Below are 115,343 nucleotides of genomic sequence, written 5' to 3'. Positions count from 1 at the left end.
TCAAAGAACTGCCGATATTGTTGGCGGGCATAGTCGCTTTCAACAAAGTGACGGTAGACTTTTTTCATCTGCTCTTCGGCATCTTCCCCATCTTCCAAGCGCTGCTTCAAGCTTTCTGGCGACAAGGAAACCATCGTTTCGTCTTCTTTAAAGATAGGTAAAAAAAGCTGCTTTGCTGTAGCGATCGGTCGATCAGGTTGTGCATTGGCTTCAGCGATGGAGCGAAAATCAATGACCTGATTGACCCCATAGTTTGCCAGTACTGCTTGATCTGAAGCAGTCAATTCATTGATCGCTGCACTGCGGATCAATTTTTTTCGTTTGATCGTCGTGCCGTTTGTCGTTTGATAGCCGCCAAGTTCTCTGACGTTTGCTGCTCGTTCTAGTTGAATCAATTGTGTCATTGCTTATCCCTCCCGCGATGTTCTAGTTAAAAGTATAGCAGAAACTTCGCTATTAAGGGCACTGAAACCTAGATTTTTCTATGAGCTGAGCTTTAACGGACAAAAAAAAGAAAGACCACACGCAGTCTTTCTTTGCTTTCGCTTGTTACAAAATGTTTCTATTCGGCTTCGATCACGGCGGCAGAATCATCTAAGATCGAACGATCCAGTTCGTTGATACGACTGCTGGTCACCATTCCTGCAACCATACTGTCGCTGACATTAACGAGTGTCCGTGCCATATCGATCAATGGTTCAACAGAAATAACTAAGCCTACGATGGCGATCGGCAAGTTCATTGAGCCTAAGACGATCAATGAAGCAAAGGTTGCCCCACCGCCGACACCAGCAACGCCGAATGAGCTGATCGTAACTACTGCAACTAGCAGCAGGATAAACTGCCAATCAAAGACATTGATTCCAACCGTTGGTGCAACGATCGTTGCCAACATCGCTGGATACACGCCCGCACAGCCGTTTTGACCAATCGATAACCCAAAGCTGCCTGCAAAGTTAGCCGTGGCTTCATCAACACCTAACGCTTTGGTTTGGGTTTCGATGTTCAATGGCAAGGCACCAGCACTTGAACGAGAAGTAAAGGCAAAGCTCAAGACTGGAAAGGCCTTTTTGAAATACGTTACTGGATTGACCCGTACAGCGATCAGCAATAATGAATGAACGAGTAAGACCAAAATCAAAGCCGCATAAGAGGCGATGATAAATTTGCCTAAGTTCAAGATGGCTTCAAAATCACTTGAAGCTAATACGTTTGTCATCAATGCCAAAACGCCATAAGGTGTCAGGCGCAAAACTAACGTGACGATACGCATCACGATTTTATATAAGCTGTCCATCAAATTCGCAAAAGTTTCCGCTTCTTTCGGTGATTTACGTTTGACACCAAGAAAGGCGATCCCAACAAAGGCTGAGAAAATCACGACCCCGATCGTACTTGTCGAACGAGTACCCGCAAAGTCGGCGAAGACATTGCTTGGGATGAAGGAAACGATTTGTTGTGGGATCGATAGGTCTTGGACTTGTGTCGAACGTTCCGCTAATTCTGCGATCCGCGCTGTTTCCGTTGCCCCTTCGGTAAAGCTGGCACCGTCAAGACCAAAGACCATGACCATCACGATCCCGATCAAGGCAGCGATCGCCGTTGTCCCTAGCAAAGTCGCAAGAACCGTAAAACTGATCTTCTTGATTTTTTCGCTTTCTTTCATCTTGGTGAAAGCACCAACGATCGAAACGAAGATCAAGGGCATGATCAGCATTTGCAAGAGAGCTACATAGCCGCTACCGACCATCGTGATCCAGTCAAGAGCTTGCGTGACAACGTCAGAGCCTGTCCCAAAAATCAGCTGCAACACGCCACCAAAAACGATCCCGACGAACAACGCCGCAAAGACCCGCGTAGAAAACTTCATGTGACGTTTTTGCAATAAGTAGAACCCATAAATAAGGGCAGCAAAAAGTAGAACAACAATAATAGTTAACAGATTTGTCATTTGAATCCTCCTTTTGTTCAATAAACATGACAAAGTCTGTCAGAGGAAGTAAAGGTTCCCAGTGACCATTCTTCAACAGTTCACTCTAATGAGACGTGTGGCATCATTAGTGACTATTCCATTTTAAAGAAGTTTGCTTCATCTTACAATAAATAAGTTCCCACTTTTCTGGGGTGGTACCGCTTTTTTGTCAGAAAATAAAAAAAGAACCGTTGCCGCAACCCCACACTGTTAGGATTTCTACTTTCCTAACGGTTGGATTGCGGCAACTGGTTCGTTATTTTTTCATTTCGACTTTTGAAAAATTTCAGAGAATATTCAGGCAATCATTAGAAATTGCTGTCTTACGCTAAAGCACCCATTGGGTCCCAAGGTGCTAAGACTGTTGGTTCTGCTTCAAAGGCAGCCAATTGTTCTGCTGTCAGGAACTCTTTGCGAACCACGATTTGATAGGTGTATTCATCCATCCACGCATCGCTCATAACGAAGAAGCCATTCGTTCCGACTTTTTCACCCCAGCTGTTTTCGACTTTCCATTTGGTTGATTCGCCGTCGATCAAGTCAACGCCAGTCAAGACCATCGCGTGGGTCATTAAGCTTTCGCCAAAATCTAAGCGTTCTGCTTTGGTCATCGTAAAGTCGATGTCAAATAGGTCGTTGATATCATACGCATCTAATGCCATGATCCCAGTATCTCTGGTAGAAGATTGACCGACATCACAACCGAACCACACGGACTCCCCTTGTTCCAATTGAGCGATCGCTAATTTTTTGAAGGTCGGCATATCGACGTTCAAGTATTTGACTTCTTTGCCGCCAACCACGTTGCCTAGCATTTCTACGGTATACGATTGATTGTAAGGCTTGTCGGCAGTTGGTGCGTTGATGATGCTGACATAATCGTCAAGGTCCACCCCGACATATTTTTCATAAAAGCTTTGCGGTGTTAAGTTGCGATCAATGTGATAGTTTTTGTCTTCATCACGGTATTCAAAATCAAAGGTTTCTGGCGGTGTGCCTAAAGAAGTCGCTAAGAAACGATAAATGTCTTCCAACATCGCTTCTTTGGCTGTTTGGATGTCTTCAGCTGTTTTGCCTTCAGCCACTAGCTGACGCAAAGCAACCGCATCTTTACGCAGTTTTTTGTTCAAGTAATTGTTTAGGTCACGAGAATTGGAAGAGTTGCTGCTTTCTGGCATGACCGTTTTTGGTACGACACCATATTTTTGGAAAATCGAAACGATCATGTCCCATTGCCCACCATCTTGTTGTGGTGTTTGCAATAAGAAAGCAACTTTGCGACTTGTTAAAGGCTCGTTAGCAGTTGCTAAAATATTTTCATAGAAATAGTTGGCTTTTTCGTATTTGTCCCAAAAGAAGGTATGGTTTTGCGACAATTCAAATTCTTTTAAATTGAAATCATTCAGCATCTTATGACGGAATGTATTCAATGCGGCAAACATCCAGCAGCGGCCTGATTGTTTTTGGTTTGAGACTTTCCCGGTTGTCACATCAACTGAAAAAACTGGCACATTGTTGACTTTTGCTGACACGTTTTCCGCAGAAGCGGTGATCCCATTTTTCACAACACTCCGTTGCAGTGCCGTTTGTTTATTATTGTCTTGATACGCTTGCGCAAAGACAGCGGTGGTCTTTTTTGAAATTTCTGACATATTTCTTCATCCTTTCACTTTCCGTTCCTTCCATTTTACGCCTCTGCCTCTCAAATAACAACCGCTCCTAGAAAAATGAAAGGATCATCTTTCTAAGAGCGGTTGCTCGTATCAAGGATTTAAAGAGTTAGCATCAAAAGCAAAAAGCCAAGTAAAACAAAGGATAGTCCTCGTTCAAATCGTGCATAAAGGAAGCGGATCGGACGACTAGCTAGCAAGATCGTCAGTAAAACACTGGCTAACACCAACGTCACAAAGCCTAATACCGACAGGTTCAAGTCGGTGATCGCTAATGCCCGCAAGCCCTTGATGAAGATCCCCTGTAAAAGATAGACCAGCAGGGTGTTTTTGCCCCACTTCGTAAAAAAGAGGTGCTCTCTAGGCACGAGGCTCAGAAAGCCGATGATCCCCATCAGCCCGATCACGAAAAAGACCGCACGCAAGGGACCGCCGAACAACGGATAGCTCAAGTAATCGTCATAAGGCTTGGAACCAAAAACCATGTACTTGTTCATCCCATGAAAAAACGCGATAAAGGTGTAGATGATCGGTAAGAAAAGCAAACTGATAGTCCGAATCTTTGGTTTCAATAAAAAGCGCATCTCATTTTTGGGAAAATAAAACCCGATGATGAAAAACGGCAAAAAGACAAAGGTCCGCTGCAAGGTCAACACTTGATTTAAAAATGGCACGTAGCCAGCGAAGATACTCAAGCCGATACTCAGCAAGATCGCCTGCTTTTTGGACATTTTTTGAAAGACTAGCAAGGAGAGCTGCCAAAAGAACATGCTAAGCAAAAACCAAAGTGCCCATTGCGGATTCAACAGTTGGATTTTTAACGACTCCCGTAGACCGATCAACCAGTAATAGACGGTGTAAAACACCTGAAAGAAGACATAAGGCAGCAAGAACTTTTTCATCAGCTCACGAAGCTTGTGTCCCTTCGTCAACGGTTTGGCAAAGTACCCAGCCAGAAAAACAAAAGCTGGCATATGGAAAGTGAAGATAAAATAATATAGGTCATGATAAAACTTCTGATCGCCGATAAAAGGCTGTAGTAAGTGACTGAAGACGACCAAGATCATCAGTAAAAATTTTGCATTATCAAAGTAAGCCGTTCTTTGCGATTGGCTCATAAAAAGTTCCTCCTCTAAGTTGTATCTGTCAAAGGATACCTGATCCATGAAACAGAACTGTAACAAGCTATTTACTTTTTTCTAACGATTCTTGTTCATTTGATTACCAGTTGCTATTTTGTATACTTTGTATTAATATATATAATACAAAGGAGCTGTCTTCGATGATATTTGATATTCAAACCCAAAGCAACCAACCGATCTACCAGCAGTTGCGGGAACAGATCATTGTCGGTATCGCAAAGGGCGATTTATCCGCTGGCGAATTGCTACCATCCGTCCGTCAATTAGCCGAAGAGATCGGCATCAATACCATGACGATCTCAAAAGCCTACAATTCCCTCAAAGAAGAAGGCTTGTTGGTCACGGATCGCCGCAAAGGAACCGCCGTTGCCGCGCCACCACCGTTTACTTCTGGACAAGAAGCGGAGTATCGCCAAAACTTGCAGCTGCAGCTAGCAACCGCTCTCTTACACGGCAAAAGCAAGCAAGCGCTTTTAACGGATGTTCAACAACTGCTGGACCAATTTCCTGAAAGGAATGAATGCAAATGACCTATCTTTTTTTCATTATTGCTCTTGTCCTCTGTGGGACGACCGCATTTGGTTTACGCTTGATCAGTAAACCCCACAAAAATGTTTTACTCGAAAATACCCTTGCCCCTGAGCATCTGGATGATCCTAGCGTCCACAGCTTGATCACAGAATTTCGCAAGCGTATCTTACAAATCGTTGGTACATTTAGTGTAGCAAGTCTCCTTTTTTTGTTCAATTTATCTGACTCCATCATCCTTACCCTGTTCTGGCTTTATATGGCCGCTTTGCTGGGGACAGCTTACCTGGTGCAAGTGCATTACATCGGGAAAATGCGGCAATTGATCCTTACCAATGGATGGGAACTACCTATCGATCCGATTCGGATCGATACCAAACTCGTTCAAGCCAAAAATAAACGGATGCTGCCGTGGTATAGCCTCGTTCCTGCGGGGATTTTGTTGATGATCAGTTTGTACCAAGCATGGCAGTTGCCTGATCTTTCTACAGGATACTTGATGGGCGGCGTCTCCTTAGCAACTTTTGCGCTGTTCGTCTATCTCTGGGTGATCATCAGCCGCTTACCCGTTCGCGGGACCAGCGGTGATTCAGCTATCGACCAGCACATCAATGATTTAACAAAGCGCTATTGGTCCTTATTGATCGCTGTCACTTGTACCATTACGCTGCTCTTGTTGACTGTCCCGCTGGCATCCATGTCCGCTACTGGAGCATTCAGTACTATCCTCTTAGTGCTCTTTGTTGTTTTGGTTGTTTTCTTGATCGTCTTTACCTTCTTCTTGTTGCTAGATCTGCGTAAAAAACAAGATCAGCTCTTAGAACCAGCAGGACAACCGCGCTATTATGGTGAAGATGCTTACTGGCGATATGGTTTTTACATCAATCCTAATGATGCGCGACTGTTCGTTCCTGACCGTGTCGGGATGAATATCGGCATCAATCTAGGCAAACGTAGCGGACAAATCGTCTCAGGTATCACCGCTGTCTTCTTACTTGTATTAATGGTCGGTACCATCATTCCGATGTATCGCTTAGATTTCGCTCCTGATGCGATCACCGGTGAAGTGCAAGGACAAGAAGTCACCTTCGATGCACCAATGACTGGGAAAACAACGGTCTCTTTGGCAGATATAGAGACGGTGGAATTGATCGAAGCTTTGCCATCGCCTCGTGTTCGTACCATGGGTGTAGGAACCGCCAGTTACCAAATCGGTAAATTTACCGTTGCTGGTGATCCTGCCAGAATGTTCGTGGACATAAACTCGACACCTATTTTAAAAGTCACCACCAAAGATGGCCCAACCGTTTTTTACACAAATAAAAAAGCCGCCGAAACGACGGATTTATACGAGGAACTAGTACAGAAGGTTTCCTCAGCGGAGTGAGTTTTCTGGAGAAAAAACTGGGGAACCCATTATCCCCAGACTATTCACAACCAAAAAAACGACCTTCCGAAACGAAGGTCGTTTTTGATACTCCGGCAGTAGGACTCGAACCTACGACATCATGATTAACAGTCATGCGCTACTACCAACTGAGCTATGCCGGAAGAATCTATCTGTACTATACCAAATAGTCAGATAATTTAGCAAGAGCAAAAATCAATTTTTTGTTCCTTTTTTTCAAGAAAATCCCCTTTTTGAAATTTCCCTTCCCGCAAAGTGTTTTTCTCAAGAAATATCCGAAAATCTCATTGACAAAGCAGCGCCTTTACGGTATTCTATATCTTGTGTTAAATAACACGCCGCTTTAGCTCAGTTGGTAGAGCGCATCCATGGTAAGGATGAGGTCGACGGTTCAAGCCCGTCAAGTGGCTTTGGTAGGACAACGTTTGTCGGACGTTGTCTTTTTTTTGTGCATCTAATTCCCAAAATATAGCGATAATTTCTGAACTTAATCATTCGTACGCCCTTAATTCCCTGCGATATACAAGAGAAATAAGATCGTAAAACCCAATAGTAGGACCGATACAACTGCTTTCATCATTTTCGCTGCATCTTTAAATTTAAACAAGAGCGTATATAGATTAATAAAGTAAATGATCGCCAGGGCTGCTTCTTGCGAATATTCTTTCACTTGGATCAAGCCTAGCCATATAATCAGCAAAAGAATCGAAAAAACAACCAAATAGTTTTCTGCAACACGCTTCATTTCATTCTCCTTTTCAATGATAGACATTTGCAACCAGCTGAATCGTGGAACTCAGTAAATTATCAGCCCCTCTCTCAAATACTTTTCCTACAGCCTTTGCTTATTAAAAGTGTAACAAACTATCTCTTCTAATAGTCAATTTTTATAAATTTAAATAAATTTTTTCTTGCAAAACGAACAAAACGGGTTTTCCAATCGGTGCTAACAGCTCAATTTTAGACACATCTTTTTTACCACAAAAAACCCACTCTCCTAAAGCTAAGAGAGCGGTTTTTTCAACTACACTAAATTTTTTAAAAGGATACGCCTTATGCTGAATTAAAAAATAACATACTGTTTCCGTTTATTTTAAATTTTTACTTCACGACCAACACCGTACATTTCGAATGATTGACGACATAATCGGTGGTTGAGCCTACGACAGCTCGGGTCAATGTGCCTTTACCAGTTGCACCGATAATGATCAAATCAATCGGGTACAATTCTGTTGCTGCATGAATGATAAAGCGTTTTGGATCGCCGACTTCAACGATTACCTCAACATCTTCTACCCCATGCTGATTGGCATCATAGATTTTTTTCAACATGTCCGTTTCCACACGCAATTTTTCTTGGTCAAAAATTTTTGCAAAAGCATAGGCACTTGTGGATAACTCAGCATTGTTGATAACAGAGAGGACATAAAATTTGGCTTTGTTCATACGACAAATCGCGAGTGCTTCTTGGAACGCTTTTTCTGACTGATCCGACCCATCCAAGGCAACAAGTACATTTTGACAATTACGTAACATCCAAATCGCCTCCTTTTCTTTATTTTACCACAAAAAATGGAAGCGTTACAAAAAAGGACAAGGTCTACTCTTAAGAGACCTAAAACTTCCTTTAAGATTTGTGAAGTTCCTTACTTGTCTCCGTGATTATACAGTAAAATAAAGAGAAGAATGATTCGAGGTGAAAGAAATGCGCTCTTTTTTCCAGGCTGCGGTCACTGTGCTCTTGTACTTAGGGCTTTTCTTGCTGATAATCGGTATTATCGCCTTTTTCTTGCTAAAACTTTAAGCTTGGTTTGTTGAAAAGCAAGTTGCTGTCACATCCCTAAGAGGAGTGATACACTTGGTTTATCAACAATTATCGAAACGAAACAGTTTGCTGCTCACTCGTTTCAAAAAGGAGATCATGCAAAATGGACTTACATATTACCCCTACTGCCGCTGCTCGCTTTCCAAAAGGACACGACTTATATATTCTGACGAGTAATGACGGATCGAACCAATTTTCTTCAGCAGCTGGATGCTGTATGATCGGTGAACGTTTTTTGATCACACCGATCGACGAACCGTTAGACCCATACAATGAGTTAGTCTCAAGCAATCAGTTTACTTTCTTTACATCAACCTATGATCAAATGTTCTTGACTGGTCATCTGATTCTAGATGTTCACCCAACTTCAGGAACTTTGATTTTGAAAAACGAAAGCGGCTATTTGGATACCAATCTTTTATTGGAATCCTCTCCACAGTTGAAACAAACGAATGCGTAACTAAAGAGCTGACAAACGCCTTGTAAGGTGCTTGTCAGCTCTTTTTCTCTATAATGAATCTGGAATCAACGCTAAGAGTTCTTGTGTCTCAGCGGCTAAAGCGATCGCACCAGCATCAAGCAATTCTTCTTTTGAACCAAAACCATATAAAACGCCGATTGCCGGTAACTGGTTTTCTTTTGCCCCTAAAATATCATGCTCGCGGTCGCCGATCATGATGGTTTGCAGCACTTTTTGCTCCTTTTCGATCTCAGTTAGCGCGTAGCGGATAACGGCCGCTTTTTCCCCACGTTTATTCTCAAGATCCGCCCCATAGATTCCTTTGAAATAGCCATCATACTTGAGATGGGTCAGGATCTCTTTTGCAAAAACTTCTGGTTTCGACGTAGCGATATACAAATCGTGATCCTGCACCAGCTCCTGCAATGTTTCTTCGATCAACGGATATGGTTGGACTTGAAACATGCCCGCTTGACGATAATTTTCCCGGTAGAAGGCAACTGCTTGCTGGGCAGCAGCTTCATCGAAGCCCAAGCCACGGAAGGATTCAATCAAAGGCGGCCCCACAAAGCTCCGCAGTACGTCTTGCGCTAATTGCTCTTTTCCCATTTTTTCCATCGCATATTGAATCGATCCATAGATTCCTTCACTCGAATCAATGATCGTTCCATCTAAATCAAAAAGTACTTTCTTTCTCACGCCATCGTCTCCTTTTCTAATAGTATAGAAAAAAACAGCAGGACAAGCAACACTTCTTCCTTTTCGTTCTGATCTCATCTAAATAAAAAAGACGCTGCCCCATCAAAGGCAACGTCTTTGTTTTTGTCATTTTATGTAAAAAAAAAGATAGCAGATGCTATCAAGCAACTCCGGCAGTAGGACTCGAACCTACGACATCATGATTAACAGTCATGCGCTACTACCAACTGAGCTATGCCGGAAAAATTGAAATGCGTGGCGACGTCCTACTCTCACAAAGGGAAACCCTTCACTACAATCGGCGCTAAGAAGCTTAACTTCTGTGTTCGGCATGGTTACAGGTGTATCCTTCTTGCTATCGCCACCACACTATTCAATTGAGTAAGTGTTGCTCACTCAAAACTGGATCGAAGAATCAAAACTCTACGAGTTTACATGTTTTTTCTTTTTGGTTAAGTCCTCGATCGATTAGTATCAGTCCGCTCCAACCATCACTGGCCTTCCACTTCTGACCTATCTACCTGATCATCTCTCAGGGATCTTACTTTCTTAAAGAAATGGGAAATCTCATCTTGAGGTGGGCTTCACACTTAGATGCTTTCAGCGTTTATCCCTTCCCTACATAGCTACCCAGCGATGCCTCTGGCGAGACAACTGGTACACCAGCGGTAAGTCCATCCCGGTCCTCTCGTACTAAGGACAGCTCCTCTCAAATTTCCAACGCCCGCGACGGATAGGGACCGAACTGTCTCACGACGTTCTGAACCCAGCTCGCGTGCCGCTTTAATGGGCGAACAGCCCAACCCTTGGGACCGACTACAGCCCCAGGATGCGACGAGCCGACATCGAGGTGCCAAACCTCCCCGTCGATGTGGACTCTTGGGGGAGATAAGCCTGTTATCCCCAGGGTAGCTTTTATCCGTTGAGCGATGGCCCTTCCATGCGGAACCACCGGATCACTAAGCCCGACTTTCGTCCCTGCTCGAGTTGTAGCTCTCGCAGTCAAGCTCCCTTCTGCCTTTACACTCTTCGAATGATTTCCAACCATTCTGAGGGAACCTTTGGGCGCCTCCGTTACCTTTTAGGAGGCGACCGCCCCAGTCAAACTGCCCATCTGACACTGTCTCCCAGCCCGATAAGGGCTGCGGGTTAGAGTGGCCATAACGCAAGGGTAGTATCCCACCATTGCCTCCATCGAAACTGGCGTCCCGATCTCTACGGCTCCTACCTATCCTGTACATGCGGTACAGACACTCAATATCAAACTACAGTAAAGCTCCATGGGGTCTTTCCGTCCTGTCGCGGGTAACCTGCATCTTCACAGGTACTAAAATTTCACCGAGTCTCTCGTTGAGACAGTGCCCAAATCGTTACGCCTTTCGTGCGGGTCGGAACTTACCCGACAAGGAATTTCGCTACCTTAGGACCGTTATAGTTACGGCCGCCGTTTACTGGGGCTTCAATTCGTACCTTCGCTTACGCTAAGCACTCCTCTTAACCTTCCAGCACCGGGCAGGCGTCAGCCCCTATACGTCATCTTTCGATTTTGCAGAGACCTGTGTTTTTGATAAACAGTCGCTTGGGCCTATTCACTGCGGCTGCTCGTTAGAGCAGCACCCCTTCTCCCGAAGTTACGGGGTCATTTTGCCGAGTTCCTTAACGAGAGTTCTCTCGCTCACCTTAGGATTCTCTCCTCGACTACCTGTGTCGGTTTGCGGTACGGGCCGTTGTTTTCTCACTAGAAGCTTTTCTTGGCAGTGTGACATCAGAAGCTTCGGTACTATTATTTCCCTCCTCATCACAGCTTGTCCGTATAGGTAGAAGCATTTGACTCCTACCAAGACTTACTGCTTGAACAGACATATCCATCAGTCTGCACTTCTTAGCCTCCTGCGTCCCTCCATTGCTCAAACAAAAACAACGGGTACAGGAATATCAACCTGTTGTCCATCGCCTACGCCTGTCGGCCTCGGCTTAGGTCCCGACTAACCCTGGGCGGACGAGCCTTCCCCAGGAAACCTTAGTCATTCGGTGGACAGGATTCTCACCTGTCTTTCGCTACTCATACCGGCATTCTCACTTCTAAGCGCTCCAGCAGTCCTCACGATCTGCCTTCAACGCCCTTAGAACGCTCTCCTACCAATGCACCTCATGGTGCACTCCACAGCTTCGGTAAACTATTTAGCCCCGGTACATTTTCGGCGCAGGGTCACTCGACTAGTGAGCTATTACGCACTCTTTAAATGGTGGCTGCTTCTAAGCCAACATCCTAGTTGTCTGTGCAACCCCACATCCTTTTCCACTTAATAGTTATTTGGGGACCTTAGCTGGTGGTCTGGGCTGTTTCCCTTTCGACTATGGATCTTATCACTCACAGTCTGACTCCCGGATATGAATGAATGGCATTCGGAGTTTATCTGAATTCGGTAACCCGAGATGGGCCCCTAGTCCAAACAGTGCTCTACCTCCATCATTCTCAATTCCGAGGCTAGCCCTAAAGCTATTTCGGAGAGAACCAGCTATCTCCAAGTTCGTTTGGAATTTCTCCGCTACCCACACCTCATCCCCGCACTTTTCAACGTACGTGGGTTCGGTCCTCCAGTGCGTTTTACCGCACCTTCAACCTGGACATGGGTAGATCACATGGTTTCGGGTCTACGACAACATACTCATTCGCCCTATTCAGACTCGCTTTCGCTACGGCTCCGTCTCTTCAACTTAACCTCGCATGCTATCGTAACTCGCCGGTTCATTCTACAAAAGGCACGCTATCACCCATTAACGGGCTCTAACTTGTTGTAGGCACACGGTTTCAGGATCTATTTCACTCCCCTTCCGGGGTGCTTTTCACCTTTCCCTCACGGTACTGGTTCACTATCGGTCACTAGGGAGTATTTAGCCTTGGGAGATGGTCCTCCCGGATTCCGACGGAATTCCTCGTGTTCCGCCGTACTCAGGATCCTCCTAGGTGTTATCCAAATTTCGCCTACGGGGTTTTTACCCTCTTTGACATACTTTTCCAAGTATTTCGACTATCTGAATAGACTACCATATCGGAGTCCTACAACCCCAACAAGCAAGCTTGTTGGTTTGGGCTTTTCCCGTTTCGCTCGCCGCTACTCAGGGAATCGAATTTTCTTTCTCTTCCTGCAGGTACTTAGATGTTTCAGTTCTCTGCGTCTACCTCGACTGCGCTATGTATTCACGCAGACGTAACATCCTATAAAAGATGCTGGGTTCCCCCATTCGGAAATCTCTGGATCATAGCTTACTTACAGCTCCCCAAAGCATATCGGTGTTAGTCCCGTCCTTCATCGGCTCCTAGTGCCAAGGCATCCACCGTGCGCCCTTATTCACTTAACCTTTGACCTTACGGTCGGTTTTGAGTACTTCTTCTAGCGATAGAAGGTTGCTCAAGAAAATAAGCGTTGAACTTATTAAAAAACTCTTTTAACATTTCAACTCGGTGTGTGTTACTTGTTTTGATTATTTCTTCGATATCCAGTTTTCAATGAACAAATTTTGTTTGAGAGTAAACCTCTCAAAACTGAACAAAGGCAAACGATGTGTAGTCTTCCGAAATATTCCTTAGAAAGGAGGTGATCCAGCCGCACCTTCCGATACGGCTACCTTGTTACGACTTCACCCCAATCATCTATCCCACCTTAGGCGGCTGGCTCCAAAAAGGTTACCTCACCGACTTCGGGTGTTACAAACTCTCGTGGTGTGACGGGCGGTGTGTACAAGGCCCGGGAACGTATTCACCGCGGCGTGCTGATCCGCGATTACTAGCGATTCCGGCTTCATGTAGGCGAGTTGCAGCCTACAATCCGAACTGAGAGAAGCTTTAAGAGATTAGCTTAGCCTCGCGACTTCGCAACTCGTTGTACTTCCCATTGTAGCACGTGTGTAGCCCAGGTCATAAGGGGCATGATGATTTGACGTCATCCCCACCTTCCTCCGGTTTGTCACCGGCAGTCTCGCTAGAGTGCCCAACTAAATGATGGCAACTAACAATAAGGGTTGCGCTCGTTGCGGGACTTAACCCAACATCTCACGACACGAGCTGACGACAACCATGCACCACCTGTCACTTTGCCCCCGAAGGGGAAGCTCTATCTCTAGAGTGGTCAAAGGATGTCAAGACCTGGTAAGGTTCTTCGCGTTGCTTCGAATTAAACCACATGCTCCACCGCTTGTGCGGGCCCCCGTCAATTCCTTTGAGTTTCAACCTTGCGGTCGTACTCCCCAGGCGGAGTGCTTAATGCGTTTGCTGCAGCACTGAAGGGCGGAAACCCTCCAACACTTAGCACTCATCGTTTACGGCGTGGACTACCAGGGTATCTAATCCTGTTCGCTCCCCACGCTTTCGAGCCTCAGCGTCAGTTACAGACCAGAGAGCCGCCTTCGCCACTGGTGTTCCTCCATATATCTACGCATTTCACCGCTACACATGGAATTCCACTCTCCTCTTCTGCACTCAAGTCTCCCAGTTTCCAATGACCCTCCCCGGTTGAGCCGGGGGCTTTCACATCAGACTTAAGAAACCGCCTGCGCTCGCTTTACGCCCAATAAATCCGGACAACGCTTGCCACCTACGTATTACCGCGGCTGCTGGCACGTAGTTAGCCGTGGCTTTCTGGTTAGATACCGTCAAGGGATGAACATTTTACTCTCATCCTTGTTCTTCTCTAACAACAGAGTTTTACGATCCGAAAACCTTCTTCACTCACGCGGCGTTGCTCGGTCAGACTTTCGTCCATTGCCGAAGATTCCCTACTGCTGCCTCCCGTAGGAGTCTGGGCCGTGTCTCAGTCCCAGTGTGGCCGATCACCCTCTCAGGTCGGCTATGCATCGTTGCCTTGGTGAGCCGTTACCTCACCAACTAGCTAATGCACCGCGGGTCCATCCATCAGTGACGCAAAAGCGCCTTTCAACTTTCTTCCATGCGGAAAATAGTGTTATACGGTATTAGCACCTGTTTCCAAGTGTTATCCCCTTCTGATGGGCAGGTTACCCACGTGTTACTCACCCGTTCGCCACTCTTTTTCTTTCGGTGGAGCAAGCTCCGGTGAAAGAAAAAGCGTTCGACTTGCATGTATTAGGCACGCCGCCAGCGTTCGTCCTGAGCCAGGATCAAACTCTCATAATGATTTGTTTGAATGACCATACGGTCATTAAGCTCATAAAAATTAACTTTGCTAGCTATTGCTTGCATGTATTTGTTTCAATAAATTGAAACGTCCTACACATTGGTTCGTTTGCTTGCTTTGTTCAGTTTTCAAAGGTCTACCGTGCTGTGTTAGCAACTTTTATATCATATCAGAGCGACATCTGATTGTCAACTCTTTTTTAAAAAGTTTTTTTCGCTCGTTGTTTTTCAACTTCGTAGCGGCTGTCTCAGCGACTTAACTAGAATAACAAATGATTTGTTATTTGTCAACAACTTTTTTAATTAATTTTGTTGATGTATCAACATCGATTAACTGTTTTATTATTGCGACTTCGTTATAATATCATCTGTTGCATTTTTGGTCAAGTCTTTTTTTGAAGTTTTTTCAACTGTTGTTTTGACCCGCTGGCTCAATTGCCAACGTTGACTAATTTACCATTCTTCTTGACTCAGGTCAAGGAAATATTTCATTTTATTTACAAAAAGTTTTCAATAAAAAAAGACCGTCGTAACGGTCTTCAGTCTTTTCGCTAATATTCAGGTGCTAAAAGAACGGAACGCCTTCAATCTCGTAGTCTTCGATGATCTTACGAAAGATATTGGGCTCTTCCCACGCATACCCTTCTGGCAGCTGTTGCGTTTGTCCTGCTTCTTGTGTTTCAAAAACAAATAAAGGAATGTTTTGCGTATCAATATTGCCATTTGTGAGCTCAACGAGTTCGATCGCTGTCACATCAAGGTGGATACGGTCTTTAAACAATTGTAAGATCGTAGCCAAGCCGGTTTTATCTTCAGAAAAATCCGTTGACGCTAATTCCGCAGTGCCTTCGTGTATTTGCATCAAAAATCGTTTCGAACCATTTGCTAAGTGCATCATAACTGTACCCGCTACTTTTTTGGATCCCAAAATACCCACCTCAGTTATTCATCTGTTTGTAAACTAATTTTAGCACATTTTCAGAAAATATGCACGATTATCTGCTGCTGTTTTCTTTTTCTAACATTTCTTTGGCCTCTTTCACCCACACTGGTAAAGCTTCTCCAATCGTACGAAAACCGATCCGCTTATTCTTATTTGTAAAGTAGCGTTTACGCTTAAAGGGTGGCTGAACAAAACTCGTTTCCAATGTACGGCGGGACAAACTGATCTTTTGGCTGTATTCGTCAATATCAATGATTTGTACACGGATCTTTTGCCCGATCTGTAAGACTTCATGGATATTTTTGGTAAACCCAGATTGGATCTCTGAAACATGGATCAATCCCTGTGTTTCCTTATCTAACGAAACAAATGCACCATAGGGTTGAATCCCAGTGACTGTTCCTTCTATAATGTTCCCGATTTGATAATTCATAGTCTTTCCTCTCTTTTCCACTTTCATTATACTTGAACTAGTGGTAGATTTGAAGCATCAGAAACAACGTTGCACAATATAGGAGGGAAACGCATGATCAATTTTGACAAAGTTCATCCGCGCTTAAATACCAATAGCGTCAAATGGGATACCATTGCAAAAACCTATAAGGAAGAAAACTTGTTGCCGCTTTGGGTAGCCGACATGGATTTTCTGGCACCAGAACCTGTGAAAAAAGCTTTAGAAAAAGCAGTTGCCCAAGGGATCTATGGGTACTCCACCATCCCTGATTCGCTGCTTGAATCCATCATCGATTGGCAGCAAAGACGTCATGGTTATACCATCAATAAAGAAGCGATCCTTTTTAATAGCGGTGTCGTCCCTAGTATTGCACTGGCGATCCAAAGTTATACGCAAGAAGGAGATGCCGTATTGATCCACGATCCGGTCTACCATCCCTTTGCCCATGTTGTCAAAAACAATCAGCGGACCTTAATTCAAGAACCGTTACTAGAAAAAGATGGCCACTTTGTCATCGATTTTGAGGCGATGGAACAAACCATCATCGAAAAGAAGGTAAAATTGTTTCTTCTATGTAATCCTCATAATCCTGGCGGTCGCGTGTGGTCAAAAGAAGAACTGCTGACGATCGGCCGTATTTGTCAAAAGCACCAGGTGATCGTTGTCAGTGATGAGATCCATCAAGACATCGTTTTTGCACCAAATCAATTTGTCTCTTTCCAAACAGTCGAGCCAAGCTTTGCCGATTTTTCGATCATCTTGACCTCAGCAACCAAGACCTTTAATTTAGCTGGGATCAAAAATTCGATGGTCTTCATCAAAGACAAAACCTTGCGCAGCCAATTTGCAAAAACACAAGAACGCAACGTTCAAGGGGAAATCAATACGTTTGGTTTGGTCGCTACTGAAGCAGCGTATCGTGAATCTGAAGCATGGTTAGAAGAACTTTTGTCCTATTTAGAAGCAAATCGCACCTTTGTCTGCGACTTTTTGACTGAACAACTCCCAGCAGTGACCTTTCAAAAACCCGAAGGTACTTACTTGATCTGGCTGGATTTTTCTGCCTATGGCCTAACGGACAATCAGCTGCAGCGCAAACTGATCAAAGAAGCCAATGTCGTATTGAATCAAGGAAGTATCTTTGGTCCTCGCGGCAGTCACCATATGCGGCTGAACTTTGCCTGTCCTAAAGAGCTATTAGAAAAAGCACTCAATCAAATCGCCGCCGCGTTTAAAGACCAACCGATCGGTTAACTCTTTCTTATGAAAAAAACCCTAAAGCTGCCATTTCAACGATCTCCTTGAGGATGACCGTTGAAACTGCTTTTGGGTTCTTTTGTTTTATTCGCTGATTTCGATCGTTTCGATCACTACATCATGCACTGGACGATCTTGTGGTCCCCGTTGCACGCCAGCGATTTCATCAACGACTGACATTCCTTCGATCACATGACCAAAGACTGTGTGACGGAAATCTAACCAAGGAGTACCACCTGCTTGATACGCTTCGATGATTTCAGCTGGATAACCAGCACCTTCTAATTGACCTAACATGTTGCTAGGAACATTTTGGTTGTTTACGATGAAAAACTGGCTGCCGTTAGTATTCGGACCAGCGTTTGCCATGGATAAAGCGCCACGAAGATTGAACAATTCTTTTGAAAATTCATCTTCAAAGCTGCCGCCATAAATGCTTTCGCCGCCCATCCCTGTACCAGTTGGATCGCCGCCTTGAATCATAAAATCAGGAATGACACGGTGGAAGATGATCCCATCGTAATACCCTTTTTTCGCTAATTCAACGAAGTTTTTCACTGTTTTTGGTGCCAATTCTGGGAACAATTGTACAACTACATCCCCACGATTGGTTTTGATGACTGCTTTATGGCCAGTTTGTTTTTCTAATGCTAACTGTGGAAATTCAGACACATTAACTCCTCCTTCTCTCTCATAAATCCATGATAGCAGAAAATTGAAAAAATGCTAGTTTGGATAATTTTTGCTATAATGAAGCTATTCGTACACTACGAACACGCTTCACCCCAACGTGGTTAGAAAAGAGGAATAACATGGATATTTTTGATATAACGATTATCGGCGCGGGACCTAGCGGGATGTTTTCTGCTTTCTATGCCGGTATGCGTAACGCCAAAACCAAGATCATCGACAGCTTGCCGCAATTAGGCGGTCAGCTTGCTACTTTATACCCAGAAAAATACATCTACGATATCCCAGGTTATCCGAAAATCAAAGCGGGCGATCTTGTCCAAAACCTGGAAAAACAGTTGACGACCTTCAATCACCAATATTGTTTAGAAGAAACCGTCTTGTCGGTCGAAAAACAAGAAGACTATATCGAAGTCACCACCGACAAAGGAATCCATTACTCGAAAGCCGTGATTTTGGCTTTAGGAAACGGCTCCTTTCAGCCGCGCAAACTGACTTTGCCAGAAAGCGAGCGGTTTGAAGGATACGGCTTAGACTATTTTGTCACCGATTTGATGAAGTATGCTGGACGCAAAGTAGCGATCGCCGGTGGCGGCGATTCTGCCATCGATTGGGCATTGATGCTGGAGCCGATCGCTAGTGAAGTCTACTTGATCCATCGCCGTCCTGAATTTCGTGCCCATGAACATAGCGTCAGCAAATTGCAAGCTTCTGCCGTCAACATTTTGATTCCTTATGTGATCCAAGAAATCCAAGGAGAGCAACGTTTGACTGGTGTCTCGTTGCAGCAAGTCAAAGGTGATGAAACAGTCAGCCTTTCATTGGATGCTTTGATCGTCAATTACGGTTTTTCTTCCACATTGAACATCAAGGATTGGGGCATGAAAAGCAGCCGCCAAGGAGTCTTCGTCTCTTCAGATATGAGCACGTCTATTCCTGGGATCTATGGCTGTGGGGATGTCGTTTTATACGATGGAAAAGTCGACCTGATCGCTACTGGTTTCGGGGAAGCCCCAACCGCGGTGAACAATGCGCTCCACTACATTGATCCCAAAACGCGGACACAACCTGCTCATAGTACAAGTCTTTTTAAGGAGTAGCTGAGATGAAACAAGCTGGTCAACGTCAACTTGCCGCCTATACCCTCCCTTTGCAGGGCAAGACCCTCACTGAGCAAATGGTTCAGTATCTGGAAGCCTTCGATCATGCCGAAACGGCAGTCCACAATCTAGCCGTTGCCCAAGAAGCCAAACGATTGGCAGAACGGTTTCAGGTCAATGCGGAGAAAGCTTACTTGGCAGGACTGCTGCACGATGTCAGCGTCGTCATCCCTCATGACCAGCGAATCACCTTGCAGATAGCGGTAGGCGAACCGATCTTAGACGCGGAGCGGCAAGCACCTTTTTTGCTGCATCAGCAGCAATCCGCTTTGTTGGCAAAAACGGTTTTTCAGGTGTCTGATCCAGACATTCTGTCCGCCATCAGCTGTCATACCACCTTAAAGGCCCATTATCGTCGTCTCGATCTAGTTGTTTTTTTAGCCGACAAAATCAAATGGGATCGCAAAGATCAAGCGCCTTTCTTAACCGGCTTATTAGACCACCTCGATGATTCCTTGGAAGCCGCCGCTGGGTATTATATGGACTGGCTTTTTGCTGGTGACTTGGTGGTCCCCCATCCTTGGGCAGTGGCAGCCAAAGCAGAACTAGCCAACACCTGTGCTTCAGTGGATGTCAGAAGGGATTAAAACCCAAACGGCATGGCCTGCAACTGGAATAGGGCACTACTTATGATCGCAATCCATCAGTCGCATGTTGACTTTTGAATAAACTATTTTTACATGGAGGGGAACTATATGGTATTAGAAAGCAAAACACTTGAAGACAAAGCAAGAGAATTGTTGGCCGACCGCGGTGTCTCGCTGCAAGACATCGGTGAACTGGTGATGTTCTTGCAAAAAGATTACATTGAAGGCATCACCTTGGAGATGTGTATCGAAAGCGTCAACGCTGTCTTAAGCAAGCGGGAAGTCCACAATACGATTTTAACGGGTGTCCAGTTAGATATTTTGGCAGAAGAAAATCAACTGCTGCATCCACTGCAAGAAATCGTTAAAGAAGACGAAGGGCTTTATGGGATCGATGAGATCCTCGCTCTATCCATCGTCAACGTGTACGGCTCGATCGGCTTTACTAACTACGGATACATTGATAAAGTCAAACCGGGTATTTTGAAAGAACTGAACAAGCATGACGGTCCCCGCGTTCACACCTTTTTAGATGATATCGTAGGTGCCATCGCAGCTTCTGCCGCAAGTCGCTTAGCCCATCAACACCCAAGTAAATCTCATTACATTACACAATAAAAAAAAGACCGACGATTCGCCTCCCTCAAAAGAAGGGGATCGTTGGTCTTTTTTTCATTACGCTGTTTTTTTCAAGCCTCGTTTGCCCCACCAATAGAAGGCAAAAAAGAAGACTTCAATCAAGACGAAAAAGAGAATAAAGCAATGCATGAAAAACGTTTCTGGCAGCACGTTGATGATCGGATCGGTGGCTGGATTAAACAGCCAATCGTCGTTACTGAAGAAAATCTCATGGAACGTAACGAAAAAGCGGTCAAAGCCGACAGCCATCAAAAACCCGAAAATCAGCGGCAAAATCATCCCCCATTGAAAGGGACGAATCAAGCGCCATTGCTGTTGTTTTTGCCGTAACCGATTGACGAACCAGATACTGGGCAGCAAAGTGACGATCATGACGGCATAATTTAATAGAAACAACTGCTTCACATCGTAAAAATGCCCAGCGCCAGCTTCAGACATTGGAAAATCTGGCAAGGCGAGCGTACTTGCAAAGGGATTGTTTAGAAAATCTAACAATAAGCCATAGTTCTTCAACAACTCTTCTCTTGTTAGCGAGGTATAATCCAGCAGATTCAAGTGATCGACATCAAACCAATATAACGGTCGAAAATTGATCGTTAGGGTGATCGCTAGACTGACCAAAAACAAAAACAAGCAGACAAATCCTAAGCGTTCAAGCCACACTTGTTTTTTCATTGTTCAAAATCCCACTCATCTAAAGAATCCACCACATAGGTTGGTGCTACTGGTAATGTCGGAACTGCCGCTTTCGGGGTAAAGCCAGATAATACGAGCAAAGAATCGATCCCGTTTTGGATCCCCGAGCGAATATCGGTTTCGTAATTGTCTCCCACCATCAAGACCTCTTCTTTTGATAAGCCGATGTGTGCCACCGCTTTTTCCATAATGATGGCTTCTGGTTTGCCAATAAAGATCGGTTGCGTTTGGGTGGCAGTCTCCACCATTGCGATCAGTGAACCTGCACCAGGTAATAAACCTCTTTCCGTCGGGATATTTTTGTCTGGATTGGTCCCGATAAAGGTTGCCCCTTTTTGGATCGCTAACGTTGCTAAAACAAATTTTTCATACGTCACGTGGTTGTCTAAGCCAACCACGACATAATCTGGGTTGGTTTCCTCCCACTCAAACCCAGCAGCTAAGATCAAATCGATCAACCCCGCTTCGCCGATCACAAATACTTTGCGGCCTTTGCCATGATCTTTCATAAAATCGATCGTCGCCAAGCTTGCGGTATAGATCGTTTCTGGTGCCACATGGATCGAAAATTCATCCGCTAATCGCTGCGCCACGACTTCGGGACTGCGGGTCGTATTATTGGTCACAAATAAATAGGGCAGTCCTTTTTCTTGTAAGGATTCTACGAAGCGTTTCCCAGCAGGGATCGGCGCTTTTCCTAAATAAATCGTGCCGTCTAAATCAATCAAATAGCCTTTATATTTCATCTTATTCTTCCCTTTGTCGAATCGTAAACTCTTTTTTGCCTTTTTTCACCGTGGTTGTTTCGGTTTTTTTGACGTTCTTTTCTTTTGGTTTACGATTTTTGATCGTTGGTTTGCTTTTTTTCTGCGGTACGGTGTCACGCTTTTCTTCTATATGGGCGTTTTGTTGTGTGTTTTGATTTTGATTGTTTTGGGTTGGCTTTTTCTTGCGTCGGCGAGAGGTACTTTTTTCTTTTTTGCCGCCAACTCGTTGGATCACGAAATAGGCACAACCGAAGTTGCAATACTCATACAAATAGTCTTCCAACATGTCGATGCGCTGATCGGGTAATGCTTTGCGGTTATCTTTTTCAAAAAAACCTTTCAAACGCAGCTGCTCATAACCCCAATCGCCTACGATATAATCATAACGTGCCAACACTTCACTGTAACGCTCGCCAAGCTTTTCTGGATTGAAGCCTTCACGATAATCCATGACCAATTTGTATTGTCGATTGCCAATCATTAATTCTTCATCATTTAACAAAGTCACCAACTCGCCTTTTTGCGGTTGTTTCGCTGGTTCTTCAATAATTTCTTCTAGTACAGATGTCATTTCATCTGTGATCGTTTGTTTTTCGGTCATTTTTTCACCACCTGTTGTTTATTATACCTTGTTTTATTCCCCAATGATAGTCGCGGTTTTCTCGCAAAATCCAGCTGGAGGAGTGACGAACTACTGGATGGGGTATTTCTGACTCAGGTAATCACCGACCACTGTGCGAATAAAGTCTGGAAAAAGAAACTCAACGGTTCCAGCAATCTCGATCGTCGGGAAAAACGGAATAAACAAGTAGTGATCCACAAGGGTCAACGTGTAGCTTTGAGCAGGATCGACGGGCTCTTGTTTCCACAATACTTGGTGGTTTTTTTCATCAAAGCGGATGCCTTCATAAACCAGTTCGCCAAAAATCTTCCCTCGAAAACCCATTCCCATAATTGGGAAATTGCGCAAAAAGTTGCGATTTTTTTCCATCTCTAAGACCAATCGAATGACATCCGCGCCTTGCAGCGTCACCCGAATCAAATGCATCGGATGGGGCAAAATCGTGTGCAATTGATCTTGATCAACCCGTCCTTGTGGCAAATCATCTAAGAATAGCCCCGTATTTAAGATGGCGGCATCTGTCTGTCCTTTGGCACATAATGCCAAAAGCGCCTCCCGAACCAAGGAATGTTCACTTTGCCAATCCCTCGTAAACGCTGCTGGAATTTCTGCCACCTGATTTGCCCGCAGCAAGCGATGGCCGATCGATAGATATTCGGCGATCTCTTCCTCATCTTGCGGAAAAGCCACCAACGAATCCGTCGGAATCACACGGGCGCGATGCTTGATCGGGCGGTGGTGATCATCTAAGACCACTTCGACTTCGCCAATGTTAAAACCAAACTTGCCAGCTGCGCCAATTTGAACGCCATTGATGACTTCGCCCTTTTCAAACAAATGGTGCGTGTGGGAACCTAATATAACATCTAGTTCTGGAAAGTCCCTCGCAATCTGACGGTCAGCATTGATGCCTAGATGGCTCATCAAGATCAGCAGATCGACCTCGGGGCGCAAATGCTGCACCAATGAAGGCAAAATCTCCAAGGGTTCGCGAATGTCCCAGCCGTTTGGGGCATATGTCAGCGGAAACGGTGCTGTAAAAGCGATCAGACCGATTTTAGCTCCTTGATTGCTTTCCATGATTTTGTATTCTTGTGCCCACTTTGGCGGACGTAAATCCTGTTTATCAAATAAATTGCCTAAAATGACAGGAAATTCTGCTTGGTCATATAAATGCTGCAAGACCTCTTTAGGATTGCCGACCCCTTCATTGTTCCCAATCGTCACCGCATCGTAATGCCCTTGATTCATCAAATCGACATTTGCCTTGCCGTCAGTTGCTTCTGTCAAAGGATGCCAGCGATCGACAAAGTCGCCTAAGTCGACTGCGATCACTGTCTCTTCGGTCGTATCCGCTTCTCGTTTTCTTTGATCCAAATAACGCCGCATCTTCGGCCAATGTTCTAGGTGGGAATGCAGATCGTTGGTATGGATAATCGTAATTTTTTCCATTGTGCGCCTCTTTTCAAATACGTCGCCTAAAATCACTATCCATTTCTTTTGGCATCAAGGGTTGCCAGTAGAAAGACGACGGAATTCTCTACAAAATAAGCATAGCATAAAATCTCTGGGAAACCATTGGAATGCTTGGAAAAGAATGGTGACTTTTTGTAAAAAACAACCAGCTGCAGTGACAGTTGTTCAAAAGAAAAAATCACTTTTCTGACTGTAAAAAGGAAAGTGATTTTTTCTGGTTATTTTTGGAAAGTTCTATCGATAACACGGCGGCGGCAATTCGTTGAAGCGAAAATAAAGAGTTCTTGAAACGACGATTCTTTCGAATATCGAGAGCAGGTAATCCATGTTTCAGTTCGTCATAACAACTGATTCTTTGAGAACACAAAAACAGATATTCTCTATCATCATCCACCACTATGATACGTACCATTACTGATTTTTTGAGAGTATAAAAATCGCTAACGCAAAAGTTATCAGAGTAAGGTTCTAAACAGGAATAAAGCCTTTGTATCAAAAATACAACTTAACCCTCTGAGAGCTGCTATCGCTTGCCTAGATCTAAAGCAGAATACAATTAGAACAGCCCATGGTGTCACAAAGAATTTCAAAAATAAAAAAACCTAAGACAGTCTGTCTCAGGTTTGAATGATCATCGATTCAATTAGTACTACTGCTTTCTTCAAAACAAGCAGTTTTTCAATCAGACACATGGAGAATCCTGCTTAGTGCTGCTTCCTTCCGGATCTGACACGCTTCACAAGACCTCCATTGTCCTAGCCTTTCGGCAAAACTTAGTATAACGTATTTCGTTAGAGATTGCCAGCCTTTTTTTGTTTTTTCTTTTCTCGTAATGCTCGGAAAAAATCTGTTAGCAGCTGGCCGCATGCTTCTTCTAAAATGCCGCCTTCCACATAGGACCAATGGTTGAAGCGCTCATCTTCCAATAAATTCATCAATGTACCGGCAGTGCCGCCTTTGGGATCGTAGGCACCAAAATACACTTCTTCCACCCGTGCCAATAACATCGCCCCACTGCACATTGGGCATGGTTCCAAGGTCACAAACAGCTGCGCTTGTTCTAAGCGCCAACTTCCGACAGTGTGACAGGCTTCTTCGATCGCAAACATCTCCGCATGCGCTGCGGCTTGCTGCTGCGTTTCTCGTAGATTGTGTCCACGACCAATGATTTTACCATCCAAGACGACGACAGCACCGATCGGTACTTCTGCCAAACCTTCTGCTTTTCGGGCTTCTTTGATTGCTTCTTCCATAAAGAACGCTTTTTCCTCGGCAGTCAAGGTACTTGTTTTTTCCACGACTTCACTTTCACTCCTCTACCTCGCACCATTTCGTGCATTTCCTTGTTAGTATAACGAAAAACGCTTAGAAAGACGAGAAAAACTCGCAAAGACCGATGTCCCTGCGAGTTTCAAATGAAATGATTGGCTTAAAAGACGGAATCAACAAAGCTCGTCAACTTGTCTTTGACATGTTCTGTCGAATCTTTGATATTGTCTCCGTAAACAGAGATTTTGTTGCGGCCCTCATTGACTTTTTTCATCACACCTAACAACGAATCCAATTCATTGTCAGACAAGCCGTCTACGACATCCAGCAATTTTTCATTGCCGTTGAATTTGTCATCGACAAATTTCTTTACTTTGTGTCGGTTGCAAGCGAAGCGTACTTTATTGAATACTTTGTCTGATACAACGACGGCAGTAGTGATCCCAGCGATCGCTGCAATGCTTAATCCAATCGTTACTTTTGATGATGTTTTCATATCGATCAGCTCCCTTATTTTGCTACTTCCATCATAGCACGAGGACTGAAATAAAAACACTATTTCGTTTAAATCGCTTTGAATCTTAATCCTTTAGGAAAGAAGTTTTTTACGGTTCCTTGGACTTGTTTTCCAAAACCGACTGGGATCTCATCGACTGTCAAAATCACCCATCCAGCATTTCCTGGCACGCTCAAGGTTTCACCTGCCACATACTGCTGCCATTGCGGCAAAGTGATCGGCACTGTCGGTGCCCCTTCTTCTGCATGGATCGCCAATGCCAACGCATAACTTGGCTCGATCCGATTCTTCTTAACGACGCCGACGTGCAAACCTGGGCGCATAAACTTGATCCCTTTTAAAGAAGGCATTTCTTCAGGAACGAGCCAGAGGTTTTCTCCTAGCAGCTGAGGCGTCGCATTCAGTGCCTGTATAAAAGGAAACTCCTTGCGAAAGGCTTGCCACAACTTTTGAGTCGCTGCATCCAATGGACTCTTGGCTGTCGCTCCTTTGCCTTTTTTCTTCTTTTTCACTGGCGCTGCTTCTGCTAGCGAGGTCAATTTCGCAGCGAAATGACCTTCTCCTTGGTTTAAATGCGGCCATAAGCGGATGGTTTTCTCAATCCCAGGTGCAGCTCCCCACTCCCTGCGCCCATGAGATACATTGTCCAAGTCGATCGCTTCGATCGTGAAGGGATACTCCTCCATTAACCAAGCCATCATCGCTTCGTTTTCTTCTGGGGCAAAGGTACAGGTGGAATAGATCAGCTGCCCCCCCGGTTTTAGCATCGTAACGGCTTGTGCCAAAATGTCTTTTTGCCTGATCGCACACTGATCAGGTGTTTCTGCTTGCCATTCTTCTAAGGCGACGGGATCTTTACGAAACATCCCTTCACCAGAACATGGGGCGTCCACCACGATCTTGTCAAAAAACTGAGGAAAATGGCGGCTCAATTCTTGCGGCGCCTGATTGGTAACGACTACATTCGGAAAACCCCAACGCTCCACATTTTCTGATAGGATTTTGGCACGCTTGGGGAAAATCTCATTTGCTACAAGCAGCCCTTTTCCTTTTAATTGGCTTGCCAGCTGCGTTGTTTTGCCCCCTGGTGCCGCACATAAATCTAAGACCCGCTCCCCTGGTTGAGCGGCTGCGATCGTTGCTACGATCATCGCACTAGGTTCTTGGCTGTAGACATAGCCAGCTTGATGGAGCAGCGAACGGCCTTTGACTTCGCCAATATAAGCAGCTTCTGCATAGGGGGCGGGTACAGCGGCGGGTCCATATTTTGCCAGCATCGCTTGTGCGTGCGGCTTAGCAACATTCAAGCGAAAGCCTTTGACTGGCTGATTATCGGTTAAAGCGGTAAAAAAAGCTGGTGCTTCTTCTCCTAGCAACCGTTGGTATTTTTCAATAAATGGTGTTGGTAATTGCATACTTACCCCTCCTCGGCTTTTTTATTCTAGCGACTGAGAAGCAATTATGCAAGAATTCCTTGATCAAATGGAAAAAAAACTGCAGCTGAGTGAAGTGGGCGACTAAATCGCTTCGACTTCTCTTTGCTGCAGACCTTTTTTATTTAAAAATCGCTTTTTTGACACTGCTTTCGATGAATGGCTGAGAGACACGGTTGTCCCAGAATTTGATCAGTGGGCCCACTAAAAAGGCACTGATGAAGGTTCCGATTCCAATAGGTCCGCCTGTGAAGAACCCAATCAAGGCAAAGGCAACGTCTTGAATCACCCGCACCACTCGATAGTTGGCTTTCGTCTGATCGACGATGGTTGGGGCGATCGCGTCATAGGGGGCGCTGCCCAAATTCGCTGACATATAAAACGAAGCACCGAAGGTAAAGAAGATGATCCCGATCAACAAGAACAAGCCTTGCTGCCACCAGTTATTTGGACCGACGGATAACCAATCAAAAACGTTGGTATAAAAGTCGATGAAAAATCCTGTCAGTACCATATTGATGACCGTCCCGATACCGATATGGCGACGGCCAAAGATAAAAATCAATACTAGGACAGCGATATTGATCATCAATTGATAGACCCCAAGGGATAACCCTAGTAGCTCGCCGACACCGATATTGGCAGCTGTGTATGGGTCTAGCCCTACTCCGCCGACCCGCAGCAATGCCGCCCCGAATCCTAAAATGGCGACACCAATCAACGCATAAAGCGAGCGTAATCCTGTTTCTTTTTTCATTAAAATTTCCCCTTTTTTCTCATCTGTTCTTTCAAGTATAACGAGAAAAAAGGAAAATGGGAATTTCAACGCTTCCCAGGGCTCTTTGTAGGGATACGATCTGGCTTCATCCATCTCCTTTGCTTCTATTTTGCTTCCATTGAAAAGCCCGCAACAACCATTGCGATTGCGTATCTTGATTTTCGGTTCCTACAGATACGCGTGCCTCGTCCATTACTCAGCCTTCACTGGAACCATCACTTCAAATATCTGCAATTCTTTTTGGGCGGTAAAGACTTCATCTTGCCATAACAATTCCCAAACATCGCCATCGATCTTTAACTGATTCTCTTTTAGAAAGGCTTGGATGCGATGGGTAAAAGCAGCAATTTGCTCCTCTCCCTCACTGACAAACCCAGACACATACGTGCCAGTAGGACGCGTGATGATCAGCTTTTCAGGATAGAGATGCAGCCGATCTTGGGGAATCAAGATCAGTGCCCGATAAGGCGATGCGTGAAAGGTCTGATCCTCTAATGTCGTTCCAGCACTTAAAAAGCCGATGGGGTAGCCACTGAAGGCATCTTTATAATCCACTAGCGGATAAAAACGGGCGTACACTTGATAAGCAGATTCTGGATCATCGCCAGCGATCTCTTCGGAAACGATAAACGCCTCTGCTTCGTGGTGCGCTATCGTAAAGGTCTCAAAATCGGCTTTCTGTACTTTTTCATAGCGCTGGATGTAGTGATCGAAGGTTCGTTCCAATTCTTGCAGCGCAGCGATTTTGGCACGAACTTCTCCTCGCCGTTCCACAAGTTCCTTTTGCGTGTATTCAGGGTTGCGGTTTTTCAAAAATTGTCGAATGTCTTGCAGGGGCATGTCTAAAGAACGCAAGAGCAAAATCACGTCTAACTCAAGGCATTGTTCAAAGCCGTAGTGGCGATAGCCGTTTTCACCAATCGATTGCGGTTTGAATAAATCGATCTGATCGTAATAAATCAATGTGCGCCGACTCACGCCAGCATAAGCGGACATCTCACTGATGGTCAATTGTTTTTTCAAAAAAATTTCACTCCTTGCTTGACTGTAACGTAACGTTACAGTTTATTCTACCATAGAACGACATTTTTGGAGGGAAATCATGAAACAATTACAGTTATTTTATAAAGAAGAACGACGCTTCTTTTTCAGTTTATTTCTTTTGATGCTGGTCCAATCCTTCGGCACACTCTTGTTGCCGTATTTTTTGGCAAAAATCATTGATGAAGGGATCTTGAAAGTCGACACGACAGCCATTTGGCACAATGGCTGGTGGATGTTTGCCATTGCCATCGGCACCGTGATCGTCTCTGTAGGCGGTAGTTATTTATCTGCCCACCTTTCAGGAAAATTCGGGCATTTTTTGCGGATGCGCCTTTTCAAAAAAACACAAGAACTCTCTGTATCCGCCGTTGATGGCTATGGTACGCCCACTTTGCTGGCACGTACCACCAGCGACATCAACAACATCCAACAAATTTTGATGATGGCGCTGCAAATGATTTTGCCAGCCCCAATGATCGTCGCTGCTTCAATTTTTCTAACCGGCACCGTCTCTTTACGGATGATTTGGGTCCCAATCGTAGCGATCCTATGTTTTTCAATGATCGCTTATGGAGTGATTCGCAAAGCGATCCCATTATCACAAATCACGCAAAAACTAGTCGATAAAATGATGCGGATCTTACGAGAAACCTTTACTGGCGCTCGGGTGATTCGAGCATTCGACAAAGCTGCTTACGAAAAAGAACGGACAGATCAAACACTGACGGAATATGCGAAAACCATGATCCAAGTCAATCGCCTCTTTGCTGTCTTGAATCCGACCGTCAATTTAGTAATGGGACTCTCGATTTCGACTATCCTTGTCTACGGCGGCTATCAAAGTCTGCAGGGCCACCTTGCTATTGGTAGTATTACTGCCATCATCGAATACACGATCCTGAGTCTCTGGTTTTTGACTATGGCAGCGATGGTGATCGTGATGGTGCCTAAAGGCTTGACTTCCTTGCAACGGATCACAGAAGTTTTGGAAGAACCAATTGATTTGATCGACGGTGACCAAACCTTAAATAAGACCGCCGTGTCAGAAACGATCGCAGCTTTCAATCACGTGCAGTTTACGTATGAAGGCGCCGAAGAACCTGTCTTAGAAGATATCAGTTTTGAGATCCACCGAGGCAAAACGACAGCGATCGTTGGCGGAACTGGCTCTGGCAAAAGCACCATCGCCAAAGCGCTGTTGCGTTTCAAAGATGTGACTGCTGGTTCGATCACGCTTTTTGGCCGCAACATCAAAGAGATCTCACAAGCCGAATTACGGGACCAAATTAGTTATGTCCCGCAAAAAGCGCTCTTGCTTAGCGGCACGATTCAAGAAACCTTACGTTTCGGCAATCGTCCAGCAACCCATGAGGCGATGGCAAAAGCCGCTGAAGTTGCTCAAGCCAAGTCATTTATTGAAGGCTTGCCTGAAGGTTATGAAAGTCCAGTTGCTCAAAAAGGCAGCAATTTCTCTGGCGGTCAAAAGCAACGATTGAGTATTGCCCGAGCGCTGACAAAGCCAGCAGAAATCTACTTCTTTGACGACAGCTTTTCTGCTTTGGATTATCAAACAGACGCCAACTTGCGGCGTGCATTGAAAGAATACACGAAAGATGCCGCCGTCATTATCGTGGCTCAGCGGGTATCGACCGTCAAAAATGCCGATCAAATCATTGTCTTGGATAACGGCAAAATGGTCGGTAAAGGAACCCACGAAGAATTATTACGCAATTGCCAAACTTATCAAGAGTTTGCCTCATCTCAAGGAATGGGAGGAATGAAGGATGAGTAAACAAACAATGGATACCCCAAAAAACATGAAACATACAAGCCGACGCTTGCTGCGTTTGCTGATGGAACAAAAAGCCCGCTTTCTACTGATTATCGCTTCCGCCTTGTTCTTTTCCTTACTAATGTCCATCGCCCCTTTGATCTTGGGGCGTGGACTGGATAATCTGATTGCCTTGTTTCAACAAGAAGGCTGGCAGATCAATGATTTTTGGCAAAGTATTTTAGGTCCAGTCGTCCTTTTAGCGGGAACGTGGCTTTTGATCAGTCTCTTTTCCTTGCTGCAAGAGTATACGATGGCCAGTGTCAGTGAAACCCTGACCTTGACTTTACGCAAACAAATCAGTGACAAATTCAATCGCCTGCCTATCAGTTTTTACGACAAACACCATACTGGCGATATTTTAAGCCGAGTGATTCTCGATTTAGATAAAGTATCTGAAGTCTTGCAAGTTGGTTTGATGCAATTGATCACCGCAACCATCAGCATTACCTTCGGCTTGATCGCCATGCTTTATCTCAGCCCATTACTGACGATCGGCGTGGTCCTGATTTTGCTTTTGAGTGCTTTTGTGACTACCGTTCTCGCACGAAAAAACTTGAGCTACTTTACCAAAAACCAAGAAACATTAGGTGCAGTCAGCAGTCGTGCGGAAGAGTTTTATACCGCAAATCCGCTGATCAAATCCTACAACCAACAAGTTGCCGTTGAAGCGGAAATGGCGGAATTGAGTGAAGCGCAATTTAAAGCCTTTCGAAAAGCACAGTTCGTCAGTGCAGCTATCAATCCTTTCGTGCGCTTTATCAATCAAATCGGCTTTATCTTAAGCGCCGTCGTTGGTGGTCTGATGGTGTTGCAAGGGCAATTATCCATTGGTCTCGTACAAGCCTATCTGCAATACATCAACCAAGTGTCTGAACCGATCACGCAAGCCTCTTACATTATGAACACCTTGCAAAGTGCCTTAGCATCTCTCGAACGAATTTTTGAGATCCTTGATTATCCTGAAGAAGAAACTGCGACCCAACAACTGCCAGTTCCACAAACCATCAAAGGAAAAATCGATTTTCAACACGTCTCCTTTGGCTACAGCAAGGAAAAACTCTTGATGGAAAACGTCGAATTTTCCGTCAAACCAAAACAAACGGTCGCGATCGTTGGACCAACAGGTGCTGGAAAAACCACCATGATCAATCTTTTGATGCGCTTTTATCCATTGAATGGTGGGAAGATCTTGCTGGACGATCAAGACATGATGTCCTTTTCGGCACCAGCAGTACGGAAAAAATTCGGTATGGTGCTGCAAGATACGTGGCTATTCCAAGGAACCATCGCTGAAAATATCGCTTATGGCAATCCCGATGCCACTCGAGAAGACATCTTGGCTGCCGCCAAAGCCGCCCAATGCGACCACTTCGTGCGGACCCTACCCAACGGTTACGATACCGTCATTGGTTCCGAAAGCGAACTGTCACAAGGACAACAACAATTATTGACGATCGCTCGGGCGATTTTAGCAGACCCAACGATCCTGATCCTTGATGAAGCCACCTCCAGTGTCGACACGCGGACGGAACAAATGATCCAAACGGCGATGGATCGTTTGACCCAAGGACGAACCAGCTTTATCATCGCCCATCGTCTTTCTACCATCAAAAACGCTGACTTGATCTTAGTGATGAAAGACGGCTCCGTCGTCGAAAAAGGCTCCCACACAGAATTACTGGCACAAGATTCCCTTTACGCCCAACTATATAACAGCCAGTTTGCAACAGCTTGATGAAAAAGCCGAAAGGGCCAACGATGTTTAAGACGAATCGTTGGCCCTTTCGGTTATTTGCTTTTCATCCCCAAGTAGCGCATGTGTTCCTATACAAGAAACACTTGTTAGGTACCAAAAACCTTTCCCTTGCCTTGCCCGTATCCATATTCCATAATCAGACGTGAGCGATGATCCATCAAACAGACCGTATGGGAGTGTTACGAATGAAAAATTTTCAGATGACGTTTATTACTTCTACGACCACCAATCGTTGGTTGAAACTATTGAATCTTTTGGAACGGCATAAGACCCTTTCGAATCGTGAGTTGTCAAAAGCTGTCCAGAGTTCGCGGCGCACGATCATTTATGATATGGAGGGGCTACGGAGCTACTTTGGAAGTACGCTAATGATCGAATCCACGTCGAATGGCTATTCTCTTCATGAATTACTACCGAAAGAATATCTGGAACGAAAACGAGCGCTCCTTCAAAATGAACCGTTATTCGTTATTCTTGAGCATCTGTTTAAGGGAGAATATCGGACAGTCTCCGAATGGGCAGACTATTTTTATCTTTCTGAGAGTTCCCTTTTACGCTATTTGACACTTTTTGAAAAAGCCCTAAAGCCCTTTCAGTTATCTGTTGATCATAAGAATTTCCGTCTGATCGGATCAGAAGCGGATATTCGCAAATTTTTCCATGCCTTTTATTATGAGTCGGATGCTACGCCTCATACGGTACGTCCAACCATTGCTGTGCAAAATATCGTCTTAGATTTTTTTCGCAATATACGCGGCAAAACCAATAATACGGCTTCATTTTGGTATATCAGTTATTGGTTGTATATTATCCTTGAGCGTTATCAAGCGGGAGAAACTGTCGTTGTCTCCGAACAATTAAAAAAGATCGTCTTGGCAGATGAACTCTTCCAAGAAATCCAGCCCCTCAATCAACGACTCCAAACCGCTTTTTCCTTGTCTTTACCGTCAGAGGAGCTGGTCTATCTTTTCGCTCTACTAGCAAGTAACCGCGGGATAAACAACTATCTCAGGGAAATATCATTTGTTACCCGCTTTGACCATTGGCCTGAGCTAAAAGAACTGACTGCCAATTTTTGCCAGCTCCAGCAGATTTCCGATCATGATCAGTCCCGAGATTTTGTTTTTCTCCATTCTTTCTTTATTACGGAAAAAATAAAGCAGCTGATTTCGCCTACCTACAATCAAAGCATGGAAGAAATTTCCAATTACGCACAAACACAATACCCTAAAGAGTATGAGGAAAATACACGGTTTCTTCTTAGAGAGCCTCTCTTTGAAGCGACCGCTCTGCCAGCAATCAGTGCCCGCTTCACTTTGTACTTTGAAGGATTAAAAGAAAAATACTGGGGCAACCCACGCCGGATCGCCTTTCTTTTAGAAGGGGATGCGCATATTTGCCTTCACATCAATGCTTTTGCTGTAAAATATTTTGGTCGATATCATGTTTTACAATTCCCTGATTCCAGTGAGTTTTCTTTGGATTATGTGGAACGAAACAAGATTGATCTAGTCGTGACGAATTACGCAGAGTATTTGGAAGAGTATATTCTGGATGTTGAATGCCTCCTAATAAAATCGATCCCAGATGCAGATGATTGGAACAATTTCTTGAAAATCATCAACCCAAAAATCATCCATAATTTTGCGTTGCAAAACACCGAAAAAAGCTCCTTCTATAACTGAAAAGACGTGTGCGGCACTCGAACGCCGCACACGTCTTTTCCATTCGTTTCTATGGACGAGTAGTATTTGTTCTTCACTCTGGCACACTACTTAACGACCATTCAATCGTTGCGCAGTAATCATGGTTCCTGCTGCTTGCGGATCAATCTCTACTGCAAACTTCCCATCACTATCGACAGTGGCATTCTTGGTTTCATCACCAATCGTGATTTCCACCTGTGCATTGGGTTCGGCTGTTCCACTAACAGTCGTGTCTGTGGTTGTCACTTCATTCAAGGTTGTTTCGGCGATCGTTGCTCGCTCAACCATGGTTTCTGCGATATTTGATGAAATGCCATTTAAGGTTGCTTGCGCAGTGACTACGGTACCTGCTGGTTGTTTTTCAATCGTTAACGAATAGATGCCATCACTTCCTACACGTCCATTTGCAATCACGGTATCACCAGCTTTGATCGTGATCTCCGCATTTGGCTCTGCGGTTCCCGTCACACTTGTGGAGTCAGTATTTAGCTTAGAAATCGTTGTTTCATCAATTCCTTCTCTAATAACGGTTGTTTCGGCAATATTTGATTCGATATCGCCTAATCTTGCTTGCGCAGTAACCACGGTGCCCGCTTGTTGTTTTTCAATCGTTACGCTATACTTGCCATCACTTCCTACACGTCCACTTGCAAGTTCTGTTTCTCCAACGCGAATGGAAATCGTCGCGTTTGGTTCAGCCTCACCGCTTGCTTGTGTCGATTCAGTCGTTAGACCATTTAAAGTGGTGTCGCTAATTTTCTGGTTGGCTAAAATATCCTCTGCTGAACTTAAAAGTCCTAACAATCTTTGCTTCTCTTCATTAGGAAACATTTGATCCTCTAAGTTACTTCTTGTAGATGCAATTATTTGCTGTGTTACACCTTCTTGTAGTTGCTCAAAAGTATCCCCTACAAAAAGATCATAGACACTTTGCCCGAATTGGCGATCATCTTCATAATAGCGATCTTCCATCAAGACGCCGGTAGCTGCCGCATGGATCGGATTACCTGATGGATTAAGATCTCTGATCGTATAAGTATCACCACGTCTCGGTCTCAATTGGTCATTTAAATTTACTTGCCAAATCATATGGGAACCTGTCGCAGCATTTTTAAATGTCTGAGCCGACTGTCCATTGCTAAATGTAACCCTCGCGCCATAATTTATGAAATGCTTACTGATATCATGATTGAATACAGGTAACCCATTCGCATCTTCCTCTATCCATACATTAAAAATATAAGCACTACTTCCAGTTGTATTGAGTGTTTCTCTTTTGTTAAGACCCTTCAAAGAATAGATGGGGCTTCCTTGAGTATTCATCTGTAGTACTTGTTCAGAGAATGCGTTTGTGTCCGTCATATCCCTGGCTTCTGACTTTTGAGTATCATCTGGTGCTAAATGCTGTTCTTGTGGATCGACTGGCTCATTTTCAGCTTGTTTTGCTGCCTCTGGCTGCTTCTCTTCTAACCCATCCACTAGTTTTTCTATGTTATAATTTTCTTCCAAATCCTCGTGCTCTTGTGCCATCGCTACCACTGGTAATGATGATAAAGTCATTTGGCAAACGAGTAATAAACCTGTTGCTTTCAATTTAAAATTGTTTTTCATTTTATTTTCCCTTCCAACTCAACCTATATATCTTTCTATCGTTGTATTTCTTCATGTTCTCCGGTTAATGATGCTTGTACGAATTCATCCTTCCTCATCAGGTAGTTTGTCATAGAATGACTTCGCATTTTCTTCTGAGCCAATCACCGCTGCTAGAACGGAGAACATTGTCCGATAACTGATCAATAACAAACCTGTGACTTCATCACGAAATTAGTTATTCATAAGTCACCCCTGCTGCTCTATTCTTTCGTACGTTAAAGATTCATTTCAGTTTTTATCACGCGTCCTTTCTTACTCCCTCAAAAAAATCTGTCTTAGACCTTATCGGAACAACCTATTCGATAGAAACTCACTAAATATCATAGATAAGATTTAAAAAAAGATGTTTTTTTGACGAAATTTTATTGTTTTAATCGAGGTTAAATTTAACATGGTTGCTCATCGAGCAATAAATCAAGATTTGCAAACCTGTGTGAATAAATTGATTTTCATTTTCTTTTCAAATAAGGCATTTTGAAAGTTTGTGCAAAAAAAAGCGTTATAAAAAAAGACGATTCCTTATGATTTAAAAAGGATCGTCCATTTTTGTTATTACCTGTAGCCACTTGACTCAATAAGAAGGATATAAGGTTTCTGCCTACTCATTCTTAGCATTGTCAGAAACATTTTTATCAACAGTTATCTTCAACAGAATGCTTCTTTTCTATAAAAAATGTCAGAAAAAAGCAAAATAAAAGAAATTCCTTGTAATTTTACACATCTTCTAAAAAAATTCATTTTTCTTTGGTATACTAAATATAGATCTGCGTATCATTAGATTTACGTTGCCCGTTAGTGAAGTTTCAGGCAACGTTTCTTTATGGGGGATAGATAAAAAATGGAAGAGAAAAAGATTTTTGAGAAGCGGTGGTTATTAGCTACCAGTGAACAACGAGAGAAATACCATGCCTTGATTGCCTCTTACCCTTCAATCGAATGGACATTCAAAGAAAAAAGCTACCTTTTATGGCTTTGTCAGTTAGATAGTGATACGTTCAAAACCTTTGAAGCGATTTTTGATAAACTAGTAAATGCCAACTAATTATTTGAGCATAGGCTGTTCTTTCACCAAAACAACCCAATCTTTTGTTATTCAGGAACAGTGGGCATATTTTCAGCTAACTCCCTTTTTTATTAGACAAACGAATAAAAGCCGCACCCGTCGATCGTAACGGTTGCGGCTTTTCTCTTTGATCTATCCACATATGTCCTCGTCAGGCTGTGTTGCAACACGTGTATCAGGTTGTGGGAACGCTTAACGCTTGCCCTAACTGAGGATCGATTTTTTCAATCACTCTTAGCCAATCTTGATGATCGGGAATTGCTTTGAGTAAAAGAGAATCAGTCGATAAGATGAACTCTGATAAATATTCACTATAATTCGTGACCACAAGATCAATGGCTTTTTCCTTCAAATAATCGCTCGTCAATTCATTGATTTTTGGAAAGAATACCCGATGATCATTGCCGACATAACGCAAAAAGCGCGCACGGATCGTGTGACAGGCATAGAGATCACCTTCTATTATCAACGCAATCCGTTTGACTTTTTGTGCATAAAGCTCCCTAATTGCTTCGCTATAAAGGGTCAGTGCGGCACAAATATCTGACAGATACTCCTGTTTGAATCCTAGAATCGCTTGGTGTTGCTTCATAAATGCCAGATTTTTTTGATAAGCAGCAGAACCATGCTTTTGCGCTTCAGTTTTTACTTCTGTTAGCAAATGATTTAAAACGGGCGCCAGCTGCTCATTGATTTTCTTTGACAGAAAAAAGGCGTGGATCATCGTCTGGACCTGTTGGGGCTCTTGAAAGGAAATGCCCCATTCCTGAACGAAGCGCTGACTCAGTTCTTCGAGTTCAGGATACAGCCCAAACGCTGCAACGAATTGCTGCTCTTTTTCAGGCTCGGTCAAAGTCCGTTTCATCACGGTCACTAAATAAAGCCACATCATTTCTTGTTGCGGTAGTCTTACTCGGTATAGCGCTTCGATTTTAGGCGCTAAGTTCTTCATTACGGCAAACGCCTCATGCGTTTCGACGATTGCTGCCAACGATCGAGGAATCTGAACGGTCTTTCCCAGTTGATAGCGCTTGATCGCAATATACAAACTATAATAAAAATCACTCGGAGAAACGCCTGTATTCACCAGCGCTGTGGGAATTTTTGAGAAGGCATCACTGACTAACGCAATCAGTTCTTTGGGGGCAAGAGCGTATGCGGCGTGACATCTGATTCATAATAAAAATCTTTAAAAAACTTGCGAATATTGGCTTCTGATCCACTCAAATTGACCGGTTGCAAGATCCACTCTAAATGATACTTTCGTAACGTCGCAGAAGCGGTATTCAAATAACGACGTATCGTACTTTCTGATACATATAAGCGCTGCGCCCACTCTTCAACCGAACAGAATTCCCCGTGGAAAATGGCTTCCACGATTTGATACATGCCTTCTTCTGCAACAAGCTCCTTTTTTTGAGACAAGTATCTTTTCGGATCAGTTTCCCTAAAATGATAGCCATTGGCTTCAAGAGTAAATTCCGCTGCCTCCTGCAGATAGGTTTTCAATTCCTTGATGTCAGAGCTGATCGTCCGTTGGGTCACATCAAGCTTGTTGGCTAAACTTGCGATGGAACAAGTCCGTTCTCGCTCAAAGGTATTTAACATTTGAAGCCATCGAACGGTCGTTTTGTTTAGCATAAAATTTAACTGCAATTCTCTCATTTTGCCCTCCGTGTTTCTCCTTCACCGACTGGTTTCTTTTCTATAGTACAATATTTGCGTCTATAAAAAAACCTTCCTATTTCCCAAATTTATTTAAGTTGGTGTTAGAATATGTACTTAAGTGAACAAACAAGGTATTCTCTATGTAGACTCTTTTTGTGCAACTGGAGGAATTTGTATGACAAATATGGTTTATGGATACGCCCGTGTATCCACAAGACAACAGGATCTCTCTCGTCAATTGGATTTACTTGACCGGTATGAATGCAACAAAATTTATACTGAAAAGATCAGTGGTGTACGCGCAAATCGTCCTGAATTAAATAAACTAAAAAAACGAGTGAAAGAAAACGATAAAATCATTATTGAAAGTTTCTCGCGGCTAGGAAGAAGTACCAAAGACCTGATTGATCTCGTCTACTTTTTTGAAAAGAAAGGCGTAAAAGTCATCAGTATCAAAGAAAATTTTGATACACAAACCCCTCAAGGAAAATTAATGATGACTGTTTTCCAAGCCTTCGGCCAATTCGAACGAGACATCATCGTTGAACGGACCAAAGGAGGCTTAGAATCCGCACGTGCTAGAGGAAATATTGGCGGTCGTCCACGAATCGATCCCGCACTGATCCAACACGCATTGCACCTTTATCAAAAGGAAGGAAAAGCCGTTGTGGATATCTGTGCCCAAACAGGCTTAAAGCGCTCGACTTTTTATCGCTATCTTAGTCTGGAGAAGGATGAGGTCATTTCATAAATACACGTGCTGGCTGAACTTAGTACTCTCGGCTGCTCACTATATAAAAAACAGGGCGAACATTGCTGATGTTTGTGATTGCTTAAAGATCGATATTTGTTCTCTTAAAGCAATTCATCCAGCTTGTTCGTCCTGTATGTTTTATTCTTCTGGCTCTTCTATTGATCCTATTGTTGTTTTCTCCATGATTTCTTACGATGCAAGAACACCAGCCCGCCGATTAAGAATAGGATCCCTGTCACACTTAGCAAGACACTGCTTGTTTCTCCTGTATTCATGCTTCCTGTTGAATCTCGGTGGAGTCTATTGATGGTGTTTGCTGCTCTGTTTGTTGTGTTTCTGTTGCCTGAGCGATCGGCCATGTGCTTGGAAAGGTTGTCCCTAAAATCAGCATCCCTACTAAAGCGCTCTTACTTATAACTACGCGTTTTTTCATTTTCGTTTTTTCTCCTTTTTCTTTTCCCCAACGTTATTCACACTTATCTTTGTACCAATCTATCCAAGCGTTTTAGGTCTGCAACTGGCAAGGTTGTTTTTTCTAAAAAAGCTGTTTTCAATGACTACTTCACACTCGATGAAACATGCGGCGCACCATTAACATGAAATCCGCCAATTTTCAAGGGATAAGACTTCTTGATTGGCGCAGAGTATTATATAATTTACTTAAAACGAGCGTAATTTCAATGGATAGGTGGTGACTTCAATGTTAGAAAATTTATCTATCAACTTGCATCGGGACAAAGCATTTTCTCGACAAGTAAAAATCTTACAAGTGCTAAATGCTGCACCGACAGGGTATCATCCACAAGAATTAGCGACATTACTAGGGCTATCTTTGCCTACAGTTACCAAAGAGCTGAGTATTTTAAGTGACAGTTTGCCAAAGGAACTGGTCAAGATCACACTCTCAGAAACGAACATCGTCTCGATCGCTTATGCGCCGAACGCTTCCATCAATTCTGCCATCCAATACCTGGGGATGGAAACGCTGGAGTTTAAAATCATGACGAGTATTATTGATAATAAAAAATACTCTATTCACCGAGCAACGATTGAATTCGGTTATTCTCGCAGTCATCTTTTACGGACGATCAGCTACATGAACAAGTCGTTGCAAACCTATTCTGTAACTATTGCCACGAATCATCTTGACTTTATTGGTACCGAAGCGGACATCCGATTTTGTCTGTTCGTCTTTTTTTCTGCTTATGGCGATAGCACGATTTTAGATAAGGATAGTCCCGCGGATGCCCGCCTGCTGGTCCAAAAAGCCAAGGAAGCCAACACGAAAGATTTGCATTACAGCCATTACAGACTTGCTCTGTGGCTAAGTATCGCCAAGCGTAGGTGGCGCTATTCTTACTTTTTGACCTTGCCGCCGTCTTTAGAACGCAATCTATTGGAGAAAGAACGCTTCGCTATTTTCTCAGAAATATTAAACGAACATTACTTGAAAAAATACCGAATCATCCACTTGCCGCAACAAGAACTGCTTTGGATCTTTGTCAATGCGCTCCATTGTCTTTCCTATAGTACGATGGACATCAACGGCGAAAGCGATGCGGATTACATTTTTCACCATACAGAAAGACCAGAAATTATTGCAGAAGCGGCTGCCTTTTTAGAGAAATCTGGCGTCGCTATTCCACCTGCAGCCGCCCACAAGATCATCGCGTATCTCGTGAATCTTCGCCTGCTGACGATGATTTCTGCCAATTATGAGTTTGCTGATCCGCAGATCAAAGCCTTTGTTGAAACAACATTCAAGACGGATTACCTTGCTTGGAATGAGTGGTTGAAACCCTTCAACGATCAAAGCCGCTTCTTTTCCTTTACTCACTTGGAACATATCGCAGTCACATTGACTTTGTTAAGCGAGTTAGCGCCTAATCCCCAGCTGAAAAAACACCTCAAAGTAGCCTTTGCTTTTCAAGGCGGTGCTGGATTAGATGCTTTCTTAGCCGCATCAACGGAATTATTTAAAAACGACCATACAGAAATCAGTTACTTTTTTGAAGTGGCTCCTGATGAACAAGAATTGATCCATCGGGAAATAGATTTGATCGTCAGCAATTTTGACTTGCATCTGAAAAGCAACACCAAATTTCAGCAACTGCGCATTTCCAATGTCCCCACCCTTTCGGACTGGACGATCATCCACAAAACGATTGAACAGCTGATTCAGCCAAGAATCACACCGATTCGTTGACCTAAGGAAACTGACGGCCTTCTTGAAGGAATCGCCACCAGTTTTTCATTGCGCGGTTTGCTATTTTGACCCTTTCCTAAGTATCCATTTTTCTTTTCTCTTAGCGTGTCTATTTTTTTCACATCAGAAAAAAATCAGACCTTTTTTGCAAGATTCCTCTCCTAATAAACGCTTTTCCATTCAAGCGCAGCGGAGAAAGCCACTGTCTTGTTTTTATGTGCTGTTCGTAATCCCTGAAAAGTTGCCTGCTTCGTGGATTTTTTAATGAATGAAATTTTAGCGGCTACTCTTAGCCCCACATGTGAAAATCGTTATTTTAAAAACAAAGAAACAGACGGTAAAAACAGACTGCATGTTTTAAATAACTTTTGAAGCGACCCCCAAAAGTTAGACCAAAAATCTAACTTTTGGGGGTCGCTATTTGTATGGCAAAATATCCTTTTGAATTAAAACTAAAAATCGTTAAAGAATATCTTAGTGGCGTGGGCGGATATCGGTATCTTGCCAACAAATACGGTATTTCAAGCAAGTCTCAAGTAAGTAATTGGGTGAATGTCTATCGTGAATACGGAGAGGAAGGTCTATTGAGAAAGCATCAAAATCAGAAATATTCTGTTCAATTTAAGTTAAATGCGCTAGAGTTATATCAAACAAGTGAGATGTCCTATCGAGAAGTTGCTAGCACTTTAGAAATGAACAACCCTGCGCTTATTGCCAATTGGATGCGTAATTTCAGAGAAGCAGGTATTGAGGGGCTCTCAAAAGAGAAAGGGCGACCACTTACTTTGACTAGAAAAAAAGAAAACAAAAAAGAAAATACAACAACTGAAGAACGCGATCGTATCAAGGCATTAGAAAAGCAAGTCCGATCCCTTCAAATTGAGAATGCCTTTTTAAAAGAGTTGAGGAAGCTGCGAAAACAGGAAGCCCAGCAAAGACGCAAGAATCAATCGCACGAATCATCGCCAGCCTCCGAGGATCATTCAAACTAGTTGAGCTTCTTGAAACATTGAAATTTCCTAAAGCAACCTATATGTATTGGCAGAAACGGTTTGACAGACCAAACCCAGACCAAGAAATTGAAGAAAAAATGATTGAAATTCGCAAGGAGCATAAAGACTATGGCTGTCTGCGACTAAAAAAAGAATTAGAGAATCAAGGGATTCATGTCAATAAAAAGAAGATTCAACGTCTGATAAAAAAACTAGGTATCGAAGTAAAGTCTTACACTCGAAAATCTCGACGGTACAATTCTTATCGTGGGAAGGTTGGCACTGTCGCCAAAAATCGTATTCATCGTCGGTTTTATACAAATATCTGTCACCAAAAAATTACAACTGATACCACAGAGTTTAAGTATTATGAAGTAGACACCACAGGTGTCGTTCGTCAGAAAAAGCTGTATTTAGATCCTTTCATGGATTTCTACAATAGTGAAATTCTATCTTATCGGATTTCTGAAAAACCAAACGCACTAGCCATAATGGAAGGATTAGAAGAAGCAATCCAGATGACAAATGATTGTCCATTTCGTAGAACCTTCCATTCAGATCAAGGATGGGCCTATCAAATGAATGCTTATAAGAATAAATTGAAGCAGCATAAAATCTTCCAGAGTATGTCTCGTAAAGGGAATTGTTTAGATAACTCACCTATGGAAAACTTCTTTGGTTTATTAAAGCAAGAGATTTTTCATGGAGAAGTCTATCGGAGTTTAGATGAATTGAAAACAAAAATTGACCAATATATCTATTATTACAACCATAAACGCATCAAAAAGAAATTAAATTGGCGAAGTCCGGTTCAGTTTCGAGAAGCTGTAAAAACAGCTGTCTAACAGTTAATTTTATCGTACAAAAAAGGAGTGGATTTCTCCACTCCATAAAAGTCTAACTTTTTGGGGTCACTACATTTTGTATCTATTTTTTTTATTTACTAGAAAAAAAAGAAATTTTCTCCCCGCTCCTTTTTTGTATAATAGGTAAAAAGAGAGGGGAACAAACGTGGATTTTATCAAGGAGCTGCAATCCTTCAAAACAATCGTCGAGGAAGGTACGTTTACTAGAGCTGCCGCCAAACTAAACTATGCCCAGTCGACCGTTACGAACCATATCAAAAAGTTAGAAAACGAATTAGAAGTAGCGTTATTTTTGGAAGGAAAAAGCAATGTATTGACCTTGGAAGGCGAATTGTTGAAACAGGAAGTACCCGAACTGATTGCCCACTGGGAGCGGGTCAAAGAACAGTTGATCAATGCTTCCCATACGGTCGAGTATTCGTTGCGGATGGGCATCCTTCACCCCTATGACATTTTGGTTTTGCCTGCACTGCTTCACGATTTTTCGCAGCACTATCCAAAAATAAACTTCGAGATCGTCGTGGGCTCAACACTAGAATTAGCCAATGCACTAAATGAAAACCGAATTGATTTCGCCTTATGCTCACTTCCTCACGAGAAACATTTTGCTTACGAGGAATTGTTTCAAGAAGAGCTTTGCTGCATTACCTCAATCTCAAACCCATTAATCATCAATGAGCTAGCCGATCTTGAAGGGAGCCATCTCTATCGTTCCAAGTCTGACTGTCCAGCTCGCACAAAAATTGAAAGCTATCTTGACAATCAGGTTCCTTCGATCCATTGGGAGTCTGTCAGCAATATCAGTACGATTCCTTACTTGATCGAACGAACTGGATACTGCAGTCTGATCCCTCGTTCCATCATTGAGCAAACTCATGCTCGAGTAAAAATCGTCTCGCTTCCTTTACCTGATCCCCACATGTCGATTGGCTTATTGTCAAAACATCCACTGATGCTTTCTCCCAGCATCACAAAAAATTTTGTCGTCGAGCTAAAAATGCGCTTACTATCTTTGTTATAAAACGGTTTTAATCCGCATTGATTTTTATGCAATGATGCTTTTTACGGAAAAATAATGTCAGTCATTTTGTAACCCTCGTCACAGCGGGAAACAAAAGAGCTGCACCAAATCTTTACGTTTTAAAGACTTGGTGCAGCAAGGTTTTTGAATTCGCTTACGGTTATAAAGTTACGAAATAGTATCTTTTTTCTCGATTCGATTTTTTGTTATCATTTTACTTTTTTTATGCAACCTGATACGATTATTCATAAAAACCGAGGAAAAATCAGAAAAGATGTCGTTATTCTTAACATTTCCGATTTTTTCTCCGATTGTAAAAAATAGAAACGTTTTTTCATTATTTACAAAGTATACTCAATTTTGAAGCGACGAGTTCTCAAGAAACTGAGGCTTGTACCCCGCAGGGCAAAGTCTTTGGGTAGTTATTGCTCAAGGAAGCTGTTTTTGCAATTGTCAGAAAAAATAGACGATGAGAAAAGGAGGAAAAACCATGTTTATCATTGAAGCGATCTTCAGCTTTCTAAGAGACGCATTAGGTGTGATCCTAGCTATTCTCTTAGGGACGTTTTGCTTGTCGATGGTGGTCAATTTGATCGTTATCGTTGTAAAAAACACCTATTCAAAATTTAAAAAGAATTATTAACGAATCGCTATCTTCTAATAGATAGCTTTTTTAAATAGTTTTTTCAACCTCTCAGGTCTCTTTTTTGCCTTTGTAGTATCTTTTTTCAAACTCAATCCAAGACTTGCTGAATTCATGGTTAGAAAAGGCACTTTTCAAACCTGAACGCTGCTTAAAGCGAAAGACCTCTTCGCGGTCCATCCCCAATTCCTTGGCAATTCGTTCATCCGACCACTCGTTAGCTACCAACTGCTGCACGATGTTTCCCATCTTCTCGATACCATGGGTACCACGTGCTCGATTGTGGCGAATCGTTGAAGCAATGCGATTCTCAAATGGCTTATCGATCACCGTGACCGGAACACTTGGCAATTCCAAGCGGTCTTTTGCTACGATGTACCGATGAAACCCATCGATCAAAATATACTTGTCTTGCTCCTTATCGTGGTAACAAACCAATGGCTGCGTAAAGCCATCTTCTCGAATCGACAGTTCCAGTAAATCCATTTCTGGAGCAGCCACGGTGTTGGGATTATATGTATTCGCGTGAATCTTGCTGACTGGGATCAGCTTCGCCGCTAACACTGGAAAATCGATATCGCTCATGAGGGACTACACTCCTTTTTAGAAATGAATAATTTTTTGTTTGTCGATAAACCGCAAACCCTTTTGACTCCAAAAGTGCAATTTCACTAGGCTGGTTACTAGAAGCGAGAATCTCTGCTTCTGGGTAGTTGCGGCTGATATCCACCAGCATTTTCCGTAAAAGAAACTTTTTAAATTGAGCGGCTGGATCTTTTTCATAAAATTCCCCTAGCTCCACTTTGTTGGCGCCTTTTTCATAATAAGAAAAAGCAGTCACCCGTTTTTCGTCATCAAGAATCACGTACCAGTAGCAGTTCTCATCATTGACTAAGTACGGAAATTGCTGCTGATACACCCGTTCCGCAAAAAAAGCCCCCATCAATTGATAGAATTGGCTTTTCTTATACGGTGGAAAAAATAAAACCAATCGTTCGTTCACAAAACCCTTCCTCTCTAAGGACACATTCGTCCATCGTTAGGTGATTTTTTTCGTTAAATACTCGTATTTGGCATTCAATTTTTTTAACTGATACTTGGGTAAATGCTCGATCCCCAAAGCCGCCCCAAAATCGACCGCCAACTCATACAATTCAGACTCATCTTTTTTCGTCAAACTATATTGTCGCGTACTCAAAGAAAAATCATTTTTTTCTAACGCACGAGCGATCCCTTTCCAGTCATGCCAGAGTACTTCGTTTTTCAGCCAGTCCTTACGTTTGGTCACATCGGGTATATCTTCCACTTCGATCCCGTGCTTTTCTCGATAATGATCAATCAAAATCGTGATTTTGCGGTAATAATGATCCTGCAATTTCTTTGAATAAAGTCCAATTGATTCCAGTAAAAAGACCGCATACTCTTGCCAAGTCATATGACTGGGCTTTCTCGTATTGTAATGCGCAAGCAATCCTGTCTGGGCATACAAGCGACCAAAATTGGCTCCTGACACACGATTTACGACGCGCTCCCACGTTTCCGGTTCCACCAGAGCATATTGGTACAAGCCTTTTCGTTGCTGCATGCCGTAAGGCTGACAGATCCGCATTTGATGGATCGGAACGCCATGATCGTACAACTTTTCATAAAAGCCATTGATCGGCCAGTCAAAATGGGCATAGGCTCCCCACACATCTTCCGTCTTCCAATCATAGATTGGGTAAAAATTGACGACCATTGAATCTGCTACTTGCCGTTTGATCCAGCATTGCTTCCGAAAGTTATACTTTGGCGATGTGATCGATCGATACCGATACAGACTTTCCTGGGTTCGTATCCCCACACCACAAGCAACAGGTTCAAACTGATGATAGCTTGCGTACCAATGAGCAAAGTTTCGTAAAAACTTATCAGGGTTCATATTTGCACTCTGATAGATTTCCATCAATGATTCATCTAAATCAGCAAGTGAAATCGCATCTTTGGGCATCGGCTGTACCCACTTCTCACGTTCTTGTTCATCCCACATCAACCATTGTGGCTGAAAGACGCTGGTATTGTTGTCCTCGTAAAAGGGCAAACAGAAGTGGAAGGTTTGATTGATACTTGGTAACGCTTTGATTTTTTCCATGAACGTTCTCGTAGCGTCATAATTTGCCTCGATATCTAAAATCAGCAGATCAAAGGTTTTCTTTTTTTTCTGTGCGACTTGGTCAGCCAACTGGATCATGGCACCGCTATCTTTTCCAACACTGAAAGAGAAATACACATGGGGAAACGTATCAAAAATATATTCCAAACGCGTCATCGCCGCTTCTAGCACATTTTCCTTACAATATTTCTTCATAAAAGCTCATGTCCTCATTTTATTTGTCCTTTTTTTGAATAAGTATTACATTCTAGTATAAAGTTTCACTTGGCTTCTTACAAGGACTTAAGGGAGATTTCCCTGTTATTTCATACAGCGACATGTTGAAATACGCGCGCTCAGTATCGGATAATGAGTCAACTACAGGCTAAAAAAAGCAGAGATATCAATTTTTTAAACTTCATAATCGCTGCTTGCTACTGATACATCTGCTCTTTTTTGAATCACAAAAAGATAGCCTGTTTTTTCTATGATTTAGCTAATAGAAAGCAATACCATCAACCTGATTATCCGTTCATTCATCACATGTACTTAATTTTCCATAACAGTGAAATTTCTTTGCTGAGGTCTTTGAGCTTCATAGCCTTTTGGATATTCTCAGACATCTTCTTGTAATTACTGATTTTTTCTTCTTTGGGCAGCAGTACATATTCTCGCTTGATTGCTTCAAACTTGTCTTCATGATTGATCACCAGAAGTTGCGTGATCAGATCATGGGCGATCCACCGATGATAGGAATTTTTGTGGGTATGCAGTGCCCAGATCCGTTCCCACTCATCATAAATCAGCTCAGGGTTTTTAATGGCTACTTCTTTAATAATCAAATAACTATTAAAATACTCATTGATATGATTTTGACCATCAACGACATTCTCCACTAGCTTCTCCCTTACCTTTCGATCATCGATCGCCGTTTGCACAAACGGTTGGGGATCAAACGATGTCGTTTGAAAATGACGCGCGATTTCTTGGTAGTCCATGCTTTCACCTTCTTTAAATGATTGATTTGCAGCAATTACTTTTTTTATCCATATCTTCATTTTAACAGAATCTTTGTACGAAAAAAGCGCTTTTTTGATTGCTTTTACGTTCCTTAAATGTTGGTCTCCTATGCCATTAGAAAGTGATCGTTCGTTGGCGCGCATTTTTCCCGGCAATATCCAATTTAAAATCGATCAAAAGAAACAGGGAAATCCCTCAATGAAAAGAAGGATTGTAGTCTTTCATCCAATGATCCATTGAGTTCTGACATTCGTTTCTTTGTAGTTTGTGATTTCTTATTCCATCGTATTCTTGACCTTGCGTCTGCAAAAGAGCGCCTGTACTAATAATTTTCTCAATGAAGAATGTGATAAAAATGACATAAAAAAGGAAGTCCCCTGACGGGACTTCCTGAGTTTCGTTTCTTCAAACACTATTTCACGCATAGCTGCGAGATGCTGGATCACGCGTCCTTTCTCCGAATACCTCGGTCGGTAGGCATTTTGATCCATTGCTCGGGTGGACGTTTTCTGATTTTTTTTGGTGCAAACATCAGTTGAACCGTTCTTTTGACAAAGTTATTTCGGTATACGTTTTCCATAACTTGCACGCCCTTTTCAATTGAATTAGGAAGTGGTAACGCCGATCGTTCTTCCTACCTTTATTATAAGCGTGAAGACGGGACAAAACAAACAATATAGCTGGAAATTTCTAGCTTTCTTTCACTCAACTTTGTAGTCGATTGCTCGGTAAATTGGTATGATCCATTGAATAATATTCAACTAGCCATCGTATATTTATTGAAAACACAAATGAAAAATTACAGAAAAAGTTGATTTCCACTCGAATAAATAGCCGAAAGGACGAGTTTTTGAATGAAAAATCGTTTCACTTTACTTTTTCTTAAATTTTAATTATTATTCTTTTGAAATAAGATTAATGAAGGAGATAAAAACATGGAAAAATACCAAGTGTTCCCTGGTCAAAACTATCAGGCAAATGTTATTGGCTTTACCGGTTTACAAGAAGTTAGTGTGATTCATGTTTACGAAAATACTGCGACTGTTCTAATCAAAGAAACAGCTGAAACAGGTGTTGCGAAATTATGTAATTTTCTAGTGGGTGCAACACAATTAGTTAGTTGATGCTTTGTAATTAATCAAAACATGATGGAGCAATTTGCCATCCAGCATGTTGTAGGAAATCGCTCCAGAGATACTCGTCTGTGAGATTGCCTTTTTCCTATTCATCAATTACAGTAGTATTTTTATTTATCTACTCAATATCTCTCTACTTTATATATAAATAGTGTTAGAATGAACAAAAGGAAACGTATCAGGCTTCCCCAAAGAGAATCTTCCCCAAGTACTCTTGTCTGATACGTTTCCTATTTTTGTGGCGAAAAAGCCACAGACCAATGGTAGCCCTTTACTCTGTGAAAAGCAAGCTTTCAAAATAAATTTTTTCTTTATTTTTTTTATTTTATCTCTACAATTCCCCTTTAATAAGCAGGCAAAAACACACCTCTCGACAAAAAGGTGTGTTTTTTTAAAACGATGATTATTCACGAATAATAAGTTCGTAAGGCAGAATGATCTGCTCTTGTTTTCTTTCTTGAAACAAGCGAAAGGCTTCTTTGCCGCACTGATCCAGATGAAACTCAACGGAAGAAAAGTGCAGCATATGACTGATGAGCAGGTTTTCTTGTCCGATCACGATGGGTGCTGTACCGTGGGAGTATTGATTTAAGATCATCGCTGCGATCTCGTCCCCATTTGTGATCACCCCATCGATTCCTCGTTCCTTAAAAAATGCGGCTGCGGGAATCCCATCTTGTGCTTTGATGCAATCCCAATAAATATCCGCTTCAGAAAAAGTAGGAAACAGCTCCTTGGCTTTTGCGATCGTGTTGACTGAATTGCAGCTGAGGCGTTTGCTGCGCCCGAGCGTCAGTCCCAAACGCTTTACGCCTTGTTCTTTCAAATACTTGATACTGGCTGTCACAGAGCCGACCAAGTCGATCGCAACGAAAGGAACGGCAGTACCGGTCGAATTTTCACAAAAAACAATCGGTCCTTTTTCCATGTAGGGATAAAATGTCTCGATATGATTTGCGCGGGTGATGACGATCAAGCCGTCAAATCCCTTTGCAGCGAATTCTTCTAGATATTCTAGCTCCAGCTTCCGATCAAAATTGGTCGGAAGCAACGTCACCTTGTATTTTTGGGCAAAGGCTTCTTCCATGATGCCATTTAAAATTCCATCAAAGAAGGCGTGATTGACAAACGGTACGATGACTCCAATATTATAGGTTTTCCCCGAGCTAAGCTTTTGGGCGATTTTATTCGGTTTGTAATCCAGTTCTTCCATCACCGCCAAAATCGCTGCTCGCTTTTGCTCATCAACATAAGGATGGCCATTGATCACACGAGAGACCGTCGTGATCGAAAAACCAGTAATTTTTGCTATATCGCGAATCGTTGCCATTTCTTTCATTCCTATCTGATTGTTTTGCTCGTGACCTAAGTCTACCATAGAAAATTAGTTGTTCCACTTTCGACAATTTTCTGAAAAGGTCTCTTGGTTGATTGTACGGTATGAAACGAGTTTCATAGCAAGACTTAGACTCCTTGAAAAGAAAAGAAATTTATTTTAAATCAAAAACTGACTGCCTAGCACGCTGTAAACGCTGCTTAAGCAATCAGTTTTTCTATTATTTACTGAATCATTTCTTTTGATAAACTTTTACGTTTCTTCGTATATCTTCGCATCAGCAGCTCGATGCCCTTATCCGCAAAGCGTTGCATGTAGGCGGAAAAATTCAACAAGGCAATCAAGAGAATGAGGTTGAGATAACTGGTATTGCCTAGGTTAAAGAGGTCGCGACCGACGATCAAAGCGACAAAGTACAAGATCTGGGTGCTGAAAAAAATCATCGTTCGATAGCTGTTGATCGCTGGATAGACTTTTTTCTGGATCAAGCGATAGTTCCAAGCAGTAAAAATAATGCTCATGATCGATAGAGCTTTACTGCTGCTGTTGAACCAATAGCCAAAGTTGATGATCAGCAAAGTTCCTACCGTAATCGTCAAGGCTGTTGGAAAAGCATTTTTGAAAATCGTCGTCATAAAGTCCCCTTTGATCCGATTGAAGTCTGGTTCAAAGTTTAAAAAGAAGGTCGGAATGCCGACAAAGCAGGCATTGATGATCGTTAATTGGATCGGCTCAAAAGGATAGGTCGTTCCTGATAACAACGTCCCCATGGTGATCATGATGGAGAATAAGACTTGCACTAGCACCAATGAACCTGAGCGGGTAATGTTATTGATCACTCGGCGGCCTTCGTCCATGACCGATGGCAAAGCATCAAATTGATTTTCCAAAAGAACCAGATTTGATACTTGACGCGCAGCATCAACACCAGAAGCCATTGCGATGGAGCAGTCGGCTTCTTTTAGCGCCAAAACATCGTTGACGCCATCGCCAGTCATTGCGACGGTATGCCCTTGTTCTTTCAAGTAGAGCACCATTTCTTTCTTTTGTTGCGGCGTCACTCGACCAAAAATCTGATAGTTGCTGACAGCTTCTTTTAATTCGGTCGCAGTTATTTTTGACACATCGATAAAATCAGCAGCCCCTGGTAGATTGACTTTTTTCGCGATTTGACTGACTGTCACTGGATCATCGCCAGAGATGATCTTGCATTGGATTGCCTGTGAACGAAAATACTCCAAGGTCTCTTTGGCATCTTCACGGATCGTGTCTGACAGTAAATAAAATCCTAACGGTTCAATATCCGTCGGCAGTCCTGCCTCCTCATAGCCTTGCGTACTGTGAGCCAAAACGATCACACGGTAGCCTTCTTCTGCCAGCTGTCTTTCCTGTTTTAAGACAGCTTCATGGTTGGTTCCCAGTAAAATCGACGCAGCTCCGATGAAATAAGTGCCTTGTCCTTCAAACGTGACGCAACTAAATTTGCGCTCTGATGAAAAGGGGACGACTTGCTGCATCTGGTACGTCGTTTTTTCTGGGAAAAAGGTTCGCAGCGCCATTGCCGTTGGGTTCTGATCGGGTAGCTGCGCCATTAAGTTACCAGTGATTTCTGCCAACGGTGTTTCCGATTGAAAGGAAATCGTCTTTTCCACCGTCATCTTGCCTTCGGTGATCGTGCCCGTTTTATCTAAGCAAAGAACATCGACCCGTGCCAAGGCATCAATGCAGTTCAATTCCTGCACCATCACTTTTTTGCGCGCCAGATAGACGGCACTGATGGTCAACGTGACACTCGTCAATAAAAACAAACCTTCGGGGAACATTCCCACAGCTGCCGCCACCGTCCGTAAGATGGCGGTGTTGAAAGTTGCATGAGAAAAATAGAACTGTTTAACGAACAAGAGGGTACATAATGGGACCAAAATCAGGCTGATCCAACGAATGATTTTGTTTAAACTGCCTTGGATCAAGTATTTTTGTCGTTTGATGGTTTTGGCTTCTTTGTTGATTTTTGCGATATAGTTGTCAGCGCCTACGTGGATCACTTGGCATAACGCTTCGCCAGCAGTGATAAAACTGCCAGAAAACAACTCGTCTGCTGGCTGCTTGTAGATCGTATCCATTTCACCAGTCAGCAAGGATTCATTGACTTCTAAAGACCCTTGAATGACTTTGGCATCCGTCGGCACTTGATCCCCGCTTTTCAGTCGTAACACATCATCCATTACGAGTTTGTGGATCGGCAAATTCTCCAGCTTACCATCCCGATAAACATCGGCTTTGGCAACTTTTAGCAGTGCCAGCTTATCCAGCGTTCGTTTGGAACGAACTTCTTGAAAGAGATTGATGATCACATTGCTGAAGACAACAAAGACGAACAAGCCGTTTTGATAAGAACCTGTCAAACAGACGAGAAAGAATAGGACACAGTTGATCAAATTGAAAAAGGTAAAGATATTGGTAAAAAGGATTTTTGGGTAAGTATTCGTCGTATCCTTTTTTGTCTTATTGACTTGACCGCGCTGCACCCGCGCCTTGACTTCTCCTGACGTCAAGCCAATGGTTTGGTTGTTTTCGATGATCCTCACCCTTTCTATTCTTAGTCATTTACTTTTATTTTGCTGAATATTCAGCAAACTTGCATCAGACTTGGAAATGGTTTTGTGTTTTTTCTATAAAACCAATTGGCGTCGATTGCGTAAGATACGCCATCGACTCCCCGCTTTTTTTCTGTAAAAAAACAAGTACTGTTTAAAATATAGCATACCCTTTTACGAATTGGCGTTTCATTTTTGTCACCTTCGCGTCACTTTAGCACTTAAAATAACAGTTTATTTCGTAACCTAAACCGACTAGACAATAAGCTATCATAGACTTTCCAGGTGGTTTCTTGCGATGACACAAAATAAAAAAACAGCTGATCTTCACAGATCAACTGTTTAACAATTCTTTAAGTTAGCTGTTCCCTCAGTTGCTAAAAACGCTCAACCAGCTTGCTTCTTTTATTGATCAATGCAGTGCTTCCTTTTTCCATTTTCGGATTTTCGTTCGGAAATTGGTAAAGGGTGCTACTGTATTGATATGGATCCATTTATAGACTGGCCACTGTGCTTTGGTGGTTGCCCAATCCCGCTGCCTTGCTTCAAACAATTCCTGATCGGATAAGCCCTCGATCCACTGGCAAAGGGCCGTCACTTTTTGGTCTAAGAGCTCTTGTTGCTGTGCTAAGGTCAAACTGCCGTATGTCTGATAAAAAGATTGATACAATCCGCCAAGGTTGTTCCATTTGTACCCTTCAGCAGGTGTGTGAACGCTCATCCCTAGCTGTTCCTGTGCTTCCCATGACAATAACAAACTGACCCAGCCAATTTGGTAAGACAAGTTTTCTGAAGGGGTCTTGTCGACACTTGCTATCCGTTGATTTCGCAAGGCTTCAGGAATTTCATCAAATTCTTGGCGAAATTTTTGGTAACGTTCTGTGATCTCTTGGATCAGCGCTACTTTGCTTTCATACTGTCTCATTGTTTGTCCTCCTATTCAGGAAAATAGCTGCTCTTTGTCGCTTTCAGCAATGGCGATAAGAATCGTTACTTCGCCGTCTGGCGCATACTGCTCAAAATCAAAGGAATACCCGCGCTGCAGCTGCTGGTTTTCTTCCTCAGACCAGATTTGACGCCAAGTAGTCAAAATGCCATGCGCATCGCGCCGATCGATCGGATACTTTTTCCAAGTATATTTTTCTGTATCAAAGTCTGCTTGCTCCGTTTCTTCGTCTGCTTGCTCCGTTTCTTCGAAACAAAGCGAAACGGCATAGTCTCCTTGATAGTTTGACTCATACTCGTGGTAAACGCAAGCGATGACCGTTCCTTTTTCTGCGGCTTTCTTGACCGCCTCGCTGTTTTTCTCCCATAAGCCAGTGATTTTTGCTTGAATCGCTGGATCAGTAAAATTATTGGTTCTTTCCGTTGCCATTATCGAAAATTTCATTGGAGTTCCTCCTTCTTTGTCTTTATGATACGATAGAAACCTAGACACCTTGTGTCAGTGTTTTATCATCTTTTTATAAAAGGAGTAAACCAAGTGAGCACGACACGCCTATTCGGCCTTATCTACCACCTGTTGAATCATGAAAAAGCAACCACTTCTGAATTGGCCAAACAATTTGAAGTCTCGACTCGCACCATCACCAGAGATATCAATACCCTAAGCAGTATTGGCGTGCCCATCTATACTGAAACGGGTCGAAATGGCGGCGTTTATTTGTTAAGCAGTTTTGTGTTGGATAAAGTGTTATTATCAGAGGAAGAACGAAAAAACCTGCTTTTGGCGTTGAAAGGGATTCGCCAGCTGACGCCACAGATCAGTGGGCAATCGCTGGCAAAACTGCAATCCTTGTTTAAGCAGCCCGATGCTGATTGGCTAGAAGTGGATTTTTCCACTTGGCATCGGCGAGAAAACGGCCACGACATGTTTGATTTATTAAAAAAGAGTATTTTAACAAACCACGTGATCACCTTTGACTATGTCAGTAAACAGGGACTGCAAAAACGCATCTGCCAGCCTTATAAACTGCTTTTTCGCTCGCAAGCTTGGTATCTGCAAGCCTTCGACCAGCAAAAGAATGCCTTTCGGACATTTAAAATCAGCCGCATGAGTCAGGTCTACGTCACTGACCAACATTTTTTCCCAGTCACTGCGCCTGATTCTGCCATTGAGTTGACTGTTGACACCTATCCTGCGCGTTTGTTCTTTCAAGCCGACGTTCTTTATCGGGTATATGATGAGTTCGATCATCAGGATATTACTTTGACGGAGGAAGGCACTGCTGTGGTCACCGTTGATTTGCCCGAGGAAAGCTGGGTAGTGCCCTATTTGTTCTCTTTTGGAAAAAGCCTACGCATTTTAAGTCCCCCTCGACTAAAGAATCGTTACCAAGAAGAAGTTGCTGCGATTTATGCCAATTTGTCCGAGAACGAGGGTGCGAATTGATTTTTTTAAGAAAAGGATCCCTATTGAAAGGAGTGTTTGATTTGAAAAAAGTGATCGTACAGTATGGCGGGGTTTCGCTAAACCACCTTTGCCAGCAGTTGGAAGAAAATCAGATTCACTTAAACGCGTATGCCAACCAGCTCTTGCGCCATCCCCAGCTCTCCCTCAGTGCCGATAAACAGCATGCTGCTTGTGTGATTGTTCCCCTTAAAGAACTGGGACTCCCCCAAGGCGGCTCTTTGACGGAGATTTTTGCAGCTGCGCCTTCTTATGGATTGACTTGTTGTACCTTGGAAATGGCCTTACACTTTCGTCTTAGCTATCGCCAACTGGCAAATAGTACCGGACTGAAATCCCAAGGAAAAGCGCCAGCTGCCGCAATCACGATCGCTTCTGTGCCTTTGGAAAAAACCGACGATTTCCCCAAATGATTCTACGTTCGCCGCATCGATGGGGTTGACTGGCTACGAGGCTATACTTGCGATGCACGCCACCAGTTTGCACCGGATGACCTGTTTTTGTTTCAACGACGAGACCCGTTGCCAGAGCGCCTCAACTGAAGGGGAAACAAACCGTTTCATATCAAATGTCCTTGTTTCTCATTGCCTACAATCATTCCGTAGGTTAAGAAGAGCCGAAAAGGACAAAAGGAGAAATAGATGAACTTAATCCCAATGAAAGACAGCGACTATGCTGCTTACTTAACCAATGCAGTTTTCGAATACGCCAATGACAAAGTCCAAGCAGGCACATGGGCCAAAGACGAGGCCCTCGCCCTAGCCAAAGAAATCTTTGCTTCCCTGCTTCCTCAAGGGACTGCCACCGAAAACAATCACTTGTTTTCTTTATTTGCAGCTGATTTTAGTGAACCGATCGGGGTGATTTGGATCAACACAGCTGCCCAGAAAGCCTTCATCTATGACTTTATCATCGAGGAAGACCAGCGAGGAAAAGGCTATGGCACCAAAGCGTTACAGGCTTTGGAAAAGTGGGCGATCCAGCAAGGCATCACTGAAATCGGCTTGCACGTTTTTGCCCATAATCAGTCTGCGTATCAGCTATACAAAAAAATGGGCTATTTGGAAACAGATATTACGATGGTTCGACGTTTCGCTGAATGAGTGGTGTTGAAACACGAAACCTAACGATCGTTCTTGAACGATAAGAAAGGAGTGAGAAAACTTGTATTGGTTGATTTATCTTTTGGTCGTTGTATTTGCTCTCGGATGCTTTTTGTGTGGTGTTCAGTTTCGCAAACAAAAATGGGGATTCTTGATAGCTGGATACAATGATTTGACTGAAAACCAAAAAGCACAAGCAGATAGTCAGGCAATCTCAAAATCAATGAGCAAATGCGCCTTTTGGACAGGTGTTTATGTTTTGTCATTGGGTCTTGTGCTCTACCTGCTGCTTGAAGAAATCGGTGATTCGTCAATAATTAGGATAGTATGTGCCCTCCTTACCTTGCTTTTTGTTCTCTTCATTTTCAATGAAGTCCGAAAAAATCGTTCGTACTATTCGATAAATAAAGACTGAGATAAAGAGAGAATTTCTCGTTTTACTCATAAGGTATTTCTAAGCGATCACTGTAATCCAAGTTTTTTAACCAATGATTGGTTGTTTTAAACGAAAACATCTGAATGTGATCCCCCTAGGACCGTCATCTAAGACGGTTTTTTTTTTAGGTTACTAGACGACAGTTCTTCCTTGTTTTATAAGAAGATTTCTCACAGATCTTTTCGCAATCGAGACAGCTGTCCTTTCTGAATTCTCCCTTGCCTCTTGTTTTTCTTACACTGCACCATTATATTTATACTTATTAGTCATTTTTTTATAGAAAGGACGTTTCCCTTGAATTATCCCTTATTAAATGAACAAATGCCTCAGACCATCATCCGTGTTTGGCGGTTACGGACAATTACTTCACTGATCATTTTCAGTTTACTTTTCGCTACTTCTTTTTGGTTTTTATCCATGCAAAACTGGCTTCATTTCTGGGTGTTCGCCCTTTGGTCAAGCCTATTGGCACTGACTTTGATCAGTCATCTGCTTTCTTTTGTGCTGATGAGCTACCGTTACAAATTCCATCGCTACGAGATCCAAGAAAAGGATATCGCTATTCAACGTGGCTATCTATTTCGCAGCACCACGTATATTCCGATCCGCCGAATCCAGCACATCGAAACGGACCAAGGGATCTTTTTACGAAAATACGCTTTAGTCTCCTTACAGATTCATACGGCTGCCACCAACCACACCATTGAAGGCTTGCCAGTGGCGCAAGCCGAACGATTGCGAGAAACCATCATGAATTTAGTCGAGGTGGTCAAAGATGATCTATGAAAAACAACGACTGCCGTTGCTGTGTATCGGTCTTTATTGGTTCAAAAATTGCAAAAATTTTCTGGTACTAGCATTTCTGCTTGTATTCAAATTATTCAACGACGCCCCTTCTTTTCCGATGATTCTGGGCGGTATTCTGCTATTTTTACTGGTCTGTCTGCTTTTTGCGGTACTGTCTTACGCCCGCTTTACCTTTCAAATCGATCAAACGAGTGTGCTAGTCAACAAAGGACTCTTTATCCAAAAACAAACGATTTTGCCATTTGAACGCATCCAAACCATTCAAGAGAATCATTACTTTTATTTACGTCCGTTTAAACTAGCTGAAGTGAAGTTGGAAAGCGTCGCAAGTTCGAGTGGCGAAGCCGAAATTCTTTTCCCTGCATTACCGCTGGCTCTCATTGCCTCCATCGAAGCGTCAAAAAAGGCGGCCGCGACACCACAACAGCCTATTGCCCAAACAACTAGTAGAGAAGAACCAACCGACGATTATGCTGCGTTTTCAGCTGAGAAGTCAGCCAAGCCGCCGTTGGAAACATTCACTTTGAAATTCAAGGAGATTTTCTTGTTTTCTCTCACTGATTTTTCTGTTTTCACCTTGGTTCTAGTCATCGGCTACAACGTGATCGACAACATTCCCAATCTCTTTGCCTATGCATCGGAATTGCAGCAACTTGGCCTTTTATTAGGTGCTGCAATTTTACTCGGGCTGCTGATTTTGTTTTTCTTCCTTGCGATCGCCAGAAATCTTTTCCGTTATTATGGCTTTACGGTGAAAACGAACCAACAACAGCTGCTGATCACGCAAGGCTTGTTTTCTAAACGTCACCAAACGATTCCCCTCGCTAGGATCCAAGGGCTGAGTGTCGAACAAAATCTTTATCGAAGAATCTTTCATCTAAACTCCGTCAAATTACTGCTGGCTGCTGGCAGTTCGTCAGAAAGCGATGATACGGTCTATCTATTCCCCATTTTGAAAGAGGCGCAGCTGACCGAAACATTGACCCGCTTTTTACCCGAATGGTCGTTTCAACAAACCGCTCTAGTGAAAAATCCACGACCCAACTTTTGGTACTTCTGCCGTTGGCCGCTGCTGATCGGACTGCTTGCTGTAGGAATCTCTGCCTTCTTTTTCTGGTGGATAGCGCTGATTTTCTTCGTGTTCTTTGGCTCCTTCGTGTTATCAAGCATCTGGCGAGGCAAAATACAAGGCTATCAATTTTTAGATAACCACGTATTGTTGTGCCAAACGATCCGCGGTCTTACGAAGGTGACCGCTTATCTGAAGAAAAATAAAATCCAAGATTTCACTGTCACCACCACGCATTGGCAGCACAAAAGAGGGCTTGGCAAGTCACAGCTAACCATCAAAACCGAAGATACTCTCACCGAAAGTAAGCTGTTCTATTTTCCATTAACCGAAGCAGAAAACTTACGGCGCTGGTTTTTGTCTTAGTTCATAAAAAAAGCGTCAAACAGCAGGACTGACGCGCTGTTTGACGCTTTTTTTACAAGATCTGAAAGGAATGAAAAGGAAGCATCAACCATTGATTCGTTGATGCTTCCTTTTTCTATCCCTTAACCTTCCCTTCGACTATTTGCTGCTTGATTGAAGCAGCATCTAAGCCATATTCTTTTTGCAAAAAATCGGGTGTGCCGACTTGACCGAACCGTTCATTGACACCAATACGTTTTAAGGGGACAGCACTGCCAGTTTCAGCAAGCACTTCGGCGACGGCACTCCCTAGTCCACCGATAATAGAATGGTTTTCGATGGTGATGACTTGCCGTTTCCCCTGAACTTCGCGGAGGATCAATTCTTTATCGATTGGTTTGATGGTAAACATATCGATCACTTCGCAGCTGATTCCTATTTCTGCTAATTCTTCTACCACTTGCAGTGTTTCAGAAACCAATTGGCCGCTGGCAATCAACAACAGTTCATCGCCTGGTCTTAAAATATTGCCTTTTCCTAGTTCAAAGGTCGAGCCTTTTTCATAAATCGTCGGAACCGCTTTCCGATTGCCTCGTACGTAATGAATGCCTGATAATTGGCTAAAGGTGTTTATGATCCAAGCCATTTGGATTTCATCCGCTGCATCGCAGACGATCGACTGGGGAATCATTCGCATCAAAGCCACATCTTCCCATGTCGTATGGGTGCCGCCGTTGTGCCCGACTGCAAACCCTGGATCAGAACCGTAAATATTGATCGTATTGCCGCCATAGCCGCCAGAAATAAACAGCTGATCGAATACCCGACGCGTTGCAAATGGCCCAAAGGTGTGGATAAAAGGTGTATAACCAGTTAAACTCAAGCCAGCCGCGACACCAACCATATTGGCTTCCGCGATCCCCATGTTGATAAAGCGTTGGGGATGTTTGTTGGCAATCGTGGTCCAGCCGCTGGCAGAACCAAGGTCGGCATCTAACGCAACTAGCTGGTTATTTTCATCCATGAGTTCCAGCAATGTGTCAACGACACAAGTTCGCAGCTCTTTAGCAGCAGCAGTGGTTTTGCTTAATGTAAACATGCCTTAGCGTCCTCCTTCGATTTTTATCGTCAATTCTTTGATTGCCGCTTCTGCCGCTTGATTGATCTCATCCGTGGTAAACTTCACGGAGTGATTGGCATCTAGTTCTTCAAAGAAAGGAACGCCTTGTCCTTTCACGCTGTCCAAGACAATGCAAACCGCTTGGTCTTCGATTGCTTTGCAGCGCTCGATTGCCTCATCAATGGCTTGCATGTCTGCCCCTGGAACTTTTTCTGTATAAAAGCCAAAAGCAGTCATCTTCTGCTGGATATCAAAAGGATCAAGAATGTCTTTGGTTGGCCCATCTAGCTGTTTTTTGTTGTCATCAATAATGACGATACAGTGATTCAGTTTAAAGTGAGCAATGTATTGGAAGGCTTCCCAGCACTGTCCTTCATTTAGTTCACCATCTCCAACGATCAAATAAACAAAACTGTTCTTGCCTGCCAAGCGCAGGCCTGTCGCGATCCCAGCAGCCATGAAAGTTCCCTGCCCCAGTGAACCTGTGGTGGCATCAACCCCCGGCGTTTTCCAGCGATCCGGATGGGAAGGCAGTCTCGTGCCGCCCTCATTGATCGTCCATAACCACGACCGATCAAAATAGCCCGTATTTGCTAATGCACTATACAGGGCGGCGCCAGCATGCCCTTTTGACAAGACGAGTCGGTCACGATCCGCCCACTGTGGATCTTGTGGATTGATTCGCAGCTGTTTGCCGTACAAAACGGCCAATAATTCAACAATTGAAAAGGAGCCGCCCAGATGGCCTTGTCCCATTTTCTTGATGCTGCAAAGGGTATCTAAACGAATCTTTGCCGCTAATTCTTCAAGCTCGTGGTATTTTTGTTCACTGATTGCCACTATTTATCCCTCCATCCTCTATTTATTCAGAAACAGATTTTGCCCGACTGTTTTTCTTGAAAATCGTCAATCCGATCAAGACCGCGACTACCGCAATTATCCCTGAGAAGATGGCGATTTGACCGCCCATATTGGCTAGGTTTCCTAGGAAGATCCCTGCAACCCCATAGTCGGTATCAGAGAAAGTTGATCCTTGGAACCCAAGATCCCCCATGACTGGCATCAACAAGATCGGCATGAAGCTGATAATGATCCCATGAATAAAGGAACCAATGACGGCGCCTCGCACACCACCCGTTGCATTGCCGTAAACACCTGCTGTTGCGCCGCAGAAGAAATGGGGCACGACACCTGGAATAATAACGGTTGTTCCTGTGAAGACCATGATGATCAAACTAACGATCCCTCCGAAAAAACTGGTTAGAAAACCAATCAGAACAGCATTTGGCGCATAAGGAAAGACGATTGGACAATCCAATGCAGGAATCGCATTAGGAACAAGCTTTTCAGAAATCCCTTTAAAGGCTGGTACGATTTCTGCCAAAATCAGACGGACACCAGCTAAAATCACAAAGACACCAGCGGCAAACGAACCTGCTTGCTGCAACGAATAAATGATCGAGTTCGTGCCATTGCTAAGATTTTCCGTAATAAATTCACTCCCAGCAAAAATTGCTACGATCACGTATACAACCGCCATCGTAATCGTGATACTAACAGTAGAATCCCGCAAGAAAGACAGGCCTTTCGGAAAATTGATGTCTTCGGTAGATTTTTCCTTATTGCCAACGTATTTCCCGATCAACCCGCTCAATGCATAGCCGAAGTTTCCCGTATGCCCTAATGCGACGGAATCATTTTTGGTAATTTCTCGGGTAAACGGCTGTGCGATCGCTGGAAAAATCGTGTTACAGATCCCTAACGCTAAGCCCCCAAATAAAACTAGATTAAAGGTGTTTATTCCAGTAACACTCAAAATCACCGCAATCATGCAAGCCATATACAACGTGGCATGCCCAGTCAAATAAATGTATTTAAAGCGAGTGATACGGGCAATCAAAATATTGAAGGCCATTCCTGCTAACATAATAAGTGCGGTATAGGTGCCGTAAGTCGTCAACGCTAACGCAACGATCGCTTCGTTATTTGGTACGACCCCTTGCATGTTAAAGGCTGCTTGGAACATCTCCCCAAATGGCGCCAGAGAGCTTTCGATCACCCCAGCCCCGGCAGTGACCACGAGAAACCCAACAAAGGTTTTGATGCCCCCTTTGACGATCGTGGCAATGTCTTTTTTCTGCAGCACATTCCCCAAAACGGCGATCAACGCAACTAAGATCGCTGGGGTACTCGCGATATCAACAAGAATATCTAAAAATTCGTTCATGACTGTCTACTCCTTTTTATAGTAATCCTTTTTCCTGACAAACGGCTTGAACCTTTTGCTTCAATTCATCGAGATCGATAATACTGTCTAAAACTACGATCTCACCTAGATGCTGCGCACTATCGGCTAAATCGCCGCCAACAAAGAAAACATCCGCCATATCGGGTGCAGCACTTCCTAAATCATAATGGGACACTTCCACGCCTGAGACACCCAGTTCATTTAAAACAGAATTGATATTCATCTCCACCATAAAACTTGATCCTAATCCTGACCCACACACTGCTGCAAATTTCATTTTTCATCTTCTCCTTCTCTAATCACTTCAATTATTTGATCCGCATTGGTTGCGGAAAGTAACGCAGTTAGTTTTTCATTATTCGACAAAATTTTAGTTAAACTCGCTAACGCTTTTAGATGGAGTTCATTGTCAACCGCCGCCAAACATATAAACACGTGAATGGGGTGTTGCGGATCATCATTCAAAAGCACTGGTTCTTTGACTTTTAATAACGACATCCCGATGGCATTGACCCCATCTTCTGGACGTGCATGAGGCAAAGCGATGCCTTTTCCAATATGGATAAAAGGACCGTGATCCACCACTTTATTGATCATGGCGGTAATATACTGCTCCTCAATTTTATTGGTTTTTTTTAATGGCGCAGCAGCTGCTCGAATGGCTTCTTGCCAAGTCAGCGGCACCTCGGTAAATTGGATGGTTTCTGCTGTTAATAAATCTGATAACATCGGACGTTGGTCTTCCCTTCTATTCAATTCTCGATTGATTTTTCTTTGCAAAATTTTTCTCAGCTTTTGCTTACTGATTCCTGCTTTTAAATCAACATAGGGCAAAATCACTTCTAACACATCGTCAATGGAATGCAATCCAGTTTTTGAAGGGAAAAATGCCGCTTGTACGTTTTTAACCAGTTCATCCTTCTCAATGGGTGTCATAATCGGATTGATCACATAACAGGGTCGTTTGGTTTTGATCGGCGCACTGGAAAAAATCAGATCAATCTCTTCATTAAACCGAACATTTTCATACTCTTCGATCGAACGAGCCGGCAAAAAATGGATCTGGGGAAACAGTTCCTTTAATTCTGATTCCAAAATCAAGGATGAACTGATGCCACTGGGACAAACGACTAATGCATTCAGTTGGAAGTAATCACGTTTGGCCTTTTGTTTACTGATTTCTCCACCAAACAAAATCGTAAAATAACCGATTTCTTCATCAGGGATCGTGCCGACTAAGTCTTCTAAAGAACCCAGTGCTCGTCTCGTCAGTTCAAACAACTCATTGTATTGCAGCTTGATTTCTTCAATCAGTACATTCTCCAGTGGAAAACCGTAGCGGATTCGAAAATACGCTGGGACAAGATGATAGAATGTGTTCATCAAAAGGGTGCGATAGTCCACAAACTCGATAGCTGCCAGCCGTTCCATTTCATGAATGATCTTACCGGCACATTCCAATAAAAACTCTAATGAAGTATCTTCGATATCTCCTTGCAGAATCGTTTTCAACAGGATCGTTACATAAAATTCTTCTGTTTTCCGATCTTTGATGTCAGGAAATTCTGCTAAAAACTGCTGACTGACTTGATGGACATGCAGCGACTGGAGCAGCGGTATTTCTGTCTCCGCTAAAGAAACAGCCGTTTCTGCCATCCGAAAGGATAGATAATTAAGAAAATAAAGCATTTCTTCGAAGCGACTCGGAACGATCACCAGATTGAAATCAGTCAGTGTTGCGGACAAACGATCTCTGATTTGAACATAGATCGTTTTATCCTGCTCATAGATTCCCTCAAATAAGAGCAAGTTCCCGTTTTTCGTATTGGATAACGCGCTGACCTTTCGAAAGGCAAGAGCGCGAATCTGATATTCCTCTCCCTCAAGATAAAAGCCATATTTTCGAGAGTACAATAGTTGAATCTTGAAAGCTGCAAGTTCCTCTCTGATCCCCTTTAGATCCTTCAAAATCGTATTCTTACTGACATAGAACAGCTCTTGAAACTGATAGACGGATAAATCTTTCACTGCTGAAAAAGTCAGAAGATAAATCATGGACCGCCGCTCTTCTTCCGAAAAAAACAACGTATTCTTCTGGACATCGAAAAGAATTTCCGGCCATTTTCGTTGAATCAGTGAAGGAATCAAAACTTCTCCCTCATGAATCATGATTCGTTGATTCAACCGCTGTTCAGTGATTTGATTGATTTTGGCAATCTCCGCCAAAAATTCCTCATCCCTCCACTTCGTCAAATCAAGAAACGCCTCAACATTTTGTTCTGAAAACAGATACGTCAATTTGAAATGAATCATATTTGCTACCCCCACCTAAACTATAGCTTGCACAAAATGAAATCGCCATCATTTCTCGGTACAACTGAAACTCCGTTTTTTTTAAACGATGGACCGAAGAGGTGATTTCAAGGATTACCATAACATCCAATATAGTATCCGAGAAGGTTTTGTTGATAGAAACAAATGGATAAAAAATACAATATTAAAAAAAGCGAATCATTTACTGATTCGCTTAGATACTGATGCTATTTGTTGTTTTATTATTGAAACTATCAGAATCATTAAAAGCAATCGTCATTTTTCCAATATACTTTTTTAAAGTTATTTTCTGATACCTAAAAGACTTATCTTAATGAATGATGGAAAATAAGCTTTTTCTATCTACTCACTTATACTAACAGGAATCGTTGTTTCCGTTTCCTGTGTCTTTGCGGATTCGTTTTTTACTTGCTGCTTTTCCAATATTTTGAAAAATGGCATATAAATAAAATATGAGATAGCAATTGATACAACAGACCAAACAGCTGCTCCAATACTACCATTAGTAGCTAAATAAGGACCAATAATAGGAGGAATAGTCCATGGAACTTGAATAACAATCGGTCCTACTATACCAATATTCATTAGGATATACGTACCGATACATAGGACCATAGGCGTTGCTATAAAGGGAATAAGCATTACAGGATTCATCACAATAGGCAAACCAAAAATAACCGGTTCATTGATACAAAAAATAGCTGACGGCAATGATAATCGTCCAATCGACTTATACATCTTACTTCTGGAATGGAGCATATTTAACACTAGACCTAGTGTTGCTCCAGTTCCGCCTAAACACATAAAGACAATCCAAAATCCATCGGCAAAAACATGAGGAACTTCTACACCACTTTGAAAAGCTGCCGTATTATCAGCAAGATAACTTAGGAAAACAGGGGTCGCAATTCCAGACAAAACATTGTCTCCGTGGATTCCACATATCCATAGCAAACAAACGAGAAGTGTGTATAGCAGCATGCCTGGGAGTGTTCCCATCCCTTGCATTAATGGTTGGAAAACAATAGTAATGATTTCATTGATATCAACCCCTAATAAAGTTCTGACGATCCATATAACGGTCAGAATAAATGCTCCTGGGATTAACGTTGCAAAAGAAGTTGCTACAGTGGGCGGCACACCTTCTGGCATTTTTATTACAATATTATGAGTGACAAACCATTTAAAAGCATGAGTGACAAATACCCCAACAATGATCGCGGTAAACATACCACTAGCACCAAAATTAGCCAAATTTATCGTCCAGTCATCGTTTAATGTTGCTAGAAGAAAGCCGATAGTTGTGAGCATCGAATTAGAAATAGCATCAACACCAAACTCTTTTCCTAAATGATAGCCTATGCCAATTGCAGATATCAGTCCAAGGATTCCGAACGTAACATTGACTGGTGCATTCAACTGCGGCCCCAAATTTGACACAAAATCCATCCATGACTGTATTGGAAAGTTACCAATGATTAGGAAGATACTTCCAACAATAGTAAAAGGAATCGTCATGGAAATCCCATTTCTTATAGCAACTAAGTGTTTACTATTGCCTATTTTCAGCAATATAGGCAATACCTTGTTCTCAATGACCTGCATCTTTTTTCCTCCTTTTAGTTCACGACTTCCTTATCAACCACCAACACAGGATCTTTGTGCAACCATAGAGAAGTAACTGGACACTCTTTTGTAATCGTACCGCTTAGAAATTGTTGTATCGCAGATTTCTTTTTTGCTCCACTAGCTTGTACGATCATTGTTCCAGATTGTAATAATTGTCCTATCCCTAACGTAATTCCTTTCGTACGATCAACTTTCTCGTCTGAAAAATATTTTTTCCCAACACTTTGGGTTGATTCGTCTAAGTTCACTATATGAGCTTTATCTTCGAAGGACGAACCAGGCTCATTAAAACCTAAGTGACCATTTACTCCAACTCCAAGCAAACTCAGTGTTACTCCTCCATTCTCCTCGATAAATTTATCAGCTTTTTTGCATTCCTCATTTAAATCATCGGCTAAAGGATCAAATGTGTGAAGTTGCTTTAGGTCAATAGGAACCCGATTGAATAAGTTTCTTTTCAAATAGGATATACAACTGCCTTCATTTTTCGGATCGATTCCAACCCATTCATCTAGTTCAATAAACTTTGCCTGGGATAAATCTATTTCTTTATTGATTGCTGCTTCTGCAATGATGTTAAGCGTTCCTACGGGTGTATCACCACCTGCAAAGCAATATAACCCATTTGGCTTTTCTTTCAAGACATCTAAAATGAGTTTTGCACAGATCTTACTGACTTCCTGGTAATTTGCCTCAACATAGTATTTTATATTCATTGTCATTCTCCTTTAAAAAAATTCGGCAGATATTCTTTGTGTGCCAAAAGCATTTCATCAAGTAGTTGCTTTGCTGTCCTATCACTTGGAACTAAGGGATTGATCGTCATCGCTAATAAAGCAGTGTTATAGTCTCCCGTAACAGCTGCTTGGGCCGCTATACGTTCAAAAGACTTAATTTGTTGAACTAGCCCTTTGATAGGAATAGGTAATTCACCTGTAGTCAAAGGGATCGGTCCTTGTTTTGTAATCAAACAATTTACTTCAACCGCTGAATCACAATCGATATCGCTGATGGCTCCATTATTTCTTGTATTGACCGTTTGAATATCACGTTTGTCATTATAGATGGAATTAATTAAATTACATGCTGCTTCACTATAATAAGCGCCCCCACGTTCTGATAATTGAGGTGGTTTGATTGCTAGATGTTCATCTTTATAAAGTTCAAACAATTCATGTTCGATTTTCTGCACAACTTCTGCACGAGTTCCTTTTTTTTCTGCTGATTGTTTTTGCTCAGACAACATAGTGGCTGTTTGATAGTAATACCTTAAATAGCCGATGGGAATCATGCCAAGTGTTCGGAAAAAATCTGGTTCCCATTCTAAATCAGCAATGTTTTTCAGACCAACTGCATCACCAGCATCTTGCGTCATCAATGTAAGTACTTTTTGGGTCACATCAATCCCTTTATGATAAATCTTTTTCGCAAAAACCATATGATTTAGTCCAGTAAATTCAACATATAATTCTTCTTTGGGTACTTTTAATGTTTCTGCAATGCCACGTTCTATTCCAATTGGTCCATTACACAAACCTACTACTCTACGCATATTGCTATGGCGTAAGACAGCTTCTGTCACCATGCCAGCTGGATTAGTAAAGTTGATCAGCCATGCTTCTGGGCAAAGACGCTCCATGTCTTTCACTATTTCTAAGATAACGGGAATCGTGCGTAATCCTTTAAAAAGCCCTCCTGGACCATTCGTTTCTTGTCCAATCGTGTCATATGTTAAAGGGATTCTCTCGTCTTTCGCTCGCGCTTCCAAAAGACCTACACGAAATTGGGTCGTAACGAAGTCCGCATCCTTTAATGCCGCTTCACGATCAAGAGTCATATAAATTTTCATTGGAAGTTCCGCTTTTTTTACCATACGTTTAGCAAGTTCCCCAACAATTTCTAATTTCTCTCTTCCCTGTTCAATATCCACAAGCCATAATTCTGAAATCGGTAATTCAGCATATCGTTTAATAAATCCTTCTATCAATTCTGGTGTATAACTTGATCCACCGCCAATTGTTGCAATTTTTATTCCTTTATCCATCCTGAAACACTCCTTTAACTTAACTACATGGTCAGTATAGATTATTTTTATCTCCATAAATACCGCCTTTAAGTAAACGGTTACAAAAGCAAACGATTGACACCGGTTACAATCCTGTTACAATTTGTAACAGGAGGGGATTACTATGTTGTTTCTTGACTATCAACCAGACTTAAATGAAACGGATATTGAAGTATATAAAGCAATAATTTCAGACGTAAATGCAGTTGCTTCCATGAGTATTCGTGAATTAGCTGAGAAAAGTCATACGAGTACTGCCAGCGTACTACGCTTTTGTAAAAAATTTCGCTGTACCGGTTTTTCTGAATTTAAAATTTACCTCAGTGCGTATCTCGAATCTCTTAAAGAAGAAAAAGAGGTAAAAACACTTGATTTTGAGAGTGAACTCTTGAATTTTTTAGCACGGACACAAGACAAATTCTTTGAAGATAAATTTGATGAGGCAGTTCACTTATTGATGGAAAAAGAGCTGATTATTTTTATTGGCGTAGGCTCCTCAAATGTTGTTGCTGAATATGGTTCTCTTTATTTCTCGTCACTATTTAACATGGCGATTCGCATTGAAGATCCTAGTAATTACCCTATTAATTACCTATCCACTGAGTTAGCAAAAAAAATGTGTATCGTCGCTTTATCCGTTTCGGGCGAGACCACAGAAATCATTCAATATTTAAATCATTTGAATCTATCAGAAAGCTCAGTAATAGGAATTACCAGCAGCTCTAATTCAACACTTTCTAAATTAGCTGATATTGCAATAACCTATAATATTTCGCTAGAAAAAATTAATGAAGCTGATATTACAACACAGATACCGGCAATGTACATTATTGAAAAGTTAGCGAAAACCGTGAGAAATAGAATGGAAACTCAATAGATTTGTAAAAAAATTCTTCAGGTAATTCTTTCCCTCTATTCACAAGTTCACCGATCGATATATCCACAAAAAAAAGAGACTCACATGTATCTATGTGGTCTCTTTTTGATATATAGATTTGTTCAGTTTATTTGTTTCTCTTACCTTTGGTTTGAGAAGACTTCAAAAAATCTTGTGAAGTTTCCTCTTCTCAATCATTTGCCTCTTCATTCCCTATTGTTGAGGTAACTTTTTCATCGATACGTAAAAATGGTAAGTAGATAAAAACACTCACAGCAATGATCGCAATTTGCAAGACTGATGCTCGCCAATCGCCACCAGTTGCTAAAAATCCAGATATGACGGGAGGAGTGGTCCAAGGTATCTGCACGACTACATGATTGATTAAACCAACAGCAGTTGCAAAATATGCAACTGTTAGGGAAAAAATCGGCGCCAATACAAATGGAATAATCAAACTAATATTGAAAACAATTGGTAAACCAAAAATGATCGGTTCACTGATATTAAATAGTGCAGGAGTTACGGATAATTTTGCAAAGTCTTTGTAGTCTTTACGACGACTAAAGATAAAAATAGCAATTAGCAAAGCAATAGTATTTCCTGATCCTCCCATAACAGCAAACGTATCTTTAAATGCCATGTTTATGATATGTGGAATATCTTCCCTATTCGCATAAGCAGCCATATTCTCTTGCATATTTTGAATTAAGAACGGATCGAGAAGTGAACCTGATATCACTGCTTGATGAATTCCAAACCCGAAAAATAGATTTGCAATTGATGTAATTAAGAGGAACCCTGGTAAACCTGTCGTTACCCTACTTAAAGGTCCAGTGATTAGAGTAGTAATCAACGAATTAACATCCATATTGAATAATTGATTGACAGCAAATGAACCAATTGCGAAGGTAGTCACGGTAATCATGATTGGAATAAGGACGTTAAATGACTTCAACACAGCTGGTGGGATATTTCCTGACAACTGAATTTGTAACTTTTTGTTATTTGATAACTTAATAAAGAGTTCCGTAGCAGCTAAGCCCACAAAAATACCAACGAACATTCCTGACGCACCAGTATGAGTGACAGGAATAACCCCACCTACCTCCAGTGCTTCTTGACTTCCTTCTGGTGTAAACATCGTCATCATAGGGGTGAGAACAATAAACGTTGATATAGCGACTAGAACAGCAGCAATATGATTTGTATAATTTCTGCTAACACACATATGATAAGAAACTGCCGCAACAACTAATAGCGTCGTTATACTTAGCGTTCCATTACTGATGGAAGTCCCGATTTCTTGAATCGTCGTTAATGTTGCTGGATCAATGATATTTCCCATAAATCCTGTTGGCTCTAAAATAACATAGTTGATCAATGTAACAAATCCCGCCAACATCATAAAAGGCATAAAAGTGGCGAAAGCATCCCTTAGTGTTCGAAGATGAATCTGGTTCCCTAGCCTTGTGGCTATTATTCCGAACTTTTCAAAAATAGCATCTTTTTTACTCATAATCCCGATCAGTCTCCTTTTTTAGTTGTAAGCGATTGCTTATGGGATGATCATACACCAGCTTTTTAAAAAAGTAAATATCTTTACTTAAAATTATATATCTTTTTTTAAAAGTCAAAAAAAGACCAACGAAATTCGTTGGTCTTCACTTCTCAACAAAAACTGCTTCAAAAATAAAATCTTTGTATAAATGTCTCGAAAGAGAATATTCAAACGGTACACCAGATGACAATGACACCACTTTGTCTACCTCTATCATAAACTCGCCTGGTTTTACAGAAAGAATTTCCGCATCGAAGTCATTTGCCACATCACCTTTGATCCAAATATGGGAAGATTTAATCTCTAGACCAAGCTCATTTGTAATGTAGCCATATACAGAACGTTTCAAATGCTTTGGTTCTAACCCTGGTATAACAGAAAGTGGCATAAACGTTTGCTCAATAGAGTACGGTTGTTCATCAATAAAACGACTTCTAATAATATTATAGACATACTCTTTTTGATTTATTTCTAAAATTTCTGCCACTTCATTCGATGGCAACTCAATTGAGAACGTATGGATTTCAGAAATCACATGTTCTTCCCCTACTAAATCAAAAAGACCTTCATTTGGTCCAAACACTTTCGAATTATCAATTGGTCTGCGTAGAACTTCCGTTCCGAATCCGCTACGTGTTCGTAAAACTCCCTCTGATACTAGCATATCAATACCTTTCTTCACAGTGAGCTTACTTGTTTGATACTCATGCGCAAGTTCATCGCCTGTAGGTAATTTTTCGCCGATTTGATAGGTTCCATTGGCAATTTTTTTCTTTACCTCCGTATAAACCTCCATATATTTTGGCTGTTTCTTCATAACTTACTCCCTCATACTCATCTCTATTACTTATACTTTAACATAAAAAATTGTCTTTTTACAGCTAAAAACATACCCATCACGAAAAGATATATATTTTTAATAAAAAGTATTTATTTATACTAAAAGCAATGTTACACTATTAAAAACGAACAGGAGGAAACGATAATGTCAAGACAAACTCAGTTAACATTTCCAGATGACTTTTGGTGGGGCTCCGCTTGGTCAGCAGAACAATCTGAAGGGCGTGGAGAAACAGGAAAAGCAGAGACCGTATGGGATCGGTGGTTTCACGAAGAACCTCATCGTTTTTATAAACGAATTGGACCTAGTATTACGACAGACCATATCCATCGTTACCACGAAGATATTCAATTGATGAAACAAACGGGGCACAATTCATTTCGTGTGTCTATCTCATGGGCACGAATGTTTCCAAATGATGGGGTTGGTAAACCAAACGAGAAAGCGATAGCCTATTATCGAGATCTTTTTACCGAAATGAAAAATAATAATATCAAAGTTTTTGCGAATCTCTATCATTTTGATATGCCCGCAAAATTACAAGATAAAGGGGGATGCGAATCACGTGAAGTTGTTGATGCTTATGTAAATTTTGCTGATACCTGTTTTCTAGCGTTTGGCGACTTAGTTTATCATTGGTTCACCTTTAACGAACCTTTGGGGCCAATCTTGGGCTCTTATTTAGAAGATTTTCACTATCCAAATCTCATTGATTTTAAGCGTGGTGCTCAAGCAGCGTTCTTTACCATATTAGCCCATGCAAAAGCCATTCAAACTTTTAAAAAATACCAGCTATCTAGCAAAATCGGAGTAATTCTCAATTTGAGTCCGACTTTCCCAAGAAGCCAAAATTCAGCAGATAAAAAAGCAGCAGAAATTGCGGATCTTTTTTATACTCGTAGTTTCTTAGATCCCATGGTCAAAGGAGTATTTCCAGAAAAACTAATCTCGTTGCTGGAGGAATATGACCAATTACCCGTTGATTTCAATGACACAGACCTAAAAATTATTGAAGAGAATACCGCACAGATACTTGGTCTAAACTACTATGAACCACGCCGTGTCAAAGCAAGAACTTCTGCCGTTAATCTAGAAAGTCCATTCTTACCAGAATGGTTCTTTGAACCGCATATTATGCCTGGCCGTCGAATGAATGAATATCGTGGATGGGAAATCTATGAAAAAGGAATTTATGATTTATGTATGGACATCAAAAATAACTACGGAAATATTGAATCCTTTATCTCAGAAAACGGTATGGGTGTTGCTCATGAAGAACGGTTCATGGATGAAAATGGACAGGTGATTGATGACTATCGTATTGAATTTATCCAAGACCATCTCGCCTATTTATGGAAAGCAATTCAAGATGGCTGTAATATAAAAGGATACCATCTATGGACATTCATTGATTGTTGGTCATGGATCAATGCATATAAAAACCGCTACGGCTTAGTTTCTTTAGATTTAGCCACACAGAAACGTACAATAAAGAAAAGCGGATTGTTTTACAAGGAACTAAGTAAGCAAAACGGTTTTTCCTACGATCTCGAGCGACTGGTAGATTAGCATTCACGAATATGATCGATAGTGATCTGTATAGAAGAAACCTGTTGCCACAACTCCTCTTTCGCACCTTTTAAGAAGGCGACAGGGTTTTATTAGTAAAAAAATAACCGTTTCCCTGCTAAAGTCGACGGTTATTTTTTTGTCATTTTTCACTGTGGCTAGGATACGAAAGAGCAGCACGGCAATAAATTTACCAGAATTTATCTGGAACTTACTAGCCGCTAGTTTCGATAATCATGCTTCCCTTTTCTTTAAACATTGCATTCGTTTTTAGATGTTCGAACACTTTTCAAAAATGACTACATCGAACACCTTATTCCAATTGAGAATAAGGTTTTGCCTATGTCGCTTATCGACTTTGTTTGAAAATATCCTTGTTAAAGTTGAAAAATCACTCTCTTCTTGCTATACTAACTATGTAAAGAGGAGTTGTGGCCACAACCCCTCTGCAGCGCCATTTAAGACGGCGACAGGTTTTTTAACTTAAAAGATAACCGTTTCCCTGTTAAAGTTGACGGTTATTTTTTTTTGTCATTTTTCACTGCGGCTAGGATACCAAAGATCAGCATGGCGGTAAATGTACCAAAACTGATCATTAGCCCGATTGCTTCCGCTGTGGACAAAAAGGCTTCTCCTTTCTGAAGAGTTAGTACTTACATTCATAAGCACCACCACCTTTCAAAGATAGCCACCGTCACAAACTTTACTGCAGTCAAATGGTACCATACTTCCATCAATAAAACTTTCAAATGCCAAGGATTTATCATTATTTTTTTCACGGCGCATGGTCCATTTCTTTTGATTCATTCCATAGAATTGTCAAAATAACCCGCTGTTCTTTCTTCAAGGCTGATCCGCTCTTTCCCGACTTCTCTAGCCCTTTTTCTCATTCCCAATCAAGTGCCTTCCATCAAGAAAAATAGTCAAAAGTCAATATCATTCTATTTACCAAAAACCACTTTTGTTATAGTAACAAAAAGGAGAATGCAGATGAGAAATGAACGAAAAATCATTCAAGATAGCACCCTTGGTGTAGAAGCTTTATTATTTAACGGCATCCAGCAGGAGTTTCCTAACCATTGGTACGAATATTATGTGATTGGCTTGATGGAAGCTGGGACGCGTCAATTCACCTGTCAAAATACCTGCTATATCGTTGAAGCAGGCGACTTGATTTTGATTCCGCCAAAGGCTGCCCACCGCTGCCAGCAACTCACGGAGGAGAAGCTGGTTTACCGTAATATCCACTTAACCCCGGAGAACATGGCGGTACAAGTACAAAAAATTTTTAACACTCAATTGACGCCCCACTTTCCTGAACCGGTCATTCGCCAAGTGAAAGAAAAAGAGGAATTTCATGCAGTTCATCAGCTGCTGCTGTCGGATCGCGGTGATGAGTTTGAAAAGCAAGAACGCTTTACTTGTCTGCTTCACGACCTGCTTGTTCAGTATGCGGATTTCACCCACGAACAAACGGACCCGGTGTCAAATAAATCCGCAACGGCAAAAGCCTATATCGATCAACATTATGCCGAAAAATTGTCCTTGAGTGAATTAAGTGACGTTCTTGGAATGAATCAGTACGTCTTGATTCGGCAATTTACCAAAGCGTATGGGCTGTCGCCGTTTCAATATTTAAGTACGGTGCGCATCAGTGCTGCCAAGAAAAGACTAGAAGCACAAGAAGCAATTGCAGAAGTCGCTTTTCTGACAGGTTTTAGTGACCAAAGTCATTTTACCCGTATCTTTAAAAGCTTGATTGGGGTCACCCGAAAGCTTACCAAACAATTTACCAAGAAGATGGAGTGAGAACGTATGAATAACCAAGAAAAATGTGTCATGATTATCGATGAACAATTACCGATTGGCTTAGTTGCAAATACTGCAGCAATTTTAGGCGCAACCTTAGGCAAATTGTTTCCCGAAGGAATCGGAGAAGATATTTACGATTCGACAGGCAGAAAACACCTTGGCATTGTCAACTTTCCCATTCCTATCTTAAAAACGAACAAGGAGCAGTTGCAGAACATACGTGAATCAATCAGTCAACAAGCGGATCCAGAAGTAACCATCATTGATTTTTCCGACGTTGCTCAGACCACCAATTCTTATGAGCAATACCGTCAGACGCTTGAGACGATTCCCACAGAAACACTGGCTTATTTTGGTCTTTGTTTAAAAGGCAAGAAAAAGAGTATCAATAAAGTCGCTGGCAGCTTACCGTTGTATCGGTAAAGCGCTAATAAGAAAACGGTCGTTTAAAACAAGTTGTCTTTTTGTCGGCCGAACAGTCTTCTTGCTATATACGTTTTTTATAAACAGTCCTACAAAAAAACAAACACTTTTGAGGTGTTTGTTTTTTTGTAAGAGATTTTCTAGCATACATTTTCTTGCTCTTTGATTTTGACAAGATCAATTGAAAAATAAACTACTCTCCTTGATAAATATTCAGCCCCACTTCAGTATCTTCTACACAACTGTTCGCTGGTGCTTTAACAATCAGAAAAAGAAAGTAAAAGTCTCCCACACAAGCAGCGGCATGTGCGGCAGCAATCAAGGTAAAAAGAGATGCCGTCAACCAGCCAAATAAATAAAATAGAAAGAGACCCACAGAAATGCCAAGGAATGGCGCCAATAAAATGATGGCAAATTTCCCTTTTGAATAAAAGGAATGGGGACTCGTGGCATATGCTACGCCATTTTTGAACCCAAACTTTACCTTCCCTTTAGGGTCAAAAAGCTTAAAGAAGGCACCATGGATCAATTCATGAATAATGATGAGAATAAAATACGCAACCATTAAGATCAAAAGATCGAAAATAAACGAAGTTTCAGCATTTGACCCATGACCACCTAAGACAAAGAGTGTAAAGAACACATAGAAAAAAATAAAACTAGGGATCGCCGCGAGATTCAATCTCTTTATTGTTTTTTTATCATCCATCAAATTGATTTGTTTGAGTAATTTCATCGCTGTTCTCCTTTTCTTTTTGTCATTCTTCTTAGTACATGATTTCTATGAATTCCCTTTACCCAACCAACAAGAGCAGCAAACACAAAACCAGTGCCGTTAAAACGAAGAGGAAATTGATTATCTCTGGCGCACCTTCAATCCTTCTCTGTAATGGCGGAGGGCGAAAACTTGGATTCATACGTTTCGTTTGGTAATCCACGCTGCTTGATAAAAAGCTGTCGGAAGGGATCATAAACACCAAAAGAACGCCATAAATAATGGATGCAGGAATCAGGAGTGAGCATTTGGCTAGGTAACCAATCAGTAGACTCACGATCAAAGGAATAGCTACGTACAAAACACTTTGGTACAGTATTCGCCGAATTGGTTTCATAGGGAAGTCTCCTTAGTCAATCTTCGTTACACACGGGTACAAAATAATTTTATTTACTTATCAAATAAATATACCATTGCTTTTAAAGACTGTAAACACGCCAGAAAACCAAGTCGATGCTGCCAAGCGCGGCTGCCCAATGCTTGGTGCAAAAAAGAAGTGGTTTCTTCCCACTTCTTAAAAAGCACTCTACTTGTTTTTCTATCCTCGCTTAACCTCTCAAAATAATCGGTAAACCGTTATACTTACCAGATTGATTCCTCTCTTCCTTTTGAAAAAGCTACGACGCTGGAAAAAGAAGCCTGCGAACCTTGTCTCTTTATTAAAACTTCTTCTGAAAAATATTCGTCTAAAAAAATCATACGACCTTGTCTTTCCTTTTGGTTTTTTACAACACCTGATCTACTTGAGAAAAGACTGCGAAACCTTCTTTAGAAAAGCAAACGTCTCAAGAAAAAATAATCGTGCGGTTTCTGCCCTTCCTTTTGGCTTCGTACAATGCTTGATCTGCTTGGTAGAAGGTTTCTGAAATGTCTAATGCAGAGGCTGCTTCTGAAATCCCTGCTGAAAAGTAAAGGGTCAATTGGGCGGTTTCTAATTTCAACTGTTCATTGCTTAAAAACAAATGGAATTCTTCAATAATTTTTTTCACAGCATCAGAAGTATTCTCTTTAAATAGGACTAAAAATTCTTCGCCGCCATATCGATAAACTTCGACTAAATGAGAAGGACTTTTCTGGTAGAGAAACGTCATCAGCTTTTCCAAAAAGAAGGATAGGGCTTGATTGCCGATTTGATGTCCATGGTGATCATTGATGCGCTTAAAATGATCTAAATCCATCATCACCACGACGAGCTGGTCCTTCTCAGGTAGCGCCAGCTTTGAAATATCCTCGTTCAGACTGCGGAAATTTTTCACCTTGGTCAACTCATCATAATTGCGTTCAATGATTTTTGTGTTGATTTTTTCCAGGAAATTTTTTTGATTCTGCAAATAATACTTCCATAAAGAAACGATCCCCACAGATCCAATGCCTAAAGACACTACATCCCAAACGCTAATTTCGCGTCGATAAAAAAGCAAGGCGTTGAGCATCGGCGAGACAACCGTAACGAAAATCGAAAATAGGTAAAATGCCGTGTGATTTGGTTGTCCATAAAATCTTTTCTTTAATAAGCCCGTAACGATTAAAATGATGTAATTTAATCCGATAATAAAGAGCATGGCTTCCCATTCAAATTTATTGATCAATGCAAAAAAGGTCAGCAAAATGACGGGTACTAACCCAACCAGATAGATTTTTTCTTTGAGAATGCCAAAATAATAAATAAAGATTGGAATCGTATATTCATACGCAACATAACCGATACTGTTCAAAGAAAATGATATAATAAAGTAGACTTGCGAAATAAACAAAACAATACCAATAAGAATTTTAAACGACAGGCGTAAATTTAATTCTTTGAAGTTCTTGATAAACAAATCATACGAAATGAGCAAGCTCACGACCAAAACAGAATAGATCGCAGCATAAATCAGATGGACAAACACACTACTCCTTCTTTCTTTCATAGATTTTTCTTTAAAATCGTTCGCCCATGATTTTGAAAGGCTCGATTCTTTAACGATGCAACGCACGAAATAAGCTTTTTTCCTGCACTTCATGAAACCAAAAATAAAGCGACCCCAGAAAGGAGCAGAAACCAATGTCTGAGAAAATAGAACAAGAACTCTTATCGATATTTCCCCAATTATATTTTGATGCCCAGCCTATCTTTCAAATGAAAGCAGATAGTCAGAAAGTGATTGGCTACGAATTATTATTGAGAAGTACCGAAAGAAATAGGTTTCCCCTTTCCTTCTTCCAGCAAGTGATCAAATACAAAAGATTACATACTCGTTTACTGCAGTGGTATCGAAATGAAATTTTCAGCTTGCTTCATCCGAACGAAGAAACAAAAATCAGTCTCAATATCCACCCGCAACAGCTCAGTTACCCAGAAACCTTTTTGATGTTAGCTGATTTAGCTCCCTACCATGATCGTATTTTGATTGAGATCACAGAAGACGATACAGAACCTTCTATCGCTTGTGATCCCAAGTCCTTTCTTATGAACAAAATCAACCAAATAAAAAAGATGCGCTTCTCTGTCGCATTGGATGATGTAGGGACAGGCATTCATTCACTGACAAATATTGCACCGATGCTGGATAAAATCGATGTGATCAAGTTTTCGCCTATCTCGTTGCGAGTCCTGTCCCAAAAAGAGATTTTCTTTTTGATCGACTTCTGGCGAAATATCGCCAGCAATCGTAAAATCCAATTTATTGTCGAAGGGGTCGAAACCTCGGATATCCATGAGTACCTACTTGAAGAAAAGATTTTTCTTCAACAAGGGTTTTATTTGGACAAACCTGCCCCAGCTGATCAATTAAAGCGAAAAAAATAGCCACCACATCGTTTATTTTTCTCACTATACGTGATTAAAAATAAACGATTATTAAAAAAATGAACAGATGCCCTTCAAATATAACACAAATAATTTTATTTGCAGAATTTTTGCTGATTCGGCATCGTTTAAACGGTGATTTTCCTGAAATCAATTCAATCATTCCAACAGATATTTTATCCAAACAGGGGAAGAAACGATAGGAACATTGCTTTATCCAATCCATCCCACACACAGAAATCAAAGAAAGCGAAACACTCTACAGGATACGTTCCAGTGGTGTTTCGCTTTCTTTTCATTTTAGATGTTTTTGTTCCATCTCATCTGCTGCTAACAGCTTTTGGTAATAGGCTTCATAAGAAGGACTTACTCGCCTCATAGCAGGAATAAATTTTTCATAATAACCGCTTGATTGGTAAAAATGCTTCATCTGCTCTTCGATCTCTTTTAATGGTGAATCGAGATATGCAGGACTTGCTTTAAACGCAAGGTATGCTTGGATTGTCTCTTTATTGTTTTTGACAAAGTCACTGTAATTACTAAGACTTTGTTCTTTAAACACGCGCATTTCCTCTACTTGTTCTTTCGTAAACGAAGGCGTGTGTTCTTCCAAAAAAAGCGTCAATTCTTCTGATAAAACGAACGGATCTGTAGTATCCAAAAATTCCACGATTTCTTGAAAAGCTTGTTGCTGCTCCTTTGTTTCAATTGGTTCGTCTAAATAGCAAGAAAAGTGAAATCCAATCAAACGCCCGTAGTTACTAGGAAACAATTCGAATAGCTTTGTCATGATCGTCTTTTTCTTGTCTAGGGATCCGATTTCTTCTGCCAGTTCCTCTATTGGTCTTCCATCAGCGAGCGCATCCAAAAGCTGGATGGTTTCTTCTAATTTTCGGGCTGCTTGTTTTCTTTCCTGAATGATTTGTTTCAAATACTCTGGATGCGCGTAATATGCTTTGATTTCCGCAACGCTCAACCCTAGTTTTCGATATAAGCCGATCGTCTGCAACCGTATAACATCTGCTTCAGAGAAGGAACGGTAGCCATTTTCTAGAATTTTTGGGAAAAGTAAGCCTTGATCACAATAATATAAAACAGCTTTTTTTGTCAGCTCTGCCCGTTTTGCCACTTCACTTATTCTCATTCTATTTCCCTCCTAAAACAAGAATAACCCCACCCCTAGGGGTAGAGTCAATGATTACTTAAATGAAATGGCTTATACGATTGATTTGTGATTTTGCAGGATTGTTTGAAAAGCCCTTTGAGTCCTCTATTCCCTAAAGTTCACTCATTTTACTGTTCATCTCACATTGAAAACCAGAGAATGTTTCGCTTTTGTTCCTAGATTGTAACCACACAGTTCTTTTAGATAAAAGCGGTAATCATTTTCAACGATTCGAATGATCTCATTGTCGGAAAAATCGTCGAATCGCATCATTTCTGTGACTAAGACCAGTTTGGCGTCGATGCCCAGAATATCTGGGGTGATCGCCCAAAATGTTTCTGGTGAAATGGCTGCTACCAATTCATCAAGGAGGGCCAATTGCTTTTCAACATACGCCGCTAAATCGCCATTGGCGCGGTGTGACTCCGCAAATTTCTTTTGAAATCCATCAAGGTATTCTGTTTTTGAAGTAAATACCGTCATGCTTTTTACTCCTTTCTTTGAGGGGAACAAGCCCCGTTATTTTCTTCCTAAAGCCCAGCTTGTTCTTCTAGCTATTCATTCACTATTTTTTCTAGCTGCTGAAAAATCACCCAGGTACAGGCGTCAATGCAGAATATCCAGCAATCCTCTGACCAGCTGCTTGTAATGCTCTTTTTGATCTCTTGCTCCATTTTCTGCCTTGATTGAAAGACTTTGCTCAATGGCTGCTTGAGGAATCAGCAGATGAGTATTTAAGCTTGAGATAAAGGAAACACTTTCTTCCAATAATTGATACTCTTTTTGCAGGTTGCTGGGTAATTTATATTTACGTAAAGGAAATAAATAGCGAGCACTGGCTTTTATTTCTTCTATACGATCGTTTTCTAGTAAGTAACGCATGGTATCGAGTTGCTTTCCTTGGTGATACGGGCAAGTATCTGCACTCAGCAGATGGGTATAGTACCCGATGTATTCACTATTTAGGATGGTTCTTTCAAACGCTTCTTTCTTGATTTTCATCTTCTGTATCCTTCTTTCAAAACTATCACTGACCTCACTTATGCAGCGTTTGTGGTATCACTAAGTACTGTTTCTTCTTTTGGTCCATTTTTTGTTAAATCTTTCATCAAAAAAAGAGAAACTGCAAGTTTTCCCCACAGTTTCTCCTTTACGCTTCTAGCGATGCCTATAGTTAAGGAGCGACGCTTTCACCGTGTTTCTTTTTTCTTGTTACTGCGACGACAAACAGTACTAGGAGTGCATACCCAAGAATGATCAAACTGCTTGTGTTTGATGAACCTGTTTGTGGTAATTTTCCTTGTCCGATTTGAGAACCATCTGCTACGATCGTTTTCTTATTGTCATCGTCTGCTTCTTCCTCTTGCGTCACCGTTTCACCGATTCGACCAGTCACAGAGACTTGCCCTGTCGTCGCCTCTGCGACGCTGGTTTCCGATAGATCCCAGACAGTCAGAGTCAGTAACACAGCGACGAAAAGAACGATTCGTTTTCGTTTTTTCATACGATAGATCCCTTCTTTACTGGGATTTCAATTCTTAGTCTTCCTCTACATCCGGCGCAAAGCTCAAGACCAATTTGAAACTTGGATTTGATTCTTCTGATGCATCGGTCGGTGTTGCTTCACCAGTGAACGCAAATGTTCCTACATTCGTACCTTGGTTGCCTTCAAGGGTAAATAATTCTGTTTCTGCTACGGTTGGTGTGCCGTTTTCAAACAACTCGATATCATTTACGTTTAACAAGTCTACTTCATCCATATTCAATGGTGTATCGACACCCGCAACAGAAGCGATCACACCAAACGATTGGGTTCGATTTCATAACCTAAAGTATCCACAATCGTTGCTAACAAATCTTCCCTTGAATCTTCATCTGCTAGTAACTCTTGATACAATTTCGTCTGTTTTTCAACCTCGTTATATTCTTCTAAGGATTCATCTGCTAATAAAACAACTTGTTGTAATAATTTATCTGAAAGATATTTGTAAAAAATCAAGCCTAAAAGATAGTTTTTATATTCTGATGCGTCCATTATGCTGCGAAGATTGTCCGCTGCACTAAATAATCGCTGATTAAGTTCTTGTCCCACGATAAGCACACTCCTAATAATAGTTATACTCTCTAATTTTATCACTAATAGCTTTAAAAAAGGCGACATTCACTAAATTTTCTTGGAATTTTAGATGCATCATGTTGGGAAAATAATAGTAAAAAATTTCAATTAATTGCTGCATCAAAAAAGGCTGGAAATACCTACCACAAGGTATTTCCAGCTTTTAAGATGGCATTCTTCTATTGTAGAAGGAAAGCCTTCCCAGATGTTCTGTCGGAATTTGAACATAGAACGTGCAACAGTCAAATTCTCATATGAATACTATTGAGACTTTTATCGGAAATATTTTAAATTAGTTTTGATTTTTATTTTCTACGCTCTACCTAGAAAATTTGTAGGTATTGTGGAATTGACACTTTTCAATTGTTCATTTACTAAAAGAAGCGAAAAGAAGTATGTCTATCAAACCAAGTTTTTTATGTAAAAAAGGGGATGTAAAGCAAAATTCGTTGCTTCGTCCCCTCCCTAGTCACTATATCTTGCTCGTTCCAGAATAGTCTGTAACTAAAAAAGCCAAATGTCTAACAAGGCTTTCAAACCCTAATCCCAGAAACCCAATAAGAAACAACTACACCATCTCTAGTCGGTCCTATCGCCAGCCACCCATAGCCACCTGTTCGTGGTTGACGAACAAAGGCATGGCCATTGCGTTGCACCAATACTCGATCGTATTTGACTTGTTGTCCAGGTCTTAATAGAGCTAAAATCCCTAAACTTCCTGGGTTTGTTGTGTCAGATGCGGAGGTTCCTCTTAAATCGATACCAGCACTTGCAGTCACTGTGACTGTTCCAGAACGACTGTGCCAAACATTTGCAGACGGTGCGGTGACTGCATGATTGACAGGCGTAACCAAAGCCCCTGATACCCAACCGTTGCCAGCTACTTCAAACCATGTCGTGATGCCACTCACGCTTTCCCCATTTCTAGTAATTCTAGTCGCTTGAAACGTGTCCCCTCGCTTTAGTTGTCGTAAAATAGCCGAATGAGTATTTTGTGCAGCGCGTACATTTAATACATCGGTGCTTACGACTTGCTGAACATTCCATGGTTCTACTACATAACTTGGATTAGGAGATGAACTGGGCCATGCAGCAAAGCACAAAAATAATTATGAACTATACAACTTAGCATTCTCTTTGCATTCAAAAATGGAACGAGAAGCCGAAGAATTTATGATTGAACAGATGGTCGAGATCTATTTGCATGAAACGGACTTTAACTTTGATAGTTTCAGCGCCATCAATTTTTTAGAAAACCACGATTTAGATTTAAAGTTTGAACCGATCGTGAAGGAATCGGCTTCCTACTATTTTGATTTAAAAGGCAAGCATACTTTTTCATAAAACACCCGACGATACCGATGATCAAAACAAAACAGCTTCCCCCTATTTTTTTTAGCATCTATAACGTTATTCATCATAATTAACAAAATATATTTTATCTATCTAATGATTTTGACTACTGCAAAAAATAGCCGGAGCTTTTTGAACTGCAGCGAGAGCCTTTCGTTTCCGCTGCAAGAAAATGAAAATAAAGTGCACCCACTACGCTCGATTTTTCGATCAAACGTAGTGGATACACTTTATTTTTTTCTTACCCTTTTGGGATGGTCGTCGCCTGCGGAAAAAAACTTTTTCTGACAAGGGACGTCTAGTAGGAGAACGTTCTGAAAAACAAGGAATCGTTGCTTGTTGTCAGGATTCCTGCATAGTGTTCGAACTAGTAGCAACCTGTTTTCCCTGTCCAACACTCGCTACCCCCTCGTTCTAATAAAACACGACCGGTAATCTTTTTATCTCATGAAGCAATTCTTTGGTTTGCTGATTGTTTTTTGCCGTCATTGCATTCAAATTTGCCAGCTGATTGTCTGCTTCCATTAGTCGGTCATTGAGCATCAAAAAGCCTTTTTTCATCAGTTCTGAGTTTTCTTGATGGCGCTCCTCTTCTCTTAGAATCTGAAAGGCATGCTCCCAGCTGCTTGCTCGCTGATCTTCCAGAATCTGGTAGATATAGCTTAAGCGTTTTAAAGTATCCAAATCATCTGTTTGCATGGAAGGAGGAAGGACTGGTCTTAATTGATCGTGGGTAGACAATGACTGCGTAATCGGTACCAAGGTCAATTCCTCTAGTTGATCCAGCGCATGATTTCGACATTCATCAATCTCTTGCCGTTTTTCCGCTAAGCCAAATTCTTCCTCTAAGTTTCTTCCTGCCACCCGCTTTTGATCCGCTTCGGCTGCCTCTTCCCTCAATTTTACTATTTTCTGCTCAAGGCGCTTTACTTTGGCACCTTCACGCACTTTTATAAAAAGAAAGATTGCAATCACAAGGACAATAAAAGCAACAGCGTAGTTGGACTCCCACCAATTGAAAATCAGCCGAACGAGATCCATGCGAAACCATGCCCCTGCTGTTTTAGGACTTCTATCAAATAGCGCCACTCTTTCACCAAAGCGCCTCATTTCAAAGTCTACCCAGATTTTTATGAGGTAATTGAGTGCGATGAAGATGACGCCAGTGATCCCCGTTACTAGCAGCAATAGCCGTTTGACTGGATATGGCTCCTGTTGCTCTATCTTTTCCATTAGTGCAGTGATTTGGGGCCAGACTTCTCGTTGTGATTTATTTAGCTCTAAAGATGCATATTTTTTGTAGTTCTCCTCAGTTGCCCGCAGAGTACTCTCCGCCTCTGCTAGAATCGCTTGCTTTTTTCTTTCTTTTGCCTTAACGACTTCCTTATAATTTAGGGCATTGCTTAAATACATTGACAAATAATTCACTAGCTCTTTACGATCCATCGTACCAACATCTTTGTTTAAAAATGAAACGCCAAATTCTTCCATCATAGCTCCCCCTTACTTTTCGTTCACTGGACTTTTTTCAGCTAGCATCGTAATAATAAAAAAGACACTAAAAATGATTGGTGAAAAATAAAAGAGCATCAAACGAATCGGTAGGATCAGCAGCATCTGTCCAACGAGTTTGATCAGCTTGAACATACTTTGGTGGTTATCCTTTTCATAATAGCTCTGATTCACGACTCTTTGCTCTTCTACGGGAACGTCTACTTGGATATCTTGGTAGGTATTCCCAATTCTGACATTTTTTCTTATTGAACGAACACTATTGAAGGACTTTAGCACGCGACGCTGATTTTTTCGATAAGAAAAAATTTCTTTTTCATTTGAATGCTTGAGCGCTTCAAAGGATTCTGCAATCTTTGACAATTCTGTTTTTGATAAAAAGAGAAATAATGGCTTGACCCGACTGAATAGCCCCATCACATAGGGATAAAATAAAAGAGATAAGAAAGTAATATAGACAAGATTTGTAGTAGTAAAAAGGGGTCTTAAGCTGTCGCCGCTTAGCAGCGCGATTAGTTGACCTACGCTCAAAAGGAACAGGATAATAAACGTTAGACAAAACGATTCATTGACCCAAATGAATCGAGTAAAGCCAACCTTGAGCTTAGCTGGATTCTCTTCTTCTAGCATTCTCTCCTCTAAAAATTCCTCTTCTTCCTTTTCAAACCTCATCGCTGTACGTTGAATCGTCGCCAGTGATTGCTTTTGGAAAAATTGTTCTTGATAAGCTAACTCCCAAAGATAAAGGATAAAAATAGAGAAGAGCTGGGTAAACGAAAAAATCAAGTTTCCTAAAAACGGTCGGATCACACTCGTCACAAACAGTAAGCCTATACTAACAAGGAAAATCGGTAAGCTTTTTCTTGTTGGCAGATACAACACGAATCCGATGAAGCAAAAACAAGCGATTTGAATGCCTTCTAAAATCGTCCAATACATAGCGCCAGATGGATCCATCACCCAATTCATATGCAAGAACCAATCGACGATCGTATTGATGATCATAAAAAGGCACGCCAACGGTATCAAAAGTTTTGGCTGAAATAAACGGTACACTTTTAATTTTTCATAAGCCAGAGTGAATCCCTTACCAAAAACAAAAAACACAAAGAGCAAAATTGCCCCCACGATCTGCATGAATAAGCCATCATTGCTCTCTGCATAGACGGTGTCTTTTCTTTGTTTCCCCAACCAATAGTTTCTCATCATTTCTCCTCCAATTTCTTTAGTAGCCTGCGTAATCGCCATTCAGCAGTTTGTTTTTTGCTTGAAGACTAAGCTCCTTTACTTGTTCTTCCGAAAGTTCTCCCTCACTCCAGAGATGCCAAAAGTAATCATCGATCCCTGCTTCTAGTTGATAAAAACGTTCTGCGCTATAGCCTGAAGCAGCAATCATTTCCTCCGTGTACACCGCTGTACCGCGATTTGCTGGCATAACATTGATTCCTTTTGCGGTAAAAGAGGCATAGGCATCGAAAAACTTTTGTGGATGAGCTAAACTGAGCGGATCCTCTTGTTCTGCAACGGGCTCACTAATAGGAGTAACTGGATTGATGCGATCAAAGGTGTATTCTGACACTTGGTCTTCGCCACCGTTTGATAATCTTGTTTCGGTCACAAAAACTTGCTGATCATTGATTGGCTTGACCACTAAAATGGAACGAAACGGCCCGTTATTCACTCCACTGAAAGCAAATGTATTTGCTTCGTCAGAATCCGTACTTGCCCAAGACTGTCCATAATCAAAGAGATCTGGTAAGTTCATTTTTACAATTTCTAACGCCTCTTCTTCTGTTAGCGCAGCAGCTTTTTTGGCTTCTTCTCGTTCTGCTTCGGCTTTTTCCAGCGCTTGTTGGTTCTTATTTATTTGATCGGTAGCTTTGGTCGTCAGCTCGCGATACTCCCCCTTGGCTTCAATTTCCGTTAACTCCTTTAAAAGATCATTCGCAGCCTGATAATCCTTTTTCTCCGACAATGCAATCCCTTCGTCTAAGCGCTTTTTTACCTCCGCAATTTCATTCGTTTTTTCTGCCAACTCACTAGTTAACTCGGCTTGTTTTTCGTGAATTGCTGCTAATAGATCCTCTTGCTCCCCTAATTTTTCCAATGTATTTCCAGCTTTCGTCAGTTCAAAATCAGCCGTCAGCTCTTTGGCTTTAGCCATCAGATCGACTTGTTCTAGGTATTTTGGGACTTGATCCTCCTGTCCTAAATCAGCTAGCTCATTGATTTCTTGGCGTGCTGTTTCATAGTCATCCTTTTTGATAGCCTCATTGATTTTGTTGTACTGTTGCGTTGCCTGAGCCTTCGTTTCTTGCAGGGCTGTTTCTTGCGACTGATTCCAATAAACAAAGCCACCAACTGCCGTCAACAAGAGAACCACTGTACCAATCACTAGTTTCTTTTTCATTTTCCCTAACTCCTCTTAATAAATTTCTTTTCCTGCCTTTTGCTTGATCGTTTCGGAGAATCCCCTTTCCCACTCCTCCTCTCCAGAAGATGAGTCATCATTTGTTTTTTAAATACTGCTTATTTATTCTTTTACAACCCTATATAATACATATATGTATTATTTTACACACCAAAAATACATTTGTCATCTGATTTTTTCCATCCGTAACCTCTATGATTAATCTATAAGGAGGTGGCTCTTGTGCTGAATGAAATGGTTGCCAGCCAAATTCGTCATTATCGTACCGCCAAAAAGATGACGCTAGCGGACCTCTCTCGTACCTCAGAAATTGATGACACCTACTTAGGGCGAGTGGAACGCAACGAAATCAATATCACCCTCAATACACTTGAGAAAATCATCAAAGGATTACAGATGACACCTGCTCAGTTTTTTGGTTTTTTAGAACTCGAATCCGATAACCCCGAGTTAGTTAAGATTGTTGATTTGATTCAAAAGTCACCCAATAAAGAGAAATTGACCTCCATCGCAAAAGAGATCGTAAAACTTTCTGAGCCGTAAAGAATTGGTCTGCCCACCAATTCTTTTTTTTGAATAAAAAAAGCCTTAACCCTCGGGGCTAAAGCTATCATACCTGATTGAATTTTAAAAATAAATACCTCACAAGGCGATGAATTAATTTCGTAATCTAATAGAATTTTTTGTTAAATTAATTTTAACCCTTCTGTCAAGTCACGTCAAGATGCTTTTTTATTCGTGTGTTTTTCGATCAGAATTTCTCTCGAAGAAACCTCCTATACCGCTACTTTGCTAAACACCACAGTCAGCAAAAAAGGGTTGGATATAAAGATATAGCGGTCGGTCTGCCAGCACCTGCCTTACACCTGAATCGTTTCGCCAATCGATAACGACGGGTGCACTGCGCTCCTTGTTATAGTACACTAGTTAAAACAAAGACATTTAGGAGTGATTAAATGACTCAGACAGAAGTAACTTACAAGAGCTATTTGGAACAGCCCGAAGCTTTAACCTTTGACGAAATGCAGACGATCCACGAAGCAATTTTGAAAAATGGCACGATCACTGATACTGATTTTCAAGACGCCTGGCAAAGTATTTTGCAAGCAGCACTGCGATACACAACGATCCGGGCACAGTGGCATAGTTTTTCACAAGATGAAAAACGAGCGATCGATGCAGAGCGTACCACCCTTCATAACACGATTATCGATCAATTTATCTTTCTCGAACGAGTCTTTCAATTGAATCAATGGGATAGCCAAACATGGACCTCTTTATTATTTTTGCAAGAACACCGAGAAAAGCGCACAAGACAAGACATCAACCAACACCGCAAACGCATTGGGGATTTTGCCAATTACCTAGTGTTTGCAGCAGCGGTTAATGGTCGGTAGTTAAGAAAATAGGAAAAGCTAGGAATCATCGCATTGAATGATTTCTAGCTTTTTAGTTTGGCTGTTTTGGTATATAAGCTATCTATCTAAGCTTGCTCAAACTTTATAGTTTGGATTGTCCTTTCAAGATTTCTCGTGATCATGCATCAAGTCCTTTTCCAATAATTGTTGAAGTGCTTTTCAGCATTATTCTTTTTGAAAAAAGTTCTCATAAAGCCGATTATTTCTTCTCGTGTATATCCATTCGTATCTGTTTCAAGATCCCCTACCTCTGCTAAATGCGAGTTAGGTCAGCAGAGTTTGTTAATGCTAGTCCTTATTGCTAGTCTTTTTCGGTATCGGTTTAAAAATGTTCCCTACCAGTTTCAAAACGATTCATTCCTTATTTTGATAGGATTCGTATTTTTTGTGTCAGGCGTATTCAGAAATTATCGGTAAATAATGCACACTAATATTTTTAGCTTTACATCAAATAAATATTTTATCATTTTAATTCAACTGATTCATTCAATATGCGATAATCATTTACGAAAGGATGATTTGATGAACTATACAGTTACCAACCTAAGACATCTGCGAATCGCTCAAATTTCTTTGTTAACATACTATATTTATTTAGCCTTCCATGACAATATTTTCAAAGCAATTCCATTACTGTTTATCAGTGGTATTTTAGATTCCGTATATCCGCCAGACTATGCAAACCAGTCATTTTGGTTTCCTCATAAAAAGAAAACGATATTTTTAAAAAACAACAATTTATTTCTGGAAGGAGCATTAGAAATCTTAATCATAATTGTTCTTGGTATTTTCCTATCGCTTGTTTTTTAAAGTAAAGGAACAACTTGTGATTGCTGGTTCCCTTTTAGCCAACGACTGAATCCTTTTTCTATTGCTCACTACTTTTTATCCATTTGCTTATTAAATTAGATTTACCAAATAAATAACGAATCCTTCACTGTTGAGATGACGCTAGTATCTAGTCGAAAGGAAAGGTGATTTTTTATGAAAAGAATTTGTTTTGTCTTAGTTTTGAGCAATGGATTATCTTACACACCATTAACTCCAGGTGTTCTTTATCAAAGAGACACAAGCCTCAAAGACTATTTTTCACCGTTTTACGACGTTTCAATCAATTATCTGAGAGATAAAGATACTGTTGATTACTTGGTCCTTCCTGAGCCATTCGCTCCTTTTGATAATGAAAATAACCTCCCCATCATAAAAGTTCCTTCTAAATTTTTTCTGACTAAAGACTTTGAAAAAATTAAGGCGTACATTGATGACTACTTTAAAGAAAACGCGGAGAAGTAATACTATCCTCGATCGTTTTACGCCCTTACTGATTGATACCGTTATCAATCAGTTTTTTTGTCGGGTAATGGACTAATAATCAGATATTTTGTACACTTAACTTAAAAATATAAGGAGATATACATGGATTTCTATTTCAAAGAGTTAAAGTCTAACTCAGAGATTAACCAGTTTTGGGAGAAAAAAAGACAATATGAAGAAAGTGACATTTTCCCCAACCTTCCAGAAAGCGGTGCTGAATTAGATGAAATCGTAGACTGGTTTCGCTCTTCCGAATACTACGAACTAATCATGGATCTTCATAATTCCCCAACAGAAGGAGATTCTCAGCTGGAATTTGTATTCATATACAGTAATCAACAAGAATATGTTGGATTTACTACTTACAAAATCTACTACTCAGAAGATTCAAAAGCATTTATTCTCGATTTTTGTATCGATAAACCTTTTAGGAACCAAGGAGTAGGTAGCCGCGTTGTTTCTGAATTAAAGAATTACCTTAAAGCAAAGAACGCTCTATACATCGCTTTAAATGCCTCCAATGAACACAATCAGCGATTTTGGCAAAACCAAGGTTTTATTCCTCAAGACGTTGATGAACACGGCGAAGTAATCTATTTTTTTGTTCTTTAATAGATATAGATTCGTATCATCTATGTTCTAGTTGACTATTTGGCAGATAGCTAACTCAAAATTTTCCGATTCCTAAGAAAAAACTGAAAGAAGCGAGTAACTTCTTTATGATACTATCAATAAAAAGGAGAATTTTTGTATGCTTATCCCAGCCATAAGTTTTCAAGGAAATTGTGAAAATGCAATAAAATTTTATCAAGAGGCGTTAGACGCACAAATTAAGTCCATCGTTTATGCGAGTGAAGCTCCGGTAGATTCAGGTTTAGATCCTGAGATACCTGATGATTTCGTTATGGACTCAGAAATCATCATCGACGGACAGAGAATCATGATGACAGACGGCAGACTAAATAGACCAGCAAATGATTTTTTCTCCTTTTGTCTTGTAAAAGAATCCGCTGATGAAGTTACTACTATTTTCAATAGCCTCTCGATAGACGGAAAAGTGATTGATCCCCTTGCACCAGTGTTCTGGGCCTCGCTCTATGGTATGGTTGAAGATAAATATGGTATCACATGGATGATCATGACCTCGCATTAGCATACTACCTTTTGCTTACTACTCGTTTAACGCATTTTTTTATTTAAATAAATTGGATGTTTGTTTATTTAGTACCATTTACTTTTGATATTATTTATTTATCTTGGTATTCTTTTTCTAGAGGTGATTAGATGAAAAAGAATAGTACTCGGTTAAGTCTCTGGAAAATTTTGTTGATTGCGCTTGCTTTTGTCGCTGGTTCCTTTCTTGCAAAAATGGTCTTTTCTTTATTTTTTGAACACGTCTAATAACTATTTCAGTCTATGATCATTGTTATCAAGGAGGCGTTTTTTAGTGAGTAAAGTTCCTAAAGTATTCAAATGGGTAGGTATATTCTTGGCAGTCCTCTTTCTCCCTGCTTTCGCTACTTATGGCATAGACAGGAAAAATAAACAGAATATATCGGAAAAAGGGAACTCTTGAGTTGCCTTTTTTACTTAAAAAAGTTTTTGAGTTTGATACCTTTGTTGATACTGAATTTAAAAGGAGTGATTGTATGACCACCAATACAGAGTTTACAGTTTTTTCGTGCTGCTCCACATTTCTTTTATCAAATAAAAAGGCTCTATAATTTATGGGACTGATGAATCAGAATTGATTCTTCAGCCCCATTTTCATTTTAGGTATTAAAAAACATATCGTTCTCTAGTATGATTAAATCACCACAAAATAAACAACTGAGAGGACGATATGCTATATGAATGATTCTATCAAAAAAATGCTGAGAATAATAGAGAAAGATTTGATGATTACAGAGGTCTCTTACGAGACCCTTCAGAAGAAAAAGACGTTGGTCGTCGATGCTGTTCTCTCGCCTACTCCTCGTGCTTGTAGAAGTTGTGGTTCTACTGTGGTAGATGGAAACGGGAAAGCAATTATAGTGAAAAATGGGAAGAAGGAAACGATTGTCCGTTTTGAACAATACAATCATATGCCTTTGGTTATGCGCCTAAAAAAGCAGCGCTATACCTGTAAAAACTGCCGAACCCATTGGACGGCTCAAAGTTATTTTGTCCAACCCAGACATTCAATCGCAAATCATGTTAGATATAAAATTGCTTCTTTACTGACTGAAAAAGTATCTTTATCTTTTATTGCGAAAAGCTGTCAGGTATCTTTGACCACCGTTATTCGTACATTGAAAGAGTTTAAAAGCTATTTACCAAAGCAATCTAAGAAGATTCTCCCAAGAGTATTGATGGTTGATGAATTTCGTTCGCATGCTTCCATAGAAGATAAAATGAGCTTTATTTGCGCAGATGGCGAAACAGGAAAATTAATGGATGTTTTGCCTACGCGTAAATTACCTCGATTAACAAGCTATTTCTTAAAGTGTACCAATCCAGAAGAAGTAGAATTCTTGGTGACAGACATGAACGCCGCCTACTTCCAACTCACCAAACGTGTTCTGCCAAATGCGAAAGTAGTGATTGATCGGTTTCATATTGTCAAACACATGAATCAAGCGTTCAATGAGTTGCGTATCCGTGAAATGAATGAACTTCGTAAAGCAGGACAGAAAAGCCAGGCAGAAAAACTGAAAAAGAACTGGCGCTTTTTGCTAAAAAATCGTGCAAGCATCAACCATTATGAGTACAAAACATGGAAAAGTTTCCGAGCACCAAAATACCCATTTCTTACTGAAGCAATGATGATTGATCGATTGCTTGAGTTTTCTACGCCCCTAAAGGAGGCGTATCCCTTTTTTCATGAATTAGTTGAAGCCTTTCGAGATAAAGACCCTGACTTATTTTTCTCCTTATTAGCAGAACTTCCCGAAACGTTGGATGACAGCTTTCGGGAAAAGCTTCAAAACCTTCTGACCTATGAAGAAGGCATCACCAACGCAATGATCTATCCTTATTCCAATGGAAAAATAGAAGCGAAGAATACCCACATAAAGACAATGAAACGAGTATCCTACGGATTTAAATCATTCGAGAACATGAGAATTAGAATCTTTTTGATCAATCAATTAATCAAAGTAAGATAACAAAAAATCTGAGCCAGAATGTGGTTCATTCTGACCCAGATTTGATTTTGCACAACTCATCAGTCCTTATTGACAAAGAGCCAAAAAAAACGATCTAATCTATACTTATTACATAGACAAGATCGTATTCTTTAGTTATCCGCTTTTTTTCGAATAAAATAAATTACTGCACAAGCAATGAGAGAAAATACAGAGCAAATAGTACCAATTAAAATAAATGGGTTGGAATAGATAAACCTGATGTGATTTTCTCCTTCACTAAGCGGCACAGTCATAAAGTTTGTTCCGCTTTTATTCAGGCTTACCTCTTTTTCATTTATATAGGCTTTCCAATTATTATGATAAGGAACTGATAGCACAAGATTTTCATCTTTACTTGCAATTGCATTGATTTCAAAAATATTTTCTTTATAATATATCTCCCTCACATTACTTGAGGAATCTTTGATTACTTTTTGCAAATGATTCCGATTTTCTTCGACATGTATGTCAGAGATATTCATATCATCTTCGTTCAAAATATAAGCCAAGCCTCGGAAATTTTTATTCTCATAGACATACCACTGTTCATTGTTGAAAGACAGAGTTTCAATTTGTTGGTAGCCATCTTCATTTAGCATCGGCTCCTTTGAAAGATGATATTTCACACCACTCAGGGTATTCATTGCATTATCCTCTTCAAAACCATATGACCGCCATCGTAAAGACGATTGGTTGTATTGATCAACTATTTCTTGCGTGTGCTTATTTATTATACTCAGCCAGTAGGTTAATCCGTAATAATCATTAATCATTGCTAAATTTTCGGGACGTCCATTAGCTTCAGTAAATGTGTCGTTAGAAACTCTAAACAGCTCAACGTCTTCCTTTATGTTTTTTGAGCTTTTTACAGGTGACGCTGTGTATACTTCTGAAGTTTCAAGGGGAATGAATTTTTGCGTCCATCCTTCACCATAATCAGAATAAATCCCCCACAAATTTACAATTAAATTTGTAATGATCATCGTCCCTAAAAGAAGATAAACAATACTTATTTTTTTGTTTCTACTCTTTTGATGAGTAAGTTCATTGTCCAATATTTTTCTATACTCCGTTATTACATAAGCCAGAATTCCTGAAAGCAGCAAATGAACTATAAACGCCCATCTATCATTTGTTTGACCAAATCCATTGAGTAGATAGCCTGTGATAGGCAAAGAATAGGCAATAAATGCCAGACCTAGAAAAATCAAACACTGTACTTTTTTTCTATTATTCGGCAGAAAAAGTAATAGAATAATTGCTAATAATTCTATTACTATAATTCCGGATAAGAAAATAGGCGGCTCGACATCTTTCATAGTAAGAAAGTCCCCCAAATTGATTGAGAAATTCGGGATATAGTTATTTAAATTGAAAATAATATTACTCATCGGTTCACTGTTTCTCTCACTTAAGAAATAGCTTTGAAGAGTCGGTAGGAAAAAAGGAGCTGCTAACAAAATTCCTAAGATATATGCACATATTCCTTTTCCTACATTTGCAACTAAGTATTTCAAACTCAGACGTTTAAATAATAGACGTATAGGGAAATATAGTGCTAACACAACGGAAACCATAAATAAAAAATAAAAACCACATAAAGCCGCAAACATCACAGAAACAATGAAGAGACTAAATTTCTTTTGACGCATCATTTTCTCAATCCCTAATAAAATCATTGGGAAGAAAATTAGAACTGAGAGCCATTCGGTATACCTTGTTCCCCCTACAACCGAAAAACCACAGAATACATAGGATAGGGCACTAAAAATAATCGCTACTTTGTCAAATCTGAAATACGAGAAATATTTCATCAGAGCATAACCAGACAACCACATTCTGAAAATAATCATAAAAGAAAATAAATATGGTGCATTTTGAGCAGTTACAAAAACAGAAAAAATATTGAGCGGGTCACCAAAACCATAGTAGTTTAATGAACCAATCACGTCTTCACCCATACCTATAGAAAGATCGAAGCTTGGAAGATTGATTTGTCCACTGAATAGTCCTAAGATAAAGTCTTGCAGGTAACGCCCAGTATAAATAAATGCTGGATAGTACTGACCTACGCTATCTATTTTCCATATCAGAGATAGCTTTTGACTCCACAGAGGATAATAACCTAAAATGAAAACAAGTCCAAATAAAAGTGTAAACAATATAATTGATTGATGCTGTCTAACGAAGGATCGTATCAATTTCAAAGGTAGTACTCCTTTACCAAATTAAATATTTCACTATTGACGACACTTTATAATAGCAGTTACTCAATGCCAATTCAATTTAAATAACTAAACTATTAGAACTAAATTCAAAAAATCATTTTGCCATATTCAATTTTAAAATTTAATGAATAACGAAATTCATTTTACACACTAATTCGCTTGCACTACTTGCTCTCTCACGATTTGTCGACGATAAATGATTAAAAAAGGAAGGTTGATGCTTAGCACATCAACCTCCCTAAAAAGATTTTTCTTTTGATTAGCATTCTTTTCAATCGGCTCTTTGGAATAACGGCAGTTAAATTTCCCTTATCCAATACTCCCTCGATTTTCTAGAAATCAAGTTTTTAACACTTTTAACAAACGGACAAAGCTTTGCGATTGCCAAGATCAGGCGTAAAGTTTCAATAAGACAAGCGCCTTTTAAACAATTTTGGCTTCTCCTACAAAAGATTTAAACCAATAACCCGATTTTTTGATCGTCTTCACTTGGGTATGAATATCGTTAGAGATAAATCCGTAGCGATTGCGATAGGCGTTGCTCCATGACCAGCAATCAATCGGTGTCCACAAATGATAACCAAAGCAGTTTGAGCCTTGCTGTATTCCTTTATGAAGCCAGTCCAAATGTTCTTTAATGAAATCAATACGATAGTCGTCTTCGATCATACCGGACTCATTTAAGAAGCGTTCTTCTCGCGAAACCCCCATCCCGTTTTCAGAGACAAACCAAGGAATGTTCCCGTAATTTTCTTTGATATTTAATGCAATATCGTATAACGCCTTTGGATAAATTTCCCAGCCTTTATCAATATTCATCCTTCTCCCAGGCATCTCATACTCAGAGTAATAACGATTAGGCATCCATTCCCCAACCGAGTCAGGTGCTATCTCAGGTGCTTTCACACGATGGGGATGATAGAAGTTCACACCTAGAAAATCGATGGTGTTGTTCTGGAGAATAATAGCTTCTTCTTCAGTTGCTTCCCAAATAACACGATCCTTCTCCAATATCTGCACCAATTCTTCTGGAAATCTGCCATAAACAGCTGGTTCTAAGAACATCTTGTTGTTCCATAACTCAGCAAAGCGGGCTGCTTCCAAATCTTGAGTCTGGTCACTAGCTGCGTATGTGGGGGTTAAATTTAAGACTGTTCCGATGCGCCCTCCTTTTGACTGCAGATCCAGGCTGCGAAAGACTTCAATTGCTTTAGCTGAAGCTAAATTAAGATTATAAGCAACTTGGACTGCTTTTTTCCCATTTACTTGTTTTGGATAATGAAACTCATACAAATATTCCCCATCCACAACAACCATTGGTTCATTATGTGTCACCCATTCTTTCACGCGATCGCCAAAAAGAGTAAAGCAATGTTTCGCAAACCCTGCAAATAACTCTACAACATGTTTAGATTCCCAACCGCCATATGTGTGATATAACTCTACGGGCAAATCAAAATGATGCAGATTCATTATAGGACGGATGCCGTGTTCAAGGAATGTATCGATCATATCGTTGTAAAAAGCGGCAGCTTCCTCGTTGATGCTGTTTTTTTCTAAATCGTCAATCAACCGACTCCACTGAATCGATGTTCGTACGCTGTTTAGTCCGATTTCCTTCATTAGTGCAATATCTTCTTTATAACTATTGTAAAAATTGGATGCTGTATCCGGTCCTACTTGTTGATAGAAAGCCTCTGGCTCGATTTCAAACCAATAATCAAACATATTTGCGTGTTTTTTTTGAAAACGTCCTTCGCTTTGAGGACCAGATGTGGCGGCTCCCCACCAAAACCCTTTTGGAAAATCATTCATTCATTTTCCCTCCAATTAATTTTTTACGCATGAAATCACTAAAAAGCGGAATGTATTCATGTCCGTATTCTGGAAAATCAATCATTTCTTTTGCCCCTTGCAATTGATTGAACACAGCAAATTGTGTCTTCGGATGGCAAATAGTATCCGCTAATCCAATCCCCCAAAAGACTTCTCCTTGTACTCTTTCTGCCAAGTATTGGATGTCGATATAATCCAATACCGAAAAAAAACTTTCTTCCTTTGCATGACTTGGATCTCTAAAGCGAAACCAGTATGCCAATTCTTCATAAGCTGATTGTGTCACCTCTAATCGAAACGCTTCACGATAGTCGCTTAGAAAGGGATATAAGGTGAAAATTTGTTTGACTGAAGGCGATAAAGCTGCGCATACGATTGCTAATGCTCCACCTTGAGAAGCGCCATACACAGATAATTGATTCTCATCGACTTGAGGCAAGCAGCACGCGATACGCACCAGATGGTAAACATCTAGAAAGACCTGCCGATAAAATAATTCATCCGGTCCGTCATCTACACCACGAATAATATGACCTTTCAAGGTCCCGCCAGAAACTTTTCTGCTGTCTTCAGATATTCCGCCTTGACCTCTAACATCCATTGCGATAACACAGTACCCTTCTGCAGCTAAGCCGATTTTGTCACTCCAATCACCGCTATTTCCATGATAGCCATGAAATTGAAATTGAGTCGGATATTTCTTTTTCTCATCCATTGGTACGATGAATTGACAGTGGATACGGTTACCGTCATGTGCGGTAAAAAACAAATCATACCCCTTTGCGACATGCGAAAAAATCTCATGAGGCACTAGGTCAAACGTTTTAGGCAATGACTCAATGATCTTCTTCCCATTATTCCAAAATTCGTCAAAATCTTTCGGCTTTTTCCCACTGCCTAGATATTTTCCCCATAATGCTTGGGCATCCTTAAAATACAATAGTTTTTCCTTCCCTCTTTTTAAAATTAACGGCTGGTTCAATTCGTTGGCAGCTTTTCTGAACTGTACAGGCTGAATTTTATTGGAATTTCTGATGTACCATTGATTGGCAGGAAATAAAAAAGATGCGATGAAATTGTTGCTGATTCCCCTTCTCACCACAACATTCTGCTGCTAGTAATAAGGCGTTTGGACCTATCTGTGAAAGAAATCGGGCACTTGGTAATGACTAAAAATGGTACCATTCATCGCCTCAAGCATAAAAACAAGCTTTGATACGTTCACTGTGTCAACTACTTTTTCCTGTGAAAGGTTCTGTGATGTCTGCGCTATACGCTTCTCATTGCGCTGCCAAATAGAGCTGGTAAAAAAAGCTGGAACTCAATTCTTTTCCCTCTCTCCAAAGAATTGTGCGGCTTTCACTAAGCTGCGTCTGAAAGACATCCTTGCTTGCCGTCAACGTTCTCTTCTAATTTAGAAGCATCCATGATCGTTTTTCAACAATCACATTTTCTTTCCATCCCCTAATATTGCAGTGGATTCGCTTACATCATAGAATACCTTCACAGAAGCACTTTGCCGTAAAAATGATATATACTTTTAATTATATTCGTAAATACTTTTTGTGTTTTTCGTGTAAAAAGTTGAGCAACCAATTCGCTGATTGCTCAATTTCTGGTGAGGATCATTTCCACTGAAAACTCATCGTATCGGTGGACCGATCTTGAGTATTCGAAAGCAGCACCGGTGTCAAAATACGCAATTTGTTCTGCTACAGCGACGGGGTCGCCTTTTTCAAGTTTTAAATACTGCGATTCTTCCTCTGTAGCTCTTCGAACCGAAATCCGTCGATGACCACTTTGAATAACCAATCCTAAATCTTCTTCAATGTACTCATATATGGATCCTTCTACATTTTCTTTTTTTAAACCTGGAATCAAATCTATAGGCATATACGTTTTTTCCATGACTTTGGGCTTTCCATCAATATAACGAACCCGATAAATATCATATACAAAACTATTTGGTGTCAGATTCAACTTATTGGCGACTAGTTCATCAGCAACTACCACAGTAAAGGTCAACGCATGACTAGTCACTTTTTTTCCAGGATTTAACGCAGTGGTTCCTCGAAATTGATTTGCCATCGCTATACGCTCGATCTCTTCAATAGCCAAGTCCTTAACAAATGTTCCCGATCCCCTACGCTTAATGATCAAGCCCTCTGAAACTAAAATATCTAACGCTTTTTTGATCGTCATTTTACTTGAGTCATACATTGTACACAAATCTTTTTCAAAAGGAATCTGGTCATTTGCTTTGTAGGTGCCGTCTAAAATCCGATTGCGAATATCATTTGAAATATAAATATATTTTTGCATTCTCATTCACCTTTCGCTTACTCTCCCTTTTGATTTTAGCCTGATTCCTTTACTTTGTCTATTTGTTATTTAACCCTGTATCTTGTTTCGTGTTAAATAAATGAGCTTTGAAGAAAAATCCCCTGCCATTTGTCGTTGCCAAAAATCTGATGCTCGATCAATATAATTCTCGCCAAAAATCAAGCCGACAGCCATCAAATCTTTCCCCGTTCGAACCTGTTCTTTTTCCCATACCGTATAATCAAAATCTGCGTTCAATCCTTTTAATCGCAAGCGCTGATATAGCGGATTAGGCTCTGCTAAGACTTGATAATAACCAATCAAAGCTTCTGTTTGATTTTCAGAAACGACCATCCATGCGCATACATTCCCATTAAAAGGACTTTGCAGACGGAAAAAAGTGCCCGTATGAAGCAGCATCCGATGTTTTTTAAAAAGTATGATCTGGTTTTTGACCTGACTTTTTTCTCTTTGAGAAAGCTTAGTCACATCTAATTCATACCCAAATGTGCCAAACAAGGCAACATCACTTCTCATTTTTAATGACGTCATCCTGGCCACTTGATGATTAGGCACCTCAGATACGTGACTTCCTATCGCAGAGAGCGGATAAACCATTGATGCACCGTATTGAATCTTGAGGCGCTCTATCGCATCTGTATCATCACTCGTCCACGTTTGAGGAGCATAGTACAGTAAGGCAGGGTCAAATCGACCGCCGCCGCCAGCACAGGATTCTATTAACAAATCAGGATATTTTGCTAACAGTTTTTCGTACAAAGCATAGACGCCTAAAATATAACGATGGAAAAACTCGCCTTGCCGCTGTTTTCCTAACGAGACGGAATACGCTTCTGAGATATAGCGATTCATGTCCCACTTCACATAATCAATCTCACATGCCTTTAACACTGCATCCATCTGTTCAAAAATACAGTCAATGACGCAATTCTGACTAAAATCCAACACGTATTGATTTCGCCCATGTGAAATGTTCTTTTGCGGGTGCCCCACTATCCAATCAGGGTGAGCTTGGTAAAGAGGTGTATCCATAGAAACCATTTCTGGTTCAAACCATAGCCCGAATTTCAAACCTTTTTCATGGATTTTTTGTGATAAACTGCGAATGCCATGCGGTAATTTCCTTTTGTCGACTTGCCAGTTTCCTAATGAAGAAGCATCATTGTCTCGATGACCAAACCAGCCGTCATCTAAAACAAACAATTCTATCCCTAAATCGGCTGCTTCTTGAGCTAATGCCAGGATCTTTGATTCATCAAAATTAAAGTAAGTGGCTTCCCAATTATTTATCAACACAGGACGTTCCTTCGATGCCCACGTTTGGCGAATCAAATGCTTTTTAAAAAAAGCATGGAAGTTTTTACTCATTTCATTAAAGCCATTTTGTGCATAATTCATTATGACTTCTGGGCTGGAGAAAACGTCACCTTTTTCTAATTGCCAAGAAAATTGATAGGGATTGATCCCCATTTGAACACGAGAGATACGATATGTATCCACTTCGATTTGTCCAACAAAATTTCCGCTATAAATAAGACTAAATGCGTACACGTCTCCTTGAAATTCAGTTGCAGACTTTTCGCATATTGCAAAAAAGGGATTGTGGATATGACTGCTGGCACCGCGGGTACTGGAAATTTGCTGCAATCCACTATGCAGTTTGTCCCTCTTCACTTGCGTTTCCCTGGCCCAAGCACCATCTAAATGCAGCCAATCGCAGTCATCTATTGGCAAATCAAGACTCATACTCATAAACCGCATCAATTGGTAACGGCAATCATCATGATGCACGATATGATTCTGTCTAGAAATGATAGGGAAATCTTTGAAAATAGTGTAATCCATTTCAATTGTCAACGAAGAATAACGATCTTTTAATACAATCGTCAGCGTTTCAGCTTCTGCTTCGTCATAGAAACTAGTTGGCAAATTAGGGATTTTTCTCTTTTTATTTGATATCCGATAATTCGAATAGTTAAAATGACTGATAGCATCTCCATCTGGGTATTGAACTTCAACGGCAGGATAGCGAAAATCTGTTGTCCCATACATTGGCATTTCTTGCTTAATATGTTCCAGCGAAGAGGTATGGTCCTCTTTCTTGAAGTTATTAGAAGGACGAATCTCACGTTCAATCAAGTAATCAAACGTTGGTTGATGAGGAATGGCTGATCCAAAGTATAACTGCTCCAAGACACCTGTTTTTTCCTCAACCCTACAGATATAACTAATCATTCCATTCGTTAAGTGAAACTCCTTATTATTATTAATATAGATCATATTTTCTCCTTTTCAGGGCTAAAAAAAATTTTTTGTTTTCCTTGATAAATAAATTCGACCACAATTCCTGGTGCTGCCGAAAAAAACAGAATGGGATTTATTACCCAAAGAAGACTTGCCAGAATAAAGAGCGACACTAGAAAGAATGTGAAAAATGGTCGTATAACGATATTCTTGATACCTTGATACAAAGCTGCTACCCCAGGTCCTTTTTTTTCACTTTCTAGAAGATAATAAACCATTATAAGATATGATAGAATCGATAAGGTTGTCCCTACTACTTTGATCAAACCAGACATCCTGCTTTCAGTATTCGAAAACTGACTGAGCCAAAACAAGCTTAATCCGCTTGTCAACATCGTTGAAAGAATAGAGTCAAAGGGATGCCCGCGTTTTGAGCTTTCTGCCACTTGTTGGTCTGTTTGCATATTTCGTCTAAGCAGTGTTCTTCGCATCGCGCTAGACCATCCATACACAATTAAGTGACGAATAACCATTCCCCAAAAAAAGAAAGAATTGCTGATGCATTGATAACACTTTTCGATAAAAAGAACGACGCGTGATGACGTTTGCAGCATAACACTTCCTCCTTATTTCACCGACCCAGCTACACCATTATAAATATATTTTTGTAAAGCTAAAAACACAATCAATATCGGAATGATCACAATAACTACTCCCGCTAAAATAACTGGCCAGTTGCTTCCATAGGGACCTTTAAAAGCAAATAATGCCGTGGAAATCACTTTCAAATGACGGTCGGGCATATAAAGAAACGGACTGTAAAAGTCGTTATAAACACCTACACCGCTAATGATCAACATGGTAACGATCGGTGCTTTTAAATTGGGGAGAATGATACGCCAAAAGATCCCAAAATAGCTGGCACCATCTAAAAACGCTGATTCATCCAACGAGATGGGAATCTCTTGGAGATACTGCATAAACACATACAGCGATATAACATCTGTACCTAAGTTCAATACAATCACTGCCCACATTGTATTAAACAATCCTAAGTTATTGATAATTTGAAATGTTGCTACTTGAGCTGTGATTCCTGGGATCAGCATTGCCATCATGAACAAAAGCATGATGGCTTTTTTTAATTTGAAATCAAACCGGCTCATTACATAAGCAAACATCGAACCCAGCGTAAGTTTTCCAACCATACTAATAGCAAAAATAAGCATCGTGTTTTTAAACCCTAACAGCATTTGTCCATTTACAAATGCTGTTTTATAATTACTAAAATCAAAAGATTGAGGCAATGCTAAAACACCGGTGGTCAAAAATTCATCATTTGATTTTAATGAACCGATAAATACAACGAGGATCGGTAAAATTGCTGCAACAGTCCCCAAAAGCAAGACAGCGTATTGAACTATCTTCCCGATCGTGAATGATTTTCTCTTCATAGCTAGGCTCCTTTCTCTCGTGTTGCTAATCGTTGAATCGCTGTAACGACCACCACAATCATCAACAGTATAATCGCCATTGCGGATGCTAAGCCAACTTTGTTGTACTTAAAGGCAGTATCGATCGTCTGAATAACAAAAGTAGTGGTGCCATTCGATCCGCCAGTCATAATATACGGGATGTCAAATACGCTCAACGAACCGCTGACTCCTAAGATAATATTCAAGAAAATAATGTTGCGAATACTCGGCAATATAATGTATAAAAATTCGTCCCAACGATTTGCCCCATCAATCTCGGCAGCCTCGTAGACTTCCGGATTGACCGATTGGATCGCTCCTAAGAAAATCAAAAAATTGAATCCCGTGTAGCGCCAGATGGATGTAAATGCCAGTGAAATATTGTTGATTGACCGATCACCCAACCATAAACGAATTTGACTCTCAAGCCCTAGACCAGTCAATACAGTATCTAATGTTCCTCCACCTTTATAAAAATAAAGGAAGATAAATCCAATCGCCACACCATTCAACAAGTATGGAAAAAACAAAATCCCTTTCCAAAAATTGGCAAACTTTACTTTAAACGATAGAATCGTTGCAAATAATAGCGCAAGACCTAATTGAAAAAAGGTTGCAATAAAATAATACATGCTTGTCTTAAATACAGTGAAATAAGCAGGATTCGTTAAAACCGTTCGATAGTTATCTATCCCGACAAAACTACTGTTGGGACTATAGCCATTCCAATCTGTCATACTATATTGAAACATTTTTACTAAGGGATAGTAAGAGAACGTTAGCAACAGCACTAGAGGAATAATGGTAAAAGAAAAAATAATTAAACGTTTCTCCATTTTTTGTGACATCTTAATTTTTCTCATGATTCACACTCCTAAAAATAAAGCCGCTTAAAACAGATGCTTGTACATCTATGTTAAGCAGCTTTCTTTGAATCGCTTCAAATATTAGTTACCTGAAACTGCCTCTATAGCGTTTGACCATCGAGAATTAAAATCATCCATGATAGCGTCAAAACTTTCAGATGTATTCCCAATTGCCGAATCTATCATGCGTTGTTTTTCGTTATCAGTTGATCCAATGCCTAGTTCTGATTGGTTATTAATATCGCTGAACAAGGATTCTTTTCCTTCTGGCGCAGGGTTCTCTTCTAATAACTCAACACCAGCTGCCTGACTGTCTTTTAAAGAGTCTGGATATTCTGCGCCAATCAATGAAGGAAGACCGCCATTGTCTTTAGCATAATCTGACTCGTTCACCAACCAATCCAATAGTTTTCTTGCAGCTTCTTTATGTTCACTATTGACATTGATGCCTAAGTTGTAGTCGCCGCCAACCCCCAGATATTGCTTGCCGTCCGGCGCAGTCATTGGAAAGGCCTGAAAAGTAATATTTTCTGCATTGTCTGGATTTGCTTCTTGTATTTGCGGTACTGCCCAGCTGCCCAATACCATAACACCAATTTTACCATTGGCTAAATCAATTTTTGATTGTTCCCAATCAGTGGTAGTCGGATCTGCTTCAATCAAACCTTTGCTGCTTGCTTGATAAAGTGTACTGTATATCGTATTCATAATTTTTCCATCAGAAAATGGTGCGGGGTCAGAAGTCATCTTATTAGTAAAATCAGCATCACCCGCCGCTCCTGCACGAACAAAATCCCAATTTGATAAAGTCCAACCTGCTGCATAGTTTGTATACAATGGTGTCACATCTTCATCATTTTCTTTGATCATTTCTAAAGCCTCTATAAAATCTTCCGGTGTTTTTGGAAAATCTTCAATGCCGGCATCTTTAAAGACTTGCATATTTACCACCATACCCGTAGCATTCATTTGAGTTGGAATGCCATAAGATATTCCTTGATAAGAACGATCATTTAAGCCTAAATATTTTTCAGAAAGTTCGCTTTTGTCTCCTAGCGGTTCAAAAAATGTACTATAATCTTGAGGATTTATATCACCAGGAATCATTAACAAATCACCATATTCTTTGCTGTTCATTCTTGTTTTTACTTGACCAGCGTAATCTGTGATCGTTTGAATTTCGACATTGATATTGGGATATTTTTCATTGAATTCCGCCATATACTCATCCCATTTCCCGTTTCCTTCCCAGTCAGTTTTATGGTTGATAAAAGTAATTGTTTCAACTTCATTTCCATCAGAATCAGTGTTGGAGCTGCCAGTGCCACAAGCTCCTAAAATCCCAACTGCTGCTATAACCCCAGATACCTTCAAAAACTTCAATTTCATGCTCTCTCCTCCTAATAAAATTATAAAGAAAACGATTACATTTAGATATTATCACTTTTTATTTTAAATGTATATACTTTTATTATTTTTCTTCGAAATATTTTTTTATTACTTTCTCTGCCTTTTTTCCATAGATAGCATAATCTGTGTCATTGTCGGCTAATTCCAGCGGATATACGTCGGCTTTCCAGTCCCAAATGCCGAACCCTTTAACCCAAGGATACTTTTGACAAGCAGCAAACATTTTGTCATACCATGCTTTTTGTGCAGATTGATCAACAGATCCATTCAACTGCCAATCATTCGGCAAATACTGGCTCCCTTTACGACTAGGACAACCTACTTCACAAAAGAAAAAGGGTTTGTTGTATCTTTTTACAACCTGTTCAATTCGAACCAATTCAGATTCCCATTGATCGATGGGATAATAACCTGAAGAAGAAATTACATCTAGAACATCCCACCAAGCAACATGGTCTTCTTGGTATTTGTCACAGTTGTAAGTGATTTGTCCAGCATAGCTGTTTCTTGTTTTTGCAATCAATTCCCGCCACTGTGCTTCCCGTCGATCTGAATTAACCAGCTCGCAGCCAACAACAAACATTTCACACTGGGTTTTCTCAGCAATCGCTGCATAATGTAAAATATACGCTTCATAGGAGCTGAACCATTCAGACCATTTAGGCTCACATGGGACATCATGATCAAAAAAATTAATATGCGCACGCCATGTCCCGTCAGCGACATTGACCATTGGTTTTAAAATCACAGATAGACCGATGTCTTTGGCATAGTGAATCAGTTGGATCACTTCGAGATCACTTAGAACCGTTTCTGCTTGCCAATCAATCACTGTGGATTGTGGAGTTTTTTGCGTCACTACAATCGGTAAAATGACATGAGTTGCACCACATCTCTTCTTCATGATTTTTAGTGAAGATTTACATGTTTCCGTCTCCCATTCGCCGCGTCGTGCCATAAACCCAAATGTTACTGCATTGATTTGATCCATATAGTTCTTTCCTTTCTACACGAAAATAAAATGCTGCTGGGCTATACCGAACATGTAAACAGCCTATTGTTCTTCTCATTGCTTTTCCACAAGACTTTTAAGCTTTAAGAGTAGTATGAAAAAGAAAACTGCCATAGTATGTTCTGATCCCTTGGTAAGAAGAGTGTTATGCCCAGACTATCATTCATGATTATTCTTCAGTTTCCATTTACCTGTTTTTGTAATCGCTTTCTTTAATATGTTACACAATATTTATACTTTATTCAATATAAATATATACTTTTATGGAAATTGTTTGTTGAGCATATCAAACAGACCTCAACGATAAAGGCATTTTTCACTTGTTTTGGATTCCTTGCCATTCATACAGAAGATTATTTGATCAAAAGCGATTATTTCCTTTTTGGTAATCAAAAATGACTGCTGATTTCCTGTTGTCCACCTTTTGTCTTTATAATTCTCAAACACAAAAAATCCTTTCTATTTAGGAAGCGGTCGCACCCTAAATAGAAAGGAGTTTTTTTGGCGAGAGCTCTTACGTTTCCCTCTAGACATGCAAATCTTTGCTAGCGCACGTCGTAAAATGAAGTTGGTGAAAGAGGTAAACAAAGGAGTAGATTTCTCAACTCCATAAAAGTCTGACTTTTTAGTTTACTAATGGATGTCCAGTTCACTTGGTCAGCCCCCCCATTCATTTACCTTGTCGTCCATGTAGGTGTGGTATGAATAACATACCCTCTATAGTAGCAAACAACCAAATATAATGTCATTATTAAGACTGTAGAAAAAATCGCCACCATTTTTACTGCTTTTTGCGAGGATACTAAATTGTATCTGTAACTTATCGTTTGGATAAAAGGTAAGAAGCAGATAATAAAGGGATGCAGATAGCGTCCACTAAGTTCATCAAATGCTTGGGTTGGTTTATCTAATATGAGATAAAAACCGGCAAAAATCCCAACCCAATTTGTGAAGAAAATTGCAATCAATCCCACAATAAATGCTGGTTTCCATGAGAATTTTCTTTCAGTTAACATCACAAAAAACAAGCACAACAACCAGAACAGATTAAACATATCTGGCAATATGGTAGAAACTACATTGAACAAGGTTCTTCCTCTTCGCTCCATTGTTTCAGTATTCAAATAAGAATGAATAAATTGTTAAAAAAAGTTGCTTAAACCAAATATCTGATTTAAGAAATACAGTACAACAACAGCGGCTAACATGATAAAAATCCAAAAAGCGAAGCGAACGCCTTTCCTCTGTCGTGTGTATATCTCTGTTGCTTTATTTGTAAACAACGGCAGAAAAAACAATGAAGGTAATGCAAAAACATAATTATTCTTTGCAAACAAAATGAAAAAAATCGTAAGAAGGGTATAGCCTATCTTTTTTTTGGTTACATCTTTAAATCTAGTTACTCTAGCTAAGTTCAATAAATTGACCATAAACGCTGAAAGAACCACATAAGAATAGACATCATAACTTGGGCTAGCAATTTTCTGTAAAAATGGCACTGAAAACAGCATGACCAACGCCCATTTCGCTACCTTACTGCTTTTGATAATAAAGAATAAGCTGATCGCGAAAAAAACTAAGTTTGAAAGTCTGGAAAAGACTAACATGACACCGTAACTGGGATAAACGTATCTACCTATCAACACACCTATGGCTGCTGGAAGATGACCTATACCTATTTTGAGGATTGAATTATTTTCTCTTTGCAGATGGAAGCTTAACGTGTCCTCCTGAACATCCGACAACTTTGTTTTAAAGAAAGAGCCTACGTCAAAATCATGTTCTTCCTTATTCGATGCTATCGCCATTAATTCAAGGTTACGCACGGTATCAGTCTTCATTGAATCAGGATTATTTCCAGAGAAAATAGTATAACTCCTGCTTAAATGATACCCTTCATCCCCGTTGGTTATGGGATACGTAATAAATGTTGAGATTACACCGAAAATCATAATTGCAAATAAGTAAAAGAATTCTGGAAAGTTCTGTTTACTTGGTAATGAGGTTCCCACTAGAAGCCCCCTTTCAAAAAATTGAATACTCCACTAACAACACATAATGATAGCAGTTTCTCAATATTAATACAATTTAAATAACAAAAATACCAATCCAATCATAAGCAGTAGTGTTTGAGCAGATGGTCGCCGTTTATTTGCATGAAACTGATTTTACTTTCATTCATTTAAGGAAAAGTATTTCGTTGGAAAATCACAATTTAAATTAGTTGTTCGAATCCATTATCACACAATCGCTATATAATGAGTTTTATCTAAAAGGCAATATATTCTGATCGAAACAATACGGAAAAAAACAGCTCTTCTCATTTTGATCATCAATCAGAAGATTTCTTAACAGCTAACAAAAAGTCAGACCAATAATTTTGATGATATTCCTCAAGAAACCAAACCAATTTTTCAGAATAGAAGCAAGATATATTATTTTCGATGCGGGAAAATGAAAAAGAAAGTATACCCGCCTCGCTTGATTTGAAGCGACCCCCAAAAGTTAGACCAAAGAATCTAACTTTTGGGGGTCGTTATTTGTATGGCAAAATATCCTTTTGAATTAAAACTAAAAATCGTTAAAGAATATCTTAGTGGCGTGGGCGGATATCGTCATCTTGCCAACAAATGCGGTGTCTCAAGTAAGTGATTGGGTGAATGCCTATCGTGAATACGGAGAGGAAGGTCTATTGAGAAAGCATCAAAATCAGTAATATTCTGTTCAATTTAAGTTAAATGCGCTAGAGTTATATCAAACAAGTGAGATGTCCTATCGAGAAGTTGCCAGCACTTTAGAAATGAACAACCCTGCGCTTATTGCCAATTGGATGCGTAATTTCAGAGAAGCAGGTATTGAAGGGCTCTCAAAAGAGAAAGGGCGACCACTTACTTTGACTAGAAAAAAAGAAAACAAAAAAGAAAGTACAACAACTGAAGAACACGACCGTATCAAGGCATTAGAAAAGCAAGTACGATCCCTTCAAATTGAGAATGCCTTTTTAAAAGAGTTGAGGAAGCTGCGAAAACAGGAAGCCCAACAAAGACGCAAGAATCAATCGCACGAATCATCGCCAGCCTCCGAGGATCATTCAAACTAGTTGAGCTTCTTGAAACATTGAAATTTCCTAAAGCAACCTATATGTATTGGCAGAAACGGTTTGACAGACCAAACCCAGACCAAGAAATTGAAGAAAAAATGATTGAAATTCGCAAGGAGCATAAAGACTATGGCTGTCTGCGACTAAAAAAAGAATTAGAGAATCAAGGGATTCATGTCAATAAAAAGAAGATTCAACGTCTGATAAAAAAACTAGGTATCGAAGTAAAGTCTTACACTCGAAAATCTCGACGGTACAATTCTTATCGTGGGAAGGTTGGAACTGTCGCCAAAAATCGTATTCATCGTCGGTTTTATACAAATATCTGTCACCAAAAAATTACAACTAATACCACAGAGTTTAAGTATTATGAGGTAGACACCACAGGTGTCGTTCGTCAGAAAAAGCTGTATTTAGATCCTTTCATGGATCTTTACAATAGTGAAATTCTATCTTATCGGATTTCTGAAAAACCAAACGCACTAGCCATAATGGAAGGATTAGAAGAAGCAATCCAGATAACAAATGATTGCCCATTTCGTAGAATCTTCCAGAGTATGTCTCCTAAAGGGAATTGTTTAGATAACTCACCTATGGAAAACTTCTTTGGTTTATTAAAGCAAGAAATTTTTCATGGAGAAATCTATCGGAGTTTTGATGAATTGAAAACAAAAATTGACCAATATATCTATTATTACAAACATAAACGCATCAAAAAGAAATTAAATCGGCGAAGTCCGGTTCAGTTTAGAGAAGCTGTAAAAAAAGCTGTCTAACAGTTAATTTTATCGTACAAAAAAGGAGTGGATTTCTCCACTCCATAAAAGTCTAACTTTTTGGGGTCACTACAATTGTCCAGCAAGCTTCGGGGTACAATTTTTCTTTCTTAAAAGAGGAATATACTTTTTATATAAGAAAATAAGATGTATAATGCCTCAAAGTTATTTACTTATATACCTCTTGACAATTCTCTATATAAACTTGATTAGCAATCCAATCACTGCACTTGAATTTGGTAAATCCATGACAGCTATGAGAAAAAGTCCACCTGAAACAATTTCTGACTAAGACTGACCTTCAAAAAACATATCATAAATAATATGTTCTTTTTGATAGTTTGCAAAGTGTTCGATTGGGTCTATCGATCAAGTTCTTCTTTCGGGGGAAATGACACTCTCTATCACTAGTTCTCTTCATTTTTAGTCCAATCATTTTGCCGGGATCAAACCATACCAACAAACGTATAAACAACTTATTTACTCGTTTCTCTTTCATCACTTTTAACGATTTAACAACCTCAGTTGTGCTGTAGTGTCTCGGAGTTTGAGTTTGCATCTGACACACTTCGAAAGCATACTTTACGATCAATGTCGCTCTCACGCTCTGCATACCCCATTCATCATTATTGACAATAATCGTCATTTAATCGCTTTATAATACAGTAATTGCTTTATTAAACTCATTTTAGAGTTAATCGAGTTAGAACGATCATTTAAAGATTAATGTCATATATTTATGAGACACCTCACTCACAGAGATATACTAATAAACTCATTTTTTAGCCATTACTTTTCTTCTAATTTTAAAAGTCAATACAAGCAATACCAAAAATACAGAGAGACATGCCGAGAGTTTCTGGATAAGTGTGCCAGCGTAATAAATCTCAACTGAGCCACTTTTCTCTGCTAGCAATGTTATCTTGCCATCCTCAAGTGCTTTTCCAGTCGTTTCTGATAAAAGCAAGTTAGGCTGACTTCCTTTGGCTCCTTTTGAATAATTTGCAACATACCCCTTATACCATAACAATGGGACCACAATCTCTGCTTTTTTTTCTTCATTATCAATAGTATATTGGATTTTTATTTTTCCATAGGATTTATCAGTACCCACTATTTGTCCATTTTTGATTGTTGGTTCGCCATTTGTTGATAAATTGCTAGGATCGGCACCAATATTTAAATACTCTCCCCCTGAAACACCCAGAACCACTGATTTTCCTTCTACACCGCTTCTCATAGCATTCAAATCTTCATATCTATTTAACTTTTTTTGTTCATATTCTGGACTATTATAAAGAATAATTACTTCTTGCGGATTATCGGATGTCGTAAAATCTGGGAATGTATTCCGAGAAATTCCCAAAAAAATTGTCAAAACTATACAAAACACAAACAAATAATTTGGTATTTTATGATTCAGAACACTTAAAAGTATGATTAGAATGAGTGCAAATACAAGATATCTTCCCACGAATTGAACAGCTCCTAGAGAGGACGAAGAAAATTCTATCCAAGGAAACATGTTACTTCCTAAAATAATCAATGCAAATATGAGGAAAGATAAATCTCTTAGCAGGCTTGGTTTCATATCAAACTTACGCAATGTAGCTGTTAAAAGAATGACTCCAACAGCGCTTAATGTCGGGAAATTACTAATGGTTCTTACATTATCGTTCAAAGAATTAAATAAAATAGTCCCTATCCCTTTTACACTAGTATACCTAAAAGCATTAGGTGTATGAAATGCAATCAGCTCTTGTGAAGCTTTCTGCTCTAGTAATGGCAAAAGGAAAAAGGCGGAGAATCCCACTGTTAAAAGAATGGTTTTCATTAAAGCAAGCATTACTTTACCATTTACTCTTCGTATATTTAAAAAAAAGAATAAAAGACATATTAATGCAACTACCATTGTGCTTAAGATATGTGTATTGACAATAATTGCAGCTATAATTGAAACAGCTGCTATATTCGTCTTCTCAAAATAAAATAATTGATACAGATAGTACAATAACAAAGGCAATAGTACTAAGCATATAGCAAAAGCTATTGCCCCATTCACTATAGTTGCCATTAAAGAGTTGAAAATAATCAATGCAGAAAATGAAAATGCTCGAAAGTCACTAAGCTCAAATTTTTTAGCTGTAAAAAAAAGAATGGTCAATGAACCCGTATAAAAGCAAACATACAACGCCATCCAAGATTGAACAACGGAAAAATTAAAAAAAACTATCAAGATTGCTGGTATATATAAAAACCATTCCCCGTAAAACATCGGTGTTCCATATCCTAAGCCATTTGCCATATAGTAATTTATTTTTGGAAACCAGTGATTATTTTCCAAAGAATTAGCTAAACCAATAATTCTGCTTGTATGAAAATCAAAATCTGCACCAGATACCAGAAAATAACTATTCACATACACATAAATCAAACTAATACAAAAGAATATCCCAATATAAAAGATATATTTTTTTCTTGTAGTATCTTTTGTCTGACTATTTTTTTTTGTTCTCCTCATTGCCCCTATTTCTTCACCCTGCATGCCAAAATTTCCTCCTACTAATCTCACTCAATTGCCTTTTTCTTTATTCCGCAAGTAAATAGCTTTGACGCATTAACCATTTTCATAACTACAAAAAAATCCTAATCAGATCTAATAGCTAACAATAAACATTCTAACTAAATTACCACATTTCTACAATAGCCGAAATAGATTTAATCGAATAATAAAAAAATAGCCCTAATAGAAAACAAAGCAAAACATGCCAAGGGTAGTCAGATCTTTTCTTCCCTAGATTTTACAATGTAATAAATATTTCTTTCATAAACAAAATAGTCTCACTGTACTTCAATCTAAGAATTTTGAATATATATCATTTGCAATACCTGCAATTCTGAATAGAACAGAAACAGCAACATTTTTTCTCTCTTTTCAAAAAATAAAATGGTCTATTGATCACTGAATTAACAACGATTTATAGACCTTATTACAGATTTATCTAACCGATTTTTCAAACAAAAGAAAAATGTTCTCCCCCCAATTTTAACAGCTTCTAAATACTGCTAGATCTATCTCTGCTATTTAAACGATGCCTTGGGTTTATAATTTTTTAGTCAGTGGTGCTAGTTTTAAAGAGCAAAAATCATTTTTTCATAACCATTGGAAAACGTGATTTTTTATTTAAGTAAATAAAAAACTTCATCTATAACAAAATAAGGAGCAAAAGACTATTCATCAATGGTAATATTCTCAATATCTGTATCTGGTTGATCAAATTTAAGTGAGACTAAATCTTTTGTTCTGAAGGCTATAGACCATCCCAGAGGCTCAATAGGAAAATAATTATACGTGCTTTCATAAACTTGGGGTGCTCGCACTACAGTCGGAGCCGTAATTTCATAAGTTACCTCGTTTTGCAGTGTACGCATTTGATATTCTTTGGTGGAGATTGCATCATTGATTGTCTCATCATTTTCATAATTGTCCCCAATCGCATACAAATCTCCTTCCATATTATATAATCCTGTATAACTAGAATCAGGGTAATTCACTTCATGAATAATAAATGAAAACTCTCCCATCTCCGCCTGATTTCCTGATGAATCGGTGATAATATTGAAATAAAAATCTGATGGTTCGATATCAATTGGGTTCAAATTATTATCTGATTTCATCTTGGATAGGAATTCTTTTCCTGATTTTACTATGGAACTGTCGCTTTTCTCTAATAGCTCCTCCGCCATTGCAATATCTTCTCGTATACCTTGAATTCTAACTGATTGATAATCAAA

The 115,343-nt window shown here is 40.6% G+C and carries 104 protein-coding genes, 3 tRNA genes, 3 rRNA genes, 1 other RNA gene and 4 pseudogenes (2 of these 115 cut by a window edge); 39 read left to right on the top strand and 76 right to left on the bottom strand.

Annotated features, from left to right (window positions below; genetic code table 11):
* The 4 genes from QN079_RS03045 to QN079_RS03030 form a co-directional block, all read right to left on the bottom strand.
* A protein-coding gene (locus QN079_RS03045; protein WP_289230374.1) for a tyrosine-protein phosphatase crosses the window boundary here: on the bottom strand, positions 1-404 show its 5' portion. 355 nt of this gene lie to the left of the window's left edge; only the first 404 of its 759 coding nucleotides appear in the window; it begins with the start codon at positions 402-404; the stop codon falls past the left edge of the window.
* A 158-nt stretch (positions 405-562) separates the two neighbouring features.
* Positions 563-1,951, bottom strand: a complete 1,389-nt coding sequence (locus QN079_RS03040; protein WP_118214642.1) for an L-cystine transporter — start codon at positions 1,949-1,951, stop codon at positions 563-565.
* A 344-nt stretch (positions 1,952-2,295) separates the two neighbouring features.
* Positions 2,296-3,624, bottom strand: a complete 1,329-nt coding sequence (locus QN079_RS03035; protein WP_118214641.1) for a C1 family peptidase — start codon at positions 3,622-3,624, stop codon at positions 2,296-2,298.
* Positions 3,625-3,743: 119 nt separating this feature from the next.
* Positions 3,744-4,760, bottom strand: a complete 1,017-nt coding sequence (locus tag QN079_RS03030) for an acyltransferase family protein (RefSeq protein ID WP_086339168.1) — start codon at positions 4,758-4,760, stop codon at positions 3,744-3,746.
* Positions 4,761-4,924: 164 nt separating this feature from the next.
* Here QN079_RS03030 and QN079_RS03025 point away from each other — a divergent pair, with 164 nt between their 5' ends.
* Together QN079_RS03025 and QN079_RS03020 are read left to right on the top strand one after the other, a co-directional pair.
* Positions 4,925-5,314 carry a GntR family transcriptional regulator gene (locus QN079_RS03025; RefSeq protein ID WP_005225133.1) on the top strand — a complete coding sequence of 130 codons (390 nt, stop codon included), beginning with the start codon at positions 4,925-4,927 and terminating at the stop codon, positions 5,312-5,314.
* Complete coding sequence (locus QN079_RS03020; RefSeq protein WP_182454427.1) at positions 5,311-6,699, top strand: hypothetical protein; 1,389 nt, start codon at positions 5,311-5,313, stop codon at positions 6,697-6,699. Before QN079_RS03025 ends, QN079_RS03020 begins: the two co-directional genes overlap by 4 nt.
* A 90-nt stretch (positions 6,700-6,789) precedes the next feature.
* Here QN079_RS03020 and QN079_RS03015 read toward each other — a convergent pair.
* Positions 6,790-6,863, bottom strand: a tRNA-Asn gene (locus QN079_RS03015).
* Between the two features lie 194 nt (positions 6,864-7,057).
* Here QN079_RS03015 and QN079_RS03010 point away from each other — a divergent pair.
* Positions 7,058-7,130, top strand: a tRNA-Thr gene (locus QN079_RS03010).
* 95 nt (positions 7,131-7,225) lie between these two features.
* Here QN079_RS03010 and QN079_RS03005 read toward each other — a convergent pair.
* Entirely contained in the window at positions 7,226-7,465 is a 240-nt protein-coding gene (locus QN079_RS03005) for a hypothetical protein (RefSeq protein ID WP_182454425.1), read from the bottom strand.
* 356 nt (positions 7,466-7,821) lie between these two features.
* Positions 7,822-8,256, bottom strand: a complete 435-nt coding sequence (locus QN079_RS03000) for a universal stress protein (RefSeq protein WP_118214638.1) — start codon at positions 8,254-8,256, stop codon at positions 7,822-7,824.
* Between the two features lie 392 nt (positions 8,257-8,648).
* On the opposite strand from QN079_RS03000, the gene QN079_RS02995 reads away from it, so the two are divergent.
* Positions 8,649-9,005, top strand: a complete 357-nt coding sequence (locus tag QN079_RS02995) for an iron-sulfur cluster biosynthesis family protein (RefSeq protein ID WP_005225129.1) — start codon at positions 8,649-8,651, stop codon at positions 9,003-9,005.
* A 48-nt stretch (positions 9,006-9,053) separates the two neighbouring features.
* On the opposite strand, the gene QN079_RS02990 is transcribed toward QN079_RS02995, so the two are convergent.
* The 7 genes from QN079_RS02990 to QN079_RS02960 all read right to left on the bottom strand — a co-directional run bounded on the left by QN079_RS02990 (position 9,054) and on the right by QN079_RS02960 (position 16,232).
* Positions 9,054-9,704, bottom strand: coding sequence for an HAD hydrolase-like protein (locus tag QN079_RS02990; RefSeq protein WP_118214637.1), 651 nt, complete (start codon positions 9,702-9,704; stop codon positions 9,054-9,056).
* Positions 9,705-9,872: 168 nt separating this feature from the next.
* Positions 9,873-9,946, bottom strand: a tRNA-Asn gene (locus tag QN079_RS02985).
* Between the two features lie 11 nt (positions 9,947-9,957).
* Positions 9,958-10,073 (bottom strand): 5S ribosomal RNA (gene rrf / locus QN079_RS02980).
* A 79-nt stretch (positions 10,074-10,152) separates the two neighbouring features.
* Positions 10,153-13,067 (bottom strand): 23S ribosomal RNA (locus QN079_RS02975).
* A 229-nt stretch (positions 13,068-13,296) separates the two neighbouring features.
* Positions 13,297-14,856: ribosomal RNA gene (locus QN079_RS02970) — 16S ribosomal RNA — on the bottom strand.
* Together the 16S, 23S and 5S rRNA genes with 1 tRNA gene alongside form the textbook arrangement of a ribosomal RNA operon.
* Positions 14,857-15,421: 565 nt before the next feature.
* Entirely contained in the window at positions 15,422-15,784 is a 363-nt protein-coding gene (locus tag QN079_RS02965; protein WP_005227664.1) for a hypothetical protein, read from the bottom strand.
* A 67-nt stretch (positions 15,785-15,851) separates the two neighbouring features.
* On the bottom strand, positions 15,852-16,232 hold the full coding sequence (locus QN079_RS02960; RefSeq protein ID WP_005227662.1) for a CvfD/Ygs/GSP13 family RNA-binding post-transcriptional regulator: 381 nt from the start codon (positions 16,230-16,232) through the stop codon (positions 15,852-15,854).
* 93 nt (positions 16,233-16,325) lie between these two features.
* On the opposite strand from QN079_RS02960, the gene QN079_RS02955 reads away from it, so the two are divergent.
* A complete protein-coding gene (locus tag QN079_RS02955) occupies positions 16,326-17,507 on the top strand; it encodes a MalY/PatB family protein (RefSeq protein WP_074934537.1) in 1,182 nt (393 codons plus the stop codon).
* Positions 17,508-17,594: 87 nt separating this feature from the next.
* Here the strand turns inward: QN079_RS02955 and QN079_RS02950 are convergent, their stop codons facing one another.
* On the bottom strand, positions 17,595-18,182 hold the full coding sequence (locus QN079_RS02950; protein ID WP_005227659.1) for a peptidylprolyl isomerase: 588 nt from the start codon (positions 18,180-18,182) through the stop codon (positions 17,595-17,597).
* Between the two features lie 140 nt (positions 18,183-18,322).
* Here QN079_RS02950 and QN079_RS02945 point away from each other — a divergent pair, with 140 nt between their 5' ends.
* The 3 genes from QN079_RS02945 to QN079_RS02935 all read left to right on the top strand — a co-directional run bounded on the left by QN079_RS02945 (position 18,323) and on the right by QN079_RS02935 (position 20,565).
* Positions 18,323-19,300: an NAD(P)/FAD-dependent oxidoreductase gene (locus QN079_RS02945; protein ID WP_118215798.1), complete on the top strand. Its 978-nt coding sequence runs from the start codon at positions 18,323-18,325 to the stop codon at positions 19,298-19,300.
* 5 nt (positions 19,301-19,305) lie between these two features.
* Positions 19,306-19,947, top strand: a complete 642-nt coding sequence (gene yqeK, locus QN079_RS02940) for a bis(5'-nucleosyl)-tetraphosphatase (symmetrical) YqeK (protein WP_118215797.1) — start codon at positions 19,306-19,308, stop codon at positions 19,945-19,947.
* A 108-nt stretch (positions 19,948-20,055) separates the two neighbouring features.
* On the top strand, positions 20,056-20,565 hold the full coding sequence (locus tag QN079_RS02935) for a phosphatidylglycerophosphatase A family protein (RefSeq protein WP_005227653.1): 510 nt from the start codon (positions 20,056-20,058) through the stop codon (positions 20,563-20,565).
* Positions 20,566-20,622: 57 nt separating this feature from the next.
* On the opposite strand, the gene QN079_RS02930 is transcribed toward QN079_RS02935, so the two are convergent.
* The 10 genes from QN079_RS02930 to QN079_RS02885 form a co-directional block, all read right to left on the bottom strand.
* On the bottom strand, positions 20,623-21,261 hold the full coding sequence (locus QN079_RS02930) for a TIGR01906 family membrane protein (protein ID WP_074934539.1): 639 nt from the start codon (positions 21,259-21,261) through the stop codon (positions 20,623-20,625).
* Positions 21,258-22,028 (bottom strand): TIGR01457 family HAD-type hydrolase, encoded by a 771-nt coding sequence (locus tag QN079_RS02925; protein WP_010748835.1) that lies wholly within the window; start codon positions 22,026-22,028, stop codon positions 21,258-21,260. The genes QN079_RS02930 and QN079_RS02925 overlap by 4 nt, the downstream gene beginning before the upstream one ends.
* 1 nt (position 22,029) lies before the next feature.
* The gene (locus QN079_RS02920) at positions 22,030-22,650 is read right to left on the bottom strand and encodes a YutD family protein (protein WP_015509029.1); all 621 of its coding nucleotides are present in this window, start codon (positions 22,648-22,650) and stop codon (positions 22,030-22,032) included.
* A gap of 90 nt (positions 22,651-22,740) precedes the next feature.
* A complete protein-coding gene (locus QN079_RS02915) occupies positions 22,741-24,123 on the bottom strand; it encodes a bifunctional metallophosphatase/5'-nucleotidase (RefSeq protein ID WP_005227647.1) in 1,383 nt (460 codons plus the stop codon).
* 699 nt (positions 24,124-24,822) lie between these two features.
* Positions 24,823-24,909: signal recognition particle sRNA small type (gene ffs / locus QN079_RS02910), an RNA gene on the bottom strand.
* A gap of 29 nt (positions 24,910-24,938) precedes the next feature.
* The gene (gene tadA, locus QN079_RS02905; RefSeq protein WP_118215796.1) at positions 24,939-25,445 is read right to left on the bottom strand and encodes a tRNA adenosine(34) deaminase TadA; all 507 of its coding nucleotides are present in this window, start codon (positions 25,443-25,445) and stop codon (positions 24,939-24,941) included.
* Positions 25,446-25,576: 131 nt separating this feature from the next.
* Positions 25,577-25,912: a hypothetical protein gene (locus QN079_RS02900; protein WP_005227636.1), complete on the bottom strand. Its 336-nt coding sequence runs from the start codon at positions 25,910-25,912 to the stop codon at positions 25,577-25,579.
* Between the two features lie 68 nt (positions 25,913-25,980).
* Positions 25,981-27,348, bottom strand: a complete 1,368-nt coding sequence (locus QN079_RS02895) for an RsmB/NOP family class I SAM-dependent RNA methyltransferase (protein WP_118215795.1) — start codon at positions 27,346-27,348, stop codon at positions 25,981-25,983.
* Between the two features lie 139 nt (positions 27,349-27,487).
* Positions 27,488-28,123: a YczE/YyaS/YitT family protein gene (locus QN079_RS02890; protein ID WP_445971455.1), complete on the bottom strand. Its 636-nt coding sequence runs from the start codon at positions 28,121-28,123 to the stop codon at positions 27,488-27,490.
* 213 nt (positions 28,124-28,336) lie between these two features.
* The gene (locus QN079_RS02885; protein ID WP_118215799.1) at positions 28,337-29,140 is read right to left on the bottom strand and encodes a MerR family transcriptional regulator; all 804 of its coding nucleotides are present in this window, start codon (positions 29,138-29,140) and stop codon (positions 28,337-28,339) included.
* 106 nt (positions 29,141-29,246) lie between these two features.
* On the opposite strand from QN079_RS02885, the gene QN079_RS02880 reads away from it, so the two are divergent.
* The 3 genes from QN079_RS02880 (at position 29,247) to QN079_RS02870 (ending at position 34,463) form a co-directional block, all read left to right on the top strand.
* Positions 29,247-30,980, top strand: a complete 1,734-nt coding sequence (locus QN079_RS02880; RefSeq protein WP_015509023.1) for an ABC transporter ATP-binding protein — start codon at positions 29,247-29,249, stop codon at positions 30,978-30,980.
* Positions 30,973-32,757, top strand: coding sequence for an ABC transporter ATP-binding protein (locus QN079_RS02875; protein ID WP_118215793.1), 1,785 nt, complete (start codon positions 30,973-30,975; stop codon positions 32,755-32,757). Before QN079_RS02880 ends, QN079_RS02875 begins: the two co-directional genes overlap by 8 nt.
* Positions 32,758-32,963: 206 nt before the next feature.
* The gene (locus tag QN079_RS02870) at positions 32,964-34,463 is read left to right on the top strand and encodes an AcpB/EbpR/MafR family transcriptional regulator (protein ID WP_118215792.1); all 1,500 of its coding nucleotides are present in this window, start codon (positions 32,964-32,966) and stop codon (positions 34,461-34,463) included.
* Between the two features lie 90 nt (positions 34,464-34,553).
* On the opposite strand, the gene QN079_RS02865 is transcribed toward QN079_RS02870, so the two are convergent.
* Entirely contained in the window at positions 34,554-36,095 is a 1,542-nt protein-coding gene (locus QN079_RS02865; protein ID WP_259332119.1) for an Ig-like domain-containing protein, read from the bottom strand.
* Between the two features lie 880 nt (positions 36,096-36,975).
* Between QN079_RS02865 and QN079_RS02860 the strand changes: the two genes are divergently transcribed.
* Positions 36,976-37,179: a hypothetical protein gene (locus tag QN079_RS02860; protein ID WP_005232004.1), complete on the top strand. Its 204-nt coding sequence runs from the start codon at positions 36,976-36,978 to the stop codon at positions 37,177-37,179.
* 196 nt (positions 37,180-37,375) lie between these two features.
* Here the strand turns inward: QN079_RS02860 and QN079_RS02855 are convergent, their stop codons facing one another.
* Together QN079_RS02855 and QN079_RS02850 are read right to left on the bottom strand one after the other, a co-directional pair.
* Entirely contained in the window at positions 37,376-38,287 is a 912-nt protein-coding gene (locus QN079_RS02855) for a PRD domain-containing protein (RefSeq protein WP_225582126.1), read from the bottom strand.
* A gap of 44 nt (positions 38,288-38,331) precedes the next feature.
* Positions 38,332-38,865: an AcpB/EbpR/MafR family transcriptional regulator gene (locus QN079_RS02850; RefSeq protein ID WP_225582125.1), complete on the bottom strand. Its 534-nt coding sequence runs from the start codon at positions 38,863-38,865 to the stop codon at positions 38,332-38,334.
* A 178-nt stretch (positions 38,866-39,043) separates the two neighbouring features.
* On the opposite strand from QN079_RS02850, the gene QN079_RS02845 reads away from it, so the two are divergent.
* A complete protein-coding gene (locus tag QN079_RS02845) occupies positions 39,044-39,619 on the top strand; it encodes a recombinase family protein (RefSeq protein ID WP_118215791.1) in 576 nt (191 codons plus the stop codon).
* Positions 39,620-39,786: 167 nt separating this feature from the next.
* Here QN079_RS02845 and QN079_RS02840 read toward each other — a convergent pair whose 3' ends face one another.
* Complete coding sequence (locus QN079_RS02840) at positions 39,787-39,897, bottom strand: LPXTG cell wall anchor domain-containing protein (protein ID WP_225582124.1); 111 nt, start codon at positions 39,895-39,897, stop codon at positions 39,787-39,789.
* On the bottom strand, positions 39,894-40,055 hold the full coding sequence (locus tag QN079_RS02835; RefSeq protein WP_225582123.1) for a hypothetical protein: 162 nt from the start codon (positions 40,053-40,055) through the stop codon (positions 39,894-39,896). Before QN079_RS02835 ends, QN079_RS02840 begins: the two co-directional genes overlap by 4 nt.
* A 267-nt stretch (positions 40,056-40,322) precedes the next feature.
* On the opposite strand from QN079_RS02835, the gene QN079_RS02830 reads away from it, so the two are divergent.
* The 5 genes from QN079_RS02830 to QN079_RS02815 all read left to right on the top strand — a co-directional run bounded on the left by QN079_RS02830 (position 40,323) and on the right by QN079_RS02815 (position 45,350).
* Positions 40,323-41,828 carry an AcpB/EbpR/MafR family transcriptional regulator gene (locus QN079_RS02830; protein ID WP_118215790.1) on the top strand — a complete coding sequence of 502 codons (1,506 nt, stop codon included), beginning with the start codon at positions 40,323-40,325 and terminating at the stop codon, positions 41,826-41,828.
* Between the two features lie 425 nt (positions 41,829-42,253).
* On the top strand, positions 42,254-42,820 hold the full coding sequence (locus tag QN079_RS16635) for an IS3 family transposase (RefSeq protein WP_005473325.1): 567 nt from the start codon (positions 42,254-42,256) through the stop codon (positions 42,818-42,820).
* On the top strand, positions 42,778-43,665 hold the full coding sequence (locus QN079_RS16630; protein ID WP_315850476.1) for an IS3 family transposase: 888 nt from the start codon (positions 42,778-42,780) through the stop codon (positions 43,663-43,665). The genes QN079_RS16635 and QN079_RS16630 overlap by 43 nt, the downstream gene beginning before the upstream one ends.
* Before the next feature lie 166 nt (positions 43,666-43,831).
* Entirely contained in the window at positions 43,832-44,707 is an 876-nt protein-coding gene (locus tag QN079_RS02820) for a LysR family transcriptional regulator (RefSeq protein ID WP_118215555.1), read from the top strand.
* Positions 44,708-45,197: 490 nt separating this feature from the next.
* A complete protein-coding gene (locus QN079_RS02815; RefSeq protein ID WP_182454530.1) occupies positions 45,198-45,350 on the top strand; it encodes a hypothetical protein in 153 nt (50 codons plus the stop codon).
* A gap of 51 nt (positions 45,351-45,401) precedes the next feature.
* Here the strand turns inward: QN079_RS02815 and QN079_RS02810 are convergent, their stop codons facing one another.
* The 4 genes from QN079_RS02810 to QN079_RS02795 all read right to left on the bottom strand — a co-directional run bounded on the left by QN079_RS02810 (position 45,402) and on the right by QN079_RS02795 (position 48,479).
* Positions 45,402-45,935, bottom strand: coding sequence for an IbrB-like domain-containing protein (locus QN079_RS02810; RefSeq protein ID WP_005227576.1), 534 nt, complete (start codon positions 45,933-45,935; stop codon positions 45,402-45,404).
* A complete protein-coding gene (locus QN079_RS02805) occupies positions 45,862-46,353 on the bottom strand; it encodes a hypothetical protein (RefSeq protein ID WP_118215556.1) in 492 nt (163 codons plus the stop codon). Before QN079_RS02805 ends, QN079_RS02810 begins: the two co-directional genes overlap by 74 nt.
* 36 nt (positions 46,354-46,389) lie before the next feature.
* Positions 46,390-47,697 (bottom strand): DUF3440 domain-containing protein, encoded by a 1,308-nt coding sequence (locus tag QN079_RS02800; RefSeq protein WP_213336331.1) that lies wholly within the window; start codon positions 47,695-47,697, stop codon positions 46,390-46,392.
* 323 nt (positions 47,698-48,020) lie between these two features.
* Complete coding sequence (locus QN079_RS02795) at positions 48,021-48,479, bottom strand: hypothetical protein (protein ID WP_118215557.1); 459 nt, start codon at positions 48,477-48,479, stop codon at positions 48,021-48,023.
* A gap of 957 nt (positions 48,480-49,436) precedes the next feature.
* Between QN079_RS02795 and QN079_RS02790 the strand changes: the two genes are divergently transcribed.
* Entirely contained in the window at positions 49,437-49,625 is a 189-nt protein-coding gene (locus QN079_RS02790) for a hypothetical protein (protein WP_005227564.1), read from the top strand.
* 415 nt (positions 49,626-50,040) lie between these two features.
* On the opposite strand, the gene QN079_RS02785 is transcribed toward QN079_RS02790, so the two are convergent.
* The 4 genes from QN079_RS02785 to QN079_RS02770 form a co-directional block, all read right to left on the bottom strand.
* Entirely contained in the window at positions 50,041-50,967 is a 927-nt protein-coding gene (locus tag QN079_RS02785) for a LacI family DNA-binding transcriptional regulator (protein WP_164890369.1), read from the bottom strand.
* 230 nt (positions 50,968-51,197) lie between these two features.
* Positions 51,198-53,561 (bottom strand): HAD-IC family P-type ATPase, encoded by a 2,364-nt coding sequence (locus tag QN079_RS02780; protein ID WP_118215558.1) that lies wholly within the window; start codon positions 53,559-53,561, stop codon positions 51,198-51,200.
* A 421-nt stretch (positions 53,562-53,982) separates the two neighbouring features.
* Positions 53,983-54,495: a ClbS/DfsB family four-helix bundle protein gene (locus QN079_RS02775; RefSeq protein WP_289230373.1), complete on the bottom strand. Its 513-nt coding sequence runs from the start codon at positions 54,493-54,495 to the stop codon at positions 53,983-53,985.
* 15 nt (positions 54,496-54,510) lie between these two features.
* Positions 54,511-54,960 (bottom strand): effector binding domain-containing protein, encoded by a 450-nt coding sequence (locus QN079_RS02770; RefSeq protein WP_118215559.1) that lies wholly within the window; start codon positions 54,958-54,960, stop codon positions 54,511-54,513.
* Between the two features lie 93 nt (positions 54,961-55,053).
* Here QN079_RS02770 and QN079_RS02765 point away from each other — a divergent pair, with 93 nt between their 5' ends.
* The 6 genes and pseudogenes from QN079_RS02765 to QN079_RS02740 all read left to right on the top strand — a co-directional run bounded on the left by QN079_RS02765 (position 55,054) and on the right by QN079_RS02740 (position 59,761).
* Positions 55,054-55,962 (top strand): helix-turn-helix transcriptional regulator, encoded by a 909-nt coding sequence (locus QN079_RS02765; protein ID WP_118215560.1) that lies wholly within the window; start codon positions 55,054-55,056, stop codon positions 55,960-55,962.
* Positions 55,959-56,522, top strand: a pseudogene (locus QN079_RS02760) (helicase). The gene QN079_RS02765 and the pseudogene QN079_RS02760 overlap by 4 nt, the downstream one beginning before the upstream one ends.
* Positions 56,523-56,621: 99 nt before the next feature.
* A complete protein-coding gene (locus QN079_RS02755) occupies positions 56,622-57,083 on the top strand; it encodes a GNAT family N-acetyltransferase (protein ID WP_118215561.1) in 462 nt (153 codons plus the stop codon).
* 61 nt (positions 57,084-57,144) lie between these two features.
* The gene (locus QN079_RS02750; RefSeq protein WP_074536588.1) at positions 57,145-57,498 is read left to right on the top strand and encodes a DUF3784 domain-containing protein; all 354 of its coding nucleotides are present in this window, start codon (positions 57,145-57,147) and stop codon (positions 57,496-57,498) included.
* Between the two features lie 315 nt (positions 57,499-57,813).
* Positions 57,814-58,305, top strand: coding sequence for a PH domain-containing protein (locus tag QN079_RS02745; RefSeq protein ID WP_118215562.1), 492 nt, complete (start codon positions 57,814-57,816; stop codon positions 58,303-58,305).
* Positions 58,295-59,761: a PH domain-containing protein gene (locus QN079_RS02740; protein ID WP_118215563.1), complete on the top strand. Its 1,467-nt coding sequence runs from the start codon at positions 58,295-58,297 to the stop codon at positions 59,759-59,761. The genes QN079_RS02745 and QN079_RS02740 overlap by 11 nt, the downstream gene beginning before the upstream one ends.
* Positions 59,762-59,876: 115 nt before the next feature.
* On the opposite strand, the gene QN079_RS02735 is transcribed toward QN079_RS02740, so the two are convergent.
* The 8 genes from QN079_RS02735 to QN079_RS02700 all read right to left on the bottom strand — a co-directional run bounded on the left by QN079_RS02735 (position 59,877) and on the right by QN079_RS02700 (position 69,115).
* Complete coding sequence (locus tag QN079_RS02735; RefSeq protein ID WP_118215564.1) at positions 59,877-60,839, bottom strand: transketolase family protein; 963 nt, start codon at positions 60,837-60,839, stop codon at positions 59,877-59,879.
* Between the two features lie 3 nt (positions 60,840-60,842).
* Positions 60,843-61,700: a transketolase gene (locus tag QN079_RS02730; RefSeq protein ID WP_289230372.1), complete on the bottom strand. Its 858-nt coding sequence runs from the start codon at positions 61,698-61,700 to the stop codon at positions 60,843-60,845.
* 22 nt (positions 61,701-61,722) lie between these two features.
* Positions 61,723-63,087 (bottom strand): PTS ascorbate transporter subunit IIC, encoded by a 1,365-nt coding sequence (ulaA, locus tag QN079_RS02725; protein WP_118215566.1) that lies wholly within the window; start codon positions 63,085-63,087, stop codon positions 61,723-61,725.
* Between the two features lie 16 nt (positions 63,088-63,103).
* Complete coding sequence (locus QN079_RS02720) at positions 63,104-63,385, bottom strand: PTS sugar transporter subunit IIB (RefSeq protein WP_005227537.1); 282 nt, start codon at positions 63,383-63,385, stop codon at positions 63,104-63,106.
* Positions 63,382-65,421, bottom strand: coding sequence for a BglG family transcription antiterminator (locus tag QN079_RS02715; protein WP_118215567.1), 2,040 nt, complete (start codon positions 65,419-65,421; stop codon positions 63,382-63,384). Before QN079_RS02715 ends, QN079_RS02720 begins: the two co-directional genes overlap by 4 nt.
* A 363-nt stretch (positions 65,422-65,784) precedes the next feature.
* Positions 65,785-67,047 (bottom strand): PTS sugar transporter subunit IIC, encoded by a 1,263-nt coding sequence (locus QN079_RS02710; RefSeq protein ID WP_118215569.1) that lies wholly within the window; start codon positions 67,045-67,047, stop codon positions 65,785-65,787.
* 14 nt (positions 67,048-67,061) lie between these two features.
* Positions 67,062-67,787, bottom strand: coding sequence for a glucosamine-6-phosphate deaminase (locus QN079_RS02705; RefSeq protein WP_010748796.1), 726 nt, complete (start codon positions 67,785-67,787; stop codon positions 67,062-67,064).
* A 2-nt stretch (positions 67,788-67,789) separates the two neighbouring features.
* Entirely contained in the window at positions 67,790-69,115 is a 1,326-nt protein-coding gene (locus QN079_RS02700; RefSeq protein WP_118215570.1) for a 6-phospho-beta-glucosidase, read from the bottom strand.
* Positions 69,116-69,260: 145 nt separating this feature from the next.
* Between QN079_RS02700 and QN079_RS02695 the strand changes: the two genes are divergently transcribed.
* Complete coding sequence (locus QN079_RS02695; RefSeq protein WP_005227526.1) at positions 69,261-70,013, top strand: MurR/RpiR family transcriptional regulator; 753 nt, start codon at positions 69,261-69,263, stop codon at positions 70,011-70,013.
* 190 nt (positions 70,014-70,203) lie between these two features.
* Here the strand turns inward: QN079_RS02695 and QN079_RS02690 are convergent, their stop codons facing one another.
* Together QN079_RS02690 and QN079_RS02685 are read right to left on the bottom strand one after the other, a co-directional pair.
* Entirely contained in the window at positions 70,204-71,532 is a 1,329-nt protein-coding gene (locus QN079_RS02690) for a PTS sugar transporter subunit IIC (protein WP_005227522.1), read from the bottom strand.
* A gap of 145 nt (positions 71,533-71,677) precedes the next feature.
* Positions 71,678-72,391, bottom strand: a complete 714-nt coding sequence (locus QN079_RS02685; protein WP_118215571.1) for a GntR family transcriptional regulator — start codon at positions 72,389-72,391, stop codon at positions 71,678-71,680.
* A 168-nt stretch (positions 72,392-72,559) separates the two neighbouring features.
* Between QN079_RS02685 and QN079_RS02680 the strand changes: the two genes are divergently transcribed.
* Entirely contained in the window at positions 72,560-73,984 is a 1,425-nt protein-coding gene (locus QN079_RS02680; protein ID WP_289230371.1) for a glycoside hydrolase family 1 protein, read from the top strand.
* Positions 73,985-74,502: 518 nt separating this feature from the next.
* Here the strand turns inward: QN079_RS02680 and QN079_RS02675 are convergent.
* The gene (locus QN079_RS02675) at positions 74,503-74,607 is read right to left on the bottom strand and encodes a putative holin-like toxin (RefSeq protein ID WP_017144486.1); all 105 of its coding nucleotides are present in this window, start codon (positions 74,605-74,607) and stop codon (positions 74,503-74,505) included.
* Positions 74,608-74,974: 367 nt separating this feature from the next.
* Between QN079_RS02675 and QN079_RS02670 the strand changes: the two genes are divergently transcribed.
* Positions 74,975-75,793, top strand: a complete 819-nt coding sequence (locus QN079_RS02670) for a helix-turn-helix domain-containing protein (RefSeq protein ID WP_225582120.1) — start codon at positions 74,975-74,977, stop codon at positions 75,791-75,793.
* Between the two features lie 6 nt (positions 75,794-75,799).
* Complete coding sequence (locus QN079_RS02665; RefSeq protein WP_118215573.1) at positions 75,800-76,219, top strand: DUF2000 domain-containing protein; 420 nt, start codon at positions 75,800-75,802, stop codon at positions 76,217-76,219.
* 193 nt (positions 76,220-76,412) lie between these two features.
* Here the strand turns inward: QN079_RS02665 and QN079_RS02660 are convergent, their stop codons facing one another.
* The 3 genes from QN079_RS02660 to QN079_RS02650 form a co-directional block, all read right to left on the bottom strand.
* Positions 76,413-76,955: a DUF3267 domain-containing protein gene (locus QN079_RS02660; protein ID WP_118215574.1), complete on the bottom strand. Its 543-nt coding sequence runs from the start codon at positions 76,953-76,955 to the stop codon at positions 76,413-76,415.
* Between the two features lie 58 nt (positions 76,956-77,013).
* A complete protein-coding gene (locus tag QN079_RS02655; RefSeq protein ID WP_118215575.1) occupies positions 77,014-77,331 on the bottom strand; it encodes a hypothetical protein in 318 nt (105 codons plus the stop codon).
* 448 nt (positions 77,332-77,779) lie between these two features.
* The gene (locus QN079_RS02650; protein ID WP_225582119.1) at positions 77,780-78,904 is read right to left on the bottom strand and encodes a GGDEF domain-containing protein; all 1,125 of its coding nucleotides are present in this window, start codon (positions 78,902-78,904) and stop codon (positions 77,780-77,782) included.
* Between the two features lie 134 nt (positions 78,905-79,038).
* Between QN079_RS02650 and QN079_RS02645 the strand changes: the two genes are divergently transcribed.
* Positions 79,039-79,782, top strand: a complete 744-nt coding sequence (locus QN079_RS02645) for an EAL domain-containing protein (protein WP_118215576.1) — start codon at positions 79,039-79,041, stop codon at positions 79,780-79,782.
* A 295-nt stretch (positions 79,783-80,077) separates the two neighbouring features.
* On the opposite strand, the gene QN079_RS02640 is transcribed toward QN079_RS02645, so the two are convergent.
* From QN079_RS02640 to QN079_RS02610, 7 genes and pseudogenes are all read right to left on the bottom strand, one after another.
* A complete protein-coding gene (locus QN079_RS02640; RefSeq protein WP_118215578.1) occupies positions 80,078-80,926 on the bottom strand; it encodes a MerR family transcriptional regulator in 849 nt (282 codons plus the stop codon).
* 156 nt (positions 80,927-81,082) lie between these two features.
* Entirely contained in the window at positions 81,083-81,430 is a 348-nt protein-coding gene (locus QN079_RS02635) for a DUF7006 family protein (protein ID WP_015508957.1), read from the bottom strand.
* 123 nt (positions 81,431-81,553) lie between these two features.
* The gene (locus QN079_RS02630; protein ID WP_118215579.1) at positions 81,554-81,949 is read right to left on the bottom strand and encodes a hypothetical protein; all 396 of its coding nucleotides are present in this window, start codon (positions 81,947-81,949) and stop codon (positions 81,554-81,556) included.
* A 172-nt stretch (positions 81,950-82,121) separates the two neighbouring features.
* On the bottom strand, positions 82,122-82,451 hold the full coding sequence (locus QN079_RS02625) for an LPXTG cell wall anchor domain-containing protein (RefSeq protein ID WP_086294541.1): 330 nt from the start codon (positions 82,449-82,451) through the stop codon (positions 82,122-82,124).
* A 34-nt stretch (positions 82,452-82,485) separates the two neighbouring features.
* Positions 82,486-82,746: a hypothetical protein gene (locus QN079_RS02620; RefSeq protein ID WP_259332106.1), complete on the bottom strand. Its 261-nt coding sequence runs from the start codon at positions 82,744-82,746 to the stop codon at positions 82,486-82,488.
* Positions 82,747-82,748: 2 nt separating this feature from the next.
* Positions 82,749-83,039: pseudogene (locus tag QN079_RS02615) on the bottom strand (type I restriction-modification system subunit M N-terminal domain-containing protein); the annotation flags it as partial.
* A 557-nt stretch (positions 83,040-83,596) separates the two neighbouring features.
* A complete protein-coding gene (locus QN079_RS02610) occupies positions 83,597-84,166 on the bottom strand; it encodes an SH3 domain-containing protein (RefSeq protein WP_225582117.1) in 570 nt (189 codons plus the stop codon).
* On the opposite strand from QN079_RS02610, the pseudogene QN079_RS16625 reads away from it, so the two are divergent.
* A pseudogene (locus QN079_RS16625) lies at positions 84,141-84,407 on the top strand (ImmA/IrrE family metallo-endopeptidase); the annotation flags it as partial. The gene QN079_RS02610 and the pseudogene QN079_RS16625 sit on opposite strands and share 26 nt — an antisense overlap.
* A 423-nt stretch (positions 84,408-84,830) precedes the next feature.
* Here the strand turns inward: QN079_RS16625 and QN079_RS02600 are convergent.
* Genes QN079_RS02600 through QN079_RS02590 form a run of 3 tightly spaced genes read right to left on the bottom strand, consistent with a single transcriptional unit; the run spans position 84,831 to position 88,338 of the window.
* Positions 84,831-85,907 carry a hypothetical protein gene (locus QN079_RS02600; RefSeq protein ID WP_225582115.1) on the bottom strand — a complete coding sequence of 359 codons (1,077 nt, stop codon included), beginning with the start codon at positions 85,905-85,907 and terminating at the stop codon, positions 84,831-84,833.
* A gap of 12 nt (positions 85,908-85,919) precedes the next feature.
* The gene (locus QN079_RS02595; protein ID WP_225582114.1) at positions 85,920-87,134 is read right to left on the bottom strand and encodes a hypothetical protein; all 1,215 of its coding nucleotides are present in this window, start codon (positions 87,132-87,134) and stop codon (positions 85,920-85,922) included.
* Positions 87,135-87,153: 19 nt separating this feature from the next.
* Positions 87,154-88,338, bottom strand: a complete 1,185-nt coding sequence (locus tag QN079_RS02590) for a coiled-coil domain-containing protein (protein ID WP_118215583.1) — start codon at positions 88,336-88,338, stop codon at positions 87,154-87,156.
* Positions 88,339-88,581: 243 nt separating this feature from the next.
* Here QN079_RS02590 and QN079_RS02585 point away from each other — a divergent pair, with 243 nt between their 5' ends.
* The 7 genes from QN079_RS02585 (at position 88,582) to QN079_RS02555 (ending at position 94,237) form a co-directional block, all read left to right on the top strand.
* Positions 88,582-88,902 carry a helix-turn-helix domain-containing protein gene (locus QN079_RS02585; RefSeq protein WP_015508925.1) on the top strand — a complete coding sequence of 107 codons (321 nt, stop codon included), beginning with the start codon at positions 88,582-88,584 and terminating at the stop codon, positions 88,900-88,902.
* A gap of 413 nt (positions 88,903-89,315) precedes the next feature.
* Complete coding sequence (locus QN079_RS02580; protein WP_118215584.1) at positions 89,316-89,756, top strand: hypothetical protein; 441 nt, start codon at positions 89,316-89,318, stop codon at positions 89,754-89,756.
* A gap of 543 nt (positions 89,757-90,299) precedes the next feature.
* Positions 90,300-90,587, top strand: a complete 288-nt coding sequence (locus QN079_RS02575; RefSeq protein WP_118215585.1) for a hypothetical protein — start codon at positions 90,300-90,302, stop codon at positions 90,585-90,587.
* Positions 90,588-90,761: 174 nt separating this feature from the next.
* Entirely contained in the window at positions 90,762-91,070 is a 309-nt protein-coding gene (locus QN079_RS02570) for a hypothetical protein (protein WP_086294528.1), read from the top strand.
* Positions 91,071-91,193: 123 nt separating this feature from the next.
* On the top strand, positions 91,194-91,703 hold the full coding sequence (locus tag QN079_RS02565; RefSeq protein ID WP_118215586.1) for a GNAT family N-acetyltransferase: 510 nt from the start codon (positions 91,194-91,196) through the stop codon (positions 91,701-91,703).
* Between the two features lie 139 nt (positions 91,704-91,842).
* Complete coding sequence (locus QN079_RS02560; RefSeq protein WP_118215587.1) at positions 91,843-92,244, top strand: VOC family protein; 402 nt, start codon at positions 91,843-91,845, stop codon at positions 92,242-92,244.
* A gap of 697 nt (positions 92,245-92,941) precedes the next feature.
* Positions 92,942-94,237 (top strand): ISL3-like element ISEfa11 family transposase, encoded by a 1,296-nt coding sequence (locus QN079_RS02555; RefSeq protein WP_289230370.1) that lies wholly within the window; start codon positions 92,942-92,944, stop codon positions 94,235-94,237.
* A 131-nt stretch (positions 94,238-94,368) separates the two neighbouring features.
* On the opposite strand, the gene QN079_RS02550 is transcribed toward QN079_RS02555, so the two are convergent.
* The 12 genes from QN079_RS02550 to QN079_RS02495 all read right to left on the bottom strand — a co-directional run bounded on the left by QN079_RS02550 (position 94,369) and on the right by QN079_RS02495 (position 109,684).
* A complete protein-coding gene (locus QN079_RS02550; RefSeq protein WP_118215589.1) occupies positions 94,369-96,465 on the bottom strand; it encodes a YfhO family protein in 2,097 nt (698 codons plus the stop codon).
* A gap of 444 nt (positions 96,466-96,909) precedes the next feature.
* Positions 96,910-98,301 (bottom strand): glycoside hydrolase family 1 protein, encoded by a 1,392-nt coding sequence (locus tag QN079_RS02545; protein ID WP_074536875.1) that lies wholly within the window; start codon positions 98,299-98,301, stop codon positions 96,910-96,912.
* A complete protein-coding gene (locus QN079_RS02540) occupies positions 98,294-99,262 on the bottom strand; it encodes an acetylxylan esterase (protein WP_118215602.1) in 969 nt (322 codons plus the stop codon). The genes QN079_RS02545 and QN079_RS02540 overlap by 8 nt, the downstream gene beginning before the upstream one ends.
* Positions 99,263-99,930: 668 nt before the next feature.
* Positions 99,931-100,644 (bottom strand): GntR family transcriptional regulator, encoded by a 714-nt coding sequence (locus QN079_RS02535; RefSeq protein WP_005227435.1) that lies wholly within the window; start codon positions 100,642-100,644, stop codon positions 99,931-99,933.
* A gap of 69 nt (positions 100,645-100,713) precedes the next feature.
* Entirely contained in the window at positions 100,714-102,945 is a 2,232-nt protein-coding gene (locus QN079_RS02530; RefSeq protein ID WP_118215590.1) for an alpha-galactosidase, read from the bottom strand.
* On the bottom strand, positions 102,942-103,523 hold the full coding sequence (locus tag QN079_RS02525; protein ID WP_005227430.1) for a hypothetical protein: 582 nt from the start codon (positions 103,521-103,523) through the stop codon (positions 102,942-102,944). Before QN079_RS02525 ends, QN079_RS02530 begins: the two co-directional genes overlap by 4 nt.
* A gap of 12 nt (positions 103,524-103,535) precedes the next feature.
* The gene (locus QN079_RS02520; protein ID WP_118215591.1) at positions 103,536-104,363 is read right to left on the bottom strand and encodes a carbohydrate ABC transporter permease; all 828 of its coding nucleotides are present in this window, start codon (positions 104,361-104,363) and stop codon (positions 103,536-103,538) included.
* A 2-nt stretch (positions 104,364-104,365) separates the two neighbouring features.
* Positions 104,366-105,247, bottom strand: coding sequence for a carbohydrate ABC transporter permease (locus QN079_RS02515; RefSeq protein ID WP_005227426.1), 882 nt, complete (start codon positions 105,245-105,247; stop codon positions 104,366-104,368).
* A gap of 84 nt (positions 105,248-105,331) precedes the next feature.
* A complete protein-coding gene (locus tag QN079_RS02510) occupies positions 105,332-106,639 on the bottom strand; it encodes an ABC transporter substrate-binding protein (RefSeq protein ID WP_118215592.1) in 1,308 nt (435 codons plus the stop codon).
* Between the two features lie 82 nt (positions 106,640-106,721).
* On the bottom strand, positions 106,722-107,651 hold the full coding sequence (locus tag QN079_RS02505; protein ID WP_015508930.1) for a glycoside hydrolase family 113: 930 nt from the start codon (positions 107,649-107,651) through the stop codon (positions 106,722-106,724).
* A 695-nt stretch (positions 107,652-108,346) separates the two neighbouring features.
* Positions 108,347-108,760, bottom strand: coding sequence for a hypothetical protein (locus tag QN079_RS02500; protein ID WP_225582113.1), 414 nt, complete (start codon positions 108,758-108,760; stop codon positions 108,347-108,349).
* 54 nt (positions 108,761-108,814) lie between these two features.
* Positions 108,815-109,684, bottom strand: a complete 870-nt coding sequence (locus QN079_RS02495; protein ID WP_259332108.1) for a DUF2142 domain-containing protein — start codon at positions 109,682-109,684, stop codon at positions 108,815-108,817.
* A gap of 532 nt (positions 109,685-110,216) precedes the next feature.
* Between QN079_RS02495 and QN079_RS02490 the strand changes: the two are divergent.
* Positions 110,217-111,548: pseudogene (locus QN079_RS02490) on the top strand (IS3 family transposase).
* Positions 111,549-112,323: 775 nt separating this feature from the next.
* Here QN079_RS02490 and QN079_RS02485 read toward each other — a convergent pair.
* Both QN079_RS02485 and QN079_RS02480 read right to left on the bottom strand, forming a co-directional pair.
* Entirely contained in the window at positions 112,324-114,093 is a 1,770-nt protein-coding gene (locus QN079_RS02485) for a putative glycosyltransferase family protein (RefSeq protein ID WP_118215594.1), read from the bottom strand.
* A 686-nt stretch (positions 114,094-114,779) separates the two neighbouring features.
* A protein-coding gene (locus QN079_RS02480) for a hypothetical protein (protein ID WP_225582111.1) crosses the window boundary here: on the bottom strand, positions 114,780-115,343 show its 3' portion. It continues 195 nt past the right edge of the window; only the last 564 of its 759 coding nucleotides appear in the window; the start codon falls outside the window, past its right edge; it ends in the stop codon at positions 114,780-114,782.

The sequence above is a fragment of the Enterococcus sp. FZMF genome (assembly GCF_030263915.1).
Taxonomy (GTDB): domain Bacteria; phylum Bacillota; class Bacilli; order Lactobacillales; family Enterococcaceae; genus Enterococcus_D; species Enterococcus_D casseliflavus.
Note: the sequence above shows the minus strand (reverse complement) of the source record. Positions and strands in the feature narration are given on the sequence as shown.

What these genes read in the sequence shown, in the direction of transcription:
- QN079_RS03040 (WP_118214642.1), bottom strand. Translation starts at nt 1,951, where the DNA reads ATGACAAATCTGTTAACTATTATTGTTGTTCTACTTTTTGCTGCCCTT.
- QN079_RS03035 (WP_118214641.1), bottom strand. Translation starts at nt 3,624, where the DNA reads ATGTCAGAAATTTCAAAAAAGACCACCGCTGTCTTTGCGCAAGCGTAT.
- QN079_RS03030 (WP_086339168.1), bottom strand. Translation starts at nt 4,760, where the DNA reads ATGAGCCAATCGCAAAGAACGGCTTACTTTGATAATGCAAAATTTTTA.
- QN079_RS03025 (WP_005225133.1), top strand. Translation starts at nt 4,925, where the DNA reads ATGATATTTGATATTCAAACCCAAAGCAACCAACCGATCTACCAGCAG.
- QN079_RS03020 (WP_182454427.1), top strand. Translation starts at nt 5,311, where the DNA reads ATGACCTATCTTTTTTTCATTATTGCTCTTGTCCTCTGTGGGACGACC.
- QN079_RS03005 (WP_182454425.1), bottom strand. Translation starts at nt 7,465, where the DNA reads ATGAAGCGTGTTGCAGAAAACTATTTGGTTGTTTTTTCGATTCTTTTG.
- QN079_RS03000 (WP_118214638.1), bottom strand. Translation starts at nt 8,256, where the DNA reads ATGTTACGTAATTGTCAAAATGTACTTGTTGCCTTGGATGGGTCGGAT.
- QN079_RS02995 (WP_005225129.1), top strand. Translation starts at nt 8,649, where the DNA reads ATGGACTTACATATTACCCCTACTGCCGCTGCTCGCTTTCCAAAAGGA.
- QN079_RS02960 (WP_005227662.1), bottom strand. Translation starts at nt 16,232, where the DNA reads ATGAATTATCAAATCGGGAACATTATAGAAGGAACAGTCACTGGGATT.
- QN079_RS02955 (WP_074934537.1), top strand. Translation starts at nt 16,326, where the DNA reads ATGATCAATTTTGACAAAGTTCATCCGCGCTTAAATACCAATAGCGTC.
- QN079_RS02945 (WP_118215798.1), top strand. Translation starts at nt 18,323, where the DNA reads ATGGATATTTTTGATATAACGATTATCGGCGCGGGACCTAGCGGGATG.
- yqeK (WP_118215797.1), top strand. Translation starts at nt 19,306, where the DNA reads ATGAAACAAGCTGGTCAACGTCAACTTGCCGCCTATACCCTCCCTTTG.
- QN079_RS02935 (WP_005227653.1), top strand. Translation starts at nt 20,056, where the DNA reads ATGGTATTAGAAAGCAAAACACTTGAAGACAAAGCAAGAGAATTGTTG.
- QN079_RS02930 (WP_074934539.1), bottom strand. Translation starts at nt 21,261, where the DNA reads ATGAAAAAACAAGTGTGGCTTGAACGCTTAGGATTTGTCTGCTTGTTT.
- QN079_RS02925 (WP_010748835.1), bottom strand. Translation starts at nt 22,028, where the DNA reads ATGAAATATAAAGGCTATTTGATTGATTTAGACGGCACGATTTATTTA.
- QN079_RS02920 (WP_015509029.1), bottom strand. Translation starts at nt 22,650, where the DNA reads ATGACCGAAAAACAAACGATCACAGATGAAATGACATCTGTACTAGAA.
- QN079_RS02915 (WP_005227647.1), bottom strand. Translation starts at nt 24,123, where the DNA reads ATGGAAAAAATTACGATTATCCATACCAACGATCTGCATTCCCACCTA.
- QN079_RS02900 (WP_005227636.1), bottom strand. Translation starts at nt 25,912, where the DNA reads ATGAAAACATCATCAAAAGTAACGATTGGATTAAGCATTGCAGCGATC.
- QN079_RS02895 (WP_118215795.1), bottom strand. Translation starts at nt 27,348, where the DNA reads ATGCAATTACCAACACCATTTATTGAAAAATACCAACGGTTGCTAGGA.
- QN079_RS02890 (WP_445971455.1), bottom strand. Translation starts at nt 28,123, where the DNA reads ATGAAAAAAGAAACAGGATTACGCTCGCTTTATGCGTTGATTGGTGTC.
- QN079_RS02885 (WP_118215799.1), bottom strand. Translation starts at nt 29,140, where the DNA reads ATGTCCGCTTATGCTGGCGTGAGTCGGCGCACATTGATTTATTACGAT.
- QN079_RS02880 (WP_015509023.1), top strand. Translation starts at nt 29,247, where the DNA reads ATGAAACAATTACAGTTATTTTATAAAGAAGAACGACGCTTCTTTTTC.
- QN079_RS02875 (WP_118215793.1), top strand. Translation starts at nt 30,973, where the DNA reads ATGAGTAAACAAACAATGGATACCCCAAAAAACATGAAACATACAAGC.
- QN079_RS02870 (WP_118215792.1), top strand. Translation starts at nt 32,964, where the DNA reads ATGAAAAATTTTCAGATGACGTTTATTACTTCTACGACCACCAATCGT.
- QN079_RS02865 (WP_259332119.1), bottom strand. Translation starts at nt 36,095, where the DNA reads ATGAAAAACAATTTTAAATTGAAAGCAACAGGTTTATTACTCGTTTGC.
- QN079_RS02860 (WP_005232004.1), top strand. Translation starts at nt 36,976, where the DNA reads ATGGAAGAGAAAAAGATTTTTGAGAAGCGGTGGTTATTAGCTACCAGT.
- QN079_RS02850 (WP_225582125.1), bottom strand. Translation starts at nt 38,865, where the DNA reads ATGAGAGAATTGCAGTTAAATTTTATGCTAAACAAAACGACCGTTCGA.
- QN079_RS02845 (WP_118215791.1), top strand. Translation starts at nt 39,044, where the DNA reads ATGACAAATATGGTTTATGGATACGCCCGTGTATCCACAAGACAACAG.
- QN079_RS02840 (WP_225582124.1), bottom strand. Translation starts at nt 39,897, where the DNA reads ATGAATACAGGAGAAACAAGCAGTGTCTTGCTAAGTGTGACAGGGATC.
- QN079_RS02835 (WP_225582123.1), bottom strand. Translation starts at nt 40,055, where the DNA reads ATGAAAAAACGCGTAGTTATAAGTAAGAGCGCTTTAGTAGGGATGCTG.
- QN079_RS02830 (WP_118215790.1), top strand. Translation starts at nt 40,323, where the DNA reads ATGTTAGAAAATTTATCTATCAACTTGCATCGGGACAAAGCATTTTCT.
- QN079_RS16635 (WP_005473325.1), top strand. Translation starts at nt 42,254, where the DNA reads ATGGCAAAATATCCTTTTGAATTAAAACTAAAAATCGTTAAAGAATAT.
- QN079_RS02815 (WP_182454530.1), top strand. Translation starts at nt 45,198, where the DNA reads ATGTTTATCATTGAAGCGATCTTCAGCTTTCTAAGAGACGCATTAGGT.
- QN079_RS02810 (WP_005227576.1), bottom strand. Translation starts at nt 45,935, where the DNA reads ATGAGCGATATCGATTTTCCAGTGTTAGCGGCGAAGCTGATCCCAGTC.
- QN079_RS02800 (WP_213336331.1), bottom strand. Translation starts at nt 47,697, where the DNA reads ATGAAGAAATATTGTAAGGAAAATGTGCTAGAAGCGGCGATGACGCGT.
- QN079_RS02795 (WP_118215557.1), bottom strand. Translation starts at nt 48,479, where the DNA reads ATGGACTACCAAGAAATCGCGCGTCATTTTCAAACGACATCGTTTGAT.
- QN079_RS02790 (WP_005227564.1), top strand. Translation starts at nt 49,437, where the DNA reads ATGGAAAAATACCAAGTGTTCCCTGGTCAAAACTATCAGGCAAATGTT.
- QN079_RS02785 (WP_164890369.1), bottom strand. Translation starts at nt 50,967, where the DNA reads ATGGCAACGATTCGCGATATAGCAAAAATTACTGGTTTTTCGATCACG.
- QN079_RS02775 (WP_289230373.1), bottom strand. Translation starts at nt 54,495, where the DNA reads ATGAGACAGTATGAAAGCAAAGTAGCGCTGATCCAAGAGATCACAGAA.
- QN079_RS02770 (WP_118215559.1), bottom strand. Translation starts at nt 54,960, where the DNA reads ATGAAATTTTCGATAATGGCAACGGAAAGAACCAATAATTTTACTGAT.
- QN079_RS02755 (WP_118215561.1), top strand. Translation starts at nt 56,622, where the DNA reads ATGAACTTAATCCCAATGAAAGACAGCGACTATGCTGCTTACTTAACC.
- QN079_RS02740 (WP_118215563.1), top strand. Translation starts at nt 58,295, where the DNA reads ATGATCTATGAAAAACAACGACTGCCGTTGCTGTGTATCGGTCTTTAT.
- QN079_RS02735 (WP_118215564.1), bottom strand. Translation starts at nt 60,839, where the DNA reads ATGTTTACATTAAGCAAAACCACTGCTGCTGCTAAAGAGCTGCGAACT.
- ulaA (WP_118215566.1), bottom strand. Translation starts at nt 63,087, where the DNA reads ATGAACGAATTTTTAGATATTCTTGTTGATATCGCGAGTACCCCAGCG.
- QN079_RS02720 (WP_005227537.1), bottom strand. Translation starts at nt 63,385, where the DNA reads ATGAAATTTGCAGCAGTGTGTGGGTCAGGATTAGGATCAAGTTTTATG.
- QN079_RS02715 (WP_118215567.1), bottom strand. Translation starts at nt 65,421, where the DNA reads ATGATTCATTTCAAATTGACGTATCTGTTTTCAGAACAAAATGTTGAG.
- QN079_RS02710 (WP_118215569.1), bottom strand. Translation starts at nt 67,047, where the DNA reads ATGCAGGTCATTGAGAACAAGGTATTGCCTATATTGCTGAAAATAGGC.
- QN079_RS02705 (WP_010748796.1), bottom strand. Translation starts at nt 67,787, where the DNA reads ATGAATATAAAATACTATGTTGAGGCAAATTACCAGGAAGTCAGTAAG.
- QN079_RS02700 (WP_118215570.1), bottom strand. Translation starts at nt 69,115, where the DNA reads ATGGATAAAGGAATAAAAATTGCAACAATTGGCGGTGGATCAAGTTAT.
- QN079_RS02695 (WP_005227526.1), top strand. Translation starts at nt 69,261, where the DNA reads ATGTTGTTTCTTGACTATCAACCAGACTTAAATGAAACGGATATTGAA.
- QN079_RS02690 (WP_005227522.1), bottom strand. Translation starts at nt 71,532, where the DNA reads ATGAGTAAAAAAGATGCTATTTTTGAAAAGTTCGGAATAATAGCCACA.
- QN079_RS02685 (WP_118215571.1), bottom strand. Translation starts at nt 72,391, where the DNA reads ATGAAGAAACAGCCAAAATATATGGAGGTTTATACGGAGGTAAAGAAA.
- QN079_RS02680 (WP_289230371.1), top strand. Translation starts at nt 72,560, where the DNA reads ATGTCAAGACAAACTCAGTTAACATTTCCAGATGACTTTTGGTGGGGC.
- QN079_RS02670 (WP_225582120.1), top strand. Translation starts at nt 74,975, where the DNA reads ATGAGAAATGAACGAAAAATCATTCAAGATAGCACCCTTGGTGTAGAA.
- QN079_RS02665 (WP_118215573.1), top strand. Translation starts at nt 75,800, where the DNA reads ATGAATAACCAAGAAAAATGTGTCATGATTATCGATGAACAATTACCG.
- QN079_RS02660 (WP_118215574.1), bottom strand. Translation starts at nt 76,955, where the DNA reads ATGAAATTACTCAAACAAATCAATTTGATGGATGATAAAAAAACAATA.
- QN079_RS02655 (WP_118215575.1), bottom strand. Translation starts at nt 77,331, where the DNA reads ATGAAACCAATTCGGCGAATACTGTACCAAAGTGTTTTGTACGTAGCT.
- QN079_RS02650 (WP_225582119.1), bottom strand. Translation starts at nt 78,904, where the DNA reads ATGAAAGAAAGAAGGAGTAGTGTGTTTGTCCATCTGATTTATGCTGCG.
- QN079_RS02645 (WP_118215576.1), top strand. Translation starts at nt 79,039, where the DNA reads ATGTCTGAGAAAATAGAACAAGAACTCTTATCGATATTTCCCCAATTA.
- QN079_RS02640 (WP_118215578.1), bottom strand. Translation starts at nt 80,926, where the DNA reads ATGAGAATAAGTGAAGTGGCAAAACGGGCAGAGCTGACAAAAAAAGCT.
- QN079_RS02635 (WP_015508957.1), bottom strand. Translation starts at nt 81,430, where the DNA reads ATGACGGTATTTACTTCAAAAACAGAATACCTTGATGGATTTCAAAAG.
- QN079_RS02630 (WP_118215579.1), bottom strand. Translation starts at nt 81,949, where the DNA reads ATGAAAATCAAGAAAGAAGCGTTTGAAAGAACCATCCTAAATAGTGAA.
- QN079_RS02625 (WP_086294541.1), bottom strand. Translation starts at nt 82,451, where the DNA reads ATGAAAAAACGAAAACGAATCGTTCTTTTCGTCGCTGTGTTACTGACT.
- QN079_RS02600 (WP_225582115.1), bottom strand. Translation starts at nt 85,907, where the DNA reads ATGGAAGAATTTGGCGTTTCATTTTTAAACAAAGATGTTGGTACGATG.
- QN079_RS02595 (WP_225582114.1), bottom strand. Translation starts at nt 87,134, where the DNA reads ATGAGAAACTATTGGTTGGGGAAACAAAGAAAAGACACCGTCTATGCA.
- QN079_RS02590 (WP_118215583.1), bottom strand. Translation starts at nt 88,338, where the DNA reads ATGAAAAAGAAACTAGTGATTGGTACAGTGGTTCTCTTGTTGACGGCA.
- QN079_RS02580 (WP_118215584.1), top strand. Translation starts at nt 89,316, where the DNA reads ATGACTCAGACAGAAGTAACTTACAAGAGCTATTTGGAACAGCCCGAA.
- QN079_RS02575 (WP_118215585.1), top strand. Translation starts at nt 90,300, where the DNA reads ATGAACTATACAGTTACCAACCTAAGACATCTGCGAATCGCTCAAATT.
- QN079_RS02570 (WP_086294528.1), top strand. Translation starts at nt 90,762, where the DNA reads ATGAAAAGAATTTGTTTTGTCTTAGTTTTGAGCAATGGATTATCTTAC.
- QN079_RS02565 (WP_118215586.1), top strand. Translation starts at nt 91,194, where the DNA reads ATGGATTTCTATTTCAAAGAGTTAAAGTCTAACTCAGAGATTAACCAG.
- QN079_RS02560 (WP_118215587.1), top strand. Translation starts at nt 91,843, where the DNA reads ATGCTTATCCCAGCCATAAGTTTTCAAGGAAATTGTGAAAATGCAATA.
- QN079_RS02555 (WP_289230370.1), top strand. Translation starts at nt 92,942, where the DNA reads ATGAATGATTCTATCAAAAAAATGCTGAGAATAATAGAGAAAGATTTG.
- QN079_RS02545 (WP_074536875.1), bottom strand. Translation starts at nt 98,301, where the DNA reads ATGAATGATTTTCCAAAAGGGTTTTGGTGGGGAGCCGCCACATCTGGT.
- QN079_RS02535 (WP_005227435.1), bottom strand. Translation starts at nt 100,644, where the DNA reads ATGCAAAAATATATTTATATTTCAAATGATATTCGCAATCGGATTTTA.
- QN079_RS02530 (WP_118215590.1), bottom strand. Translation starts at nt 102,945, where the DNA reads ATGATCTATATTAATAATAATAAGGAGTTTCACTTAACGAATGGAATG.
- QN079_RS02525 (WP_005227430.1), bottom strand. Translation starts at nt 103,523, where the DNA reads ATGCTGCAAACGTCATCACGCGTCGTTCTTTTTATCGAAAAGTGTTAT.
- QN079_RS02520 (WP_118215591.1), bottom strand. Translation starts at nt 104,363, where the DNA reads ATGAAGAGAAAATCATTCACGATCGGGAAGATAGTTCAATACGCTGTC.
- QN079_RS02515 (WP_005227426.1), bottom strand. Translation starts at nt 105,247, where the DNA reads ATGAGAAAAATTAAGATGTCACAAAAAATGGAGAAACGTTTAATTATT.
- QN079_RS02510 (WP_118215592.1), bottom strand. Translation starts at nt 106,639, where the DNA reads ATGAAATTGAAGTTTTTGAAGGTATCTGGGGTTATAGCAGCAGTTGGG.
- QN079_RS02505 (WP_015508930.1), bottom strand. Translation starts at nt 107,651, where the DNA reads ATGGATCAAATCAATGCAGTAACATTTGGGTTTATGGCACGACGCGGC.
- QN079_RS02485 (WP_118215594.1), bottom strand. Translation starts at nt 114,093, where the DNA reads ATGCAGGGTGAAGAAATAGGGGCAATGAGGAGAACAAAAAAAAATAGT.